The 112167-nt window shown below is 57.7% G+C and carries 105 protein-coding genes, 3 tRNA genes, 1 other RNA gene and 2 pseudogenes (1 of these 111 cut by a window edge); 56 read left to right on the forward strand and 55 right to left on the reverse strand.

Annotated elements, in window-relative coordinates:
- A pseudogene (locus ABLV52_RS02830) lies at window positions 1-791 on the reverse strand (sulfonate ABC transporter substrate-binding protein); it reaches 209 nt to the left of the window's first position.
- Window positions 784-1359, reverse strand: coding sequence for an NADPH-dependent FMN reductase (gene ssuE, locus ABLV52_RS02835; protein WP_004201416.1), 576 nt, complete (start codon window positions 1357-1359; stop codon window positions 784-786). Before ssuE ends, ABLV52_RS02830 begins: the two are co-directional and overlap by 8 nt.
- A gap of 248 nt (window positions 1360-1607) precedes the next feature.
- Here ssuE and pyrD point away from each other — a divergent pair, with 248 nt between their 5' ends.
- Window positions 1608-2618: a quinone-dependent dihydroorotate dehydrogenase gene (pyrD, locus tag ABLV52_RS02840; RefSeq protein ID WP_004201417.1), complete on the forward strand. Its 1011-nt coding sequence runs from the start codon at window positions 1608-1610 to the stop codon at window positions 2616-2618.
- 169 nt (window positions 2619-2787) lie between these two features.
- On the forward strand, window positions 2788-3330 hold the full coding sequence (zapC, locus tag ABLV52_RS02845; RefSeq protein ID WP_023289043.1) for a cell division protein ZapC: 543 nt from the start codon (window positions 2788-2790) through the stop codon (window positions 3328-3330).
- Here the strand turns inward: zapC and ABLV52_RS02850 are convergent.
- The gene (locus tag ABLV52_RS02850) at window positions 3327-4436 is read right to left on the reverse strand and encodes a YcbX family protein (protein WP_017899457.1); all 1110 of its coding nucleotides are present in this window, start codon (window positions 4434-4436) and stop codon (window positions 3327-3329) included. The two genes, zapC and ABLV52_RS02850, sit on opposite strands and share 4 nt — an antisense overlap.
- A gap of 99 nt (window positions 4437-4535) precedes the next feature.
- Here ABLV52_RS02850 and rlmKL point away from each other — a divergent pair, with 99 nt between their 5' ends.
- From rlmKL to rmf, 6 genes are all read left to right on the forward strand, one after another.
- Entirely contained in the window at window positions 4536-6641 is a 2106-nt protein-coding gene (gene rlmKL, locus ABLV52_RS02855) for a bifunctional 23S rRNA (guanine(2069)-N(7))-methyltransferase RlmK/23S rRNA (guanine(2445)-N(2))-methyltransferase RlmL (protein ID WP_023289045.1), read from the forward strand.
- Window positions 6642-6653: 12 nt separating this feature from the next.
- Window positions 6654-8561, forward strand: coding sequence for an ABC transporter ATP-binding protein (locus ABLV52_RS02860; RefSeq protein ID WP_023289046.1), 1908 nt, complete (start codon window positions 6654-6656; stop codon window positions 8559-8561).
- A gap of 14 nt (window positions 8562-8575) precedes the next feature.
- The gene (gene pqiA / locus ABLV52_RS02865) at window positions 8576-9844 is read left to right on the forward strand and encodes a membrane integrity-associated transporter subunit PqiA (RefSeq protein WP_023289047.1); all 1269 of its coding nucleotides are present in this window, start codon (window positions 8576-8578) and stop codon (window positions 9842-9844) included.
- Window positions 9834-11471, forward strand: coding sequence for an intermembrane transport protein PqiB (gene pqiB, locus ABLV52_RS02870; RefSeq protein WP_032455284.1), 1638 nt, complete (start codon window positions 9834-9836; stop codon window positions 11469-11471). Before pqiA ends, pqiB begins: the two co-directional genes overlap by 11 nt.
- Window positions 11471-12034, forward strand: coding sequence for a membrane integrity-associated transporter subunit PqiC (gene pqiC, locus ABLV52_RS02875; RefSeq protein ID WP_348889974.1), 564 nt, complete (start codon window positions 11471-11473; stop codon window positions 12032-12034). Before pqiB ends, pqiC begins: the two co-directional genes overlap by 1 nt.
- Window positions 12035-12286: 252 nt before the next feature.
- Window positions 12287-12454 (forward strand): ribosome modulation factor, encoded by a 168-nt coding sequence (gene rmf / locus ABLV52_RS02880; RefSeq protein WP_002898396.1) that lies wholly within the window; start codon window positions 12287-12289, stop codon window positions 12452-12454.
- Between the two features lie 68 nt (window positions 12455-12522).
- Here rmf and fabA read toward each other — a convergent pair whose 3' ends face one another.
- Both fabA and ABLV52_RS02890 read right to left on the reverse strand, forming a co-directional pair.
- Entirely contained in the window at window positions 12523-13041 is a 519-nt protein-coding gene (gene fabA, locus ABLV52_RS02885; protein WP_004201428.1) for a bifunctional 3-hydroxydecanoyl-ACP dehydratase/trans-2-decenoyl-ACP isomerase, read from the reverse strand.
- Window positions 13042-13110: 69 nt separating this feature from the next.
- Window positions 13111-14868: a Lon protease family protein gene (locus ABLV52_RS02890; RefSeq protein WP_023289050.1), complete on the reverse strand. Its 1758-nt coding sequence runs from the start codon at window positions 14866-14868 to the stop codon at window positions 13111-13113.
- Between the two features lie 185 nt (window positions 14869-15053).
- On the opposite strand from ABLV52_RS02890, the gene matP reads away from it, so the two are divergent.
- Complete coding sequence (gene matP, locus ABLV52_RS02895; protein WP_002898404.1) at window positions 15054-15506, forward strand: macrodomain Ter protein MatP; 453 nt, start codon at window positions 15054-15056, stop codon at window positions 15504-15506.
- A 146-nt stretch (window positions 15507-15652) separates the two neighbouring features.
- Here the strand turns inward: matP and ompA are convergent, their stop codons facing one another.
- Complete coding sequence (gene ompA / locus ABLV52_RS02900; RefSeq protein WP_044521956.1) at window positions 15653-16723, reverse strand: porin OmpA; 1071 nt, start codon at window positions 16721-16723, stop codon at window positions 15653-15655.
- A gap of 352 nt (window positions 16724-17075) precedes the next feature.
- Window positions 17076-17585: an SOS-induced cell division inhibitor SulA gene (gene sulA / locus ABLV52_RS02905; protein ID WP_023289052.1), complete on the reverse strand. Its 510-nt coding sequence runs from the start codon at window positions 17583-17585 to the stop codon at window positions 17076-17078.
- 25 nt (window positions 17586-17610) lie between these two features.
- Here sulA and ABLV52_RS02910 point away from each other — a divergent pair, with 25 nt between their 5' ends.
- Window positions 17611-17916: a hypothetical protein gene (locus ABLV52_RS02910; RefSeq protein WP_158238131.1), complete on the forward strand. Its 306-nt coding sequence runs from the start codon at window positions 17611-17613 to the stop codon at window positions 17914-17916.
- 17 nt (window positions 17917-17933) lie between these two features.
- Complete coding sequence (locus ABLV52_RS02915; protein WP_023289053.1) at window positions 17934-18530, forward strand: TfoX/Sxy family DNA transformation protein; 597 nt, start codon at window positions 17934-17936, stop codon at window positions 18528-18530.
- A gap of 10 nt (window positions 18531-18540) precedes the next feature.
- On the opposite strand, the gene yccS is transcribed toward ABLV52_RS02915, so the two are convergent.
- Entirely contained in the window at window positions 18541-20676 is a 2136-nt protein-coding gene (yccS, locus tag ABLV52_RS02920; protein WP_023289054.1) for a YccS family putative transporter, read from the reverse strand.
- Window positions 20677-20693: 17 nt separating this feature from the next.
- Window positions 20694-21140: a YccF domain-containing protein gene (locus tag ABLV52_RS02925; RefSeq protein WP_004201437.1), complete on the reverse strand. Its 447-nt coding sequence runs from the start codon at window positions 21138-21140 to the stop codon at window positions 20694-20696.
- A 124-nt stretch (window positions 21141-21264) separates the two neighbouring features.
- Between ABLV52_RS02925 and helD the strand changes: the two genes are divergently transcribed.
- The gene (helD, locus tag ABLV52_RS02930) at window positions 21265-23319 is read left to right on the forward strand and encodes a DNA helicase IV (RefSeq protein WP_348889975.1); all 2055 of its coding nucleotides are present in this window, start codon (window positions 21265-21267) and stop codon (window positions 23317-23319) included.
- Window positions 23320-23330: 11 nt separating this feature from the next.
- Here the strand turns inward: helD and mgsA are convergent, their stop codons facing one another.
- Window positions 23331-23789: a methylglyoxal synthase gene (gene mgsA, locus ABLV52_RS02935; protein WP_004201439.1), complete on the reverse strand. Its 459-nt coding sequence runs from the start codon at window positions 23787-23789 to the stop codon at window positions 23331-23333.
- Window positions 23790-23943: 154 nt separating this feature from the next.
- Between mgsA and ABLV52_RS02940 the strand changes: the two genes are divergently transcribed.
- Window positions 23944-24357, forward strand: coding sequence for a CoA-binding protein (locus tag ABLV52_RS02940; RefSeq protein WP_023289057.1), 414 nt, complete (start codon window positions 23944-23946; stop codon window positions 24355-24357).
- Window positions 24358-24387: 30 nt separating this feature from the next.
- Here the strand turns inward: ABLV52_RS02940 and hspQ are convergent, their stop codons facing one another.
- Both hspQ and rlmI read right to left on the reverse strand, forming a co-directional pair.
- Window positions 24388-24705, reverse strand: a complete 318-nt coding sequence (gene hspQ / locus ABLV52_RS02945) for a heat shock protein HspQ (protein WP_023289058.1) — start codon at window positions 24703-24705, stop codon at window positions 24388-24390.
- A gap of 59 nt (window positions 24706-24764) precedes the next feature.
- Window positions 24765-25967 carry a 23S rRNA (cytosine(1962)-C(5))-methyltransferase RlmI gene (gene rlmI, locus ABLV52_RS02950; protein WP_348889976.1) on the reverse strand — a complete coding sequence of 401 codons (1203 nt, stop codon included), beginning with the start codon at window positions 25965-25967 and terminating at the stop codon, window positions 24765-24767.
- A 190-nt stretch (window positions 25968-26157) separates the two neighbouring features.
- Between rlmI and ABLV52_RS02955 the strand changes: the two genes are divergently transcribed.
- From ABLV52_RS02955 to yccX, 3 genes are read left to right on the forward strand one after another with little or no spacing between them, the layout of a single operon-like run.
- On the forward strand, window positions 26158-26712 hold the full coding sequence (locus ABLV52_RS02955; RefSeq protein WP_109546483.1) for a YbhB/YbcL family Raf kinase inhibitor-like protein: 555 nt from the start codon (window positions 26158-26160) through the stop codon (window positions 26710-26712).
- A gap of 17 nt (window positions 26713-26729) precedes the next feature.
- A complete protein-coding gene (locus ABLV52_RS02960) occupies window positions 26730-27518 on the forward strand; it encodes an AraC family transcriptional regulator (protein WP_023289061.1) in 789 nt (262 codons plus the stop codon).
- Between the two features lie 48 nt (window positions 27519-27566).
- The gene (gene yccX / locus ABLV52_RS02965; RefSeq protein ID WP_004201446.1) at window positions 27567-27848 is read left to right on the forward strand and encodes an acylphosphatase; all 282 of its coding nucleotides are present in this window, start codon (window positions 27567-27569) and stop codon (window positions 27846-27848) included.
- Here the strand turns inward: yccX and tusE are convergent.
- Window positions 27845-28174 carry a sulfurtransferase TusE gene (gene tusE, locus ABLV52_RS02970; RefSeq protein WP_004201447.1) on the reverse strand — a complete coding sequence of 110 codons (330 nt, stop codon included), beginning with the start codon at window positions 28172-28174 and terminating at the stop codon, window positions 27845-27847. The genes yccX and tusE overlap by 4 nt on opposite strands.
- Window positions 28175-28261: 87 nt before the next feature.
- Window positions 28262-28921 (reverse strand): FtsH protease modulator YccA, encoded by a 660-nt coding sequence (yccA, locus tag ABLV52_RS02975; protein ID WP_002898458.1) that lies wholly within the window; start codon window positions 28919-28921, stop codon window positions 28262-28264.
- A 268-nt stretch (window positions 28922-29189) separates the two neighbouring features.
- Here yccA and ABLV52_RS02980 point away from each other — a divergent pair, with 268 nt between their 5' ends.
- From ABLV52_RS02980 to ABLV52_RS02995, 4 genes are all read left to right on the forward strand, one after another.
- Window positions 29190-30842, forward strand: a complete 1653-nt coding sequence (locus tag ABLV52_RS02980) for an ABC transporter substrate-binding protein (RefSeq protein WP_086075745.1) — start codon at window positions 29190-29192, stop codon at window positions 30840-30842.
- A 119-nt stretch (window positions 30843-30961) separates the two neighbouring features.
- Window positions 30962-31049: transfer RNA gene (locus tag ABLV52_RS02985), tRNA-Ser, on the forward strand.
- A gap of 322 nt (window positions 31050-31371) precedes the next feature.
- Window positions 31372-33798 (forward strand): glycogen/starch/alpha-glucan phosphorylase, encoded by a 2427-nt coding sequence (locus tag ABLV52_RS02990; protein ID WP_348889977.1) that lies wholly within the window; start codon window positions 31372-31374, stop codon window positions 33796-33798.
- 63 nt (window positions 33799-33861) lie between these two features.
- Window positions 33862-34203 carry an STAS domain-containing protein gene (locus tag ABLV52_RS02995; RefSeq protein ID WP_023289065.1) on the forward strand — a complete coding sequence of 114 codons (342 nt, stop codon included), beginning with the start codon at window positions 33862-33864 and terminating at the stop codon, window positions 34201-34203.
- 44 nt (window positions 34204-34247) lie between these two features.
- Here the strand turns inward: ABLV52_RS02995 and ABLV52_RS03000 are convergent, their stop codons facing one another.
- Entirely contained in the window at window positions 34248-35057 is an 810-nt protein-coding gene (locus ABLV52_RS03000) for an EAL domain-containing protein (protein WP_348890008.1), read from the reverse strand.
- Window positions 35058-35168: 111 nt separating this feature from the next.
- Window positions 35169-35783, reverse strand: a pseudogene (locus tag ABLV52_RS03005) (CSS-motif domain-containing protein); the annotation flags it as partial.
- 402 nt (window positions 35784-36185) lie between these two features.
- Here ABLV52_RS03005 and ABLV52_RS03010 point away from each other — a divergent pair.
- The 4 genes from ABLV52_RS03010 to ABLV52_RS03025 all read left to right on the forward strand — a co-directional run bounded on the left by ABLV52_RS03010 (window position 36186) and on the right by ABLV52_RS03025 (window position 40972).
- Window positions 36186-37202: an iron ABC transporter substrate-binding protein gene (locus tag ABLV52_RS03010; protein ID WP_032455292.1), complete on the forward strand. Its 1017-nt coding sequence runs from the start codon at window positions 36186-36188 to the stop codon at window positions 37200-37202.
- A 21-nt stretch (window positions 37203-37223) separates the two neighbouring features.
- Window positions 37224-38798, forward strand: a complete 1575-nt coding sequence (locus tag ABLV52_RS03015; protein ID WP_044521979.1) for an iron ABC transporter permease — start codon at window positions 37224-37226, stop codon at window positions 38796-38798.
- A gap of 1 nt (window position 38799) precedes the next feature.
- Window positions 38800-39828 carry an ABC transporter ATP-binding protein gene (locus ABLV52_RS03020; protein ID WP_348889978.1) on the forward strand — a complete coding sequence of 343 codons (1029 nt, stop codon included), beginning with the start codon at window positions 38800-38802 and terminating at the stop codon, window positions 39826-39828.
- A gap of 244 nt (window positions 39829-40072) precedes the next feature.
- A complete protein-coding gene (locus ABLV52_RS03025; RefSeq protein WP_064158249.1) occupies window positions 40073-40972 on the forward strand; it encodes a GGDEF domain-containing protein in 900 nt (299 codons plus the stop codon).
- A 17-nt stretch (window positions 40973-40989) separates the two neighbouring features.
- Here the strand turns inward: ABLV52_RS03025 and ABLV52_RS03030 are convergent, their stop codons facing one another.
- The gene (locus tag ABLV52_RS03030) at window positions 40990-41823 is read right to left on the reverse strand and encodes an AraC family transcriptional regulator (RefSeq protein ID WP_023289071.1); all 834 of its coding nucleotides are present in this window, start codon (window positions 41821-41823) and stop codon (window positions 40990-40992) included.
- 261 nt (window positions 41824-42084) lie between these two features.
- Between ABLV52_RS03030 and ABLV52_RS03035 the strand changes: the two genes are divergently transcribed.
- Window positions 42085-42852 carry a phytanoyl-CoA dioxygenase family protein gene (locus ABLV52_RS03035; RefSeq protein ID WP_348889979.1) on the forward strand — a complete coding sequence of 256 codons (768 nt, stop codon included), beginning with the start codon at window positions 42085-42087 and terminating at the stop codon, window positions 42850-42852.
- Between the two features lie 13 nt (window positions 42853-42865).
- On the opposite strand, the gene ABLV52_RS03040 is transcribed toward ABLV52_RS03035, so the two are convergent.
- Genes ABLV52_RS03040 through ABLV52_RS03060 form a run of 5 tightly spaced genes read right to left on the reverse strand, consistent with a single transcriptional unit; the run spans window position 42866 to window position 47829 of the window.
- Window positions 42866-43207 carry a PTS fructose-like transporter subunit IIB gene (locus tag ABLV52_RS03040; RefSeq protein WP_348889980.1) on the reverse strand — a complete coding sequence of 114 codons (342 nt, stop codon included), beginning with the start codon at window positions 43205-43207 and terminating at the stop codon, window positions 42866-42868.
- 15 nt (window positions 43208-43222) lie between these two features.
- Window positions 43223-44098, reverse strand: a complete 876-nt coding sequence (locus ABLV52_RS03045; protein WP_109546476.1) for a [formate-C-acetyltransferase]-activating enzyme — start codon at window positions 44096-44098, stop codon at window positions 43223-43225.
- Window positions 44064-46361: a formate C-acetyltransferase gene (locus ABLV52_RS03050; protein WP_348889982.1), complete on the reverse strand. Its 2298-nt coding sequence runs from the start codon at window positions 46359-46361 to the stop codon at window positions 44064-44066. The genes ABLV52_RS03045 and ABLV52_RS03050 overlap by 35 nt, the downstream gene beginning before the upstream one ends.
- A gap of 50 nt (window positions 46362-46411) precedes the next feature.
- Window positions 46412-46732 carry a PTS fructose-like transporter subunit IIB gene (locus ABLV52_RS03055; protein WP_023289076.1) on the reverse strand — a complete coding sequence of 107 codons (321 nt, stop codon included), beginning with the start codon at window positions 46730-46732 and terminating at the stop codon, window positions 46412-46414.
- Window positions 46733-46752: 20 nt separating this feature from the next.
- Window positions 46753-47829, reverse strand: a complete 1077-nt coding sequence (locus tag ABLV52_RS03060) for a PTS fructose transporter subunit EIIC (protein WP_348889983.1) — start codon at window positions 47827-47829, stop codon at window positions 46753-46755.
- A gap of 309 nt (window positions 47830-48138) precedes the next feature.
- Between ABLV52_RS03060 and ptsP the strand changes: the two genes are divergently transcribed.
- The 5 genes from ptsP (at window position 48139) to ABLV52_RS03085 (ending at window position 55195) form a co-directional block, all read left to right on the forward strand.
- On the forward strand, window positions 48139-50640 hold the full coding sequence (gene ptsP / locus ABLV52_RS03065; protein ID WP_348889985.1) for a phosphoenolpyruvate--protein phosphotransferase: 2502 nt from the start codon (window positions 48139-48141) through the stop codon (window positions 50638-50640).
- Window positions 50641-50915: 275 nt separating this feature from the next.
- Entirely contained in the window at window positions 50916-52652 is a 1737-nt protein-coding gene (locus ABLV52_RS03070) for an FAD-dependent oxidoreductase (protein WP_348889986.1), read from the forward strand.
- An 85-nt stretch (window positions 52653-52737) separates the two neighbouring features.
- Entirely contained in the window at window positions 52738-53493 is a 756-nt protein-coding gene (locus ABLV52_RS03075; RefSeq protein ID WP_348889987.1) for an SDR family oxidoreductase, read from the forward strand.
- Window positions 53494-53517: 24 nt separating this feature from the next.
- Window positions 53518-54381 (forward strand): IclR family transcriptional regulator, encoded by an 864-nt coding sequence (locus ABLV52_RS03080; protein WP_142375647.1) that lies wholly within the window; start codon window positions 53518-53520, stop codon window positions 54379-54381.
- Window positions 54368-55195, forward strand: a complete 828-nt coding sequence (locus ABLV52_RS03085; protein ID WP_348889988.1) for an IclR family transcriptional regulator C-terminal domain-containing protein — start codon at window positions 54368-54370, stop codon at window positions 55193-55195. The genes ABLV52_RS03080 and ABLV52_RS03085 overlap by 14 nt, the downstream gene beginning before the upstream one ends.
- A 21-nt stretch (window positions 55196-55216) precedes the next feature.
- Here ABLV52_RS03085 and ABLV52_RS03090 read toward each other — a convergent pair whose 3' ends face one another.
- On the reverse strand, window positions 55217-56350 hold the full coding sequence (locus tag ABLV52_RS03090) for a tartrate dehydrogenase (protein ID WP_044521999.1): 1134 nt from the start codon (window positions 56348-56350) through the stop codon (window positions 55217-55219).
- An 82-nt stretch (window positions 56351-56432) separates the two neighbouring features.
- Here ABLV52_RS03090 and ABLV52_RS03095 point away from each other — a divergent pair, with 82 nt between their 5' ends.
- Window positions 56433-57395, forward strand: coding sequence for a LysR substrate-binding domain-containing protein (locus tag ABLV52_RS03095; RefSeq protein ID WP_072096457.1), 963 nt, complete (start codon window positions 56433-56435; stop codon window positions 57393-57395).
- Here ABLV52_RS03095 and ABLV52_RS03100 read toward each other — a convergent pair.
- From ABLV52_RS03100 to puuD, 4 genes are all read right to left on the reverse strand, one after another.
- On the reverse strand, window positions 57392-58672 hold the full coding sequence (locus tag ABLV52_RS03100) for an FAD-binding oxidoreductase (protein ID WP_023289085.1): 1281 nt from the start codon (window positions 58670-58672) through the stop codon (window positions 57392-57394). The genes ABLV52_RS03095 and ABLV52_RS03100 overlap by 4 nt on opposite strands.
- A 2-nt stretch (window positions 58673-58674) precedes the next feature.
- Window positions 58675-60162, reverse strand: coding sequence for an aldehyde dehydrogenase PuuC (puuC, locus tag ABLV52_RS03105; protein WP_032455303.1), 1488 nt, complete (start codon window positions 60160-60162; stop codon window positions 58675-58677).
- A gap of 320 nt (window positions 60163-60482) precedes the next feature.
- On the reverse strand, window positions 60483-61040 hold the full coding sequence (gene puuR / locus ABLV52_RS03110) for an HTH-type transcriptional regulator PuuR (RefSeq protein ID WP_002898590.1): 558 nt from the start codon (window positions 61038-61040) through the stop codon (window positions 60483-60485).
- Window positions 61041-61065: 25 nt separating this feature from the next.
- Window positions 61066-61818: a gamma-glutamyl-gamma-aminobutyrate hydrolase gene (gene puuD / locus ABLV52_RS03115; protein ID WP_072199196.1), complete on the reverse strand. Its 753-nt coding sequence runs from the start codon at window positions 61816-61818 to the stop codon at window positions 61066-61068.
- Between the two features lie 225 nt (window positions 61819-62043).
- Here puuD and ABLV52_RS03120 point away from each other — a divergent pair, with 225 nt between their 5' ends.
- Together ABLV52_RS03120 and ABLV52_RS03125 are read left to right on the forward strand one after the other, a co-directional pair.
- Window positions 62044-63465, forward strand: a complete 1422-nt coding sequence (locus ABLV52_RS03120; RefSeq protein ID WP_002898595.1) for a glutamine synthetase family protein — start codon at window positions 62044-62046, stop codon at window positions 63463-63465.
- 353 nt (window positions 63466-63818) lie between these two features.
- Window positions 63819-65210 (forward strand): APC family permease, encoded by a 1392-nt coding sequence (locus tag ABLV52_RS03125; RefSeq protein ID WP_023289089.1) that lies wholly within the window; start codon window positions 63819-63821, stop codon window positions 65208-65210.
- A gap of 118 nt (window positions 65211-65328) precedes the next feature.
- Here the strand turns inward: ABLV52_RS03125 and ABLV52_RS03130 are convergent, their stop codons facing one another.
- The gene (locus tag ABLV52_RS03130; protein ID WP_002898600.1) at window positions 65329-65451 is read right to left on the reverse strand and encodes a small membrane protein; all 123 of its coding nucleotides are present in this window, start codon (window positions 65449-65451) and stop codon (window positions 65329-65331) included.
- 255 nt (window positions 65452-65706) lie between these two features.
- Between ABLV52_RS03130 and ABLV52_RS03135 the strand changes: the two genes are divergently transcribed.
- Window positions 65707-65928 (forward strand): hypothetical protein, encoded by a 222-nt coding sequence (locus ABLV52_RS03135; protein ID WP_023289090.1) that lies wholly within the window; start codon window positions 65707-65709, stop codon window positions 65926-65928.
- 1 nt (window position 65929) lies between these two features.
- On the opposite strand, the gene ABLV52_RS03140 is transcribed toward ABLV52_RS03135, so the two are convergent.
- Both ABLV52_RS03140 and ABLV52_RS03145 read right to left on the reverse strand, forming a co-directional pair.
- Window positions 65930-66718: an SDR family oxidoreductase gene (locus tag ABLV52_RS03140; protein WP_044522002.1), complete on the reverse strand. Its 789-nt coding sequence runs from the start codon at window positions 66716-66718 to the stop codon at window positions 65930-65932.
- Between the two features lie 115 nt (window positions 66719-66833).
- Window positions 66834-67283: a helix-turn-helix domain-containing protein gene (locus ABLV52_RS03145; RefSeq protein WP_348889990.1), complete on the reverse strand. Its 450-nt coding sequence runs from the start codon at window positions 67281-67283 to the stop codon at window positions 66834-66836.
- A gap of 152 nt (window positions 67284-67435) precedes the next feature.
- Here ABLV52_RS03145 and agp point away from each other — a divergent pair, with 152 nt between their 5' ends.
- Window positions 67436-68683 carry a bifunctional glucose-1-phosphatase/inositol phosphatase gene (agp, locus tag ABLV52_RS03150; protein WP_077271457.1) on the forward strand — a complete coding sequence of 416 codons (1248 nt, stop codon included), beginning with the start codon at window positions 67436-67438 and terminating at the stop codon, window positions 68681-68683.
- A 66-nt stretch (window positions 68684-68749) separates the two neighbouring features.
- On the opposite strand, the gene ABLV52_RS03155 is transcribed toward agp, so the two are convergent.
- The 3 genes from ABLV52_RS03155 to ABLV52_RS03165 all read right to left on the reverse strand — a co-directional run bounded on the left by ABLV52_RS03155 (window position 68750) and on the right by ABLV52_RS03165 (window position 69942).
- Window positions 68750-68977, reverse strand: coding sequence for a YccJ family protein (locus ABLV52_RS03155; RefSeq protein ID WP_008805934.1), 228 nt, complete (start codon window positions 68975-68977; stop codon window positions 68750-68752).
- Window positions 68978-68997: 20 nt separating this feature from the next.
- Window positions 68998-69594: an NAD(P)H:quinone oxidoreductase gene (gene wrbA, locus ABLV52_RS03160; protein WP_002898704.1), complete on the reverse strand. Its 597-nt coding sequence runs from the start codon at window positions 69592-69594 to the stop codon at window positions 68998-69000.
- A gap of 216 nt (window positions 69595-69810) precedes the next feature.
- Window positions 69811-69942, reverse strand: a complete 132-nt coding sequence (locus ABLV52_RS03165) for a hypothetical protein (protein ID WP_032428724.1) — start codon at window positions 69940-69942, stop codon at window positions 69811-69813.
- 87 nt (window positions 69943-70029) lie between these two features.
- Between ABLV52_RS03165 and ABLV52_RS03170 the strand changes: the two genes are divergently transcribed.
- The gene (locus tag ABLV52_RS03170; RefSeq protein ID WP_002898708.1) at window positions 70030-70203 is read left to right on the forward strand and encodes a general stress protein; all 174 of its coding nucleotides are present in this window, start codon (window positions 70030-70032) and stop codon (window positions 70201-70203) included.
- A 163-nt stretch (window positions 70204-70366) separates the two neighbouring features.
- Complete coding sequence (locus ABLV52_RS03175; RefSeq protein WP_087824692.1) at window positions 70367-71305, forward strand: DMT family transporter; 939 nt, start codon at window positions 70367-70369, stop codon at window positions 71303-71305.
- Window positions 71306-71975: 670 nt separating this feature from the next.
- Here the strand turns inward: ABLV52_RS03175 and rutG are convergent.
- From rutG to rutA, 7 genes are read right to left on the reverse strand one after another with little or no spacing between them, the layout of a single operon-like run.
- Entirely contained in the window at window positions 71976-73298 is a 1323-nt protein-coding gene (gene rutG / locus ABLV52_RS03180; RefSeq protein ID WP_348889991.1) for a pyrimidine utilization transport protein G, read from the reverse strand.
- A gap of 21 nt (window positions 73299-73319) precedes the next feature.
- A complete protein-coding gene (gene rutF, locus ABLV52_RS03185) occupies window positions 73320-73814 on the reverse strand; it encodes an NADH-dependent FMN reductase RutF (RefSeq protein WP_023289097.1) in 495 nt (164 codons plus the stop codon).
- Between the two features lie 10 nt (window positions 73815-73824).
- A complete protein-coding gene (locus ABLV52_RS03190; protein ID WP_348889992.1) occupies window positions 73825-74415 on the reverse strand; it encodes a malonic semialdehyde reductase in 591 nt (196 codons plus the stop codon).
- Window positions 74412-75215 carry a pyrimidine utilization protein D gene (gene rutD / locus ABLV52_RS03195; RefSeq protein WP_044522016.1) on the reverse strand — a complete coding sequence of 268 codons (804 nt, stop codon included), beginning with the start codon at window positions 75213-75215 and terminating at the stop codon, window positions 74412-74414. Before rutD ends, ABLV52_RS03190 begins: the two co-directional genes overlap by 4 nt.
- On the reverse strand, window positions 75212-75604 hold the full coding sequence (gene rutC, locus ABLV52_RS03200) for a pyrimidine utilization protein C (protein ID WP_348889993.1): 393 nt from the start codon (window positions 75602-75604) through the stop codon (window positions 75212-75214). The genes rutD and rutC overlap by 4 nt, the downstream gene beginning before the upstream one ends.
- Complete coding sequence (rutB, locus tag ABLV52_RS03205; protein ID WP_023289100.1) at window positions 75597-76307, reverse strand: pyrimidine utilization protein B; 711 nt, start codon at window positions 76305-76307, stop codon at window positions 75597-75599. The genes rutC and rutB overlap by 8 nt, the downstream gene beginning before the upstream one ends.
- Entirely contained in the window at window positions 76307-77398 is a 1092-nt protein-coding gene (gene rutA / locus ABLV52_RS03210) for a pyrimidine utilization protein A (RefSeq protein WP_004204507.1), read from the reverse strand. Before rutA ends, rutB begins: the two co-directional genes overlap by 1 nt.
- A 284-nt stretch (window positions 77399-77682) precedes the next feature.
- On the opposite strand from rutA, the gene rutR reads away from it, so the two are divergent.
- Window positions 77683-78321, forward strand: a complete 639-nt coding sequence (gene rutR, locus ABLV52_RS03215; protein WP_348889994.1) for an HTH-type transcriptional regulator RutR — start codon at window positions 77683-77685, stop codon at window positions 78319-78321.
- Here rutR and ABLV52_RS03220 read toward each other — a convergent pair.
- Window positions 78318-78713, reverse strand: a complete 396-nt coding sequence (locus tag ABLV52_RS03220; RefSeq protein ID WP_023289101.1) for a lysozyme inhibitor LprI family protein — start codon at window positions 78711-78713, stop codon at window positions 78318-78320. The genes rutR and ABLV52_RS03220 overlap by 4 nt on opposite strands.
- 129 nt (window positions 78714-78842) lie before the next feature.
- Entirely contained in the window at window positions 78843-82805 is a 3963-nt protein-coding gene (gene putA, locus ABLV52_RS03225; protein WP_023289102.1) for a trifunctional transcriptional regulator/proline dehydrogenase/L-glutamate gamma-semialdehyde dehydrogenase, read from the reverse strand.
- Window positions 82806-83226: 421 nt separating this feature from the next.
- Here putA and putP point away from each other — a divergent pair, with 421 nt between their 5' ends.
- Entirely contained in the window at window positions 83227-84735 is a 1509-nt protein-coding gene (gene putP / locus ABLV52_RS03230; RefSeq protein ID WP_032452415.1) for a sodium/proline symporter PutP, read from the forward strand.
- A 134-nt stretch (window positions 84736-84869) separates the two neighbouring features.
- Window positions 84870-85304, forward strand: a complete 435-nt coding sequence (locus tag ABLV52_RS03235) for a DUF3574 domain-containing protein (RefSeq protein WP_348889995.1) — start codon at window positions 84870-84872, stop codon at window positions 85302-85304.
- 31 nt (window positions 85305-85335) lie between these two features.
- Here the strand turns inward: ABLV52_RS03235 and ABLV52_RS03240 are convergent, their stop codons facing one another.
- The gene (locus tag ABLV52_RS03240; protein WP_002898911.1) at window positions 85336-86520 is read right to left on the reverse strand and encodes a nucleoside transporter C-terminal domain-containing protein; all 1185 of its coding nucleotides are present in this window, start codon (window positions 86518-86520) and stop codon (window positions 85336-85338) included.
- 270 nt (window positions 86521-86790) lie between these two features.
- Between ABLV52_RS03240 and efeU the strand changes: the two genes are divergently transcribed.
- From efeU to ABLV52_RS03265, 5 genes are all read left to right on the forward strand, one after another.
- The gene (gene efeU, locus ABLV52_RS03245) at window positions 86791-87621 is read left to right on the forward strand and encodes an iron uptake transporter permease EfeU (protein ID WP_032452417.1); all 831 of its coding nucleotides are present in this window, start codon (window positions 86791-86793) and stop codon (window positions 87619-87621) included.
- A gap of 51 nt (window positions 87622-87672) precedes the next feature.
- Window positions 87673-88800, forward strand: a complete 1128-nt coding sequence (gene efeO / locus ABLV52_RS03250; RefSeq protein WP_348889996.1) for an iron uptake system protein EfeO — start codon at window positions 87673-87675, stop codon at window positions 88798-88800.
- Between the two features lie 4 nt (window positions 88801-88804).
- Complete coding sequence (gene efeB, locus ABLV52_RS03255) at window positions 88805-90088, forward strand: iron uptake transporter deferrochelatase/peroxidase subunit (protein ID WP_348889997.1); 1284 nt, start codon at window positions 88805-88807, stop codon at window positions 90086-90088.
- A gap of 505 nt (window positions 90089-90593) precedes the next feature.
- Window positions 90594-91382: a phosphate starvation-inducible protein PhoH gene (gene phoH / locus ABLV52_RS03260; protein ID WP_002898923.1), complete on the forward strand. Its 789-nt coding sequence runs from the start codon at window positions 90594-90596 to the stop codon at window positions 91380-91382.
- Window positions 91383-91619: 237 nt separating this feature from the next.
- Window positions 91620-92264, forward strand: coding sequence for a DsbA family protein (locus ABLV52_RS03265; RefSeq protein ID WP_049013714.1), 645 nt, complete (start codon window positions 91620-91622; stop codon window positions 92262-92264).
- 152 nt (window positions 92265-92416) lie between these two features.
- Here ABLV52_RS03265 and ABLV52_RS03270 read toward each other — a convergent pair.
- The 4 genes from ABLV52_RS03270 to ABLV52_RS03285 form a co-directional block, all read right to left on the reverse strand.
- A non-coding RNA gene (locus ABLV52_RS03270) (RtT sRNA) lies at window positions 92417-92553 on the reverse strand.
- A 43-nt stretch (window positions 92554-92596) separates the two neighbouring features.
- Window positions 92597-92684 (reverse strand) — tRNA-Ser (locus tag ABLV52_RS03275).
- Window positions 92685-92829: 145 nt separating this feature from the next.
- On the reverse strand, window positions 92830-93507 hold the full coding sequence (locus ABLV52_RS03280) for an isochorismatase family protein (RefSeq protein ID WP_002898927.1): 678 nt from the start codon (window positions 93505-93507) through the stop codon (window positions 92830-92832).
- Window positions 93508-93525: 18 nt separating this feature from the next.
- Window positions 93526-94386 carry a pirin family protein gene (locus ABLV52_RS03285; protein WP_348889998.1) on the reverse strand — a complete coding sequence of 287 codons (861 nt, stop codon included), beginning with the start codon at window positions 94384-94386 and terminating at the stop codon, window positions 93526-93528.
- A gap of 114 nt (window positions 94387-94500) precedes the next feature.
- Here ABLV52_RS03285 and ABLV52_RS03290 point away from each other — a divergent pair, with 114 nt between their 5' ends.
- The gene (locus ABLV52_RS03290) at window positions 94501-95406 is read left to right on the forward strand and encodes a LysR family transcriptional regulator (protein WP_023289111.1); all 906 of its coding nucleotides are present in this window, start codon (window positions 94501-94503) and stop codon (window positions 95404-95406) included.
- A gap of 274 nt (window positions 95407-95680) precedes the next feature.
- Here ABLV52_RS03290 and ABLV52_RS03295 read toward each other — a convergent pair.
- Window positions 95681-95768: transfer RNA gene (locus ABLV52_RS03295), tRNA-Ser, on the reverse strand.
- Between the two features lie 268 nt (window positions 95769-96036).
- Here ABLV52_RS03295 and ghrA point away from each other — a divergent pair.
- The 6 genes from ghrA (at window position 96037) to ABLV52_RS03325 (ending at window position 100302) form a co-directional block, all read left to right on the forward strand.
- A complete protein-coding gene (gene ghrA, locus ABLV52_RS03300) occupies window positions 96037-96975 on the forward strand; it encodes a glyoxylate/hydroxypyruvate reductase GhrA (protein ID WP_023289112.1) in 939 nt (312 codons plus the stop codon).
- Window positions 96976-97063: 88 nt separating this feature from the next.
- Window positions 97064-97801 carry a phosphatase gene (locus ABLV52_RS03305; protein ID WP_048334661.1) on the forward strand — a complete coding sequence of 246 codons (738 nt, stop codon included), beginning with the start codon at window positions 97064-97066 and terminating at the stop codon, window positions 97799-97801.
- A gap of 22 nt (window positions 97802-97823) precedes the next feature.
- Entirely contained in the window at window positions 97824-98378 is a 555-nt protein-coding gene (locus ABLV52_RS03310) for a molecular chaperone (protein ID WP_023289113.1), read from the forward strand.
- Window positions 98379-98481: 103 nt separating this feature from the next.
- Window positions 98482-98964 carry a DUF1097 domain-containing protein gene (locus ABLV52_RS03315; RefSeq protein ID WP_044522057.1) on the forward strand — a complete coding sequence of 161 codons (483 nt, stop codon included), beginning with the start codon at window positions 98482-98484 and terminating at the stop codon, window positions 98962-98964.
- Between the two features lie 151 nt (window positions 98965-99115).
- The gene (ymdB, locus tag ABLV52_RS03320; RefSeq protein ID WP_023289115.1) at window positions 99116-99643 is read left to right on the forward strand and encodes an O-acetyl-ADP-ribose deacetylase; all 528 of its coding nucleotides are present in this window, start codon (window positions 99116-99118) and stop codon (window positions 99641-99643) included.
- 65 nt (window positions 99644-99708) lie between these two features.
- Window positions 99709-100302: a TetR/AcrR family transcriptional regulator gene (locus ABLV52_RS03325; protein ID WP_101990593.1), complete on the forward strand. Its 594-nt coding sequence runs from the start codon at window positions 99709-99711 to the stop codon at window positions 100300-100302.
- 34 nt (window positions 100303-100336) lie between these two features.
- Here the strand turns inward: ABLV52_RS03325 and mdoC are convergent, their stop codons facing one another.
- Entirely contained in the window at window positions 100337-101497 is a 1161-nt protein-coding gene (gene mdoC / locus ABLV52_RS03330) for a glucans biosynthesis protein MdoC (protein ID WP_023289117.1), read from the reverse strand.
- Window positions 101498-101748: 251 nt separating this feature from the next.
- Here mdoC and mdoG point away from each other — a divergent pair, with 251 nt between their 5' ends.
- From mdoG to ABLV52_RS03345, 3 genes are all read left to right on the forward strand, one after another.
- Window positions 101749-103302 carry a glucans biosynthesis protein MdoG gene (mdoG, locus tag ABLV52_RS03335; protein WP_004140751.1) on the forward strand — a complete coding sequence of 518 codons (1554 nt, stop codon included), beginning with the start codon at window positions 101749-101751 and terminating at the stop codon, window positions 103300-103302.
- The gene (gene mdoH, locus ABLV52_RS03340; protein WP_023289118.1) at window positions 103295-105823 is read left to right on the forward strand and encodes a glucans biosynthesis glucosyltransferase MdoH; all 2529 of its coding nucleotides are present in this window, start codon (window positions 103295-103297) and stop codon (window positions 105821-105823) included. Before mdoG ends, mdoH begins: the two co-directional genes overlap by 8 nt.
- 66 nt (window positions 105824-105889) lie before the next feature.
- Window positions 105890-106117, forward strand: a complete 228-nt coding sequence (locus ABLV52_RS03345) for a YceK/YidQ family lipoprotein (RefSeq protein ID WP_004204534.1) — start codon at window positions 105890-105892, stop codon at window positions 106115-106117.
- Here the strand turns inward: ABLV52_RS03345 and ABLV52_RS03350 are convergent, their stop codons facing one another.
- The 3 genes from ABLV52_RS03350 to ABLV52_RS03360 all read right to left on the reverse strand — a co-directional run bounded on the left by ABLV52_RS03350 (window position 106118) and on the right by ABLV52_RS03360 (window position 108926).
- Entirely contained in the window at window positions 106118-106504 is a 387-nt protein-coding gene (locus tag ABLV52_RS03350) for a MysB family protein (RefSeq protein ID WP_002898981.1), read from the reverse strand.
- Between the two features lie 91 nt (window positions 106505-106595).
- Window positions 106596-107834, reverse strand: coding sequence for a multidrug efflux MFS transporter MdtG (mdtG, locus tag ABLV52_RS03355; RefSeq protein ID WP_044522063.1), 1239 nt, complete (start codon window positions 107832-107834; stop codon window positions 106596-106598).
- A 171-nt stretch (window positions 107835-108005) separates the two neighbouring features.
- Window positions 108006-108926 carry a Kdo(2)-lipid IV(A) acyltransferase gene (locus tag ABLV52_RS03360; RefSeq protein ID WP_044522065.1) on the reverse strand — a complete coding sequence of 307 codons (921 nt, stop codon included), beginning with the start codon at window positions 108924-108926 and terminating at the stop codon, window positions 108006-108008.
- Window positions 108927-109130: 204 nt separating this feature from the next.
- Here ABLV52_RS03360 and ABLV52_RS03365 point away from each other — a divergent pair, with 204 nt between their 5' ends.
- The gene (locus ABLV52_RS03365) at window positions 109131-110195 is read left to right on the forward strand and encodes a rhodanese-related sulfurtransferase (protein ID WP_023289122.1); all 1065 of its coding nucleotides are present in this window, start codon (window positions 109131-109133) and stop codon (window positions 110193-110195) included.
- Here the strand turns inward: ABLV52_RS03365 and ABLV52_RS03370 are convergent.
- From ABLV52_RS03370 to bssS, 3 genes are all read right to left on the reverse strand, one after another.
- Window positions 110181-110294: a DUF2770 family protein gene (locus ABLV52_RS03370; protein WP_004204539.1), complete on the reverse strand. Its 114-nt coding sequence runs from the start codon at window positions 110292-110294 to the stop codon at window positions 110181-110183. The two genes, ABLV52_RS03365 and ABLV52_RS03370, sit on opposite strands and share 15 nt — an antisense overlap.
- Window positions 110295-110366: 72 nt before the next feature.
- On the reverse strand, window positions 110367-111485 hold the full coding sequence (solA, locus tag ABLV52_RS03375) for an N-methyl-L-tryptophan oxidase (RefSeq protein WP_348890000.1): 1119 nt from the start codon (window positions 111483-111485) through the stop codon (window positions 110367-110369).
- A 126-nt stretch (window positions 111486-111611) separates the two neighbouring features.
- Entirely contained in the window at window positions 111612-111866 is a 255-nt protein-coding gene (gene bssS / locus ABLV52_RS03380) for a biofilm formation regulator BssS (protein WP_023289124.1), read from the reverse strand.
- Window positions 111867-112167 lie beyond the last annotated feature (301 nt).

Consider the following 112167-nt stretch of genomic DNA (forward strand, 5'->3'; position numbering starts at 1 on the left):
GCGATCACCGCTTCCGGTAATCCCATCGTTTTTGCCAGCAGCGTAATGCTTTGCGCACGCTGGCTATGGGTCAGGGCATCGGCCTGGGTAAAGGTATCGAGTACGCCCTCAATAAAGGCGCCATTGCGTTCAGCGTAAGGGCGGGAAGCGAGATAGAAGGATCCTGTCTGTTTCAGGTCGGTTCCGTCGGTCAGTACCCGGGCGCCGCCCTGCAGCAGCGCGGCGGAGTAATACGGATCCCAGATCGCCCAGGCGTCGACATTGCCCTGCTGGAAGGCGGCGCGCGCATCGGCGGGGGCGAGATAGACCGGCTGAATGTCGCTAAACTTCAAACCTGCGAGCTGCAGGGCGCGCAGCAGCAGATTGTGGGAGCTGGAGCCTTTCTGAAAAGCGACCTTTTTCCCTTTTAGCTCAGCCACGTTATGAATCGGGCTGCCCTGCGCCACCAGAATCACTTCCGCTTTGGGCTTTGGCGGTTCCGAACCGATATACACCAGATCGGCGCCGGCCGCCTGCGCAAAGATAGGCGGAATGTCGCCAGTGCTGCCAATATCGATGCTGCCGACGTTCAGCGCCTCCAGCATCTGCGGACCGGCCGGGAATTCAATCCACGAAATATGGGTTTGCGGGTAGCGCTGCTCCAGCAGCTGATGGCTTTTCGCCAGCACCATGCTGACGCTGCCTTTCTGATAGCCGATGCGCAGGGCGTCAGGCGCCGCCGGGGCGGCATGGCCCAGGGCGGAGAACAGCAGCAGCCCGCCGAGGGTCATAGCGCGGAGAGGATTAAGCATGTTCCACCCCACGCAGAGACGTTAACGACGGGGCGCGGCTGCTGGGGCGATGCAGCGCCTGCCAGAAGGTCTCCAGGGCTTCATCGAGGCGCCGCTGCAGGTTCGGGGTAAACTGCGGCTTGTGCTGGTAATCGGTCACCTGGCTGTCGTCGGCGAAGACGCCATGGAGGATCTCCTGAGCCTTGAGGGCATTCAGCACCGGCTTCAGGGCGTAGTCCACCGCCAGCATGTGGGCGATGGTGCCGCCGGTGGCCAGCGGCAGCACGATTTTGCCCTCCAGCGCCCGCTCAGGAAGCAGGTCGAGCAGCGTTTTCAGGGCGCCGGAAAACGAGGCTTTATACACCGGCGTGGCGATGATCAGTCCGTCAGCCCCGGCCAGCTGCTCATTGAGCGTCTGCAGCGCCGGGTTGTCGAAGCGAGCGTACAGGAGGTCTTCCGGGGCAAAGTTCTGCAGATGCCAGTGGCAGACTTCGATATCGGCGGCGGTGAGCGTCTCTCTGGCGTATTCCAGCAGGGCGCTGGAACGGGAAGGGTAACGCGGGCTGCCCGCAAGCGTAATGACGCGCATCTCTCTCTCCTTATAACTAAATGTTTGCATTTATCTATAATTGATAACATTTGTAGTGAGTGTGACAGAGGGCCATTCTTTCCCTAAATGATTTATCCACCGTTAGATAGCCGAAAAGCGCATAACGGCGCGCGGGGAGGTAATCGTTTGCGCTGATGGGGGATTTTTTGTCGCAGGTCAATTCCCTTTCCGCAACAGATCGCACATAATACGCCCCCGGTTTGCACACCGGGAATCCAGGAGAGTTCATGTACTACCCCTTCGTTCGTAAAGCCCTTTTTCAGCTCGATCCTGAGCGCGCTCATGAAGTTACCTTTCAACAATTACGCCGTGTCACCGGGACGCCGCTGGAAATACTGGTTCGCCAGAAGGTGCCGGCCAGGCCTGTCACCTGCATGGGGCTGACCTTTAAAAACCCGCTGGGTCTGGCGGCCGGGCTGGATAAAAACGGGGAATGCATTGACGCGCTGGGCGCGATGGGTTTTGGATCCATTGAGATCGGCACCGTGACGCCGCGTCCGCAGCCGGGTAACGATAAGCCAAGGATCTTCCGTCTGGTGGATGCCGAGGGGTTGATCAACCGCATGGGCTTTAATAACCATGGCGTCGATAACCTGGTTGAGAACGTGAAGAAGGCGCATTTTGACGGCGTGCTGGGCATCAATATCGGCAAAAATAAAGACACGCCGGTTGAGCACGGGAAAGATGATTACCTGATTTGTATGGAAAAAGTCTATCCCTACGCCGGCTATATCGCCATTAATATCTCCTCGCCGAATACCCCGGGGCTGCGCACGCTGCAATACGGCGAAGCGCTCGATGATTTACTCTCCGGTATTAAAAATAAGCAGCTTGAGCTGCAGCAGAAGCATCAAAAATATGTTCCGGTCGCCGTGAAGATCGCGCCGGATCTTTTGCCTGAGGAATTGATCCAGGTTGCCGATAGCCTCGTGCGTCATAATATTGATGGCGTGATTGCCACCAATACCACCCTCGATCGTTCTCTGGTTCAGGGAATGAAACATTGCGATGAGACCGGCGGACTTAGCGGTCGTCCATTACAATTAAAAAGTACCGAAATTATCCGTATGCTCTCCGCTGAGCTCAATGGCCGCTTGCCTATCATTGGCGTGGGCGGTATTGATTCCGTGATTGCCGCGCGGGAAAAGATGGCCGCCGGAGCTTCGCTGGTGCAGATCTATTCCGGATTTATTTTTAAAGGTCCGCCGCTGATTAAAGAAATTGTTACCCACATCTAATCTTTTCCTCCTCTGAATCCCACCCAGGGCTTTATTTCCGGCCCTGGTTGTTTTATATTCCCTCACTGTTGCTTATTTAAACATTTTAGACTTTTCTTAATTTTAGAAAATATTCTGCGGCAAGTCGCAACAACTTTGCAGAGGCGTATGAAAGGGGACAGGGGGAAAAATGCGGATTAAACCTGACGATAACTGGCGTTGGTATTACGATGAAGAGCACGACCGCATGATGCTCGATCTGGCCAATGGCATGTTATTTCGCTCGCGCTTCGCCCGGCGCATGCTGACCCCGGACGCTTTTGCCCCATCGGGATTCTGCGTCGATGACGCCGCGCTCTATTTCTCCTTTGAAGAAAAATGCCGCGATTTCGAGTTGTCGAAAGAGCAGCGGGCGGAATTAGTCCTCAACGCATTAACCGCGATCCGTTTTCTCAAACCGCAGATGCCGAAAAGCTGGCACTTCGTCGCCCATCCCCATCACTGGCAGCCGAGCGGCGGCGACGCGGCCTGCGTCTGGCTGAGCGATACCGGCGAGCAGGTCAATTTGCTGGTGGTGGAGCCGGGCGATAACGCCGCGCTTTGTCTGCTGGCCCAGCCGGGTCTCACGCTTGCCGGCCGCGTTATGCAGCTGGGCGATGTGATTAAAATCATGAACGACAGGCTGCAGCCGGCGCAAAGCGCGGTCAGCTACAGCCTGGGGCAGGCGGTTTAAGGCGCCAGGCGCAGGGCCGTTTTCGGTACGCAGCTGCAGGCGAGAATGGTGCCATCTCCGGCGACCGCATTTTTCTTTAACGGACTCACTTCCCCCTCTTCAAGACGGATGCGGCAGCTGCCGCAGATCCCCGCCCGACACGAGTAGGGTACGCGAATGCCCTGTTGCTCCAGTTGTTCCAGCAGCACCTGCTGGTTATTGCCGGTAAATTGTTGACCCTGCCATTCAATGGCAACCGTGGCCTGCTGCTGCGCCTCGGGAGCCGGGGTATCGTCGCTTTCGCCGGCGCCGTAGGCTTTCGCCGGGCCGCGGGCGAGGATTTCCACTTCATCCCCCACCCGGATCACGCCGCTGTTACGGGCAATCAGGTTCTGACCAAAGTCGACATCGCCATTATCCTGCGCGGTGCGGAAGCGCTTTAAGGTTTCCAGCGGCTCTCCGCTGGGATGCTTCTGCCCGCGCTCCGGACTGACGGTGGTAAAAATGCAGCGGCTGCACGGCTTGGCGACGTCAAATACCACCTCGCCGACGCGGATCACTTTCCAGCTGTCTTCATCCCAGGCCGCCGCGCCGGTGACCACGAGATTAGGGCGAAACTGTTCTATGCTTACGCTTGCCGGGCAGCGCTGCTGCAGGTCGCGCAGCGAGGCCTCGTTAGCCAGCAGGTAAGGGTAGCCGTCGGCGAAGGAGAGCGGTACCGCATCGTGGCGCTTCACCCGGCGGGTTAACTGTGGCCCCAGCCAGCGCAGCTGGACATCGCGATTGAAAAAGCCGCTGAGCCACTGATTAACGGCGGCGGGCGCGATAAGGGCGGTAAAATGGTTGCCCCAGACTTCTGTCGGCTCGGCCTGAGGGGCGAAATCGTTAAAACGCACCACGGCGCTGCTGCCGTCCGGTGCGGTCAGGTGAAGGCCATCATGCAGCGGCGCCGGAATAAATTTCACCATTTGCGGAAACTGACGGGCGGTAATAAAGGTGCCGTCGGTTTCGGTGACCATAAACAGGCGATCGAAGGCCAGGCCGCTGATATCGGCAAAGGCGTGGGTCAGGCCCATGCCGCGCATGGATTTAACGGGATGAATAAAAAGACGCGAGAGCGTTACCATACGCTGCCTCCGGGTTCCAAAAATAAGCCTATAACTTTATGACATAGGGCACATATTGGCTATAATGCGCACCAATTTTCTTTAAGTAAAAGTGACGATATGAATTCTCTGTTTGCCAGTACGGCTCGTGGGCTGGAAGAGCTGTTAAAAACTGAACTGGAAGGGCTTGGCGCGACGGACTGCCAGGTAGTCCAGGGCGGGGTCCATTTTCAGGGGGATACGCGCCTGCTGTATCAAAGCCTGATGTGGAGCCGGCTGGCTTCGCGCATCATGCTGCCGCTGGGCGAGTGTCGCGTATACAGCGATCTGGATCTGTACCTCGGCGTACAGGCCATTCCGTGGACGGAGATGTTCAACCCTGGCGCCACCTTCGCGGTGCATTTTAGCGGTCTCAATGAGGAGATCCGCAACAGCCAGTACGGTGCGCTGAAGGTCAAAGACGCCATTGTCGACAGCTTCACCCGTAAGAACCTGCCGCGCCCGAACGTCGATCGTGAGTCGCCCGATCTGCGGATCAACGTCTGGCTGAACAAAGAGACGGCGCACATCTCGCTGGATCTGAGCGGCGAAGGCCTGCACCTGCGCGGCTACCGCGATGGCACCGGTATGGCGCCGATCAAAGAAAACCTCGCGGCGGCGATCGTGATGCGCTCCGGCTGGGTGCCGGGCACCCCGCTGCTCGATCCGATGTGCGGCTCCGGTACCCTGCTGATTGAGGCGGCGATGCTGGCGACCGACCGCGCGCCGGGTCTGCACCGCGGCCACTGGGGCTTTGGCGGCTGGGCGCAGCACGACGACGCCATCTGGAAAGAAGTGAAAGCGGAAGCGCAAACGCGCGCCCGTCAGGGGCTGGCGGCATATGGGTCACGCTTCTATGGCTCTGATGTCGACGAACGCGTCATTGACCGCGCCCGTCGCAACGCCCGTCGGGCCGGCATCGGCGAGCTGATCGATTTTGAAGTCAAAGACGTCGCCCAGCTGAATAATCCGCTACCGAAAGGCCCGTACGGCACCGTGATCAGCAACCCGCCGTACGGCGAGCGTCTGGAAAGCGAGCCGGCGCTGATTGCCCTGCACAGCCTGCTGGGCCGGATCATGAAAAGTCAGTTTGGCGGCTGGAACCTGTCGGTGTTCAGCGCCTCGCCGGAGCTGTTAAGCTGCCTGCAGCTGCGCGCCGACAAACAGTTTAAAGCCAAGAACGGCCCGCTGGACTGCGTACAGAAGAATTATCACCTGGCGGAGAGCGAAGGCGGCAAGCCGGCGATGCTGGCGGAAGATTTTGCTAACCGTCTGCGTAAGAACCTGAAGAAGTTTGAAAAATGGGCCCGTCAGGAAGGCATTGAATGCTATCGCCTGTACGATGCTGACCTGCCGGAATACAACGTGGCCATCGACCGCTACGCCGACTGGGTGGTGGTCCAGGAATATGCCCCGCCGAAAACCGTCGATGCGCACAAAGCGCGCCAGCGCCTGTTCGATATTATCGCCGCGACCATCGCCGTACTGGACATGGCGCCTAACAAGCTGGTGCTGAAGACCCGCGAGCGGCAGAAGGGGAAAAACCAGTACCAGAAGATGGCGGAGAAGGGCGACTTTATCGAGGTTCAGGAGTACAACGCGCGCCTGTGGGTCAACCTCACCGACTACCTGGATACCGGTCTGTTCCTCGACCACCGTATCGCCCGCCGTATGCTCGGCCAGATGAGCAAAGGCAAGGACTTCCTGAACCTGTTCTCCTATACCGGCAGCGCCAGCGTCCACGCCGGTCTCGGCGGCGCGCGCTCCACCACCACGGTGGATATGTCGCGCACCTACCTGGAGTGGGCGGAACGCAACCTGCGTCTCAATGGCCTGACCGGCCGCGCGCATCGCCTGATGCAGGCGGACGTGTTGGGCTGGCTGCGGGAGAGCACCGAGCAGTTCGATCTGATCTTTATCGATCCGCCGACCTTCTCCAACTCCAAACGAATGGAAGATGCTTTCGACGTCCAGCGCGATCACATTCGCCTGATGACCGATCTGAAACGTCTGCTGCGTAAAGGCGGCACCATTATGTTCTCGAATAACAAACGCGGTTTCCGTATGGATCATGACGGGCTGGCGGCGCTTGGCCTGAAGGCGCAAGAAATTTCGCAAAAAACGCTGTCGCAGGATTTTGCCCGCAACCGTCAGATCCACAACTGCTGGCTGATTACCGCAGCCTGAAAGGAATAAAGAATGTCACTGATTAGTATGCACGGCGCCTGGCTTTCCTTCAGCGATGCGCCGCTGCTGGATAATGCCGAGCTGCATATCGAAGATAACGAACGCGTCTGCCTCGTCGGACGCAACGGCGCCGGTAAATCGACCCTGATGAAGATCCTCAACCGCGAGCAGGGGCTGGATGACGGGCGCATTATTTATGAACAGGATCTGATTGTGGCGCGTCTGCAGCAGGATCCGCCGCGCAATGTCGCCGGTACAGTGTACGATTTTGTCGCGGAAGGCATCGCCGAGCAGGCGGCTTATCTGAAGGCCTATCATGACGTGTCGCATCAGGTCATGACCGATCCGAGCGACAAAAATTTAAATGAACTGGCGCGCCTGCAGGAGCAGCTCGATAACCTGGGGCTGTGGCAGCTGGACAGCCGCATTAACGAAGTGATTGAGCAGCTTGGTCTCGACGCCAACGCGCAGCTGGCATCCCTGTCCGGCGGCTGGCTGCGTAAAGCGGCGCTGGGCCGCGCGCTGGTCAGCGGGCCGCGCGTGCTGCTGCTCGATGAACCCACCAACCACCTGGATATCGAAACCATCGACTGGCTGGAAGGGTTCCTCAAAACCTTTAAAGGCACCATTATCTTTATTTCGCACGACCGCTCCTTTATCCGCAATATGGCGACGCGCATCGTCGACCTCGATCGCGGCAAGCTGGTGACCTACCCGGGCGATTACGATCAGTATCTGCTGGATAAAGAGGAAGCCCTGCGGGTTGAAGAGCTGCAGAATGCGGAATTCGACCGCAAGCTGGCCCAGGAAGAGGTATGGATCCGCCAGGGGATCAAAGCGCGCCGCACGCGTAACGAAGGCCGCGTTCGCGCCCTGAAGGCGATGCGTCGCGAGCGCGGGGAGCGCCGGGAAGTGATGGGCAGCGCCAGAATGCAGGTTGAAGAGGCTTCGCGCTCCGGCAAAATCGTGTTCGAAATGGAGAACGTCAACTACCAGGTTGATGGCAAAGTGCTGGTGAAAGATTTCTCCGCGCAGATCCAGCGCGGCGACAAGATTGCCCTGATTGGCCCCAACGGCTGCGGGAAAACCACGCTGCTGAAGCTGATGCTTGGCCAGCTGCAGGCCGACAGCGGGCGGATCCACGTCGGCACTAAACTGGAAGTCGCCTACTTCGACCAGCACCGCGCAGAGCTGGATCCGGATCGGACGGTGATGGATAACCTCGCGGAAGGTAAGCAAGAGGTGATGGTTAACGGTAAGCCGCGCCATGTGCTGGGCTACCTGCAGGACTTCCTGTTCCATCCAAAACGGGCGATGACCCCGGTGCGCGCGCTCTCCGGCGGGGAACGTAACCGCCTGCTGCTGGCGCGTCTGTTCCTGAAACCCAGCAACTTATTGATTCTCGATGAACCGACAAACGACCTGGATGTCGAAACGCTGGAGCTGCTGGAAGAGCTGATCGATGGCTATCAGGGCACCGTGATGCTGGTAAGCCACGATCGTCAGTTCGTGGATAACACCGTAACCGAATGCTGGATCTTCGAAGGCGGCGGTCGCATCGGCCAGTACATCGGCGGCTATCACGATGCCCGCGGCCAGCAGGCCCAGTCGTTGGCGCAGAAGCAGCCGGCAGCGAAAAAAACGATGGAAGTCGCTCAGCCAAAAGCAGAAACTGTCAAACGCGGTGGGAACAAACTAAGCTATAACCTGCAGCGCGAGCTGGAACAGCTGCCGCAGAAGCTGGAAGCTCTCGAGGCCGAACTGCAGACGCTGCAGGAACAGGTTGCCGATCCCGACTTCTTTGGACAACCGCACGATCGCACGCAGCAGGTGCTGGCAAAGCTGGCCGAAGCGGAACAGGCGCTGGAAGCAGCCTTTGAACGCTGGGAATATCTCGAAGGATTAAAGAACGGCGCCTGAGCCGAGGAGTTGTCATGTGCGATCATCATCATGCTGCGCGACATATTTTATGTCCCCAATGTGATTTGCTGGTGGCTTTGCCGCAGCTGGAGCATCGCCAGAAAGCCGCTTGCCCGCGCTGCGGTACAACGTTAACCACCACGTGGGACGCGCCTCGCCAGCGTCCCACGGCTTACGCGTTGGTCGCGCTGTTTATGCTGCTGTTGGCCAACCTGTTTCCATTTATCTACATGAAAGTGGGCGGGATCAGCAGCGAAATAGAGCTGTTGGAAATTCCCAATGTGTTATTTACCGAGGATTACGCCAGCCTCGGCACCTTCTTTTTACTCTTTGTGCAACTGGTACCGGCCTTTTGCCTGGTCACCATTCTGCTGTTGGTCAATCGGGTCAGGATGCCCGCTGGCCTGAAAGCGTTTCTGGCGCGAATTCTGTTTCACCTGAAGACGTGGGGAATGGCGGAGATCTTTCTTGCCGGCGTGCTGGTGAGCTTCGTTAAGCTGATGGCCTATGGCGATATCGGTATCGGTCTGAGCTTTGTTCCGTGGTGCATGTTTTGTCTGCTGCAGTTACGCACTTTCCAGTGCGTCGACCGCCGCTGGCTGTGGGATGATATTGCCCCCATGCCAGCCATTAGCCAACCGCTGAAGGTCGGAGTGGCCGGCATCCGCCAGGGGCTGCGCTCCTGCGCCTGCTGCACGGCGGTGTTACCCGTCGACCAGACGGTCTGCCCGCGCTGTCATAGTAAAGGAACGGCGCGGCGTAAAAACAGCCTGCAGTGGACGCTGGCCCTGCTGGTGACCTCATTTATCCTCTATCTCCCCGCCAATATTATGCCGATCATGATCACCGATCTGCTGGGCGATAAAATGCCGTCAACCATCATGGCCGGGGTAATTTTACTGTGGAGCGAGGGGTCTTATCCGGTGGCGCTGGTGATTTTTATCGCCAGTATTATGGTGCCGACGCTAAAGATGATCGCTATCGCCTGGCTGTGCTGGAATGCCAATGGCAACGGTGCGCGCGATTCGGAACGCATGCATCTGATCTATGAAGTGGTGGAATTTGTTGGCCGCTGGTCAATGATTGATGTTTTTGTCATCGCCGTACTCTCTGCGCTGGTGCGCATGGGAGGGTTGATGAATATCTATCCCGCCATCGGCGCGGTTATGTTTGCGCTGGTGGTGGTGATGACCATGTTTTCAGCCATGACGTTTGATCCCCGTTTACTGTGGGATCGTGAGCCAGATTCAAGCCATGAGGAAAGACAACAACATGGAAAATAAGAGCGGAGAAGCGAAAGTGCAGAAGGTGAAGAACTGGTCACCGGTGTGGATCTTCCCTATCGTCACTGCGCTGATCGGGGCGTGGATCCTGTTTTATCATTACAGCCATCAGGGACCTGAGGTCACGCTGATCACCACGAATGCGGAGGGGATTGAAGGGGGAAAAACCCGTATCAAGAGCCGTAGCGTGGACGTTGGGGTGGTGGAGAGCGCCACGCTGACCGACGATTTAACCCACGTGGAAATCAAAGCCCGCCTCAATTCCGGGATGCAGAAATTACTGCACAACGATTCCGTCTTCTGGGTGGTGAAACCGCAGGTAGGGCGCGAGGGGATCAGTGGCCTGGGAACATTATTGTCCGGGGCCTATATTGAACTGCAGCCGGGGTCGAAAGGCACGGTGCCGGAGCAGTATCCGCTGCTTGATTCTCCGCCGCTGGCCTCGCCGGACGCCAAGGGGATCCGTATTCTGCTGGAGAGCAGCAAGGCGGGCCAGCTGTCGCCGGGCGATCCGGTGCTGTTCCGCGGCTATCGCGTGGGGTCGGTGGAAACCAGCACCTTCGACACCCAGAAACGTCGTATCACTTATCAGTTGTTCATCAATGCGCCCAATGACCGCCTGGTGACCACCAATGTCCGCTTCTGGAAGGACAGTGGGATCGCTGTCGATTTGACCTCGGCGGGGATGCGCGTCGAGATGGGCTCGCTGTCGACGCTGTTTGGCGGCGGCGTGAGCTTCGATATTCCGGAAGGACTGGATCTCGGCGAGCCGGTGGCGAATAAAACGGAATACCATCTGTTTGACGATCAGAAGAGCATCCAGGATTCGGTCTTTACCGAACATATTGACTATGTGATGTTCTTCAAAGACTCAGTTCGCGGCCTGCAGCCCGGCGCGCCGGTGGAGTTCCGCGGCATCCGTCTGGGAACCGTCGGCAAAGTGCCATTCTTCATCCCCGGTCTGAAGCAGCGTTTGAACGACGACTATCGCATTCCGGTGGAAGTGCGGGTTGAACCGCAACGTCTGATTAACCAGCTGGGCGGCGATCCGAATATTCGCGCCCACATTGACGATCTGATCAACCGCGGACTGCGCGGCTCGCTGAAAACCGGCAATCTGGTGACCGGCGCGCTGTATATCGATCTCGACTTCTATCCGAAGGCGCCGCCGCGCGGGAAAATGCAGGAGTTTAACGGCTATCCGATTATCCCGACCATCAGCGGTGGTCTGGCGCAGATCCAGCAGCGTCTGATGGATGCGCTGGATAAGATTAATAACCTGCCGCTCAATCCGTTGCTGGAGCAGGCGACCAGCACCCTGGCGCAGAGCGAGAAGACCATGCAACACGTGCAGACCACGCTGGATAGTCTGAATAAGATCACCTCCAGCCAGTCGATGCAGCAGTTGCCTGCCGATATGCAGACGACGCTGCGCGAGCTGAACCGCAGCATGCAGGGCTTCCAGCCGGGCTCCGCGGCCTACAATAAGATGGTGGCCGATATGCAGCGTCTGGATCAGGTGCTGCGCGAGCTGCAGCCGGTCCTGAAAACGCTCAATGATAAGAGCAATGCGCTGGTATTTGAGGCGAAGGATAAAAAAGACCCACAGCCGAAGGGAGCGAAATAATGAAAAAATGGTTACTCGCGGCAACCGTATGCGTGCTGACGGCATGCAGTAGCGGCGGCGAAAGCAAAACGTATTACCAGCTGCCGGTGGCGCAGGGCGGCGCACAGCGCGCCGCCAGCCAGGGGGCACGTCTGCTGTGGGTTGAGCAGGTCAGCATCCCGGATTATCTGGCGGGTAACGGGGTGGTCTACCAGACCACCGACGTACAGTATGTGATCGCCAATAATAATCGGTGGGCCAGCCCGCTGGACCAGCAGCTGCGCACTACGCTGGTGGCGAACCTGAGCCAACAGCTGCCGGGCTGGGTAGTGTCATCCCAGCCGCTGGGTAGCGAACAGGATACGCTCAACGTCGCGGTCAACGGCTTTCACGGACGCTACGACGGGCGGGTTATCGTCAGCGGTGAGTGGCTGCTAAAGCATCAGGGGCAGCTGATCAAACGCCCGTTTAACATCGTGCTTAAGCAGGATCAGGATGGATATGATGCGATGGTCAAGACCCTGGCGCAGGCGTGGAGCCAGGAGGCGGCAGCCATTGCCAGCGAGCTTAACCGTCTGCCATAAGTAAAATTCATCACGCTGATCTGCCGCGCGGTTCATCTGAGCCGCGCGGCTTTTTTTTGTCAGGTCAGTTCGTTACCGGCCGGTGTGCCAGGTGAACAAAAAATGAACTCTTATATAGGTCACAAATATGACAATGGCGTGAATTTTGCGCATTGACGTCGCCTTCATTTCGCGGTATTCGTAACCCGTGGCTGCACAATTTGCGACCACTGTTTTCTTTTCCACCAGATCAAAGAATGAGGGAAACGAGGCATGAAGAGACAAAAACGAGATCGCCTGGAACGGGCACATCAACGCGGATATCAGGCGGGTATCGCAGGAAGATCGAAAGAAATGTGTCCATACCAGAGCTTGAATCAACGCTCATGGTGGCTGGGAGGCTGGCGAGAAGCCATGGAGGACAGGGTACTAACGGCCTGACACTGTCTCTTTAAAAAAGAAGCCTCCGCATAGCGGGGGCTTCGCCTTTTAATCGCTGCTGAACGTTATCAGAAAGCGGAAGTATCCTGGAACAGACCCACTTTCAGATCGCTTGCGGTGTAGATCAGACGATCGTCAACCAGCACTTCTCCATCCGCAAGGCCCATAATCAGACGACGGTTAACGATGCGCTTGAAGTGGATGCGGTAGGTCACTTTTTTCGCGGTCGGCAGAACCTGCCCCGTGAATTTCACTTCGCCAACGCCCAGCGCACGGCCTTTGCCTTCGCCGCCGAGCCAGCCGAGATAGAAACCTACCAACTGCCACATGGCATCCAGGCCCAGGCAGCCCGGCATCACCGGATCGCCGATAAAGTGGCAACCGAAGAACCACAGGTCCGGGTTGATGTCGAGTTCGGCCTCAACATAACCTTTGTCGTAGTTACCACCGGTTTCGGTCATTTTGATGACGCGGTCCATCATCAGCATGTTTGGCGCCGGCAACTGCGGGCCTTTCGCGCCGAACAGTTCACCACGACCAGAGGCAAGAAGATCTTCTTTTGTATAGGATTCGCGTTTATCTACCATGTTTTCAGTAAGCCTTATTTTAAGTTCGGGACGCAGGATAGCTAACACGTGTAAGCTGAACAAGTCCGATCAGTTAGAACTTGTCCCACCTAACCAGCGTAGCGGCCACGGAAAACGATGGCGAGTCTCCTGCTGGGTCGCCTGCGCTATCCGCTCCTGAATGGTTTGTCGCAGCGTCTGTCCTTCACCGTCCCACATCAGCTGGGTCAACATCGGCAGCGCTTCGGTAATATCGTCTATTGCCCAGATAGCAAACTGATTGTCGGCAACGGCCTGACGCAGCTCGTGGGTCAGACTAAGGTGGCGAACGTTGGCGGCAGGGATAATCACGCCCTGTTTTCCGGTGAGGCCGCGCTGCTGACAGATTGTGAAGAAACCTTCAATTTTTTCATTCAGTCCGCCGACCGGCTGCACACGACCAAACTGGTCGACGGAGCCGGTGATCGCGATGCTCTGATTAATCGGCACGTTGGCCAGCGCGCTGATTAAGGCGCAGAGTTCCGCCATGGAGGCGCTGTCGCCATCCACTTCACTGTAGGACTGTTCAAAGGTCAGCGAAGCGGAGAAGGGGAGTTGTTGCTCCAGCTCCAGCTCGGACATCAGAAAAGCCTGCATGATCATCATGCCTTTCGCATGGATGTTGCCGCCCAGCTCGGCTTTGCGTTCGACGTCGATAAACTCGCCGTCGCCAATGTGCACGACGCAGCTGATGCGCGAAGGTTCGCCGAAGGCGCGTGGATGACCGGGGAATTCAATGACCGAGAGGGCGTTGATCTGCCCGACGCATTCGCCTTCGGTTTCAATCAGGATCTGTTCCTGCAGGATTTCATCCTGCATACGCTCCGCCAGGTAGCCTTCACGCCACTCCCGGCGCGCCAGCATCGTCTGCATCGCTTCGCCGGTAATCTCTTCGCCTTCGCAGAAGGCGGCAGACTCACGCAGCTGGCGGGCTATCCATAGCGGGCTGAGCGGCAGGGTCTCCTGGTCGCCGGTGTAGCGCGTCCCTTCATCGATCAGCAGTGGCCAGGCATCGCTCGCCGGGCCCGGTAGCTCCAGCTGCTGCGCATTCTGCCATACCCACTGGCACCAGGCCTTCAGCGTATCGGCGTCCGCAAACTGCAGGGTATCTTCATACTCGCTATAGATAGCCTGGGCAGAGAGCTCTGGCTCCATTTCCTGGAAATCGGCCAGCGATTCGCGTTCGCCCACCAGCATGACTTTCAGGCTCAGCGGCATGGAAGGGATGCTGACCGGCAGCGGCCGTGATTCATCAATGGAGAGCCAGTCAAAGCGCTGACGGGTCACCATATTTTTCAGGCGCATCCACAGCAGCGGTTGCGCCAGTAGTGCGCGTAGTGAGAGCACCAGCACGCCGCCGTTGGCCTGATGGACCAGGCCAGGCTGGAGTGTGATTTCACCGTTAAACTGGCGTACGCAGCCAAACAGCTGTTCCGCCTCCAGCCAATCGGCCGCCACGACCGGAGCGGTACTGGCAAAATTATCTTCAGCGCGTTGCGCCGGCGTGAGCGTCACGTGAGCGCCGTTAACCTCATAGCGAACTCCGTGAAGCGGTGCGGCAGGCTCGTGCAGCGTGCGAGTTTCAGCCGCCAGCCATTGCAGATATTCCGGTTCCTCAGGGGCTTTCACCAGCATGAAGGAGGAGACTGCCGGGGTGTACAGCAGCTGCTCAAGCGCATAGAACAACCGCGGCTGCAGATCGCCCGAGAGGGAGGGGGCCGGATGAGAGAGTTCAGCTTGAGCAAACAGCGCCTGGTAAGGTTCCAGATCAGGCGCAAGGTCGGTTCGGGTCAGTTTCGTAATGGTCAAAGTCGCTGTTTTTTAGTTAGATGTAAAGCGCGCAATTATACCTGATGCCGCGTCTGAGCACACGGAGGATTATGGCTACCCCGATGATTACCCGGCCATCCACATCACGAATAATGATTTATATTCAGCACATCAGGAAAAAACTGATATCCTGAAATGAGTTACACGGTCACATTGAGATCGCAATGAAATATCAACAACTGGAAAATCTTGAAAGCGGCTGGAAATGGAAATATCTGGTAAAGAAGCACCGGGAAGGTGAGCTGATTACCCGCTACATTGAGGCCAGCGCTGCGCAAGCTGCGGTAGATGACTTGCTGACGCTCGAGAATGAACCTGTGCTGGTGCATGCCTGGATTGAGCAGCATATGAATCCGGCGCTGATGAACCGCATGAAACAGACCATCCGTGCGCGACGGAAACGCCATTTTAACGCCGAGCATCAGCATACGCGTAAGAAGTCGATCGACCTTGAGTTTGTCGTCTGGCAGCGCCTTGCCGGTCTGGCGCAGAGGCGAGGGAAAACCTTGTCCGAAACCATCGTCCAGCTGATTGAGGATGCTGAGCATAAAGAGAAGTATGCCAGCAAAATGTCGAGCCTGAAGCACGATCTGCAGGTTCTGTTAGGTAAGGAGTAGCGGGCTGCCCGTTCAGTGGTGACTAAGGCGCAGGTCGCGCCACACAGGCTACCATCCGCCTCTAACGGCCTTCAGTCTTTAGCCGCTAAAGCGAGCGAGAAGACATAAAAAAACCCGCCGAAGCGGGTTTTTTCATCAGTTATAACTTAAGCCGCAGGCTGAGTTACAACTTCTTTGTAGCCTTTAACTTCGATCTCTACACGACGATCCGGAGCCAGGCAGTCGATCAGGGCAGCGCGAGCTTTCACGTTGTCACAGGTGTTGCCAGTAACCGGGTTGGATTCACCCATGCCGCGAGCGGAGATTTTGCCAGCCGGGATGCCTTTAGCAACCAGGTAGTCAACAACGGACTGAGCACGTTTCTCAGACAGCTGCTGGTTGTAAGCTTCGGAACCGATGCGGTCGGTGTAGCCCAGAACAACAGCGGAACCGTCTTTCGGATCCATGTTGCTCAGCTGGGTGTACAGCTGATCCAGAGCCTGCTGACCTTCCGGTTTCAGGGTTGCTTTGTTGAAGTTGAACAGTACGTCAGACTTCAGGGTGAAGTGCTTGGTCGCCACTTCCGGAGCCGGAGCCGGAGCCGGAGCTACAACCGGTGCAGCATCTTCCTGACCGAAACGGTAGGAAACGCCCAGGCTCAGCATGCCGTTATCAGGACGGGTACCCACAGTGCCCGCGTCGCCGATGTTGTTAACCCACTGGTATTCCAGACGGGTAGCGATGTCACGAGTAACAGCCCACTCTACGCCGCCAGCAAATACTGGGGAAACGCCAGTGTCGTGTTCGCTACGGGAAACGCCGGTAGAAGCGTAGTTGCCTTTGGAGTCAGCGCGCCAAACCATGCCGCCCAGACGGGTGTAGATGTCCAGATCGTCAGTGATCGGGTAACCCAGTTTAGCGGTCAGCTGAACGCCCTGAGCTTTGAAAGCACCGTTGTCAACGCTGCCTTTATATGCCATACGGCCCAGCCAGTCGTAACCCATTTCGAAACCGAGGTACGGGTTAACCTGGTAACCACCGAACGCACCAGCACCGAGCTGATCGTTACGGGTCGGACCATTGTTGCCCTGGAAACCGTTACCGTAGAAACCGGTGTCGTGATACTGGGACCAACCCAGTTTACCACCTGCATACCAGGTGTTATCTTTCGGAGCGGCCTGCGCTACGGTAGCGAAGCCAGCCAGTGCCACTGCAATCGCGATAGCTGTCTTTTTCATTTTTTGCGCCTCATTATCATCCAAAATTCGCCATGAAGTTACAAAAGACCTCACGGTTAAATCCTTCACCGGGGGCGTGACTTGTTGTTAACTATGCTGATACATGCAGCGTAAGCCGATCACCCCTGGCGATGTAAAGTCTACAACTTAGTTCGAAACTTACAAGTGTGAACTCTGTCAGGCATATGAAAAAAAAGGGTTGTGTACACAATATTTAACAAATATGGTTGATTTTCGTACACGAAAAAAAGGCACAAATGCCCGTGTGGCAGGCATTCCGCGAAAAAGACCTTAAAAAACGCTGTGCCATTACTACCGGTAAAAAAAATTCCAGGAATAATCCTAATTTCACTCAATGATACAAATTTGAGTGAATTTTTAGCCCGCTGAGTTGTCTGCCGAGCGTGCCCTGATTTCGGACCGGGCGCATGATGAATCCCATCGCGCAGCCTTCCTGGGCTGCATGCACCAGACGCTCATGTTCGTCAGCGGTTAACTCCTCCGCCAGCCAGCAGATAACCACACTATAGTTACCGGTACGCAGGGCGCGGATCATCGAGTCTAAAGTGTGACTGGGGGAGAGCTGGCTAATTTGCATGACCTTAGACAGCGGCAGACCGGCGGACTGAACCCACTCGCGGCTAAGCTTTTGCTGCGGCGTAAGCCACAGCTGCCAGCGAGACTGTTGACCCAACTGCTGTAATAAAGGTAGCAACAACAACTGTGTCATCATGGGTTGATCTTCACGATAGACAATTTCACTGATCAGCCCATTGGCGGCCTGTTCGCCAGAACGATGAGCGTAGTGGGCTGCCGGAGCAGAGGCCTGTGCTGAACGGTTTGCATGAGCTGAAGTAAACATAGTCTATCCCGCCTGTAGTTACTGTATGCATATACAGTATATCCGCCAGGGGAAAAGATCAACCGCAATTTGTCATTTTGCTGGTGGAAATTTAATCGCTTTCAGCCATCCTGACGGTACAGGTTTGCGGCTACTCGCAACACCATCCTTAACACCGGCTAATCCTTTTTCTCCTGTCTGCCAGTTGCAGCAACAGCTGCAATTTTCTGAAAGCGTCTCGCAAAACCGCATTCTGGTGGAAAAGCAGGCAAAAATCATCTTGCTGCTGTCAGGGAAGTCCCTTATGTTTTCCCTTAGCGGATCCGTTAACAACTTAAGTTTAATTACATGATTCACAAAGGAATGATCATGAGAAAACTCGTATGTCCGCGGCTCCCGCAATTTCAGGCCTGCGTCTCTCCGCTGGGTCAACTTCACTCTCGCCCCCTGTTTGGCGGCTACAGCCTGGCTATCGAAGATACCGTGTTTGCGATGGTGGCAGAGGGGAATATTTATCTAAAGGCCTGCGAGCAGAGCGCTGCCTATCGGGTAGAACACCATAATCCTTTATTGATGCTGCGCCGACACGGGCGCATCGTGCCGCTAAAGTATTATCAAATCGACGATGCCTTGTGGCGCGATGAGAAACAGCTTTTCCGCTTGTCGCTGATGTCGTGGCAGAGCGCCCAGCGTGAAAAATATCGCCGCCGGTCGTCGGGACGCCTGAAGGATTTACCCAATATCAGCTTTCATATGGAATTGCAGCTGATTCACTCGGGCATTCCAGACGTGTTAGCACTACGGGAGGTGGGCGCCCGCCAGGCCTGGCTAAAGCTGCGCGAGAACAATGCTTCTCTATCGCACAACGTCTTGCTGGCGCTGGAGGGGGCTATCGTTGGCGTTCATGCCGCCGCGCTCCCGACGCCACGGCGTCAGGAGCTTCTGGAATGGGCGTCTGCGCGCTAATGGACAACGGTTATTCCGTTTGAGCGTGTACCCGCTGCTGCAGGCGGCAGATTTCAGGCAACAGCGCCAGCAGCAGGCCAATCTGCTGTAACACCAGGGGCTCTTTACTGTCCGCGCGAGGCTCCAGATGGTGGATCCGGCTTTGCAGGCTGGTCAACGCCTTCTGCACCCGCTGTTCATCCGCTGGGGTATGATGCAGGGCATCATCCACATAGCAGACCGCATCATCGAGCAGGGCGAGGATGTCCGGCGTGGACAGTTTTTCCCGATGCGCGCCGAGAGCGGAAATGTAGCTGGTGAAGGTATGATTGAGACACAGCAGGCGAAAGGCGGTCTCGCGCTGGGCGGCATCCGCCCGTGGTTCCGTCGACAAGTTCGAGACGACGGAAGCCAGCTCAGCATCGCGGTTGTAGGCGTCACGGCGTGCGACACGGTAGGCCAGCCGGTTGTCGCGGCCCTGGTGGTACTGCTCCAGGATGGCATCCAGATAACGGCAGTTCGCGTTTAGCGCCCGGTCCAGCGCCCGCGGCAGGTTGCGGAATTTCCAGTCCGGCCAGATGAAGCTGACCGCCGCCCAGGCGATGGCGCAGCCGATCAGCGTATCAATGATGCGCGGCAGCGCGACTTCAAAACCTTCGCCAAGCAGGTTAAAGCACAGCAGCACCAGCAGCGTAATAAACATGGTGGCATGGGCGTACTGCACGTTACGAAAGGCGAAGAACAGCACGCCGGTGAGGACGATCAGCAGCAGCTGCCCTTCAACCGACGGTACCAGCAGGAGGACCGGCAGGCCGATCGCCACCCCGACCAGCGTGCCGATGATCCGCAACGCCAGGCGATGGCGGGTGGCGTTATAGTTCGGCTGACAGACGAACAAACTGGTCAGCAGGATCCAGTAGCCGTGCTGAAGGCCGGTAAACTGGATGAAGGCATAGCCGGCGCAGAGCACCAGCGACATACGCACCGCGTGGCGAAAGAGGGCTGACTCTGGCGACATATTGCGCTGCAGGCGCAGCCAGATATCGTTCAGTCCGCCGAGCCTGTCGTCGGCCAGCAGCGTCTCTGTATTACTCCCGGCGGGCGCGGTGGTTTGCACCGATTCAATCGTGGCCAGCTGAGCATCAATGGCGCGCAGGTTATTGAGTAAATAGCCAAGGGCGTTGAGCTGCTCATCGGATGCGCCGCTGGCGCGTACGCGCTCAAGTGCCGCATCGAGATGCATAAACGCCCGTTCGAAATGGGCATCATGTTGATAGGGTTCGCGCAGCAGAATCGCCCGCGAGAGTTTCTGGCAGGCCTGCGCCTGCATCGAAAGCATGCGCTGGAAACGGAACATCACATCGCTGTAGCGGAACTGGTCGCGCAGGGTCTGGTACTGAATATGCGATGAGCTGGCGCGTTCATGAATATCCTGGGCCACAAAGTAATACTGCAACGTACGACGAGTACCACGCTGTCCCCGGTCGCCTCGTAGTCGGGTCAACAGTGAGACCTTGGTTTGGTTAAGGGTCGCCACCAGTTGGCCGTTGGCGAGGGCCAGATCGTACAGCGGCGCCTGGCTCTCATCCTCAAGGTCTGGATCAAACAGCCGGGATTTGAGCTCCAGATAGCGGGCCAGTTGCTCATAGCTACGCGCCAGGTTGTCCTGCAGTGGACGAATTGGAAAGATCAGGTGGCCGGACAACGTCAGCAGGTTGTACCACACGGCTCCCGCCAGCAGGAACAACGGCTGCAGATACCAGTGATCGTACAGCGTGACGCCGAGCATGGTGTAGATGGCGATAAGCAGAGCGCCGAAGGCAATGGTCGCATAGCGCTGTCCGAGGCCGCCAAGCAAAATAAAGCCGATGGTAGACACGGTCAGACCAAGGGCAAACAGCGGCGGCCACGGAAACAGCAGCTCCACGGAGGCGGAGGCGATAAAAAAGCAAACCAGAGTAATGGCGAGGTTGCGCAGACGGCCCGCCAGACGGTCATCAAGGTCGGTCAGCGCCGCGGCCACGACGCCGAGGGTGAGGGGGATGGTCAGTTTGACTTCGCCGATCCACCAGGGAAACAACGTCGTGCCGCAGAGCGCAATAAAAATGCGTACGTTATAAAGCCAGGCGCTGTTCCAGGTGTAGCGGCGTAGCAGGGGGCTAATCATGTCCGTGTTCCATTCGGTTACTGAAAGCGACGACGCGCATTGGCTTCGCGCGCTGCGCGCGCGGTTTCCACAGAGACGACCCGGCGACCCACCGGCCAGAGGGCGATGGCGGCGATTTTAAAATTAGCGATCCCCACCGGGATGCCAATGATAGTCAGGCATTGGGCGATGCCGCTGAAAATATGCATCAGGCACAACCACCAGCCGAAAAAAATGAACCACAGAATGTTCAGGATGGTGCCGCCGGCGTTCAGCAGGCTGTTTTGGCGACCTGGCTCGAGCTCATCAACATGAATCGCCTCGTTACCATAAGGAAATAACGAAAGGCGAGTGATTTCCCAGCAGGAACGAGTCAGCGGCAGCGTGACGATCAGCATAATGCTGACCAGGGTGGCGAGCAGCCAGCCTAAAGTGGTGGCGAAACCGCCAAGGATAAAGTTCAAAATATTCAGAATGGTACGCATAAAGCCTCGGTTTTGCCCTGTGGATAATAAGACCTGACAATTGTAACGTTTTTTTGCGCTGGAGCACCTGGTCCGGGGCGGTTAAACTGAAAAACAATCCACCCTGATTGAAAATCGACATTATATGGAACTTAAAGCGACAACATTGGGCAAACGCATGGCTCAGCATCCTTATGACAGGGTGCAGTTACTGAATGCCGGGGTAAAGGTTTCCGGCGATCGTCATGAGTATCTTATCCCTTTCAATCAGTTATTGTCAGTGCATTGTAAGCGCGGTCTGGTCTGGGGCGAACTGGAGTTTGTGCTGCCGGACGATAAAGTCGTGCGTTTGCACGGTACCGAATGGAGCGAAACGCAGCGCTTTTATCACCATTTACACACGCTCTGGCAGCAGTGGAGCACGGAAATGAGCGATATCGCCGCCGGGGTGCTGAAGCAGCAGCTGACAGCTATCGAACGCACCCGGGCAGAAGGTAAGTGGCTGACGCGTCAGCAGGTGGCGGATGTTCAGGATAATATTCGCCAGGCGTTAACCGGGCTGCCGATGCCCACCAGCCGGCTTGACGCCTTTGATAACTGCCGGGAGCTGTGGCGGGAATGTCAGCGCTGGTTAGGGGATATTGAAGCGGCGCGTCAGGCCCATAACCAGGCCTTTACCGAGGCGATGCTGGAACAGTATCGCGGCTTTTTTAACGGAGTGGAATCCTCCCCGCTCAATCCGTCGCAGGCGCGAGCGGTGGTGAACGGCGAGCACTCCCTGCTGGTGCTGGCGGGAGCGGGCAGTGGTAAAACCTCGGTGCTGGTGGCACGAGCGGGCTGGCTGCTGGCGCGGGGAGAAGCGGCGGCAGAGCAAATTCTGCTGCTGGCATTTGGCCGCCAGGCGGCGCAGGAGATGGATGAGCGGATCCGCGAGCGTCTGGCATCAGACGATATTACCGCCCGCACCTTCCACTCGCTGGCGCTGCATATTATCCAGCAGGGCAGCAAAAAAGTGCCCACCATCAGTAAGCTGGAAAGCGATACTGCGGCCCGCCACGCATTGCTGCTGAAAAGCTGGCAAAAGCAGTGCCAGGAGAAAAAAGCGCAGGCGAAAGGCTGGCGCCTGTGGCTGGAAGAGGAGATGGGCTGGCAACTGCCGGAGGGGGACTTCTGGCAGGATAAAAAGGTGCAGCGGCGGATGGCCAGCCGGCTTGACCGCTGGGTCAGCCTGATGCGCATGCACGGCGGCTCCCAGGCAGAGATGATCGCCGGCGCGCCGGATGCGGTACGCGATCTGTTCAGTAAACGGGTGAAGCTGATGTCGCCCCTGCTGAAAGAGTGGAAGGCGGCGCTGAAGGCGGAGAATGCGGTTGATTTTTCCGGCCTGATCCATCAGGCGGTCAATATTCTCGATAAAGGCCGCTTCGTTAGCCCGTGGAAACACATTCTGGTGGATGAATTTCAGGATATTTCGCCGCAGCGAGCCTCGCTGCTGGCCGCGTTACGCCGGCAAAATAGCCAAACCACGCTCTTTGCCGTTGGCGATGACTGGCAGGCGATTTACCGGTTCAGCGGGGCGCAGCTCTCCCTGACCACCGCGTTCAACCACTACTTTGGCGAAGGGGACTGCTGTGCGCTGGATACCACCTATCGCTTTAACGGGCGTATCGGCGAAATAGCCAATGGTTTTATCCAGCAGAATCCGCATCAGTTAAGCAAACCGCTGAATAGCCTGACCGCGGGAGATAAAAAGGCCGTCACTTTGTTAGCCGACGATAAGCTGGACGATCTTCTGGATAAATTGAGCGGTTACGTTAAGCCCGAGCAGCGGATCCTTCTGCTTGCCCGCTACCATCATCTGAAGCCCGAGGCGCTTGATAAAGCGGCGACGCGCTGGCCGCACCTCCAGCTTGATTTTATGACTATTCACGCCAGCAAAGGTCAACAGGCCGACTATGTCATTGTGCTGGGACTGCAGGAGGGAGTGGATGCGTTTCCGGCCCCAGCGCGCGAGTCGATCATAGAGGAGGCGCTCCTGCCGCAACCGGAAGATTTTCCGGATGCGGAGGAACGTCGACTGCTGTACGTGGCCATAACCCGCGCCCGTCACCGGGTGTGGCTGTTATTTAACAAGGCGCAACCGTCGCCGTTTGTCGAGATCCTGCAGGCGCTGGATGTGCCTGTGGCCAGAAAGCCGTGATCGCGGTTCGATTATTTCAGGCGCTCGGCAAGATATCGCGGATAATCCGGGATCAGAATATCGAGCGGTTGAGCGAAGTGCGGCGACTGGATAATAAAGTCAGCGGTGGAGACGTTAGTGGCGACCGGAATGTTCCAGACCGTGGCCAGACGCAGCAAGGCTTTGACATCCGGGTCGTGGGGAACGGCGTTCAGCGGATCCCAGAAGAAGATCAGCACGTCGATTTTCCCTTCTGAAATGAGGGCACCCACCTGCTGGTCGCCGCCCATCGGGCCGCTCAGCATGGCATTGACCTCCAGCCCGGTAGCCCGGGAGACCAGGTTGCCGGTAGTGCCGGTGGCGTACAAAACATGTTGCGCCAGCAGCGCCTGATGGCGAGCAACCCATTTCATCAGCATATCTTTACAGTGATCGTGAGCCACCAGCGCGATATGTTTTTGCGCAGGCAGGGTACGTGTTGTCAGTTCCATATTTTCATTCCGCATTTTGACCTGCTGACAGATTACTGAATGTGGCTGTCGCTGCAAGCATCAGGGATGAAAATTTTGCTGAATCTGCGGGTTAGCCTGGATGGCCCCCTGCTGCGGATTAGCATACACTTAGGTGAAATAGCAGGAGGAAACCATGAAAGAGAACGATATTGCCGAAATCCTGACCTCGACACGGACGATTGCGCTGGTCGGCGCCAGCGACAAACCTGACCGTCCTAGCTACCGGGTCATGAAGTATCTGCTGGATCAGGGGTATCACGTTATCCCGGTTTCGCCGAAGGTGGCAGGCAAGACGCTGTTGGGGCAGCAGGGCTATGGAACGCTTGCCGATGTACCGGAAAAGGTCGACATGGTTGATGTCTTCCGTAATTCAGAAGCGGCATGGGGCGTGGCGCAGGAGGCGATTGCTATCGGCGCGAAAACGCTGTGGCTGCAGCTGGGGGTGATCAATGAACAGGCCGCGGTGCTGGCCCGAGAAGCCGGGTTAAACGTGGTGATGGATCGTTGTCCGGCCATTGAGCTACCGCGACTGGGATTAGCAAAATAATAAACAAAACCCCGCCTGGCGGGGTTTTGTTTAATTGCGAAGGCGCGGCGCCTGCAACTGCTGACGAATTGTTTTGGCCAGCTCGTCGAGGGACGGCTGCTCCGGATGTTCGTCGCGGGGTTCGCTGCTCAGCTGCGCTTCTGCCAGATAGGTGTGGATGGGTTGGCCATCATCATCTTCCATCACTACATGGTACCAGGGGGCCGCGCGCAGTTCGTCATTGGCGGCAATTTCATCCTCTTCCGGTTCCGCGAGCGAGTACTCGGGATCGACATCGACGATGACGCCCAGGTAGCCCAAGAGCGTATGGCGGACCTGTTGGCCGATACCGAATTTGCTGGCTATCATAGGCACCTCCTGGGAAACATGAATACTCCCTATATGAGGCTCATGTTTCGTTTTTCAAGTTACATGACGCGACAGGCAAACCCCTTCAGATACAGCCCTTCCGGATAGGTTGCGATCACCGGATGGTCGGCAGCCTGACGGAACTGTTCTATAAATTGTACATCACGTCCGGCATCAATTGCGGAATCCGCGATGATTTTCTGAAATAAATCGGTGGTCATCAGGCCGGAGCAGGAGAAGGTCAGCAGCACGCCGCCGGGGTTCAGCAGCTGGATCGCCAGCATATTGATATCTTTATAGCCACGGCAGGCGCCCATCAACTGGCTTTTATTTTCTACGAATTTCGGCGGATCCATCACGATGACGTCGAATTTCTCCCCTTGATCGCGGTATTTACGCAACAGTTTGAACACGTCGTCGCGCACAAACTCCGCTTTGGACAGATCCAGTCCGTTGAGCTCCACGTTCTGGCGCGCAACGTCGAGCGCTTCCTGCGAGGTATCCACGCTGGTGACCTGGTGGCAGCCGCCCATCAGCGCTGACACCGCAAAGCCGCCGGTATAAGAGAAGCAGTTCAGCACCCGTTTGTCCGCCACGTAGCGACGGGTCGCCAGGCGACTGTCGCGCTGGTCGAGGTAGTAGCCGGTTTTGTGCCCGCCCTGGATATCGACCAACAGCTTCATGCCATGCTCAGCGATCGGCAGCAGCGCTGGCGGCAGTTCGCCCACTACCGGCCCCTGGGCCAGCTCCAGCCCCTCTTTTTTACGCACCGCGACATCGCTGCGATCGTAAATGGCGCAGTCCGGGAACAGGCTCTGCAGGGCGCTGATGATGGCGGCGCGCTGGTATTCGGCGCCTGCGCTGAGGAGCTGCAGTACGAAAAAGTTGCCAAAGCGGTCGATTGTCACGCCCGGCAGCCCATCGGACTCGCCGGCGATCAGACGGTAGCTGTCGAGGCCATCGCGCTCGGCAAGCCAGGCACGCCAGGTTTGCGCCTGCTGCAGGCGGCGTTCAAAGAAGGCGTTATCAATGGCTTCGTTGCGATCGAATGTCCACACGCGGGCGCGGATCTGCGACGACGGCGAGTAAGCGCCGCGGGCCAGCCATTTTCCCTGATGGTCAACGATATCGATGGTTTCACCGCTGCGGGCTTTACCTTCCATGCGGGCGACGCCGCCGGAGAAAATCCACGGATGGCGACGCAGCAGGGATTTCTCGCGTCCTTTGGCTAACACTAAGCGGGGGAATAGGGAATCTGTCATGGAGCTACCTTTAAGCAACGGGAATGTCGGCACCGAAAAATGGCGCGTAGATTAGCACACCTGGCGCATACAAGCATCTTTCCCCCGCCAGGCGCGGTTGAGCGTTTCGGCACAAAATGCAGGCGCTTCAGCACATTCACCTTGCGTGGCGTTTCATACTCTGTCTTCTCACCCCCAGGAGGAGAAGACGATGAAAACAGGTATGCGGATAGTTGTGGCGATGGTTGCTGCAGTGAGCAGTGGCGCGATGGCTGCGCCGTTTAGCGTGAGCAGCAATGATATGCGTGACGGGCAGCCGCTGGCCCAGAAGCACTGGTTTACCGGTTTCGGCTGCACAGGAGGCAATGTCTCTCCACAGCTGACATGGAAAAACGCCCCGGCAGGCACGCGCAGCTTCGCGGTCACCGTCCGGGATCCTGATGCGCCTACCGGCAGCGGCTGGTGGCATTGGACGTTAGTCAATATTGCCAGCAGCGTCTCTTCTCTGCCCGCTGGCGCGGGAGATAAAAACAGCGCTACACTGCCGAACGGAGCGGTACAGGGCCGCAATGATTTTGGCTATGCCGGCTTCGGCGGCGCCTGCCCGCCGGCGGGAGATAAACCGCATCGCTACCGTTTTACGGTGTGGGCGCTGGATATCCCCACGCTGCCGGTGAACGCCGATGCCAGCGGGGCGCTGGTCGGGTATCTGTTACACAGCCATGCTCTCGCCAGCGCCCAGTTGACGGCGACGGCCGGGCGCTAAAATAAAAGGGTGGTCGGATGGAGAGTATTCATTTTCAGCATAACGCCCTGACCGCCGCGGAGATCACCACCCGACGGCTATGCAGGCTGCATCGGGTGCGTCTGTTCGCCCCGGCGCTCTGTCGGGTAAAGCGCGGCAGCAAGGTGATTGTGCAAGGGGAGAGCCGGGTGCTGGCGACCCCGCAACAGCTGATTGTTTTGCCGGCAGACGTTGAGCTGGAGGTGATTAACCAGCCGGAGAATGGCCTCTTTTGCTCCGATCTGCTGTCGCTGACGCCCGAGCTGTTGACGGCGTTCAAGACCCGCTATGTCAGTGAACCACCGCCCGGGCGTCTGACCTCGCTCTGCGCCCCGGTGACGACTGAGCTGGCGTTTATGTGGCAAAGCGTTCTGCAGGCGGTGCGGGAAGGCTTGTCCCCCTCTCTGCAGCAGCATCAGACCATGGGCCTGCTGCTGGCCTTGCACGAGGCGGGTTATGCCGGCCCGCTGCTCGTCGAGCGGCAGCAGGATTTGTCGGCGCAGGTTCGACAACTGGTCATGCTGTCGCCAGCGCAAGCGTGGAGCGTGTCGCGGGTAGCGAAAATGCTCTTTCTCGGCGAGTCCACGCTGCGCCGTCGGCTGCAGCAGGAATCGCAGAGTTTTCGCCAGATTGTCGAGGAGGTGCGGATGGCCCATGCCCTGGGGCAGCTGCAGACCACTTCGCGGCCCATCGGGGAAATTGCGCAGAACAGCGGATATCAGTCGGGATCGCGCTTTACCGCGCGCTTCCGTCAGCACTATGGTTTACTGCCAAAGCACGTACGCTGAATGAATTTGCTATCCTCAGCATAAAGGGTGAGCGAAAAGGAGACGATGATGGCCAGTATCTGCACGATGGCATGGGTTTACGGTTCGGTTCAGGGCGTAGGGTTTCGTTATTCGACACAGCGGGAAGCGCTGCAGCTGGGATTGACCGGCTATGCCCGTAATCTGGACGACGGCGGGGTGGAAGTGCTTGCCTGCGGCGAGGCGGAGCAGGTGGAGAAACTCATCGCCTGGCTGAAAGCCGGTGGGCCGCGCAGCGCGCGGGTTGACCGAGTGTTGACTGAACCCCATCAACCCACCCGCAGCTGGGACAAGTTCGCGATCCTCTATTAGATGCACTTCACCGGCTTCGGCAGACCGGCGATTTTGGTCGCTTGTTTGGCGGGGCCTTTCGGAAACAGGCGATAGAGATAGCGGCTGTTGCCTTTCTCTTCGCCAAACTTGTTGGCCATCGCCTTTACCAGCATGCGGATCGCTGGCGAGGTGTTGAATTCAAGGTAAAACTCGCGCACAAAGCGCACCACTTCCCAGTGCTCAACGGCGAGCGTTATCCCTTCCTGCGCGGCGATGACGTCGGCCATCGCCTCGCTCCACTGGGTGGTATCTTTCAGATAGCCTTCGCTATCCGTCTCAATTTCGTTGCCTTCAAAAATAAACATAATTTTTCACATACCGCCTGAAACTGGCCGCAGTGTAGCAAAAAAAAAGGCCCCGCATAAGCGAGGCCTTTGTTAGCAGGGGAACGGTTAGTCCCGGCTGGCGAAGCCCAGGATGCTCAGCAGGCTGACAAAGATGTTGTACAGCGAGACATACAGGCTGACCGTGGCGCGAATGTAGTTGGTTTCACCACCGCGGATGATGTTGCTGGTCTCGAACAGGATGGCGCCCGAAGAGATCAGGATGAACACCGCGCTAATCGCCAGGTGCAACGCCGGCAGCTGCAGGAACAGGTTAGCGACCATACCAATCAGCACCACGACCACGCCGGCCATCAGCATCCCGCCGAGGAAAGACATATCTTTGCGCGTCGTCAGCACGTAGGCCGAGCAGCAGAAGAAGACCAGCGCCGTACCGCCCAGCGCCAGGCCGATCAAATCGCCCATGCCGGCAGAAAGGTACGCGTTCAGCATCGGTCCAAGGATATAGCCGAGGAACCCGGTGAAGGCGAAGGCGGAAATAATCCCGGTGGGCTTATTCGCCGTTTTATAGGTCAGGAACATCAGACCGTACATCCCCACGAGGGTCAAAATCAGCCCCGGGGAAGGAAGCATCAGCACCGTGCTGGCGGTAGCGGTGATGGCGGAAAACGCCAGCGTCAGGCTGAGCAGGAAGTAGGTGTTACGCAGAACCTTGTGCGTGCTGAGCAGCGAGGAACGGTCACGCGATGATGTAATTATGCGATCCATGAGTCACTCTCTTATGACAGATGTAATTAGGTATAAAGAATAAGAAAAACAAGCGTGAAGCCCTAATGCTTTTACCCATCTTTACTTAGCTTTTGCCGCTTTTGACTAGCATATAATTCTGCATGGATTGGAAAAAGCGATATGTTTTCGCGTTTCGCTTCGGTGAGCCGATCGAAATCTTATAGGTTACTGAAAAATATTGCTTTATTGAAATTCTGCGACTAAGTGTGGAAGGGGGAATAACTCCGTACGTTAAAGGCAAAGGGAAATGACATTACATCAAAACAATCACATCACGCGAACGCTGCTGGCAGTCAGTATGATAGCAATGATCGGCGGGGCGCAGGCGGCGCAGGTGCCGCCGGGCACCCAGCTGGCGGAAAAGCAGGAGCTGGTCAGAAATAACGGCAGTGAACCAGCCTCGCTCGATCCGCACAAAGTCGAGAGCGACGTTGAAAATAATATTATTAGCGATCTCTTCGAAGGTCTGGTCAGCGTATCGCCTGCGGGGGCGGTCGAGCCCCGGCTGGCGGAACGCTGGGAAAACAAGGACAACCAGCTGTGGACCTTCCATTTACGTCCCGGCCTGACCTGGTCCGACGGCACGGCCATCACGGCGCAGGATATCGTCTGGAGCTGGCAACGGCTGGTCTCGCCGGCCACCGCCTCCCCCTATGCAAGCTACCCCGGCAATATGCATATCACCAACGCCCGAGAGATTGCCCTGGGGCAAAAGGGCCCCGAGACGCTGGGGGTGAAAGCCCTAAACGACACCACGCTGCAGGTCACCCTGACTCAGCCGAATGCTGCCTTCCTGGCGATGCTGGCGCACCCCGCGCTGGTGCCGATCGACAAAGTGCTGGTGGAGCGTTTTGCCGATAAATGGACCCGGCCAGAGCATATCGTCACCAGCGGGCCCTATAAGCTGACCCAATGGGTGGTGAATGAACGGCTGGTGGCTGAACGTAATGTGAAGTACTGGGACAATGCGCACACGGTTATCAATAAAGTCACTTACCTGCCAGTCTCTTCCGAGGCCGCCGATGTTAATCGCTACAAAGCGGGGGAGATCGATATTGTTTACACGGTGCCGATCAATCAGTTTGCGCAGTTGCAGAAAACCATGGGCGACCAGCTGGACGTTTCGCCACAGTTGGCGACCTATTACTACGAGTTCAATACCACCCGGCCGCCGTTTAACGACGCGCGCGTGCGTCGGGCGCTGAATATGGCGCTTGATAAAGATATCATTGCCGGAAAAGTACTCGGCCAGGGCCAGCGCCCGGCCTGGGTGATCAGTCAGCCGGATATTGGCGGCGTGACGCTACACAACCCGGACTATGCCAGCTGGCCGCGCGAGAAGCGGATTGCCGAGGCGAAAAAACTGCTGGCGCAGGCAGGGTACGATGAGCGGCACCCACTGGTCTTTACCCTGCTATATAACACCTACGAGTCACATCAGCGCATCGCCATCGCCGCCAGCTCTATGTGGAAGAAAAACCTCGGCGTCGAGGTGAAGCTGCAGAACCAGGAGTGGAAGACGATGCTGGATACGATGCATACGCATAATTTTGACGCCGTCCGCTACGCGTGGATTGCCGACTACGACGATGCCGCCTCCTTCCTCAATACCTTCCGCACCGGGGATAGCGAGAACACCAGTCAGTACAGCAACCCGGCATACGATGAGGCGCTGCACAACGCGGCGAAAGCCACCGACGTGGCGACCCGCGGCAAATACTATCAGCAGGCGGAAGATCTGCTGGCGCAGGATGTCCCCGCCATTCCGGTCTATCACTATGTGCGTACCCATTTAGTGAAGCCCTGGGTGGGCGGCTTCACGCCGGACAAGCTGGGGTACTACTACACCAAAGATATGTACATAAAGAAACTGCCGTCCACGAGCGGCGATGGGCGCTGATTTTCTGTGCGAACTGCCTGAAATTCAGACGAATAACACAGATTTGTTTGTTTTTAAGGCAGTTGAACAAAATGGTGCTTTACAGCATCCGCCGAGGTGTTTATAGTGCGCCTCACACCGGAAGTGTGGCCGAGCGGTTGAAGGCACCGGTCTTGAAAACCGGCGACCCGAAAGGGTTCCAGAGTTCGAATCTCTGCGCTTCCGCCATATAAAAGAAGGGGTTACCGAAAGGTAACCCCTTTTTGCTTTTCCCTTTGACCATCCCAACCGCGCTTCATCCTGACCTCCCGACCTCGCAAACCCGCCATGCGAAATCTCGTTGACTCTGTCAGCGCCGCAGCGTAATCAGCTGGCGAAAATGAAACCACCAATCCGTTTAAAAGGAGGAATGTTAATTGTTCCGAAGCACGATATAAGCGAATTGATGCTCAGGAATAAAAACTTTCCGCAAAAAAACTTCGTCTATACTTGGAAAAATGATGATTTACCTGCCACGGTTTTACGCAGAAAAGAGACCAGTGAGGTCAGCATGCCTGTCATTAATCCGCAAGATATCAAAGAATTACGGGCGTTGGTTGAAGAACAATTAAAATACACGCTGTGTGTCAGCTTAAATAAAGCCACGCAAGGCGATATTTTTAACGCGGTGGCGCTGGCCATTCGTCATTTTCAGCAGGACCATTTTCTGTCGAGCCAGGCGCGGCAGCGCGAAGCGCGAAAAAAGCGAGTTTACTACCTGTCGATGGAGTTTTTACTCGGCCAGTCGCTGCGTAATAACCTGGTGAATATGAATTTACTGTCGGAGATGCGCCAGGTGGTCAATGACCTGGGGTTTGATCTTGAACGCCTCCTTGACGAGGAGCCTGACGCCGCGCTGGGTAACGGCGGATTAGGGCGCTTAGCCGCTTGCTTTATCGACTCGATGGCCACCCTTGACATTGCAGCGTCCGGGCATGGCATCAAATACGAATATGGCCTTTTTCGCCAGTCCTTTCAAAACGATCAGCAGATCGAACATCCTGATGACTGGCACTCCATGCATTCCCCATGGCTGGTGGAGCATCACGCCCAGCACATTCTGATCCCGCTGGGGGGGTATATCGAGCATAGCGAAGATATTGATGGTAATTACAACCCGATGTGGCTCGGCTGGAAAACTATCGTTGGTATTCCCCATGACTATTTTGTTTCCGGCTACCGGGATACGACCACCAACAAGCTGCGTCTCTACAGCGCGGTAGCCTCTGACTCCTTTAATATCCATATTTTTAATCGCGGCGATTATATCAAGGCGGTGAGTGAAAAAATCGCCTCGGAGAATATTTCAAAAATACTCTATCCTTCCGATGAGGTGCTGACCGGAAAAGAGCTGCGGCTGACCCAAGAATATTTTCTGGTGGCCTGTACGCTGCGGGATATATTTCGTGACTACGCTGAGGTTAATGACGACATTACTTTGCTGGCGCAGCATGTGGCTATTCAGCTTAATGACACCCATCCGGCATTGGCGGTGGTGGAGCTGATGCGGATCCTCGTGGACGAATACCGACTGCCCTGGGAGCAGGCGTGGGAGATAACGCAAAATACCTGCGCCTACACCAATCATACGCTGATGCCGGAAGCGCTGGAGACCTGGCCGGTGTCGTTGTTTGAGAAACTTCTGCCGCGTCACTTGCAGATTATATTTGAGATTAACCACCGTTTTCTCGAAGCGGTGGCCCGGCGCTGGCCGGATAAAAATCATCTGTTATCTTCGCTGTCTTTAATTGACGAACATCATGATAAGCAAATCCGCATGGCTAATCTGGCCATTGTCGGTAGCCATCGCGTGAATGGGGTGGCGTGGCTGCACTCAGAATTGGTCAAAAAACAGCTGGTGCCTGATTTCTATTTTATCACCCCGGAGAAATTCATTAATCAGACCAACGGCGTCACACCGCGTCGTTGGGTGCAGCAGGCTAACCCTGGGCTGGCAGAGTTTTTGCACCAACAATTGGGGGAGGGGTGGCCAACCGATTTACCCCAGCTCTCCCGTCTGGAAAACCTGGTGGACGATCCGGCCGTTATTGACAATATCCGGGCCATAAAATTTGCTAACAAAACCGCGCTCAGCCAGCTGGTGGCGCAACGCTACGGCATCCCGCTGGATCCGCTGGCCATGTTTGACTGTCAGGTCAAACGTATTCACGAATACAAACGACAGTTACTCAATATTCTTCACGTGATCGCGCTGTACCTGGAGATCAAAGAGGCAGGGAGAACGATTGCGCCTAAGGTCCATTTGTTTGCGGGTAAAGCGGCGCCGGGCTACCGGATGGCGAAGCTGATTATTCAGTTGATTAATACCGTTGCCCGAAAAATTAATAGTGACCCGCAGGTCGCCGGGCAGCTTAAAGTGGTTTTCCTCGAAGATTATAAAGTCTCGCTGGCGGAAAAAATTATTCCCGCCACGGATCTTTCTGAGCAAATTTCCACCGCCGGAACCGAGGCGTCCGGCACCAGCAATATGAAGTTTGCCATGAACGGCGCGTTAACTATCGGCACCTATGATGGGGCGAATATCGAAATCCGCGAGGCAGTGGGGATCGATAATTTTTATCTGTTTGGCGCGGTGGCGGAAGAGATTGAAGAGAGCCGACGCCTCGGGCATCACCTTGCGTTTTATCATCAGAATCCGGCTATCGCACGAGTGGTCGATAGCCTGGTGTCCGGGCAGTTTACCGCCGATCGCGAACGGTTTGCGCCGCTGCATCAGATGCTGACGGGGGCCGATCATTACTGCCATCTGCTGGATTTCGACAGTTATTGTCAGGTGCAACAGCAGGCGATGGCTGATTTTGAACAACCGGATCGCTGGCACCGCCGGGCCTTGCTCAACATTTGCCGGATGGGGGAGTTTTCCAGCGACAGAACCATCCGCGGCTACGCCAGGGATATCTGGGGCATCACCCGCTAAAAAAGCACACGCCAAACAGAACTGAGTCGCGTTGACAGGTGTCAGCCAACATTGAGGATAAAGATGAACGTTGAATTACATACTGAGCAGGGCGTCAAAATTATCGTGCCCCTGGTGCGTCGACTGGATGCTTCCGTTGTCTCGGCGTTTAAGCAGCAGGTCCTCGAGGCCATCGACGGGGAGACGAAAAACGTACTGCTGGATCTGAGCCATGTCGAGTTTATCGACAGCAGTTGCCTGGGCGCCCTGGTATCCATACTCAAGAGCGTCAGTGGGCAGGGAGAGCTGGTGCTGTGTTCGCTCAACGGGACGATCCAGAACCTGTTCAAGCTTACCCGTATGGATCGTATCTTTTCTATTAAAGAGAACCGTCAGGAGGCGCTGAACCTGTTTGCTCAGGGATGAGGTTTGTGCAGGGCAGGATTGCCGCCGGGTTACTGACCGCCCGCTTATTCTTCGATAATCCGTGCCTTCGGTTTACTCAGCAGGAGCATCACCAGCGCGACGTAGGGCATCGGCTTCCAGAAGAAGTAGCCCTGCAGCAGAGAAATATTCTGGCGATTGAGATAATCCAGCTGGGCCTGGGTTTCAACGCCCTCGGCAATGATGCGCAGTGAAAGCGTTCGGGCCATCTCTATCACGCAGTCCAGCAGCTTGCTTGACGGCGTCTCTCCGGTCACGCGACCGACAAAGCTCTGATCGATTTTAATGTAATCAAACACCAGTTCGTGCAGATAGGAAAGCCCGGAATAGCCGGTACCAAAGTCGTCCAGCGCGATGGAAAACCCGCAGTTGTGTAACCTGTTGAGCTTGTCGACCACCGCCCCATTGAGTAACAGCGGTTCCTGCTCGGTGATCTCCAGCATCAGCTTTACCGCTTTACCCTCAAAGCCGCGCTGAAAGTGCAGACAATCATCGATAAACGTCGGCGAGTTAATATGCGACGCGCTGATGTTGAGGCCAATATGAAACCCATCCGGTAGTTTATTAAAGAGCGGTCTCATCTGGGCGGCTACCTGCGCCATCAGGCTGCGGGTCAGCGGAATAATTAGGCCGGTACGCTCGGCCAGCGGTATAAATTCAGCAGGTGAACGCGAGGGCGTGGTGGTGTTTTGCCAGCGTGCCAGTATTTCCACACCGTATATCTCACCGGTTTTCCCGTTCACCAAAGGCTGGTAGTAGGGAACGATATAGCCCTGGGCGATGGCGTAGCGCAACTTTTCCTCTTCAGAGGTGTAAACATTGAGAAATTTACGCATCAGAAAATAAAACAGCAGCGAAACAGAGAAAATAAAAATCAGCAAACCGGCGCCATTATTCACCAGGCGGCCGGGGCTTAAAAAAGATGACTCGGGATAGGCAATGCGAAACGGATAGGCCGGCGAGGTAAAAACGCTCCGGCTTGGATCCGCAGCCTGTGGCTGGACATCGCCATGCCTGGTAATCATTTGATCCTGAACCCATAGGGCCAGCCCATTGCTATCCGAATCGCTATATAGCGCATCGCGCAGATGGACGTCGCTGATAGTGACAATCACCCGGATCTGCGCTGAGTGCGTCTGATAGATCAGCACCGGACGCTTATTGACCATCATTCTGGCCGGGAGCAGCATCAGAGGTTCGTCAGATAAAGAAACAGGGCTGAGCGTCAGGACCCGGTTGCCGGGCAGGGACGAGCACCACACCTGGCCCTCTTTTATCAGCATAATGGTGCGCAGATGCGGCTGCAGGGCGGCCTCCGTTCCGAGCTGAAACTGACCCTGTTCCGAGCACCCGCTGCGGCTAACGTTCATCGCCGTCACCGTTGCTGTGCGGGCCTCATCCAGAATAACGGCGATTTTCGTCGCCGCCTGGCGGGCGGCGGCGACATGGGCGGCCTGGTCGGAATGCCACAGTTGCCAGTTAATGACGAACACGCCAGCCAGAAATACCACCAGCGCCAGGGAAAAGGCAATCCATGCGTTTCGCCGCTTTATCTCTTTCATTTATCGTGCGTGCCAGGGTGAGTGTGCATAAAGTTAACCATCCCTCTGACGGTAAAGGCTTTTTAATGATCGTAGAAGGGGGATATCTTTCATGATGACGGCGCATATTAAAAACATGATCAGTATCACAATACCTGCCGGCAAAGACCGCAGATAACGTGCAGAGGCGGCTGTTCTGTCATGAAGGCAATAAAAAAATCACAGCTTAATGTTTTCTTAATCTAAATTTCGGGAACGGATGGTTTTAAGCATTTTCTAATCCCTAATAACAGACCGGCGCTATTTTTTGCTTTTTTAAGTTTATGATAATTGTTTTCATTATCATTCTTTTTTTGCTGTGATTTAATCCTCTCCGCTCAGGCTATTTACCATTAATTGCCCTATTTCATTAAGGATGCGTTCATGAAATCTCGCTTATCGCCCCTCCGCACGGCAGCGCTGGTTGCCGCTTCACTGTTTCTGGCGCCGCAAGGGATGGCGGCTGACGGTCAGGACGGGATTGTGGTCTACAACGCCCAACACGAAAATCTGGTGAAGTCGTGGGTGGATGGATTTACGAAAGAGACCGGTATTAAAGTCACGCTGCGCAATGGTGATGACAGCGAGCTGGGTAATCAGCTGGTTCAGGAAGGCGCCGCGTCGCCAGCCGATGTGTTTCTGACCGAGAACTCGCCGTCGATGGTGCTGGTTGATAATGCCAAACTTTTCGCCCCGCTGGATGCGGCGACCCTGCAGCAGGTTCCGGCGCAGTACCGCCCTCAGCACGGACGCTGGATCGGCATCGCCGCGCGCAGCACCGTCTTCGTCTATAACCCGGCGAAAATTAGCGAGGCGCAGCTGCCGCACTCGCTAATGGATCTGGCGAAACCGGAGTGGAAGGGCCGCTGGGCGGCTTCGCCATCGGGGGCGGATTTCCAGGCTATCGTCAGCGCGATGCTGGCGCTGAAGGGTGAGCAGGCGACCCTCGACTGGCTGAAGGCGATGAAAACCAACTTTGTCGCCTATAAAGGCAACAGCACGGTGATGAAAGCGGTCAACGCCGGGCAGATCGACGGCGGGGTGATCTACCATTACTATCGCTTCGTTGACCAGTCAAAAACCGGCGAGAACAGCAAAAACACCCAACTGTATTACTTCAAACACCAGGATCCAGGGGCCTTCGTCAGCATTTCCGGCGGCGGCGTGCTGGCCTCCAGCAAACATAAAGCGCAGGCTCAGGCCTTTATTAAATGGATCACCGGTAAGCAGGGACAGGATGCGCTGCGCACCAATAACGCCTTCGAATATGCGGTGGGGGTAGACGCGGCCTCTAACCCGAAACTGACCCCGCTGAAAGATCTGGATGCCCCGAAGGTAGAACCTTCCTCGCTGAACAGTAAAAAGGTCATTGAACTGATGACGCAGGCTGGCCTGCTCTGATCCTGAGGAAGTGATGTTGCTATGTCTGTTCTGAGTCTGTCGCTCGGAAAGAAAACAGGACGCCTGCCCGAGCGCAGGCGTCCTGCATTTCCGATGGTTGCCTTAGCGCTCCTGTTTTCATTGCTGGCGCTGTTGCCGTTAGGGTTTGTGGTGGCGGTCGGATTCGATACCGGCTGGCCGACAATCAAAGCGCTGGTCTTTCGCCCGCGGGTAGGCGAGCTGCTCAGCAATACCCTGTGGCTGACGGTGCTGGCGGTCCCCATCAGCATTGTGCTTGGCGTGACGCTGGCCTGGCTGACGGAACGTACCGCGCTGGCCGGGCGGCAGCTGTGGTCGGCGCTGGCGGTGGCCCCGCTGGCCATTCCAGCCTTTGTTCAGAGCTACGCGTGGGTCAGCGCTGCGCCCTCGCTGCATGGCCTGGGCGCCGGGGTGTTTCTTTCCGTGCTGGCCTACTATCCGTTTATCTATATGCCGGTGGCGGCCGTGCTGCGCCGACTCGATCCCACGCTTGAAGATGTCGCCGCATCGCTGGGCACTCCGCCGTGGAAAGTGTTCTTTCGGGTGGTCCTCCCGCAGCTGCGGCTGGCTATCTGCGGCGGTGCGCTGCTGGTGGCCCTGCATCTGCTGGCGGAATATGGTCTGTATGTGATGATCCGCTTCGATACTTTCACTACCGCCATTTACGATCAGTTCCAGTCGACCTTCAGCGGTCCGGCCGCCAATATGCTGGCGGGCGTGCTGGCTCTGTGCTGTCTGGCGATCCTGCTGCTGGAGAGCGCTTCGCGCGGTAAAGCGCGCTATGCGCGTATCGGCGCCGGGGCGGCGCGCGAGCAGAAGCGCCTGGTGCTGGGTAAAGGGGCCGCTTTCGGCGCGCAGCTGCTGCTTCTGTTGCTGGTGTTGCTGGCGATGGGGGTGCCGTTGCTGGTCCTGGGGCGCTGGCTGTGGCTGGGCGGTATCGACAACTGGCTGCATGCCGATCTGTGGCATTCCCTGCGTCAAACGCTGCTGCTGGGGGCGGGCGGGGCGCTGCTGACGACGGTCTGCGCGATCCCCATCGCCTGGCTCGGCGTGCGCTATCCGCGTCCGCTGTTCCGCCTGCTGGAGGGGTGTAATTACATCACCAGCTCGCTGCCCGGCATCGTGACCGCGCTGGCGCTGGTCACCGTCACCATCCACTATGCCCGTCCGGTGTACCAGACCGAAGTGACGCTGTTTCTGGCCTATTTGCTGATGTTTATGCCGCGGGCGCTGATTAACCTGCGCGCCGGTATCGCCCAGGCGCCGGTGGAGCTGGAAAACGTCGCCCGCAGTCTCGGACGCAGCCCGGCCCGCGCCCTGTGGAGTATCACCATGCGGCTTGCCGCTCCGGGGGCGGCCGCCGGCGCCGCGCTGGTGTTCCTCGGCGTCAGCAATGAGCTGACCGCCACGCTGCTGCTCTCGCCGTTAGGCACCCGCACGTTGTCGACCGGATTCTGGGCGTTAACCAGCGAGATCGACTACGTGGCGGCGGCGCCCTACGCGCTGCTGATGATCGTCATTTCGCTGCCGCTGACGGCGGTTCTCTATATGCAGTCGAAAAAAATGGCAGGGTTGTAACATGCTGGAATTGTCTTCTGTTTCGAAATCCTTCGCCGACGCGCAGGTCCTCGATAATATTCATCTTCAGGTGGCGCCGGGTAGCCGGACGGCTATAGTGGGTCCGTCGGGTTCGGGAAAAACCACGCTGCTGCGCATTCTCGCCGGTTTCGAAACGCCCGACAGCGGGCGGATCGTGATGCACGGCGCGCCGCTGTTTGCCGAGGGCGTGTTTGTTCCTGCCCACCAGCGACGGATCGGCTATGTTCCGCAGGAGGGGGCGCTGTTTCCTCACCTCAATGTGGCGGACAATATCGCCTGGGGACTGGACGCCAGCCGCGAGGAAAAACGTCGCCGGGTGGGCGCGCTGATGGAGATGGTCGCCCTCGACCACAGCCTGGCGCGCCACTGGCCGCATGAGATCTCCGGGGGCCAGCAGCAGCGTGTGGCTCTGGCTCGCGCCCTGGCCCAGCAGCCGGCGCTGATGCTGCTCGATGAACCCTTTTCTGCCCTGGACACCGGACTGCGCGCCAGCACGCGCAAAGCGACCGCCGATCTGCTGGCGGAGACCGGCATCGCCTCGATTCTGGTGACCCATGACCAGACCGAAGCGCTGTCGTTCGCCACACAGGTGGCGGTGATGCGCCAGGGGCGTTTCGCCCAGGTGGGGACCCCGCTGGCGGTTTACGCGCAGCCGGTGGATGAAGAGACGGCGCTGTTTCTCGGCGATGCCCTGATCCTCCCCGCACGGCTGAGCCCCGGGCGGGCCAGCTGCGCGCTGGGCGACCTGGCGACAGACGCAGGGCATCCTGCTGGTGAAGGTAAGGTGATGTTGCGTCCGGAACAGCTGAGCGTCAGCGTGAGCGGGCCGCAGGAAAGTACCGCCACCATCCGCGATGTTGATTTCTCCGGCCAGCTCTCCACGCTGACGCTGTCGATGTCCGGGCACAATCGGCCGATTGTCCTGCGAACCGTAAGCCAGCCGGCGTGGCAGCCCGGCGCGACGGTGCGACTGACGGTCAGCGGCAAGGCGCGAGTGTTCAGCGGCTAATCTCTGAGCAGGCGCCGCCGGTTATCGGTGGCGCCGCACGGAAAGCTAATCAGCTGATGGATTTAGCCGATAGTATCCGCGCCACTGACCTCGTCGCCATGGAGTGGTAGTACGTTGGAACAATTCCGCGGGGTCAGTCTACCTCACCGCCGTTTTGTCGGCGCGTCGCTTTTTCATTCGTCCCGCTGCGCTTAACTGCTATCCTGTCCCGCGATCGGCCCTGTGGTTACCATGAGACATCGCTATGCCTGAATGCCTTATTCCTGCGAAACGCCCCATTCCGTCCGCTTTGGCGCGGGGTACGCTACTGCCTGCGCTGCTGGTTATCGTCGCCGTCGCTGTCGGCTGTGCGCTGGTGTCGCCGCCCATCGGCACGTGGCGAGAAATCCTGGCCAACCCCGGGCTCTATATCGATATGCTGGCGCTGCTGTTTCTGGTGTTTATGCTGTGGAGCTCAGCGAAGGTGCGGATGAGCCATATTGCCGTCAACTGGGTGCGCTATGGGCTGCTGCTGTGGATTGCCGGCGGCACGTTCGATGTGATGGATGAGATGGTGGTTCAGCCGCGCTGGATGGGCTACTACTGCGAAGATCTGCTGCGCCTCTCCGGGATGCTGCTGACCGTGGTGGGCGTCTACAAAATTATTGAGCGCATCAACCTGCTGTACGTTGACGCGCGCTCGCAATCCCTAAAAGATGAGCTCACTCAGTTGCCCAACCGCCGCTTTTTTATCGATACCATTCGCGAAAAGTCCGGACATGCGTTGGGGCTCATGATCCTGGATATCGATTTTTTTAAGAAAATCAACGATACCTGGGGCCACCTGGTGGGGGATGAAGTGTTATTTTCCCTGGGGAAACAGCTGGCGAAACTAACCAGCGAGCAGGTCCTGCCGGCGCGTATCGGTGGGGAAGAGTTTGCCATTATCGTCGATGGCCTGTCGGAGCCTGAGCTGCACGATCTGGCGCAGGCGATCCTCGACAATGCCCGCACCATCCTGATCAATCATCAAACACCGCTGTCGATCAGCATTGGCGTTGGAACCTGGCGGCCGGGCGAAGCTCAGGAGACGTTTATCCGCAAAGTCGACGAGGCGTTGTACAAGGCCAAGCACAACGGGCGCGGGCGCGTGGAGTGGGCGTAATATTCCGACACGGCAGGTTAGGCCTGCTGTGCGCTGCGGCAGTGTCGCCGATACTCTGACGGCGAACGCTCGGTGTAGCGTTTGAAGACCCGGCAAAAATAGTTGCTGTCGACAAAGCCGCAGTTATGGGCGATCTCTTTCACCTTCAGGTCATAGCCGCGCAGCAGCTGTTTTGCCTTTTCAAGACGCACCCGGGTCAGATATTCGTTAAATCCCACCGAGCCTGATTTCTGGAAAATATGCGAAAGATAGTTGGGCGTGATGTGAAAACGTCTGGCCACTGATTCCCGCGTCAGCGGCAGGCTCAGATTTTCCTCGAGATAGTCCTGAACGGCAAGAAACAGATCCCGGCTGCGACTGACGCGCATTTCCAGCCCAACCAGCTGTTCGCGACAGTGGCTCAGTAGCGCGGCGACCACCAGCCGGGCGGTCAGCGGATCGGGCTGCAGGCTGACTTCATTCAGGCTCAGCAGCAGGTAAGAGCCCACGCGCGGCCCGAGGCGGGCAACGCTTTGCTTCTCCGTGTGCAGGCTTTTCCCGTCCCAGCGTTGAATACTGAATCCCAGTTTCTGCCGGCCAAACAGGATACTCAGGGTAGTGGCCGGGCCGGTCCACTGCGGCAGCGTCCACTTTCCCGCCTGCACGTAGAGTACCTGCAGCGCGGTTAACGTCGAAGCGGCTAGCGGCAGCCCCTGTTCATTAAGCTGACCCTCCAGCACAATTTCCAGACGTGGAAACGGTACGTTGAAGGCAAGGGCAGGCACGGAGATATCCGGCTCAGGAAATCTCACCTGTAAGCGATCTTTTTGACCGATTAACCGATGCAGTATATCCGGCAGATCTTCAATCATTCTTTGCCCTCAGCATGCGCATTATCCTGTTGATGATAATCTATTTTTTCCTCCCCGGCAGCGTTTGTTAAGCCATTTTGCGCTGTGGATTCCCGGTCAGCTACAGCACAGGCATCGCCGAAAACGTGATTGTTGACGCCCATCACACTTTGTTGGCTCGCGTACGTATGTCCAGTTTTTCGTAGCGCTCGCCTCCTGTCATGCCGCGGATGGACCAGTAGAGTTTGTTTGTGTTATCGGAACGTTAAAAAGGAACGCAACATGAACTCATCATCAGCTAGCTTTCTCGATGCGTTAGGCGCCAGCATGGCGCTCAGCGCGCAAATGAAACACGAGCTCGACACCCTCGGCTACACCGTTGTGCATAACGTCGTTGACGCCCAGTGGCTGAGCGAAATGCGACGGCTAATTGATACCCTGGTCGAGCGCGAAGGCGACAATCTGGCGATGGAACATCATCAGGAAGCGACCGCGACGCGGATCGCCAACCTGGTGAATAAGGGGGTTATCTGGGAGAAAGTCTGGGCTCATCCGCTGATCCTCTCCGCCTGCCGCTATATCTTCGACGGCGATTTTAAAGTCTCCAGCCTCAACGCGCGCGAGGCGTTATATAACGGCGGCCACCAGCCGCTGCACGCCGACTGGAAAAAGCCGCGCCCGGATTTTCCCAAAGTCCACCTGGTGAATACCATCTGGGCGATAGACGATTTGAGCGCCGCCAACGGCGCGCCGCGGATAATCCCCGGTACCCACCTGCGTCCTGAGCTCCCGGAAGAGGTACTGGCCGACCCGGAGCAAGCCCACCCTGATGAAATCGTGTTTGCTGCGCCGGCCGGGAGCGTGATGATTTACAACGCTCACGCCTGGCACGGCGGCACGCGTAATCGTGAGGGCAGCAGACGACGTGTGCTGCATGGGTTATACATCGATCGCACGGATACGCCGCAGCAGGACCAGCGGCGCTGGCTGACGCCCGAGACGGCCAGCCGCCTGACGCCAGCGCAAAAGTGGTTACTGGATGTAGAGTAAGGCCCGTCGCCGGTCAGGGAGGTTCAACATAGACGACCGGCTTTTTCATGATGCTTTTCACGGCCTCGACGATCTGCTGCGGCTGCAGCAGGAAGCTCTTGATGCTGGTTTTAATCGTCCGCAGGCCGCGAAAGCGCTGGGCGTCGTCAATTTCGATATCCGTCACCAGCAGCACCACTTCGGCGCGGGCGATATCTTCTGCGGTAATGCGATTTTCAACGCCGAGCGCGCCCTGAGTTTCCACCTTAAGATGCCATTTTTCATGATGACCGACCTTTTCCAGCCGTTCGGCAGCCATATAGGTGTGCGCCACTCCGCTGACGCAGGCGGTGACGGCGATAATATTGAAGTCCATAACATCCTCCTGGCGTTAACCGCCGATAGTGACGTGGAATCCGGCCGCTTCGGCCATTACCCGATAAGGTTGAATGTCCGCTTCGTCAGGCGCTTTCACCCTGGCCAGCGCCCAGGGTTTGCCCAGCAGACGGTATTTGGGCTCGCCGTATTGATGAAATGGCAGCAGGTGCAATTCTGTAAGATTAAAAGGTGCGAGAAAGTTCAGAATCTGGCGAAAATTATCGACGCTCATGGTATAGCCCGGGATCAGCGGCACGCGTGGGATGAGGTTGATCTCTCTAGCCGCCAGCTGGCGAAAATTATCCAGTACCCGCGGCTGATTGATTCGCAGTAGCGACAATGCCCGCTCAGGTTCCATGATTTTAAAATCAAATAACACCTCGTCGCAGGCTTCAGCCACCGGTAAAAAACGGTTGAAGGGCCCGTCGCCAGCGGTTTCGATGGCGGTGCGGATCCCCCACTGGCGCAGGCGCTGGAGAAAGCGGGCGGCAAATTCGGCCTGCATGAGCACTTCACCGCCGGAGAGGGTGACACCGCCGCCGGAGGCGCGGAAGAAGACTTCATCCTTCAGCACCTCATGAAGGAGGTTATCCAGCGTCATGTCGCGACCGATCTGCTCCCATGCCCCGGAGGGACACTCGGCGACATCCTGCTGGCAGCGGGCGCAACCCAGGCATTTACTCTGCCGGCGCAGGGTCTGGATCCTGGGTGACATTGACTCCGGGTTGGCGCACCACGGGCAGGTGTGGGGGCAGCCTTTGAAAAAGACCACCGTGCGGATCCCCTGGCCATCATTGAGCGAGTAGCGCTGCAGATTAAAAATGCGCGCCCGGTCGGCGCGCGTCTCCATCACCTCACAGCTGATGCGCGGTGCGGCGGATAATGTCATCCTGAATCTCCTTCGACAGCTCAACAAAGAAGGCGCTGTAGCCCGCGACGCGCACCACCAGGCCGGCAAAGTCCTGCGGCCGTTGCTGCGCTTCACGCAGGGTGTCGGCATTGACCACGTTAAACTGAATATGCTGCAGCTTGAGCTTGCAGAAAGCCTGTAAAAAGTCTGCCAGCTTGTTTAGCCCGCCGTCGCCGGCCAGCGTCGCCGGGGTGAATTTAACGTTGAGCAGCGTACCGTTCGACAGCAGATAGTTATCCAGCTTGCTGACTGATTTCAGCACCGCCGTCGGCCCCTGGGCATCCTGGCCGACCATTGGCGACAGGCCGCCGTCCGCTAACTGTTCGCCAGCCAGCCGCCCGTCCGGGGTAGCCCCCACCACCGAGCCCAGCGGCACGTGCGCCGAGACGGTATAGGAGCCGGGCGTAAAACGCCCGCCGCGCGGATTCAGATATTGTTCCACCTCTTTGCAGTAAAAGCGCAGCAGATCGGCGCTGATATTATCGACGTCGTCGATATCGTTGCCGTATTTTTCAAAACGGTTGATCAACCGGGCGCGGATTTTCTCTCCCTCTGGCGTCTGGAAGTTGGCTTTCAGTACCGCCATCAGTTGGTCAAAGCTAAGGCGCTGCTGGTCAAAGACCATCCCCTTCAGGGCATAAAGCGAATCGCTCAGGTTGGCGATCCCGATGCCCTGGACGCCGGAGAAGTTATAGCGCGCTCCGCCGGCGGTGATGTCTTTACCGTGCCGCACGCAATCTTTAATGAACGAGGAGAGGAGAGGCACTGGCGCCCAGTCGCGATGGCCGATATCGCAGATATTGCTGCCCTCGACCATCAGCTTGATGTAATAGCGAATTTTGTCGCGCATCTGGCGGATAAGCCCTTCCCAGCTGACCTCCGGTTGTCCTTCATTTTCCTGCAGAACAAGTTCCATGACCTTCAGCAGGTTGAACATGGCGATATCATGCAGGCCGTAGGTGCGGCCGGGGATCGACAACTCGACGCAGCCGACCACCGCGTAGTCGCGGGCGTCTTCCAGCGACACGCCGCGATTGAGGAAGGCGGGGACCACCACCTCGTCGTTGAAAATCTGTGGAATGCCGGTGCCCAGGCGGATGGTTTCGGCGGTTTTACGCAGGAACGGGCGGTCAATCAGCTCGTTCACCCGCACGCCAAGATTCGGCTGCGGCAATTGCACGTTTTGATAGGCATCGAGGCATAAAAATGACAGCACATTGACCGCGCTGCGCCCGGTTTCCGTTAGCCCACCGAGCAGGGCGGTATACCCGGTGGGAAAACCGGCGAAATAGCGTGCGCTACTGGAGGAGCGCAGCAGGACGATGTCGTTGCATTTTACCCAAAGCGACTCCAGCAGCTCCTTGAGCGACGCCGGATCCTGTCCTTGATTCAGCGACGCCTGATAAAACGGCAGCATGTACTGGTCAAAACGGCCGAGCGAAATGGAGCTGGCATTGGATTCGTACTGCAGAATGATGTTCATATACCAGAACAGCTGGCAGGCCTGGGGGAAGTCCGTTGGCCGGTGCTGCGCATTGTGGCGCGAAATCGCGGCGATGGTTAACAGCTCCCGCTGACGCTGCGGATCCTGACAGTGTCCAGCCATCTCCTCGGCCAGCGCGGCGTAGCGCAGAATATGGCGCAGAGAGGCCTCCAGCAGGATCAATACCGCCTGATAAAAAGGGTTATCAGGCTGCCGGTCGCAGTGTGATTGCATCTCCGCAACCAGCGCGTCCAGGCCATTATTCAACAGGTGCGGATAGTCGATAATGATATGGCCCTGGCCTTTATCGGTCTGGTTCACGCTGAATATTTGGGTGCTGACGGCGGCTTTGACCTCGTCGGTCATCTGGCCGTTGATGAAATCTTTCATTGAGCGCTTTTCCCAGTAGGGGAACAGCGTTTCCCGATAGACGCGCTTATCTTCTTCGCTTATCGCGAAGCGGTCCTGCGGTCGGGTCGGGAAGGTGTCGAGCTCGTTAAGCAGCCAGTAGGGATCCATCTCCGGCGACATAATGCCGGCCCGCGGTTTGATGGTACGGTTGCCGGCAATCAGTTCATCATCACGAATCGAAATGTCTACCTTATCGAGGATCCAGGCGGTGGCCTTCGCCCGGCGAATAATCACCGGCTCGCCCTCCGTTTGCCGATGGCTGGCGGTATACAGCAGGGCGCGTTCAAGTGATATTTCGCGCGGTTGGGCGAACAGGCTGGCTTTCAGGCGTTGAGTACGATTCGTCATGACAAACTCCATGTTGTGGCGAAGGGCGCGCGGGCGCCCCTTTTAAGGCTTCAGGCTCGTTGGGAAAGGTGGCTGTCTATCTTGTTCATGATGGCGTCGGCGCGTTTGACCGCATCGCTGATATTGACGCGTACGATAGTTTTCCCGGCAAAACGCTCTTCGAATTTGATACCGATATCTTTGGTCAGAATGACCATATCGGCGGCGGCGATCTCTTCCGCCGTCAGCTCGTTTTCAATGCCGATAGAACCCTGGGTTTCAACTTTGACCTGCCAGCCTTTGGCCTTAGCGGCGCTTTCTAACGATTCGGCGGCCATATAGGTGTGAGCCACACCCGACGGGCAGGCGGTGACAGCGATAATGTGGGTCATAATCTGTTCCTTCCAGTCTGTTAGTTAATTTCAAAATCAAGGTCTAATTCGTCGTCGGCTTTGGCGTCAGACGATTTCTTTTTAGACAGCGCTTTCAGCACAATGACGCAGGCGGCGCTGACGCAGGCGCCGACCAGCAGCGCGGCGATAAAGCCGAGTTTGCCCTGGACCACCGGCAGCACGATGAGCCCGCCCCAGCCGGCGTAACACTGGGCGCCCAACAGCGCCGCGGTGACGCAGCCGCTGGCCGCGCCAATCATATTGGCCGGAATAACGCGCAGCGGGTCGGCAGCGGCAAAGGGAATCGCCCCTTCTGTGACCCCGACGCAGCCCATCACCAGCGCCGCTTTGCCGGTTTCCCTCTCTTCGGCGGTGAAATATTTGCGGCCGATCAGCGTCGCCAGCCCCATCCCCAGCGGCGGTACGGCGATGCCGACGGCGGCGATAGCCGCTACGCTGTAGACCCCCTGTGAAACGCAAATCAGCATGAAGGCGTAGGCCACTTTGTTCACCGGGCCGCCCATATCAAACGCCAGCATCAGGCCCATAATGATGGCCAGCACCACGATGCTGCCTTCGCGCATGCCCTGCAGCCAGTTGGTCAGGTTTGCCGTGAGCGCGCCTACCGGTTCGCCGAGCCCCCACATCATGATCCCGGCAGTAATAAAGGTGCCGATGATGGGAATAATGAAAATCGGCATCACCGAGCGCAGCACCTTGTGGACCGGTATTTTTTTCAGGTAATAGACCACCAGACCGCCGATCATCCCAGCGATCAGCGCGCCAAAGAAGCCGGCGCCGAAGCTGTTACCTACCCAGGCGCCGATGGCGCAGGGGGCCAGCGCGGCGCGGTCGGCGATGGAGTAGCCAATGTAGGCGGCGAGAAAAGGGACCATCAGCGTCAGGCCGGCGACGCCAATATCAAACAGTTTCTTCAGGTTGGGATCGGTGGCGGCATCCGGAACCGCACCTTTGCCATACAACATGACGGACACCGCCAGCAGGATCCCGCCGGAGACCACGAAGGGGATCATATGTGACACGCCGGTCATCAGATGCTGGCGAGTATTTTTTAGTATTTGCACCAGTTCGTTCATTGCTTGCTCCTGAGCGCTGTAGGGCCCGTGACAGTATTGATGGCTCAACATTAGAAAAAGGGCGCCGCATAAAACAGTAGAGAAAAAGTGCATTTACTGGATATTTGTAAGGTTAGAAAAGAATTGCGATCCACCTCAAATCTTAGTGATGACAGGAGGAGTGAGCGCTAAAAGGGTGGAATTGTGATGGCGGGCATAAAAAAGTATCGTGTGTACAATAGTCCAGTAATTGCCAGTTTTGTCACCTAGTCCACTTGACCATCTTTCATTACCTTTTGGGGAATTAATGGATTACTCAGGAGGAAGGCGATGGCTCTGGTCATTGAATTTACATGTAATTTGCCCAACGGCGTGCATGCGCGTCCGGCCAGTCTGGTCGAAACGCTGTGTAACCGTTTTTCATCGGCAATTGAGTGGCGGAACCTGCGCTGCGATACCGGTGGCAATGCCAAAAGCGCGTTGGCGGTCATCGGCACGAACACCCTGAAGGGCGACACCTGCCAGCTGCTTATCAGCGGCGAAGATGAAGCCGAGGCTTACGCCGCGTTAACGGCCTTTCTGCGTGATGAATTTCCTCACTGCGACGCGCCGCTGCCTACGGCACAAGCGCTGGACGTCCAGCCGGTGCCGGAGTCACTCTCACGCCTGAACCCGACGCTGTTCCATGCCAGTCCGGTCTGCGCCGGCAGCGCGGGGGGCAGGCTCATCCATCTAAAATCCCGCGATTTGCACGAGCTTGGCGCACTGCCCGTCGCCAGCAGTCCTGAACAGGAGCAGGCGGCACTGGATAACGGCCTGCGCCTGCTGGTGAAAGATATCGAACTGCGGCTGCTGGACAATGACGGTACCGCCAGCGCGATACTGGAAGCTCACCGTTCGCTGGCGACGGATGCCTCGCTGCGCCAGCATCTGCTCGGCGGGATCCTCACCGGTCTCAGCTGCGCCCAGGCGATCGTCGCCACCAGCGACCACTTCTGCGCCCAGTTCCGCGATTCCGGCAGCAGCTATCTGCAGGAGCGGGTGCTGGATGTGCGCGATGTCTGCTTCCAGCTGTTGCAGCATATCTACGGCGAAGCCCGTTTCCCGGCGCCGGGTCAACTGCGGGAAGCCGCCATTTGCCTTGCCGACGAACTCACCCCCAGCCAGTTCCTCGAACTGGATAAAACGCATCTCAAAGGGCTGCTGCTGCGCAGCGGCGGCACTACGTCGCACACCGTGATCCTCGCCCGCTCATTCAATATCCCGACCCTGGTGGGGGTTGACCTCGACGCACTGTTGCCCTGGGAGGATACCCAGGTGCAGATCGACGGCAACGCCGGGCTGCTGGTGGTCGACCTGAGTCCGGCGGTGGCGCGCTACTATCAGCAGGAGTCGTGGGTTCAGGCGCAGATCCAGCAACAGCAGCAGGTATGGCTGGATAAGGCGGGGCAGACGGAAGACGGTATCCGCGTCGAGATCGCGGCGAACATCGCCCATTCGGTAGAGGCGGTGGCGGCCTTCAACAACGGCGCGCAGTCGGTTGGCCTGTTCCGCACGGAGATGCTCTATATGGACCGGCCCGGCGCGCCATCGGAAGACGAACTCTACAACATTTTCTGCCAGGCGCTGGAGCCTGCCGCCGGGCGCAGCATTATCGTGCGGACTATGGATATCGGCGGTGATAAGCCGGTGGCCTACCTCAACATTCCGGCGGAAAATAACCCTTTCCTCGGCTACCGCGCGGTGCGCATCTATGAAGAGTACCAGGCGCTGTTTCATACTCAGCTGCGGGCGATTCTACGCGCTTCGGCGCACGGCTCGCTGAAGATCATGATCCCGATGATTTCCTCAATGGAAGAGATCCTGTGGGTGAAAGAGCGGTTGGCGGAGGCCAAACAGTCGCTGCGCGTCGAACAGATCCCGTTTGATGAAAAAATTCCGCTGGGCATCATGCTGGAGGTGCCGTCGGTGATGTTCATCATCGATCAGTGCTGCGAAGAGGTGGACTTCTTTAGCATCGGCAGCAATGACTTAACGCAGTATCTGCTGGCGGTCGACCGCGATAACGCGAAAGTGACGCGCCATTACAACAGTCTCAACCCGGCCTTCCTGCGTGCGCTGGACTATGCCGTGCAGGCGGCGCACCGGCAGGGGAAATGGATCGGCTTGTGCGGCGAGCTGGGGGCCAAAGGTTCGGTGCTGCCGCTGCTGGTCGGCCTCGGCCTGGATGAACTGAGCATGAGCGCGCCGGCGATCCCGGCGACCAAAGCGCGTCTGGCGCAGCTGGACAGCCGCGCCTGCCGACAGCTGCTGAATCAGGCGATGCAGTGCCGTACCTCGCTGGAAGTGGAGCATCTGTTGGCCCAGTTCCGCATGCGCCAGCAGGATGTGCCGTTGATTAGCCGCCAGTGCATCACCCTCAACAGCGACTGGCGCAGCAAGGAGGAGGTGCTGAAGGGGATGACGGATAACCTGCTGCTGGCCGGGCGCTGCCGCTATCCGCGCAAGCTGGAGGCCGATCTCTGGGCCCGCGAGGCGGTGTTCTCCACCGGGCTGGGCTTCAGTTTTGCCATTCCGCACAGTAAATCCGAGCATATTGAGCAGTCGACCATTAGCGTCGCCCGCCTGGCGCAGCCGGTGAAGTGGGGTGATGAAGAAGCGCAGTTTGTGATTATGCTGACGCTAAACAAGCATTCGGCGGGCGACCAGCATATGCGCATCTTCTCGCGTCTGGCGCGGCGCATTATGCACGCCGAGTTCCGCCAGGCGCTGGTATCCGCAGAGAGCAGCGAGGCTATCGCAACGTTGCTCCAGCGTGAGCTTGAGATTTAAACTACTGAACTTTAGGGTTTTTTATCGTTTTTTTTGCACTGCCCATTTTATTTTCAATGAATTTTGCTGTGATTTCATTCCCCGTCACTCCTCTCTCACTTACCTCAGACCACACCGAAAGGTGTGGTTTTTTTATACATTTTTGTAACATCGATCGCAAATTTATAATTACACAATAACAAATTGTTTGATCATTATGTAATTCAGCGTTAGTTTGCCTGCGAAGAAAATCCATATTGACCGTCCGGGGTGGGCGAGAAACAAAGGGGGATTCGATGACTAAAGAGCAAGAGTTTCACTGCGACGTACTGGTGGTCGGTAGCGGTGCGGCAGGTATGTCAGCGGCAGTAAGTGCGGCACATCAGGGGCTGAATGTACTGATTGTGGAAAAAGCAGCGCGTTTCGGTGGCACTGCTGCCCGATCTGGTGGGTGGGTATGGATCCCGGGCAGCGATCAGGCTAAAGCCTGGGGCCATCTTGATTCAATTGAGTCGGTGAAGCGTTACTTAAAGCATGAAGGGGGTGCCAGCTATAACGAAGAACGAGTGGATGCATTCTTGCGTCATGGCCCGCAAGCCGCCGCCTTCTTTAGCCAGGATACCGCAGTCAAATTTGAAATGCCTCTCACTTTCCCTGATTACCATGCTGAAGCTCCCGAGGCAGCGCAGGGAGGACGCTCCATGGTGGCGAAGCCGTTCGATGCTCGTCAGTTGGGGAAACATTTGGCCCAATTGGAACCTCCGCTACCTGAATTGACAGTGTTTGGCATGATGATTGGGTCGGGCAACGATATTCGCCACTTTATGAAAGCGACGCGTTCGCTGGAGTCCGCCATCTACGCCACGAAGCGTTTAACTAAACATTTTTGGCAAACGTTGACCTGTGGACGAGGCATGACCTTAACCAACGGTAATGCTCTGATGGGCAGATTAGCTAAATCGGTCTTTGATAAGAATGTGCCGCTCTGGCTGAATTCACCCGTCAGGGAGTTGATCCTTAAAGAGGGGGCGGTCATTGGCGCAAAGGTAGAAAAAGAAGGATCGTTATATACGGTCTACGCATCGCGCGGTGTGGTGCTGGCCGCCGGCGGTTTTTCTCATGATATTAAGAGACGAAGCGAACACTATCCCCATACGCCAACCGGGAAGGAACACTGGAGCCCGACAGCCGAAACCAATACCGGCGACAGCCTGAATATGTTTGAAAATATCGGTGGGAGAGTCGATAGCCATTTGCCAAACGCCGCCGCATGGGCACCGATATCGTTAACCCGACGACCGGACGGCGGTCAGGGAGTGATGCCACACTTTATTGATCGGGCAAAGCCTGGCGTTATCGCGGTGACTCGTCAGGGACGCCGTTTCACTAACGAAGCCAACTCCTATCATGATTTCGTGCAGGCAATGATCAACGTTAGGGATGCTAAAAGTGAAGTTTGTGCCTGGTTAGTTTGCGATCGCCGAACTCTCAGACGCTACGGGCTGGGATGTGTCGCGCCATTTCCGCTACCGTTGAAACGCCATTTGACCTCCGGCTATCTCCTTGAAGGGCGCACGCTGGATGCATTGGCGGAAAAAGCGGGCATTGAGGTGGCACAGTTTAAGGCGACGGTGGAGGAATATAACCGTTATGCCGCCTACGGTCAGGATCCGATCTTTGGTAAAGGTTCAAAAGCCTATAACCGTTATCAGGGCGATGCTTTGCATAATCCTAATCCTTGCATCAATACCATTGAGCGCGGGCCTTTTTATGCGGTGAAGGTTTTACCTGGTGATATCGGGACCTACAACGGTATCCCGGTTGATTCGGATAACCGTGTTCTGGATCAGCAGAAGAAGCCCATCCGCGGCCTGTTCGCCATTGGTAACGATGCCACTAGCATCATGGGCGGTAATTACCCGGGGGCAGGTATTACCCTGGGACCGGCATTAACTTTCGGATATGCCGTGGGTCAGTATTTGGCTCACTGCAGCACCCCTTCAGTCTCCGAGACGATAAAAAAAGCATCATGATGCTTTAACTATTTTTCTTGCCTCCGGATGCGCTCTTTCACGCATCCGGAAGGATGGGTTATTACTCTTGTTGAAGAACACGATTATGCAAATTGCACCATTATTTGATTTAAGCGGTAAGAAAATACTCATCACCGGGGCGGCAAAAGGTAATGGCGCCGCCTTAGCGCGCGGGATGTCGGATGCTGGGGCAGAAGTCATATTGGTCGATGTCGATGACAAAGGCGTGCAGCGTTTAGCAGATACGTTTAGAGCAGAAGGGCGATTAGCCAGTGCGTACCGGCTTGACGTTAGCCAGATCGAAGGATGTCTGCAGCTTGCTGAGGAGGTAGGGGATATCGATGTATTAATCAATAATGCAGGACTGTTGAAGCGGATCCCCTTTGCATCGGCATCTGTTTACGAGGCCTTTGCCGTCACGCTCGCCGTGAATGTTCATGGTCCTTTTAATATGACCCGTGCATTTTTACCTGCCTTAAAAAGACGGCGTGGAAATATTATTAATATTGCTTCTATCCAGTCCTTTGTCGCCGCACCAACCTCACCCACCTATGCCATCTCTAAAGGCGCGCTGGCGCAGTTAACCCGGACGCTTGCTGCGGAACTGGCGACGGATAATATACGTGTAAACGCTATTGCTCCGGGAATGATCGCGACAGAAATGTCGGCAAGTACAAGGGATAATGAAGAGTTTATGCAGCGTTTTTTGCAGCACGTGCCGATGAAGCGTGCCGCGCAACCTGATGAACTTATTGGCCCTGCGACTTTTCTCGCTTCGTCTGCTGCCAGCTATGTGACCGGTGTGATATTGCCTGTAGACGGAGGATATCTGGTGAGCTGATGGATTACCGTTGCGTTGAGGCTGGTGAGTGAAGCATCCCAAAACATATTGTTAGCACCTGATGCCCAAGATAAAGTACCGCTTCATAACAACCTGACATCAGCGGTAAGTGCTATGAAATCAGAATCGCGTGGGATCCAGAGCGTGGAAATCGCCGGGCAAATTTTACGAGTACTGGTGGACCATTCCCGTCCCTTAACGCTCAGCGAAATAGCTGAGCGGGCAGGGACAACTTCTGCGCAAATTCATAACTATCTGGTAAGCATGACGCGCGTGGGTCTGCTTAAGCGTGACCCACAAAGTCAGAAGTTTGAACCAGGGGCACTAGCCCTCCGTTTAGGCGTCGCAGCCCTACATAGCCAGTCGGTAGTGGAAGAGGCTATTGCTCATATTGCAGCGTTGGGACAGCGTTTAAACGTCAATATGTTTCTTTCTGTGTGGGGACGTTTTGGCCCGCTGGTCATTGACTATCGTGAGCATGGTGCAGTGATGAATATTGGTTTTCGCCTGGGAAGCGTACTTTCTCTGACCCAGACAGCGACAGGAAAACTTTTCGCCGCTTATCACGATCGCGAACAGTGTACCGAGGTAATTAACCAGCAGATGTTTACGCGCGATAAGCTGGATGATTATCTCTCCCCGGCTTTTCAGCAACAATTGGCCGCCATCAGGAGAGACAAAATATCGATTGCGCAGTCTTATCCGTTGGCATCAATTACCAGCCTTGCTGTCCCGGTGTTTGCGGCTGACAACTCGCTTACCCTGACGATCAGCGCGTTTGCGGCCGCTCATGATTTGATAGGTGAGCGCTTAACGATGGTGAGCAATGCTCTTCAAGCGCTCGCCGCCTCCCTTTCATGCAATGAGATCGCTTATGAATCACGTTGATAATGATAAGAACTCGCGTGGAGTGCAGTCGGTTGAAACAGCCGCCTTGATGTTAGAGTTCCTCACAGGCCAACAGGGTGGTGTGCCGCTAAAAAAGATTGCCCAGGCTGTCGGTATGAGTCCGGCACGGGCTTTCCCGTATCTTATAAGCCTGGTACGTAGTGGACTGGTGACAAAGGATGATGCACGAGGGCTTTATCTGCCCGGCGAACTGTCACAGCAGTTAGGAATGCTGGCTCTGCATTTACACCGCCCTTACGATACCGCTGAACATACGTTGAAGATCTTAAACCTAGAATGCGGACATAGTGCTGCCCTGAGCGTTTGGGGGAACATGGGACCAACGGTCGTGCGCGTTGAAGAGAGTCGTTATAGCGTATATCCGGAAATTCGAATCGGGTCGGTGATGTCGCTGGAGCAGACCTCCATTGGTCAGGTATTTTCCGCCTGGATGCCAGAGGAGATCGTTCGCGAGGCATGGGAGGCGGAGTATTGGCGACGTGAGCACCGTGCGGCGCCGAAAACGGCTATGGCGGCATTCTTTGCGAAGTTAGAGGCTGTTCGTCAGGCCGGGTGCGACTTCAAGCAAAATGTTCCTGCGCCAGGATTGAGTTCCGTGAGCGCGCCGGTTTTTGATCTCAGTGGTTCAATAGCTTACGTGTTGACCTTGTTTGATGAGAGTGGGGTCATTGATGTGAGCCCCGGCGGTGCAGCCCAACAAGTGTTGCGCCATCATGCATACTGCCTGTCGGCAGCGCTGGGGCTACGGATTGATTATCCCACTGGTGATTTAGCGGTTACCTCAACGCGTTGAGTGTCTCTAGTGTGCCTCGCATCAATGGTCGCTACTCGAGCTGGTTTTCCTGGCCGTCATTGGAACGACTTCACTCAGCACAGCCAGGCAAACCGCGTCTCCTACCTGTTGGGTGGAGGCAGAGCCCTGCATATCCGGCGTCTTCGGCCCGCTGGCGATCGTCTGCTCAATTGCCGCCAGGATGCCGTTGTGCGCAGCGTGATAGCGCGCATCGCCGTTCCCGAGAAAATCAAGCATCATCGCCCCGGCCCATATGGTGGCGATCGGATTGGCGATATTTTTCCCGTAGATATCCGGCGCTGAACCGTGGACCGGCTCGAACAGCGACGGGAAGGTGCGCTCCGGGTTGAGATTGGCCGATGGCGCAATACCAATGGTACCGGTGCAGGCCGGGCCAAGATCGGAGAGAATATCACCGAACAGATTGGAGCCGACGACCACGTCAAACCGCTCCGGCTGCAGCACGAAGCGGGCGCAGAGAATATCGATATGCTGCTTGTCCCAGCGGATCTCGGGATAGTTTTTGGCCATCTCCTCCACCCGCTCATCCCAGTAGGGCATGCTGATGGCCAGCCCGTTGGATTTCGTCGCCGAGGTCAGCGTTTTGCGTGGGCGGCTTTGCGCCAGCTCGAAGGCGTAGCGCAGGATACGGTCAACGCCCCGGCGGGTAAAGATCGACTCCTGAATCACCACTTCATGCTCGGTGCCTTCATTGGCGCGCCCGCCCAGAGCGGAATATTCGCCTTCGGTGTTCTCGCGCACCACGTAGAAATCGATATCCCCAGCCTTTTTCCCCGCCAGCGGGCAGGGGACGCCGGGGAACAGGCGCACCGGGCGCAGGTTGACGTACTGATCGAACTCGCGGCGGAACTTCAGCAGCGACCCCCACAGCGAGATATGATCCGGGACGGTATCCGGCCAGCCGACGGCGCCAAAGTAGATGGCGTCGAACCCCTGTAACTGCTCGCGCCAGTCGTCCGGCATCATCTTACCGTGATGAGCATAATATTCGCAGCTTGCCCACTCCATCTGCTCGAAGCTCAGCGCCAGATCCCACCGCTGCGCGGCGGCTTTCAGTACGCGGATCCCTTCAGGCAGGACTTCTTTGCCAATTCCGTCACCCGGGATGGCGGCAATACGACAGGTTTTTTTCATTCCGGTTCTCACTTTTTAGCGATGATGTTTGACCACCTGCTTATCCTATAATTGACTGATTCATAATTAATCACGCTAACTGGTGAAACATAAAACACAGATCATGAATAATCTGCCGCTGCTGAATGATTTACGCGTCTTTATGCTGGTCGCCCGCCGGGCCGGGTTTGCCGCCGCCGCTGAGGAGCTGGGCGTATCGCCGGCTTTTGTCAGCAAGCGGGTTTCGCTGCTGGAGCAAACCCTGAATGTGATGTTGCTGCACCGGACCACCCGCCGGGTCACCATTACCGAAGAGGGAGAGCGGATCTACGAGTGGGCGCAGCGCATTCTGCAGGATGTCGATGAGATGATGGACGAGCTCTCCGACGTGCGTCAGGTGCCGCAGGGAACGCTGCGGATTATCAGCAGCTTCGGCTTTGGCCGCCGGGTGGTGGCCCCCGCGCTGTCGGCGCTGGCGCTTCAGTACCCGCAGCTGGAGCTGCGTTTTGATGTTCAGGACCGTCTGGTGGATTTAGTCAATGAAGGGGTGGATCTCGATATTCGCCTCGGCGACGATATCGCGCCGAATCTGATTGCCCGCCAGTTGGCTCGCAATCACCGCGTACTCTGCGCGTCGCCGCAGTTCCTCGCCCGCCATGCGCCGCCGAAACAGCTGAGCGATCTGGCGGCTCTGCCGTGCCTGGTGATTAAAGAGCGGGATCATCCGTTCGGCGTCTGGCAGCTGCATAGCAAAGAGGGCCAGCACGCCATCAAAGTGACCGGGCCGCTGTCGTCCAACCATGGCGAAATTGTTCATCAGTGGTGTCTGGACGGGCAGGGGATTGCGCTCCGTTCGTGGTGGGACGTCAGGGAGAATATCGCCAGCGGGCATCTGGTGCAGGTGCTGCCGGACTACTGGCAACCGGCCAACGTCTGGGCGGTTTACGTCTCCCGCCTGGCGACGTCGGCTAAAATTCGCACCACCGTGGAGTTTCTGCGCCACTATTTCCAGCAACACTATCCGCAGCATGAGCCGACGGCCAGGGCCGTCGGCAAAGACGATTAAACCCCAAGGCGGTCGCGCAGGCTGTAGTAGGCGGCGCCCATCGCGGTAAAGGGGATACGCAGGCTGCGGCCGCCCGGGAACGGGTAGTGCGGCAGTTTGGCAAAGGCGTCGAAACGCTCGGCGTCGCCGCGCAGCAGTTCCGAAATCAATCGTCCGGCGAGGTGGGTACAGGTGACCCCATGCCCGCTGTAGCCCTGCATGTAGTAGATGTTGCTATCCAGGCGACCAAACTGCGGCATCCGCGACAAGGTCAGCAGGAAGTTGCCCGTCCAGCGGTAGTCAATCTTCACCCCCTGCAGCTGTGGGAAGGTTTTCAGCAGCTTTGGCATAATCAGCCGCTCCACATCGTCCGGGTCGCGGGCGCCGTAGACCACGCCGCCGCCGTACAGCAGGCGGTTATCGCCGGTCAGACGGTAGTAGTCCAGCAGGTAGTTACAGTCTTCCACACAGTAGTTTTTCGGGATCAGCGAGCGGGCGACCTCCTCCGACAGCGGCGCGGTGGTGACCACCTGGGTGCCGCACGGCATGCTGCGCTTCGCCAGCTCCGGCTCCAGTTTGTCACCGAGATAGGCGTTGCCGGCGACGATCACATAGCGGGCAGTGACCTGGCCGCGGGCGGTGCTGACCACTGCCGGGCTGGTGTGCTGGATGCGGGTGACCGGCGACTGCTCATACACCCGGCCGCCGTTCAGGCGAATAGCGTCCGCTTCGCCGATGGCGAGGTTGAGCGGGTGAATATGGCCGCCGCTGTGGTCGAGCAGGGCGCCGACGTAGCGGTCGCTGTCCACTTCGCGACGAATCGCCTCTCTGTCCAGCAGCTCCAGCTGCGTGTTGCCGTAGCGCTCCCAGTTGGCTTTCTGTTCTTCCAGCGTCTCCAGCTGTTTATGGTTCATCGCCACGAACAGGCCGCCCGGTCGGTAATCGCACTGGATCTGATAGCGCTGGATGCGTTCGCGGATAATATCGCCGCCTTCGAACATCATGCTGCCGAGCATTTTCGCCGCATCCGGGCCGTAGTTTTTTTCAATCACGTCGATATCGCGGCTGTAGGAGTTAACCAGCTGACCGCCGTTGCGGCCGCTGGCGCCGAAGCCGATGCGCGCCCCTTCCAGCACCACCACGTCGTAGCCCATTTCGGCAAGATGCAGGGCAGAGGAGAGGCCGGTGTAGCCGCCGCCGACGACGCAGACGTCGCAGCTTATCGATTCGTCCAGCGTCGGAAAGGGTTCATATTTGTTGGCGCTGGCGGCGTAATAGCTGGTGGTATGTTCGGTCATGATTAAGACTCCAGGGCAATCCAGATGGTTTTCAGTTCGGTGAATTTTTCCAGGGCGTGCAGCGACTTATCGCGCCCGTTGCCGCTCTGTTTGTAACCGCCGAAGGGGACGGTCATATCACCATCGTTATAGTTGTTGACGAAGACCGAACCGGCCTTCAGGCGGCGGCTCATGCGGTGGGCGCGTGAGAGATCGCGAGTCCATACCGCGGCGCCGAGGCCGTAGTCGCTGTCGTTGGCAAGCCGCAGAGCCTCGTCTTCGCTTTTGAATCGCGTCACCACCAGCACCGGGCCGAAGATCTCTTCCCGGCTGAGGGTGGAAGCCGGGTCGACGTCAATGAAAATGGTCGGGCCGACGGCGGCTGGCCATGGATTTTTCCGCCCATCGAGGAACAGCGTGCTTTTACTTTCGCCGCCGCGAATAAAACTGTGCACGCTGTCGGCATGGGTGTTGTCAATCAGCATGCCCATGGTGGTGTTTGGGTCGAGCGGGTTGCCCGGCTGCCAGTGTTGCGCTTCGGTTTTCAGTCGCGCCAGGAACTCGTCGGCGATGCTCTCCTCCAGCAGCAGGCGGGTGCCGGCGATGCACACCTGGCCCTGGTTGTAGAAGATGCCGCCGGCGGTGGCGCTGACCGCTTTTTGCAGATCCGGGCAGTCGGCGAAGACGATGTTGGCGCTCTTACCGCCCGCTTCCAGCCACACGCGCTTCATATTGCTGTCGCCGGCGTCTTTCAGCAGCTGCTTGCCGGTGCGGGTGGAGCCGGTAAAAGTAATGACCTCCACGTCAGGATGCAGGGCGAGCGCCTGTCCGGCCTCGTGACCAAAGCCGCTGACCACGTTCAGCACGCCGTCCGGCAGGCCAGCCTCTTTCGCCAGCCCGGCGAGGCGCAGGGCGGTGAGCGGCGATTTTTCCGACGGCTTAAGGATCACGCTGTTGCCTGCCGCCAGCGCCGGACCGAGCTTCCAGCAGGCCAGCAGCAGCGGGAAGTTCCATGGCACCACCGCGGCGATGACGCCAATCGGTTCGCGGACGATCATCGCCAGCTCGTTGCTGCCGGTGGGGGCCACTTCGCCATAGACTTTATCCAGCGCTTCGGCATACCAGCGGATGGCGCGGGCGGCGCCGGGAATATCGTCGCGCAGGCTGTGGCGAATCGGTTTGCCGGTATCCAGCGTTTCCAGCAGCGCCAGCTCTTCGCGGTGGGCCTCCATCAGGTCGGCGAAGCGTGTGAGAACCGCTTTACGCTGCGCGGGGGCGGCCTGTGACCAGTCGCCGTTATCAAAGACCCGGCGCGCGGCCTTCACCGCCAGCTCGACGTCGGCTTTTTTGCCGCGGGCGACATGGGCTAACGTTTGCTGCGCGGCAGGGTCAATGGTTTCAAAGGTGGTATTATCGACCGCGGCGCAATATTCGCCGTTAATAAATAATCGTGTTTCAATGGCCAGGCTTTTCGCTTTTTCCTGCCAGTAAGCCAGGTGCTGAAAATTCATCATGACTCCTTAAAAACATTATCGGCAAATTAATCATTTCGGCGTTTTCAGGCTGCACGGGGGCGCTGCGCCAGGCGCAGGGCATCGTGAATCCCCGGAGTTGAATACCGTTTTATTGCCCTAAATTTCGGCAGGTTGTCTGCATGCCGAATGATTCAGGGACGAGTCGCCATTCACGGCGTTAATTATTTCAGGGCCAGCAGGAAATAGGATTCCCTTCCGGCACAAACGTTATGACGGCGAGTTTTTCGCGGCGACGAAAATAAAATTTCCGCCGTCGCAGGTCTGAAGAAAGCCTGAACCTCGTTCAGGCTAACTATTCAGAATGTGGTGGGGGTGTGGGCACTGATGATGCGGCAGATGCCTGCCGAGGTGTTGCTGAAGCTGTGCGGGATGCCGGTGTTAATGGCATAGCTCTGTCCAGCCACCAGGTGGTACGACTGACCGTTAATGGTCAGCACGATCTCCCCCTCCAGTATGGTGCCTATCTCCTCACCCTGATGCTTAATCCTCTCCCCGGTCGTGGTTCCAGGCTGGTAAGTTTCAAAAATCATCGCCAGCGTACGGTTCGGATTTCCGTTATGAACCAGCTTCATGGAAACGCCCTGACTGCCCATTTCGATAAGGTCATCCTGATTAATGACCACCTGGGGTTCGTCCGGCTTTTCGGGTTCAGAAAAGAATTCCGAGAGCGACAGCCCATAGACTTTCAGCAGCTTTTGCAGCGTACTGATGGCGGGACTGACTTTGTCCTGCTCTATGGTGCTGATGGCACTATGTGTTAACCCAGACAGTTCGGCGGCACGACGCTGCGAGAGACCCAGCTGTTGGCGGATCTCTGACAGACGTTTCCCTGGCGCCAGTCCGTCATCGCTCATATTTGCATTTCCTTAACGGTAGTGGTCAGCGCCGCCGCTTTTCAGCATGATGGCCCTGACAGGCGGTGATAAAACCATCAAACAACATACGCGACAGGGCGTATTCGCTACTGTTCCATTCAGGATGCCACTGTACGCCCAGCGCGAAAGGGTGATCGTTCACGCTGACCGCTTCCACCAGTCCATCCGGCGCTCGCGCCTCCACGCGCAGCTGCGGACTCAGGGTTTTTGCCCCTTGCCCGTGTAGCGAGTTTACCCAAAACGTGTTGCAGCCCGGTATCAATTGCGACAGCAATCCTCCTTCCTGAACCTCAACCTGATGGGACGGGGCATACTGCTGCTCGACGGGCAGTTCAGGATCTTCGCGATGCTCCAGCAGCTCAGGCTGCTCGAACAGACGACGATACAGAGTCCCACCGGTGGCGACAACCAGTTCCTGCAGTCCACGACAGATGGCGAAAATGGGGATGCGCCTTTCGAGTGCGGCGTTAATCAGCGCCATGCTCAGAAGATCACGCCCGGGGTCGGCGTCAGGCTCATCGCCGTTTTCACCATAAAGGTGCGGCTGCACGTTACTGGGGCTGCCTGGCAGGTATATCCCGTCCAGTTTATCGACTAACGCGTTCAGCAGCTCCGGCTCCGCCAGCGCATGCGGCAGGGCGATCGGCAGTCCGCCGGCGTTAACAATTGCATTCAGGTACTTTTCTTGCAAGGTCTGGGTCTGGTGACCCTTAAGCCTGTTTCTACACATCACGACGCCAATAACTGGCTTGTACATTATATTTTCCATGATCGCCCTCACAAAGTGGACTAAATTATGACCGCTATAGCGGGTTTAACGGCCATATCGTTCAATATTTTCTCAATCTAGCAGTGGAAATAGCCCTTTGCAAACTTAATTTAACATTTGACAAACAATTTATTTGCATACACAGTCGATGGGGTGGACATTATATTTAACGGTCTGAGTGCAGGACCGAAACCAAACCAACGGCGGTGAATCATGGAAACCAATATCGTAGAAGTTGAGAATTTTGTTCAGCAAACGGAAGAGAGACGGGTCAGCGCGTTCGCGAAAGAAGTGAAGCGCTACCTCGAAACCTACCCTGATACCCAATATGTCGATGTCCTCCTCACTGACCTGAACGGCTGCTTCCGCGGCAAGCGCATCCCCGTTGCCGGCCTGAGCAAGCTGGAGAAAGGCTGTTATTTTCCGGCCTCGGTGTTTGCGATGGATATTCTCGGCAACGTCGTGGAAGAGGCCGGTCTGGGCCAGGAGATGGGCGAGCCGGATCGCAGCTGCATCCCGGTGCCCGGTACCTTAACGCCTTCAGCGGCCGATCCGCAGTCGATAGCCCAGGTACAGCTGACCATGGTTGATGAAGATGGCGCTCCCTTTGACGTTGAGCCGCGGAACGTACTCAACCGCCTCTGGCAGCAGCTGCGCCAGCGCGGGCTGTTCCCCGTGGTAGCGGTAGAGCTGGAGTTCTATTTACTGGACCGTAAACGCGATGCCGAAGGCTACCTGCAGCCGCCGTGCGCGCCGGGCACCGACGATCGCAACACCCAAAGCCAGGTCTACTCGGTCGATAACCTGAACCACTTTGCCGACGTGCTCAACGACATCGACGAGCTGGCGAAACTGCAGCTGATCCCCGCCGACGGCGCGGTGGCCGAAGCCTCGCCGGGCCAGTTTGAAATCAACCTCCACCATACCGATAACGTGCTGGACGCCTGCGATGATGCGCTGGCGTTAAAACGTCTCGTGCGTTTAATGGCGGAGAAGCATAAGATGCACGCCACTTTTATGGCCAAGCCTTATGAAGAGCATGCGGGCAGCGGGATGCATATCCACATCAGCATGCTGAACAATAAAGGGGAAAACGTGCTGGTGGACGGCGACGGGGAAGACTCCGCGCTGCTCAAACGCGCGCTGGCCGGGATGATCGATCTGATGCCGGCCTCGATGGCGCTGCTGGCGCCGAACGTGAACTCGTATCGCCGCTTCCAGCCGGGGATGTATGTCCCGACGCAGGCTTCCTGGGGCCATAACAACCGTACCGTGGCGCTGCGGATCCCGTGCGGCGAGCGGCAGAACCACCGCGTGGAGTATCGCGTGGCGGGAGCGGACGCCAACCCGTATCTGGTGATGGCGGCGATTTTCGCCGGTATCCTGCACGGGCTGGATAACCCTCAGCTGCCTTTGCAGGAAGAGGTGGAAGGTAACGGCCTGGAACAAGAAGGGCTGCCGTTCCCGATCCGTCAGAGCGACGCGCTGTGGGAGTTTATGCAGAACGATCACCTGCGTGAGCGTCTCGGCGAGCGTTTTTGCCACGTTTTCCATGCCTGCAAGCATGATGAATTATTGCAGTTTGAGCGTCTTATCACAGAAACTGAAATTGAGTGGATGTTGAAAAACGCCTGATGGTCGCCCCGCGAGGGGCGCATGAGTTGAGTCATGAGTAGCATCATACGGCCTGAGCGGAGCCTGGTCGTCCTTTTTGCTGGGAGCCCAGCCATTTCCCGGATGTCGCGTTAAGGAGCGCAGGCGGCAACGGGGCTTCAGTTAACGACACAGTGTGTGACGAGGAAATGAGATGATGCAGATGTTCAAATATCCGCAGGGAGAGGGAGGCCGCTCAGGCCGCATTGGATGCCAGCCAGCAACCGCTCACCGGTCCGTCTTACCCTTTTATTTATGCCTTACCCCCTTGCTAAGCAGGTTTGTCACGCGAACGTTGTGCCCGCAAACTGTTATCCGCAAGGGGGGAATGGTCGATGGCAATTAATCTTCCTGCGCATAACGCCGCTCAGGCGGGCAGACCGCGTCTGCGTAAATCCCTCAAACTCTGGCAAGTGGTGATGATGGGGCTCGCCTATCTGACGCCGATGACGGTGTTTGATACCTTCGGCATTGTCTCCGGCATCAGTAACGGCCACGTCCCGGCGTCGTATTTGCTGGCGCTGGCTGGCGTGCTGTTCACCGCCATCAGCTACGGCAAACTGGTGCGCCAGTTCCCGGAAGCCGGCTCTGCCTACACCTACGCGCAAAAATCCATCAGTCCGCACGTCGGTTTTATGGTCGGCTGGTCGTCGCTGCTGGATTATCTGTTCCTGCCGATGATCAACGTCCTGCTGGCGAAGATCTATCTCTCGGCGCTGTTCCCGGAAGTGCCGCCATGGGTGTGGGTGGTGACCTTTGTCGCCATTCTGACCGCCGCGAACCTGAAAAGCGTTAACCTGGTGGCCAACTTCAACACCCTGTTCGTGCTGGTGCAGATCTCGATTATGGTGGTGTTTGTCATTCTGGTGGTCCAGGGGCTGCACAAAGGCGAGGGGGTAGGGACCGTCTGGTCGCTGCAGCCGTTTATCAGCCAGAATGCGCATCTGATCCCGATTATTACCGGGGCGACCATCGTCTGCTTTTCGTTTCTCGGCTTCGACGCGGTGACCACGCTGTCGGAAGAGACGCCTGACGCCGCGCGGGTGATCCCGAAGGCGATTTTTCTCACCGCGATGTACGGCGGCATTATTTTCATCGTCGCGTCGTTCTTTATGCAGCTGTTTTTCCCGGATATTCATCGCTTTAAAGACCCGGACGCCGCGCTGCCGGAGATTGCGCTGTACGTGGGCGGCAAGCTGTTCCAGTCAATTTTCCTCTGCACCACCTTTGTTAACACTCTGGCGTCCGGCCTGGCGTCCCATGCCAGCGTCTCCCGTCTGCTGTACGTGATGGGCCGGGATAACGTCTTCCCGGAGCGCATTTTCGGCTATGTGCATCCGAAATGGCGCACCCCGGCGTTGAACGTGATTATGGTGGGTATTGTCGCGCTGTCGGCGCTGTTCTTCGACCTGGTGACCGCCACCGCGTTGATTAACTTCGGCGCGCTGGTGGCCTTCACCTTCGTTAACCTGTCGGTGTTCAACCACTTCTGGCGGCGCAAAGGGTACAACAAAACCTGGAAGGATCGACTGCACTATCTGCTGCTGCCGATGGTCGGGGCATTGACGGTAGGGGTGCTGTGGATCAACCTCGAGGCCACTTCCCTGACGCTCGGTCTGGTGTGGGCGGCGCTTGGTCTGCTGTATCTGGCTTATCTGACCCGACGCTTCCGGAAACCGCCGCCGCAGTTCGATGCCGCCAAGGCGGAGCAGGCCTGGGAGTCCTAGAGCCTGACGCAGAAACCGAACAAAGGCAGGCCCGCAGGCCTGCCTTTGTTATGGCATCGGTAAGGGACAGTACAGGATGGTAAAGAAATCAGCAGAAAACGGCGGAGAACGGAAGGTATTATTTCTTCTTTTTATGGACAGGTAACTGACTGGCGCGCCGCTCTTTGAGGTACGACACCAGACTGTAGATGGCGACGCCCAGCAGCGCCACCGCGACGATAAAGAGAATAAGACCCGACATAGACCAACCTAAAATTCTGTTTAGAAAGGGAAAAAGATACAGGGCTCAGTTGAAGATAACATCGGGATATGTCTGAAAGATGACGCCTCATCGCGGGAATATCCGCCGCAGGGGTTGTGATAAAATATTTCCCGCAGGAATGTGACAGTCTGGGTTTCAGCTGAAAGGGCGTAACACTCCGTTAAGTGATTTTACAGAAGTGCGGCCAGCAGCGGGTTACGCTGACCGCGAATTAGAATGATCTGAGAGCAAGACATGTATAAGAAAACCCTCAGCCTGCTGGGCGTGGCGCTGGCGCTGACGGCCTTCGCCAGTCAGGCTGAAAATGAACGTCAGGCGATCCGCGAGCGGATCGTGGAGCAGGTCCTGAAACCGTGTGAAGGTAAAAAAGCGGGCGATAAGGTGGTGATCACCGATCGCCGCGGCGGTGAGCACGAGGCGATCTGTACCCTGGCGGCGGTTCCACTGCCGGAGTGAGTTAGCGATATCGCGGCGCCGGTTGCCCGGTTCGCGCGCTGGTAAACAGCGCCAGTCGCGTCTGCTCGAAAGCCTCCCACAATCCCAGGTCATGCACGGGCGGTAAGGTGACCTTTTCCCCCATCTCCAGTCCCCTGAGGGCGGCGTCAACCAGATCCTCAGTGGTCATGACCGTACCGGTGGGCAGGGCGTCCAGCGCCACGCCGGAGGTCGGCCACAGATCGGTGGCGGTCGCCGCCGGCAATACCGCCTGAATACGCACGCCGCTGTCGGCAAACTCATCCTGCAGGCCACGGGTAAAGCTCAACACCCACGCTTTGCTGGCGCTGTAGACCGCGCTGCCCGGCAGCGTATGCAGCGCGAGAATAGAGGCAATATTGATCAGCGTTCCGCGGCCTCGGGGAGCGAAAGCGGCCAGTGCGGCATAGCTCAGGCGCAGGAGCGCGGTGGTGTTGAGCGTATGAATCGCTTGGTGCTCGCGCGGCGTACTGGCGAGAAAGCCCGCCATTTTTGCCGTGCCGGCGTTGTTGATGAACAGGTCAATGGCGGGATCGTGCTGCAGACGTTGCTCCACGGCTTCAATGCCTTGCTCCTCGCTCAGGTCGGCCTTGACGATGCTGGCCCGGATGGCGTAGCGCGCCTGCAGCTGCCCGGCGAGCGCCTGCAGCCGATCTTCACGGCGGGCCGCGAGGATCAGATCGTAGCCGCGAGCGGCGAGTCGTTCGGCATAGATCGCGCCGATACCTGAGGAAGCGCCGGTGATAAAAGCGGTGTGCGATGACTGGGACATGAGTATTGCCTCTTAAAAGGTTGCATTATTAAACCAAATTCAGCATGAGATACTTGGTTTAATAATGCAACCATTTTGCCGGGCTTTTTTTATTTTTGCCTGCCGCGGGCAGCGATTAGTCGTTCAGCGGAACGGCGATGGTGATATCCGCCGGGGCCAGCTCACGGCCATCCGCCGCCTGCAGGACCAGTTTACGCAGGGGCTGGCGCTGCTGGCGGTCAATGAGCCGGGTTGCCGGTTCGTTAGGATCGAACAGATAGTCATCCGCCCACTGGGAAAGGGCGACCAGCACGGTCTGCAGGGCGCGGCCCTTCTCCGTGAGGACGTACTCCTGCCAGGCGCTGCCGTCGGAGGCCGGCTGCAGACGCAGGATGCCTTCATCCACCAGCATTTTCAGGCGTCCGGCGAGCATATTTTTGGCAATGCCGAGGTTTTTCTGGAATTCACTAAAACGGCACGCCCCGCGCAGGGAATCGCGGACGATAAGCAGCGACCACCAGTCACCGATAACGTCGAGGGAGCGGGCGACAGGACAGCAGCTGTTTTCAAGACGGGTACGTTTCACGAAAGCCTCCGGGTTAGTTGTTTCATTATAAAACTATTTGGTCGGCAGAGGAAATTTTCGGCGGCGGTCTAAGTTTGCGAGCGAATGCCAGGAAAAATGGCATAAATCCGTCACAATTAACCCGATGATAATAAATGACTAAGGATGAAGGGATGAAAAAACGTCTACTCGCCGCCGCCGTAGCCGGCGCGGTCATGTTATCCGCCGGCGCTCTGGCGCAGGACACGGCCGCCCCGGAGGGGTATCAGCTGCAGCAGGTGCTGATCATGAGTCGTCACAACCTGCGCGCGCCGCTGGCCAATAACGGTAGCGTGCTGGAGCAGTCCACCGCCAAAGCCTGGCCGCAATGGGATGTGCCGGGCGGCCAGCTGACCACCAAGGGTGGCGTGCTGGAGGTGTATATGGGCCACTATATGCGCGAATGGCTGGCGCAGCAGAAGCTGGTGACCAGCGGCGAGTGCCCGCCGGAAAACGCTGTTTACGCCTACGCTAACAGCCTGCAGCGCACCGTCGCCACCGCGCAGTTCTTTATCACCGGCGCGTTCCCGGGCTGCGGCATTGCGGTGCATCATCAGCCGCAGATGGGCACCATGGACCCGACCTTCAACCCGGTTATCACCGACGACTCCCCGGCGTTTCGTGAGAAAGCGCTGCAGGCGATGGAAAAAGAGCGCCAGGGGTTGCAGTTGACCGAGAGTTACAAGCTGCTGGAGACGATGATCGATTACCGCAACTCGCCCTCCTGCAAAGAGAAGCAGGTCTGTTCCCTGAGCGAGGGTAAAGATACCTTTAGCGCCGGTTATCAGCAGGAGCCGGGGGTGTCCGGGCCGCTGAAGGTGGGCAATTCGCTGGTGGACGCCTTCACCCTGCAATATTATGAAGGCTTCCCCAAAGACCAGGTGGCGTGGGGGGAGATCACCAGCGATAAGCAGTGGCAGGTGCTGTCGAAGCTGAAAAACGGCTATCAGGATAGTCTGTTTACTTCGGTGGCGGTGGCGCAAAACGTGGCCAAGCCGCTGGTCAACTATATCGATAACGCGCTGGTGGGCGAGGGGGCCAGCAAGGCGAAAGTCACGCTGCTGGTGGGACACGACTCGAATATTGCCTCGCTGCTGACGGCGCTGGACTTTAAGCCCTATCAACTGCCCGGCCAGTATGAGCGCACGCCTATCGGCGGCAAACTGCTGTTTCAACGCTGGCACGACAGCGGCAGCAACCGCGATCTGATGAAGATTGAGTATGTCTACCAGAGCACCGAGCAGCTGCGTAATGCCGACCCATTGACGTTGCAGACCCCGCCGCAGCGGGTCACGCTGGCGCTTAACGGCTGCCCGGTCGATGACCAGGGTTTCTGCCCGCTGGAGACCTTTAAAAAGGTGATCAACGAGGCGGCGAAATAACGAAAAAACCCGGAGCAATCCGGGTTTTTTAGCAGGTTAGGGTGAGACTCGGCAGGGATAAACGTCCTAGACGTTTTTACGCTCAATCGTCTGTTCACCCCAGAACAGCGCATCTTTATCGGTTTTGGCAAAGGCCAGCGCCAGCACTTCGTCGCTGCCTTCCTCCCAGATTTGCTCAGCCAGTTTTTCATCATAGTGGGCAACTTCGAAAATCGCCTCGGCGATCTCCGGCGAGGTGTTACGTAAACTTGCCCATTCGCCGACGCGATGTGCTTTTGCTTCTTGAGTTGGCATAGTGCTCCTCCTGCGGAAGATTAGCCGTGCAGTTTAACGGCCAGTTTGGCGACATGTTCACCCTGATAGCGGGCGATGGCTAACTCTTCCTCGCTTGGCTGACGCGAGCCGTCGCCGCCGGCAATAGTGGTTGCGCCATAAGGCGTCCCGCCGCGGACCTGGGAGATATCGAACAGCTCCTGGGCGCCGTAGCCGATCGGCACGATGATCATGCCGTGGTGGGCCAGCGTCGTCCAGGTGGAGGTAATGGTTTGTTCCTGGCCGCCGCCGGTGCCGGTTGAGCTGAATACGCTGGCGATCTTGCCATACAGCGCGCCGGATGCCCACAGGCCGCCGGTCTGATCGAGGAAGGTGCGCATTTGTCCGGACATATTGCCGAAACGAGTCGGGGTACCAAAGATGATGGCGTCATACTCAGCCAGTTCCTGCGGCGTAGCGACAGGCGCGTTTTGCGTTTTACCGCCTGCTTTGGCAAACGCTTCTGCCTGCATGGTTTCCGGCACGCGCTTCACAACCACCTCAACGCCGTCCACCCGGTTCGCCCCATCGGCGACGGCATGAGCCATGGTTTCAATGTGTCCATACATGGAATAATAAAGCACCAGAATTTTAGCCATTTCCATCACTCCTCGGTTGCATTATAAGCCAGCCAAATAGCTGGTACCTTTAAAGATAAAGCCTCTGCCGAAGAGTGCAAATCCAACGGGCATTTATTTGATTTATAACAAAATGACAAAGCATTATTTACTTTTCCTTGCGCAGCGCGGCCTGAGCGGCGGAGAAGCGGGAAGCGATGCCTCCGCCGTTCTGGCCGGTGAGGCGAGGATGTAGCATCAGGATACATTTTCGCTAACTATTTTTTCTTCGTCAGCAGAGGAGGTTAGCGCCATCACGCGGCGCGAGGGGATTTTTTTCGCCAGGCTTTGTTTCTGAATGTGACATTTGCCATCGTCAGCGGCAGTCATTCACTAACCTTATAGATACGCGGCAGGACAGCGGCGTCGCCGCTCCCGCGTAATGCACTATGATGTCTAACCTAATGGAGGTCAGTAATGGCAAACCATCGTGGCGGTTCTGGCAACTTTGCTGAAGACCGTGAAAGAGCATCAGAAGCAGGACGTAAAGGTGGCCAGCATAGCGGGGGGAATTTTAAAAATGACCCTCAGCGCGCCTCAGAGGCTGGTAAAAAAGGGGGTAAAAACAGTCACGGTAGTCGTGAGAGTTAACGCGCGACTCGCACTGTTCTCTTTGATGCGGTGTTAATCTCCCCGACCCAACCGCATCGCCCTCGCCGCCGGCATCAGCCGGCGGTTTTTTTTAGCTGTCAGAGGTTGCGCTCCCGCCGGGCCGATTGCACACTGGTCGCCCGTTAATCGTCATGGCTGTTTTATGTCTTCGTTAAAATTCTCCGTTAGCCGCCAGGAAGCGCTCCTTATCTTGATCACCATGTTCTGGGGAGGGACCTTCCTTGCCGTGCAGTATGCTGTCAGCCTCAGCGGGCCGCTGTTTTTTGTCGGCCTGCGTTTCGCGACCGCCGCGCTGGCGGTGGGTCTGCTCTCGCTGCGCACCCTCCGCGGTATGACATGGCTGGAAGTGAAGGCGGGGGTGGCGATTGGCGTGGCGATTGCGCTGGGGTATGGGCTGCAGACCTGGGGACTGCAGTCGATCTCCAGCAGTAAGTCTGCCTTTATCACGGCGATGTATGTGCCGCTGGTGCCGCTGCTGCAGTGGCTGTGCCTGGGTCGTATGCCGGGGGTGATGTCCTGCGTGGGGATTGTGCTGGCCTTTATCGGTTTGATCCTGCTGGCCGGGCCGGAAAACAATCTGCTGGCGCTTGGCGTGGGGGAGATGATCACGCTGGCGAGCGCGCTGGCGATTGCCGCGGAGATTATCCTTATCAGCGCCTGGGCCGGGAAAGTGGATGTTCGGCGGGTGACGGTGGTGCAGCTGGCGACCGCGTCGCTGGTGGCTTTCGCCGCCATGAAGCCGGCCGGTGAGTCAGTGCCGCCGTTGACGCCGGCGCTGCTCGGCGTGGCGCTGGGGCTGGGCATTTTCAGCGCGATCATTCAGGTGACCATGAACTGGGCGCAGCGCAGCGTCTCGCCGACGCGGGCCACGCTGATCTATACCGGCGAACCGGTGTGGGCCGGTATTTTTGGCCGGTTGGCCGGTGAGCGTCTGCCGCTGCTGGCCCTCCTCGGCTGCGTCTTTATCCTCGCGGGGGTGCTGGTGAGCGAGCTGAAGTGGAAGCGCAAACCGCCGCCGCAGATGTCAACGAATAACGATGCGCAGCCGCTCCCGGACCTGGCCGATCGTCGCGAGCCGTAATCTTTCTTTCTGTCCCGGCAGCGGCGCTTATTCTGCCAGGCGTTCCATCAGGCCATATCCCTCAGCCGTCGTACCCGCCCTGGTGCCGGATGGCGGCATAACTGCCTTATCCGGCCTACATAACCATTTCTATATCAGATGGTTAACTCTTATCGTAGGCCCGCGCAAGCGCAGCGCCGCCGGGCGATGGCATCAGGCTCGGCGTCGCTTTTATGCCGGGTGGCGGTTGCTCCTTACCCGGCCTACGTTCGTACGACCTGCCGTTAATTTATTCACCATTGTTGCTGAAACTGCCGGTGCTGACGGCCTCAAAATCGCTGAGACGTTCCCGGAAGGCCGGGGCAGCCCGCATGGATGCGGGCTGAGGGCCGTGTTTTGCATGGACGCTGCCTCGGCCCGACCCGAAGCCTGCAGGGATAAGTCGAAGGGACCACGCAGTGGCGATTTTGCTGGCCGGAGCCCGGGGGTACAGGGGGCGGCGGCGACTGGCCGCCCCCTGTGCGCTCCCGGCGCCATGAGAGACATAACGCAGAAGACATATCGGGAGCGCCATCTGCCTGGATATAACCCAGAACAGCCGTTTTTCCGGGGCGAAACCGTTGCAAACCGATAACTGTATCGACTTATCCGGCCCCCACCGCTCCCTGCGCCAACGCCGCGCTAATGTGGCTTAAATCGGCGTTACCCTGGCCTCCTTCGCCTCACGCGTCCCGCGATGAAGCAGCGCGTGCAGCAGGATCGCCCCGAAGGTGGCGGTACCAATCCCGCCCAGCGTAAAGCCGCCCAGCGACAGCGCGAAATCGCCGGCGCCCAGCACCAGGGTCACAGACACCATGATCAGATTGCTGTTCTGGCTGAGGTCGACCCGGTTTTGCACCCAGATCCGCGCCCCGGCGACGGCGATCAGGCCAAAGACCACGATCGAGGCGCCGCCGATCACCGGCCCGGGAATGGTGTGGATTAATGCGCCGAATTTCGGCGAGAAGCCCAGCAGCATGGCAATCAGCGCTGCGGCGACAAACACCAGCGTCGAGTAGACCTTGGTCACCGCCATGACGCCGATGTTCTCCGCATAGGTCGTGACCCCGCTGCCGCCGACCGAGCCGGAGAGCATGGTCGCCAGACCATCGCCGACGAAGGCGCGCCCCATGTACGGATCCATATTGCGCCCGGTCATCCCGGCGACGGCCTTCAGGTGCCCGAGGTTCTCGGCCACCAGGATCACCGCGACCGGGGCAATCAACATCATCGCCTGGCCGTTAAAGGATGGGGTGGTAAAGTGCGGCAGCCCGAACCACGCCGCCTGGGCGAGGGGAGAGAAGTCCAGCGGTTTGCCGAGGCCAAAGCCGTTAGCCAGCAGGGCGTACAGCGCGCAGGCGACGATCAGGCCGACCAGGATCAGCAGACGCTGCAGCATCCCGCGGGTAAATACCGCGACTATGCCGATACAGAGCACGGTTAACACCGCCATCCAGCTGTCGAAGGCGCTGGCGGAGACGCTGCGCACGGCAATCGGCGCCAGGTTCAGGCCGATAGCCATCACCACCGCCCCGGTCACCACCGGCGGCATCAGGCGCTCGATCCAGCGGGTGCCGATCTTCATCACCACCAGACCGATCAGGGTATAGACCAGCCCGCAGGCGATGATCCCGCCAAGGGCGACGCTGAGGTGAGGGTTGAGTCCCTGGCCGTTAAAGCCGGTAATGGCGATCACCACTCCGACAAAGGCGGCGCTGGAGCCGAGATAGCTCGGCACCCGTCCGCCGGTGACGACAAAGAACAGCAGGGTGCCGACCCCCGACATCAGTATAGACAGGTTTGGGTCGAGCCCCATCAACAACGGCATCAGCACCGTCGCGCCGAACATCGCAACGGCGTGCTGCACGCCCATCACCAGCGTTTGCCCGGCCGATAAGCGTTCATCGGGCGCGACAACGCCGGATTCGGCGGCGGGGGAGGTCAGCTTCCAGCGAGGAAAATCGAAGAGTGCCATGATGATATCCCGGGTTAAAGGTTAACAAGCGGGTCGCATAAGCGTGTGATAGCCGCGGTCAAACCACATCAGACCCCGGGGTTCCGGGTGACGGGTAATGGCCACGACGTGACAAAACAGAATGTCGTGCGTGCCGACGCTGACGCGCTGGTCGATGCGGCAGTCAAAGCTGACCAGCGCCGCCTCCAGCCGCGGGCAGCCGGTGGCGCCGGTCTGCCAGTCGGCGGCGGCAAAGCGCTCGTCCATCGCCGTTTTACCGCCAAACAGCGTTGACAGCGCCTCCTGTCCCGCCGCCAGGGTATTGACGCACAGCGTGTGGTGTTCGCTGAACACCGGCCACACGGAGGCTGAGCGGTTCAGACAGACCAACAGGGTCGGCGGGGTGTCGGTCACGCTGCAGACCGCGCTGGCGGTAAAGCCCGCCCGGCCCGCCGGGCCATCGGTGGTAATAATGTTAACCGCGGCGCCGACGCGGGCCATGGCGTCACGAAAACTCTCTTTGTCCGCTAACTTCATCGCCAACTCCTTATGCCAGCAGGCAGGCTTCATCAAAGGACAGACGCGGCAGGCGGCCATACAGTTTGCCGGGGTCGCCATAGCCGATGTTCACCAGCAGGTTGCTTTTCCAGCCGTTGTCGGCGAAAAACGCTGCATCGACTTTTTCCCGATCGAAACCGGACATCGGCCCGGTGTCGAGTCCCAGCGCCCGGCAGGCGAAAATCAGATACGCCGCCTGCAGGGAGCTGTTGCGAAACGCGGTCTCTTCCGCCAGCTGCGGGCTGGAGGTGAACCAGCTGCGGGCATCGCCGTGGGGAAACAGGGTCGGTAGCCGGTCGTAAAAGGCGCTGTCCCACGCCACGATGGCGGTCACCGGCGCCTGCATGGTTTTCTGCAGATTGCCGCTGGAGAGCGTCGGGCGGAGCTTCTCTTTGCCTTCCGCGCTGCGCACGAACACGATGCGCGCCGGCGAACAGTTGGCGGAAGTCGGCCCCATTTTCATCAGGTCCCAGACTGCCTGCAGCTGCGCATCGCTCACTGGCTTATCCAGCCAGCCGTTGTGGGTCCGGGCCTGGGTAAACAGCGTCTCGCAGACCGTCTGGTTTATCGCGTCGTTCATCGGGTCTCCCTGGCGACCGGCAGCATAGCGGCCAGCCCGTCGCGTAAAATGGTATTAAAGGTATCGGCGTCGGTGACGTTGCAGGCATGCCCGCCCCACGGCATTTCCACGCGCTGGCTGCCGGGGATCGCCGTCTGCAGCACGCGGGAGCAGGAGGCCGGGACCAGCAGGTCGTCAGCGGCGCTAACCATCAGCGTCGGACAGGCGATGGCCGCCGCGCGACGGGAAAAATCAGCCTGCTTCAGGGCCTGCAGCCGCTTCAGCAGGTTCTCCTTGCCCTGAAAATGGCTAATGGCAAGCGCATCTTCGGCTTCGAGGCGCGGCAGGCGCGCGGCCATCCATTCCGCCGGGTAGAGAAACAGCGGCTGCGCTTCGACCCACGCCTGCGCGCCACCGGCATGCAGCAGACGCTCGCGCACCAGGAAGCAGCGGCGGGTGTGCGGCGACAGCGACAGCCAGCCGTTGACCAGCACCAGGGCGCTCACCGCCTCGGGGCGATCGAGCGCCAGCTGCAGGCCAATCAGCGCCCCCAGCGCGTGGCCCACCAGCGCGAAGCGGGCGATCCCCGCCGCCTGCAGAGCGCTGAACAGCTCCCCGGCCATCGTCGCCATGCTGTAGTCGGCGGGTAGCGGACCGGCGTTCTCTCCGGTCCCGTTATGGTCATAACTCACCAGCTGATACTGTTCCTCCAGCGCCGCGCGCTGCGCCAGCCAGTAGCCGCCGCCGCCGCCCAGACCTGCGCTGAGGACCACCACCGGCGCGCCGGGCCATGGGGCCGGAGCAATATTGAGCCTCATCATGTCGGAGTGCCGATATGGGCGACGCTGGCGATTTCCACCAGCGCATCGGGCTTCACCAGCCCGCACTGAATGCAGAAGCGCGCGGGTTTATCGCCAGGGAAGAACTCGGCGTAAACCTCGTTAATCGCGGCGTAATTTGTCCAGTCGGTGATAAAGATGCTGTTGAAAGTCACATCCGCCATACTCCCGCCCGCCGTTTCGATAACGCTCTTGATGGTCTCCAGTACGTGGTGGGTTTGCGCCTTTGGGTCGCCGATGTGCACCACATTGTTTTGCTTATCAAACGGCAGAGTGCCGGAGACGTAGATCACGCCATCGGCGAGCGTCCCCGGAACAAAGGGGGCAATCGGCGTGGTGGTGCCTGGCGGAATAATCACCTGTTTAGGCATAACGTTTCTCCTTGGCTAAAGACAACGGGGTGGCAGGGGACAGCGCGCGGCAGAAGCTCTCGACGTCGCTGACCCAGCCGAAAAAGGTTTCTATATTGAACAGCGCCGCCTGCTGGGCGAAGGCCGGTCCGGCCTGATGGGTAGCATCCTCCAGCACCACGCCGAAGTATTCGAGGAAGAAACCATCGCGCAGCGTCGATTCGACGCAGACGTTGGTGGCGATCCCGGTGAACACCAGATGACGGATGCCGCGGCTGCGCAAAATGCTGTCGAGCGGAGTATTAAAGAAGCCGCTGTAGCGCGGTTTCGGCAACACGATGTCGCCTTCCTGCGGCGTCAGCTCGTCCACCAGCTGATAATCCCAGCCGCCTTTCGCCAGCAGCTTGCCCTGCAGTTCCGGGCGCTGACGCATCGTTTTCAGCGCGTTGGACTTATGGTAGTTCGGCGAGCCCGGGCCGCCGGCTTCAACATACTGGTCATCCCAGCCGTTCTGGAACCAGATAATCAGCATGCCCGCGGCGCGGGCAGCGGCGACGGCGGTATTAATATTGTCGATAACCGGCCGGGTGGCGGAGACGTCAAATCCGGCGAGATCCAGATAACCGCCGAGGCTGGCGTAGGCGTTCTGCATGTCGACAACAATCAGCGCGCTCTGCTGCGGCGCGAAAGTCAGGGATTCCGGGCGAGCGGGAAGGGTAATCATCAGGCCACCTCACGGGTAACAGGAGCAATATGGTCCCGGCAGCGCATCAGCGGCTGAATGCGTTCGCCAAAGGCGTCGATGCCGGCAAGAAAATCATCAAAGGTCAGCAGCACGCCGTCGGTGCCGGGCACGCTCGCGACTTCATCAAGCATACGGGCGACGCTGGCATACGATCCGACAAGGGTGCCCATGTTGATATTGACCGCCGAGGTGGGGTCGGCCATCTGGCGCACGTTGGTATCGCTGCCGGAGCGGGTGTCTTTCTGACTCTGCTCGGTGAGCCACGCCAGCGCTTCTTCATCGGCGCCCGCTTTGTAGTGCTCCCATTTGGCGCGCGCCGCTTCGTCGGTTTCGTCAGCGATCACCATGAACAGCACATAGGAGCCTACGTCACGGCCGGTTTTTTCCGCCGCCTGCATCATGCGCGCCGCGGTCGGCGCGAAGGCCGTTGGCGTGTTGACCCCTTTGCCAAAGCAGAAGTTATAGTCGGCGTGCTGGGCGGAGAAGGCCATGCCGGCGTCGCTCTGCCCGGCGCAGATCACCTTCATCGGCTGCGAAGGGCGCGGGCTGACCCGGCAGTCGTTCATGGTGAAGTAGTCGCCTTTGAAATCGCTGCGCCCGGTGCCCCACAGGTCGCGGAGCACCTGAACGTATTCGGTGAGATAGTCATAGCGGCTGGCGAAATAGTCATCCCCTGGCCACATGCCCATCTGGTCATATTCCGGTTTTTGCCAGCCGGTCACCAGATTGACGCCAAACCGGCCGCCGGAGATGGAGTCGATGGTGGAGGCCATCCGGGCGACGATCGCCGGCGGCAGCGTGAGGGTGGCGGCGGTGGCGTAGATCTGGATCTTCGAGGTTACCGCGGCCAGGCCGGCCATCAGGGTGAAGGACTCCAGGTTGTGATCCCAGAATTCGGTTTTCCCGCCGAAGCCGCGCAGCTTGATCATGGAGAGCGCGAAGTCGAAATGGTAGTGCTCGGCTTTCTGCACGATAGCCTTATTCAGTTCGAAGGTCGGCATATACTGCGGGGCATGGGTGGAGATCAGCCAGCCGTTGTTGCCAATGGGAACGAAAACACCAATTTTCATACCTACCTCTCTACAGTCATGGAAGATGGGTTGCGGTGGCGCGGCATCCTGCCTCTCCCTGGACCACCTCGCAGAAGAGGTAAAGCAAACACGATGCCAGTTTTATAAATGCTAATGTTATTAATGTGTTACTATTGGGTTGCTAAAAAGGACGATAAAAAAGTGGACTGGATGGTCAAAATCAGTGCACGAAAAAACGGCAGTCATGCGCAATCAGGGTGCATGGGGTCGTGTCGGCGAAGGGCTTTTGCTATGCTGGTGGCGTCAACTGAAGGAGAGGATGTATGGCACAGGGCGCGGTGAAGAAAAACGGCAAACGTTCACAAGCGGTCAGCGCCAAAAAGGAGGCCATCCTGGCCGCCGCGCTGGAGGCATTTTCGCAATTTGGTATTCACGGTACGCGGCTGGAGCAGGTGGCTGAGCGCGCCGGGGTGTCGAAAACCAATCTGCTCTATTACTACCCTTCGAAAGAGGCGCTGTACGTGGCCGTTCTGCAGCAGATCCTCGCCATCTGGCTGGCGCCGCTGAAGGCCTTTCGCGAGGATATCAGCCCGCTGGTGGCGATCCGCGAGTATATTCGTCTGAAGCTGGAGGTGTCCCGCGATCACCCCCAGGCCTCGAAGCTCTTCTGCCTTGAGATGTTGCAGGGCGCGCCGCTGCTGATGGGCGAACTGACCGGGGATCTGAAAGCGCTGGTCGATGAGAAATCGGCGATTGTTTCCGGCTGGATCGACCGCGGCAAGCTGGCGCAGGTCGATCCGCAGCATTTAATCTTTATGATCTGGGCCACTACCCAGCATTACGCCGACTTCGCCACCCAGGTGGAGGCGGTCACCGGCGCCACGCTGCAGGACGCGGCCTTTTTTGAGCAAACGGTCGATAATGTCCAGCGGATGATTATCGAAGGCATTCGCGTCCGTTAATTGGCCGGCGGCAGCGGGCAGCTTTGATCGCCGTCCTCGCACTGCAGCAGCGAGGCGAGGAAAGATTCCCGCTCCACGCTCTTATCGGTCATGCACTGGCTCACCAGCATCGGCTGCATGCTGCCGCCTTCGGCTCCGGACGCGAGGAAAGCGCAGTCGGCGTCGCGCAGGGCTATCCATGCCTGCTGGGCCTGCTTCAGTAATGTCTGCTGTTTACCCACCGCACGCTGCAGAGCCTGCTGCCAGGTGTCGTTCAGCTTTTTGTCGGCTGCCTGATACTGCGCGGCCGCGCACTGATTCATTTCGGTTTGGGTGTTGGCGTTGCTGCACTCGTCCGCCAGCGCCGCGCCGCTGGCCAGCAAGACCGCCGCGGCAAATAACATGCGTTTCATTGTTCTGCTCCCATAAAAAAGGCTCCCGTCCGGGAGCCTTAATTAAGCACAGCTGACGTCGGCTGTCATTAGCTGATCGCATCGCCGATTTCCCGGATGGCGGCGTACAGCGCCACCGGGGAGCCCGTCTTAGCCGATGGTCATCAGGCTGGCGTTACCGCCTGCCGCCGCGGTGTTGACGCTCAGCGAACGCTCGATGTACAACCGCTCCAGCAGCAGATTGGTTTCGCCGCGGGCGAAGCCCTGCACGGAGACAATCGCCCCGTCGCGCGCCGCCACCTGCTCGCACAGCTCACGCAGCTGGTCGGAGTCGCCGTGATAGATAACCGCGTCGAAGGCCTGGCCAGGCAACTGATCCGCTTTGGCGAAACGGATCCGCTCGCTGACGTCCCGCGGGAGTTTCTTCGCCAGATCGCGCTGCAGGGCGCTGTCCGGCCACAGCACTTCACAACCGACCGCCAGCACGGCCGCCAGCTGGATCAGCGCATCCTGCTCATTATCCGCCACGCACAGCACGCGCTCGCGAGGCATCAGCGTCAGGGTGTTGCGCTCGCCGGTGGGCCCCGGAAGCAGGCGTTGGGTGCCGCTTTGCGCCTGCTCGCTGTACTGCTGACACAGCGCCTGCAGCTCAGGACGGCCCGCCGCCCACTGCTGCAGCGCCTGCAGCGGTTTTTCCAGCAGCGTTTTCAGCTGGGCGTCCAGCGGACGCTCTGCATCCTGGCGGGCGAAGGTCACGCCAACCGCGCCCTGCGGACGGCTGGAGAGCAGGCGGTAAAGGTACAGCGGACCGCCGGCTTTTGGACCGGTACCGGACAACCCTTCGCCGCCGAACGGCTGCACGCCGACCACCGCGCCAACCATATTGCGGTTGACGTACAGGTTGCCCACCTTCGCGCTGCCGGTGACCTGGGCGATGGTCTCGTCGATACGGGTATGTACGCCGAGGGTCAGGCCGTAGCCGGAAGCGTTAATCTGCTCCACCAGTTTGTCCAGCTCGTTACGGTTATAGCGCACCACGTGCAGCACCGGGCCGAAGACCTCTTTTTTCAGCTCGTCGAAGCTGTCGAGTTCGATAAGCGTCGGCGGCACAAAGGTTCCGTGGTTCCATTCGCGGGCGTCTTCGCTATTCTCGCGCACCGCCTGATAGACGGTGCGGCCTTTGGCGCGCATCGTCTGAATATGGCGTTCGATATTCTCTTTCGCTTCCGCATCGATAACCGGGCCGATATCGGTGGTCAGGCGGCCGGGATTGCCCATCCGGCACTCGCTCATCGCGCCGCGCAGCATGGTTAAGGTGTGGTCGGCTACCTCTTCCTGCAGGCAGAGGACGCGCAGGGCGGAGCAGCGCTGACCGGCGCTGTCGAACGCGGAAGCCAGGACGTCGATCACCACCTGCTCGGTAAGCGCCGACGAGTCGACGATCATCGCGTTCATCCCGCCGGTTTCGGCTATCAGCGGCGTTGGGCGTCCCTGAGCGTCGAGGCGGCTGGCGATATTGCGTTGCAGCAGGGTGGCCACTTCGGTGGAGCCGGTAAACATCACGCCGCGCACGCGCTCATCGGATGTCAGCGCGGCGCCGACGGTTTCCCCGCGGCCCGGCAGCAGCTGGATCACCCCTGGCGGCACACCGGCTTCCAGCAGGATCGCCACGCCCTGGGCGGCGATAAGCGGCGTCTGCTCCGCCGGTTTCGCCAGCACGCTGTTGCCGGCCGCCAGCGCGGCGGCAATCTGCCCGGTGAAGATCGCCAGCGGGAAGTTCCATGGGCTGATGCAGACCACCGGACCCAGCGGGCGGTGGGTTTCATTATCGAAATCGTCGCGCACCTGACCGGCGTAGTAGTGGAGGAAGTCAACGGCTTCGCGCACTTCGGCGATGGCGTTGCTGAAGGTTTTACCCGCTTCGCGCACCAGGATCCCCATCAGGGTCGGCATCTGGCTTTCCATCAGCACCGCGGCGCGCTCAAGAATGGCGGCGCGCTCCTGCGGCGGGGTGGCGAACCAGATGGGCGCGTTATTGATAGCGCTGGTGAGCGCCTGCTGCACTTCGTCATCGCTGGCTTCGCGGACGTAACCGACGATATCCTTCGGCTCCGCCGGGTTGACCACCGGCTGCATCTCGCCTTCGGCCACCGGCTGCTCCAGCATCGGCAATGCCTGCCATTTATGCAGGGCGCTGTTGAGCAGGGAAGAGGAGAGGGAGGCCAGACGATGCTCGTTAGCCAGATCCAGACCGGCGGAGTTGCTCCGGCCGCTGCCGTAGAGATCGCGCGGCAGCGGAATTTTCGGGTGCGGCAGACCGGCCTGGCCTTCCTGCTGCGCCAGTTTTTCCACCGCGCTGACCGGGTCGGCCACCAGCTCGTCCAGCGGCAGGGTATTGTCCGCGATACGGTTGACGAAGGAGGTATTGGCGCCATTCTCCAGCAGACGACGCACCAGATACGCCAGCAGCGTCTCGTGGGTGCCCACCGGAGCGTAGATCCGGCACGGCCGGTTCAGTTTGCCGTCGGCGACTTTGCCCACCACCTGCTCGTACAGCGGTTCGCCCATGCCGTGCAGGCACTGGAACTCATACTGGCCAGGGTAGTAGTTCTGGCCCGCCAGCTGGTAGATAGCCGCCAGAGTATGGGCGTTGTGAGTGGCGAACTGCGGATAAATCAGGTTCGGCACCGCCAGCAGCTTTTTCGCGCAGGCGAGATAGGAGACGTCGGTGTAAACCTTGCGGGTGTAGACCGGGTAGCCTTCGAGACCTTCCATCTGCGCGCGTTTGATTTCGCTGTCCCAGTAGGCGCCTTTCACCAGACGGATCATCAGGCGACGACGGCTGCGGGTGGCGAGATCGATCAGCGCGTCGATGACGAACGGGCAGCGCTTCTGGTAGGCCTGAATAACAAAACCGATGCCGTTCCAGCCCGCCAGCTCCGGCTCGAAGCACAGTTTTTCCAGCAGGTCGAGGGAGATCTCGAGACGGTCGGCCTCTTCAGCATCGATGTTAATGCCGATGTCATACTGGCGTGCCAGCAGGGTCAGCGATTTCAGACGCGGATAGAGCTCTTCCATCACCCGGTCATACTGGGCGCGGCTGTAGCGCGGGTGCAGAGCCGAGAGCTTAATGGAGATGCCCGGGCCTTCATAAATGCCGCGGCCGTTGGAAGCTTTGCCGATGGCATGGATCGCCTGCTGATAAGAGACCATATAGGCCTGGGCGTCGGCGGCGGTCAGGGCCGCTTCGCCGAGCATATCGTAGGAGTAGCGGAAACCTTTATCTTCCAGCTTGCGGGCGTTAGCCAGCGCTTCGGCGATGGTTTCCCCGGTGACGAACTGCTCGCCCATCAGGCGCATCGCCATATCCACGCCCTTACGGATCAGCGGTTCGCCGCTCTTGCCGATGATGCGGTTCAGCGAGCGTGAGAGGCTGGTTTCGTTATGGGTGGAGACCAGTTTGCCGGTGAACAGCAGCCCCCAGGTGGCGGCATTGACGAACAGCGACGGGCTGCGGCCGATGTGCGACTGCCAGTTGCCGTTGCTGATTTTGTCGCGGATCAGCGCATCGCGGGTGGCTTTATCCGGAATACGCAGCAGGGCTTCCGCCAGGCACATCAGCGCCACCCCTTCCTGTGAGGAGAGGGAGAATTCCTGCAGCAGACTCTGCACCATGCCGGCGCGGCCGCTGGCGGTCTTCTGGTTGCGCAGTTTTTCCGCCAGCTGATACGCCAGCTTATGCGCCTGCTCGCCCAGCGGCTGCGGCAGTCGGGCCTGCTCCAGCAGCATCGGCACCGCGTCGGTTTCCGGGCGACGCCAGGCGGCGGTGATCGCCGCGCGGCTTACCGACTGCGGCAGGATCTGCTCGGCGAATTCGAGGAACGGCTGATACGGCTCTTCCGCCGGGGAACCCGCTTCATCGCTTTCATTGGCGGCCCCGGAGAGCAGCGCCGGCAGTTCGGGCAGCGTTTCGTCGTTCTCCAGCTTTTCCAGATAGTTGAAGATGGCCTGCTTAATCAGCCAGTGCGGCGTGCGGTCAATGCGGCTCGCGGCGGACTTAATGCGCTCGCGGGTTGCGTCGTCAAGCTTAACACCCATGGTGGTGGTGCCCATGCTCAAAACTCCTGTCATTTATCGTTAGGCTTATGCGGTTGCCTGGAAATATCCACTATGTTGCAACTTTGTGCAACCTTGTTAATTGAGGCGTGTGACGAAAGCCGTGAAATGGCGGATTTGTTAAAAATAGTGCCTAAAATAGCAGAATTTTAACCCCGGGTTCATAGGGTATTTGTATGCGTGAGTTAACACTTTTGTTTGGTGCAACCTTTAAAAACGTGAGAGAGTGCAACCTCTCGCAAATTGACGTTTTGCGCCGTCGGTTTTTCGTGTAAATGCTGTGTTAAATCGTTTGTGAAAAACCGAAGCTTCCGTCAGGATACGGTCGCCCAATTAAACAATGCGCCATTATCCCGTTCCGGTAGTGGAAAAAAACGACGAAGTTGGACGCTGTCGATAAAAATTCTGGAGACTTTGCATGGCTATTAGCACACCGATGCTGGTGACATTTATTATTTATATTCTTGGTATGGTATTGATAGGGTTTATTGCCTGGCGTTCGACCAAAAACTTTGATGATTATATTCTCGGGGGACGCAGTCTGGGGCCATTTGTGACCGCGCTTTCAGCCGGCGCCTCGGACATGAGCGGCTGGCTGCTGATGGGCCTGCCGGGCGCCATTTTCCTCTCCGGGATCTCCGAAAGCTGGATCGCCATCGGCTTAACGCTGGGGGCGTGGGTTAACTGGAAGCTGGTAGCCGGGCGCCTGCGCGTGCATACCGAGGTGAATAATAACGCCCTGACGCTGCCCGATTATTTTACCGGCCGTTTTGAAGATAAAAGCCGGGTGCTGAGAATTATTTCAGCGCTGGTTATTCTGCTGTTCTTTACCATCTATTGCGCCTCGGGAATTGTGGCGGGGGCGCGTCTGTTTGAAAGCACCTTCGGTATGAGTTATGAAACCGCGCTGTGGGCCGGCGCGGCGGCGACAATTATCTATACCTTTGTCGGCGGCTTCCTCGCCGTCAGCTGGACGGATACCGTGCAGGCCAGCCTGATGATTTTCGCGCTGATCCTCACCCCGGTGATCGTGATTGTTTCCGTCGGCGGCTTTGGCGATTCGCTGGAAGTCATTAAGCAAAAGAGCATCGAAAATATCGACATGCTGAAAGGGCTGAATTTCGTGGCGATTATTTCGCTGATGGGCTGGGGACTGGGTTATTTCGGTCAGCCGCATATTCTGGCGCGCTTTATGGCGGCGGATTCGCACCACAGCATCGTCCACGCGCGTCGCATTAGTATGACCTGGATGATCCTCTGCCTCGCCGGGGCGGTGGCCGTCGGCTTCTTTGGTATCGCCTACTTCAATAGCAACCCGAGCCTGGCGGGCGCGGTTAACCAGAATGCCGAGCGCGTGTTTATCGAACTGGCGCAAATCCTGTTTAACCCATGGATTGCCGGGATCCTGCTGTCGGCGATTCTGGCGGCGGTGATGTCCACCCTGAGCTGTCAGCTGCTGGTCTGCTCCAGCGCGATTACCGAAGACCTGTATAAAGCCTTCCTGCGTAAAAACGCCGGTCAGAAAGAGCTGGTGTGGGTGGGCCGGATGATGGTGCTGGTGGTTGCCCTGGTGGCGATTGCCCTGGCGGCCAATCCGGAAAACCGCGTGCTGGGTCTGGTGAGCTATGCCTGGGCCGGTTTCGGCGCCGCCTTTGGTCCGGTGGTGCTGTTCTCGGTGATGTGGTCGCGCATGACCCGTAACGGCGCGCTGGCCGGGATGGTGATTGGCGCCCTGACCGTGATCGTCTGGAAGCAGTTTGGCTGGCTGGGCCTGTATGAAATTATTCCGGGCTTTGTCTTCGGCAGCATCGGGATCGTGGTCTTTAGCCTGCTGGATAAAGCGCCGTCGGCCAGCATGCAGCAGCGCTTCGCCGAAGCGGATGCCCACTACCATACGCCGCCGCCGGTACGCGCCACGGCTGAGTAAGATCAACTGATGTTCATGAGCCCGCCGCTGGCGGGCTTTTTTTTGCCTGTTGCCGGGCTGGAATATTATAACCCTTGCTAATTATTTGAAAATCCGCTGATATTTCCTGACTAATAACAATGAGGATAGCAAAGATGACGTTCAGACAGGGTGCAATGGCGCTGGTGCTGGCAGGGTTACTCAGCGGCTGCGCGGCGGGTGGAAGTTCGTCGACCAGCGCGCCGAAGCCCGGCGCCTGCCCGGTGGATCAGTCCATGGTGCAAACCACGCTTTACTTCGGCCTGAGCCGCCCGGCGGGGAAAGACATCACCCCTGATGAGTGGCAACAGTTTGTCGACCGCGACGTCACGCCGCGTTTTCGCGACGGGCTGACGGTGTTTGACGCTCGCGGCCAGTGGCTGGGCCAGAATGGACAGGTGGTGCGGGAGCAGAGTAAGGCGCTGATGGTGATCCATGGCAACGACGCGCAGAGCGAGGCCGGTATTGAGGCGCTGCGCCAGGGCTATAAATTACGGTTCGCGCAGGAGTCGGTGATGCGTGTCGACCAGCCGGTCTGCGTTCAGTTTTGAGTTAACGGCGGGGGCAGCCCCGCCGTTTGTCTTACAGCACCAGCCCGGCGAAGCTGGCCGAAAGCAGGCTCACCAGCGTGGCGCTATACACCAGCCGCAGGCCGAAGCGGGAGACAATATTGCCCTGCGGTTCATTCAGGCCTTTGATCGCCCCGGCGATAATGCCGATCGAGGCAAAGTTGGCAAACGATACCAGAAAGACCGAGAGAATGCCGAGCCCGCGCGGCGTCATGCTGGCGGCAATCTTTTGCAGCTCAATCATCGCCACAAATTCGTTCGCGACCAGCTTGGTGGCCATGATGCTGCCGGCGTTCAGCGCATCGCTCAGCGGAATGCCGATAAGCCAGGCCAGCGGATAGAAGACGTAGCCGAGGATCTGCTGGAAGCTGAGGCCAAACAGGGTAGCGAACAGCGCGTTAATGGCGCTGATCAGCGCGATAAAGCCGATCAGCATCGCCAGAATAATCATCGCCACCTTAAAGCCGGCCAGAATATATTCCCCGAGCATTTCAAAGAAACTCTGCGATTCATGCAGCTTCTCCAGCTTTATTTCCTGCTCGCTGCCCGGCCGCGTCGGGTTAATCACCGACAGCACGATAAAGGTGCTGAACATATTCAGGATCAGCGCCGCGACGACGTATTTGGCGTCCAGCATGGTCATATAGGCGCCGACGATCGACAGCGATACGGTCGACATGGCCGTCGCCGCCATGGTGAACAGACGCCGCGAGGAGAGGTCGCCCAGCACGCCTTTGTAGGCGATGAAGTTTTCCGACTGGCCGAGGATCAGTGAGCTGACGGCGTTGAAGGACTCCAGCTTACCCATGCCGTTGACCTTCGACAGCAGGGTGCCAATGACGCGAATAAAAATCGGCAGGATCCGCCAGTGCTGGAGAATACCAATCAGCGCGGAAATAAACACAATCGGACACAGGACGCCAAGGAAAATAAAGGCTAAGCCTTTTTCGCTCATGCCGCCAAAGACGAAATTGGTCCCTTCGGCGGCAAAGCCTAATAGCGAAGCAAAAAAGCCGGAGATATTTTTCACCAGCCACAGGCCGCTTTCGGCGTGCAGGAAAAAGAAAGCGAGCGCTATTTCGATAATAATCAACTGGAGAATATAACGAATACGAATTTTTTGTCTGTCATAGCTGACAAGCCAGGCCAGGGCGAGGATCACCGCCAGCGCCAGCAGGAAATGAAAAAATGCAGTCATGTTGTTCTTTTCGCAGGTCAATAAGGCCGCCATTTAGCCATAGCCGCTGCGACGGGTAAATATCTGACGTAAAAAATCCTTTGCTTATTCTTTTCCCTCATAACAGGCGAATATTTTCATAAGTCATTATTTGCCAGCGATTTATTTACAACTGATCATCATTCTCTGCACATTTTGCTTGTGTTTCTGAGTATTGTAATGATAATCACTATCATAAATATTACCTGTTTTTGCATTCGTTGACGGTGCTTTACATTTAAGGGTATTGGCATGTTTGTCCCATTTCTCATTATGTTACGCGAAGGCCTGGAGGCGGCGCTGATTGTCAGCCTGATCGCCAGCTATCTGAAACGCACCCAGCGCGGCAACTGGATTGGCGTGATGTGGATTGGCGTGATCCTCGCGGCGGCGCTGTGTCTTGGCTTAGGCATTTTTATCAACGAAACCACCGGTGAATTTCCTCAGCGTGAACAGGAGCTGTTCGAAGGGATCGTCGCGGTCATCGCGGTGGTGATCCTGACGTGGATGGTCTTCTGGATGCGCAATGTCTCACGCAACGTCAAGCAGCAGCTGGAGCAGGCCGTGGACAAGGCGCTACAGCGCGGCAATCACCATGGCTGGGCGCTGGTGATGATGGTCTTTTTCGCGGTCGCCCGTGAGGGGCTGGAGTCGGTCTTCTTTCTGCTGGCGGCATTCCAGCAGGATGTCGGCATCTGGCCGCCGCTGGGGGCGCTGCTGGGGCTGGCCACGGCTATCGTGCTGGGCTTCCTGCTCTACTGGGGCGGTATCCGTCTCAACCTCGGCGTGTTCTTCAAATGGACCAGCCTGTTTATCCTGCTGGTGGCCGCTGGCCTGGCCGCGGGGGCGATCCGCGCCTTCCACGAGGCGGGCCTGTGGAACCTGTTCCAGGAGACCGCCTTCGATCTGAGCGCTGTGCTGTCGACGCATACGCTGTTCGGCACGCTGCTGGAAGGGATCTTCGGCTACCAGGAGACGCCAAGCGTCAGCGAAGTGGCTGTTTATCTGCTTTATCTGATCCCGGCGCTGGTGCTGTTTGCGCTGCCGCCGCGAAATAATACGACTGCCTCGCGGGCTGCCTGACCGGGCGCTGCGAGCTTATAAGCGACACTCTACTTACCGAAAGGGATGATCATGATGATTCATTTTCGCCGTAATGCGCTGCGGGTGACCGTGGCCGCGCTGCTCAGCTCTGCATTCGGTGCTCAGGCTGCGGATATCCCGCAGGTCAAAGTCACCGTCAACGATAAACAGTGCGAGCCGATGCAGGTGACCGTTAACGCGGGTAAAACCCAGTTTATTATTCAGAACCACAGCCAGAAAGCGCTGGAGTGGGAGATTCTGAAAGGGGTCATGGTGGTGGAAGAGCGTGAGAACATCGCGCCGGGCTTTACCCAGAAGCTCACCGCGAACCTGCAGCCGGGCGAATATGACATGACCTGCGGCCTGCTCACCAACCCGAAAGGCAAACTGATCGTCACCGGCGCCGCTACCAAAGACGCGGCGAAAGCCGATGCGGTGCTGAGCCTCGGCGAAGCGATCACCGCTTACAAAGCCTATGTGACGGCGGAAACCGCACAGCTGGTCAGCGGCACCAAAGCCTTTACCGACGCGGTGAAAGCGGGCGATATCGAGAAAGCGAAAGCGTTGTACGCCCCGACGCGCCAGCATTACGAGCGCATCGAGCCGATCGCCGAGCTGTTCTCTGACCTTGACGGCAGCATCGACGCCCGCGAAGACGACTTCGAGAAAAAAGCGGAAGATCCGAAATTCACCGGTTTCCACCGTCTGGAAAATGCGCTGTTTGGCGATAACAGCGTCAAGGGCATGGAAAAATATGCCGATCAGCTGAACAGCGATGTGCTGGAGCTGCAAAAACGCATCAGCGAGCTGGCGTTCCCGCCGTCAAAAGTCGTGGGCGGTGCGGCAGGATTAATTGAAGAAGTCGCGGCCAGCAAGATCAGCGGTGAAGAAGATCGCTACAGCCATACCGACCTGTGGGACTTCCAGGCCAATATTGACGGCGCGCAGAAAATAGTCGACCTGCTGCGCCCGCAGCTGCAAAAAGAGAACAGCGCGCTGCTGGCGAAAGTGGACGCCAACTTTAAGAAAGTGGACAGTATCCTCAGCAAATACCGCACCAAAGACGGTTTCGAAACTTACGATAAGCTGACCACCGCTGACCGTAATGCGCTGAAAGGGCCGATCACCACCCTGGCGGAAGATCTGGCTCAGCTGCGCGGGATCCTGGGTCTGGACTAAGTCGATGGCACAACAGAAACCACACGACGTGAACGAGCCGTCACGTCGTCGCTTACTGAAAGGGATCGGCGCGCTTGGCGGCGCGCTGGCCATCACCGGCGGCTGCCCGGTGGCGCATGCGGCAAAAGCGGAAAGCTCCCCCGGGACGCTCGCACCCGACGCGCGTCAGGAAAAACAGCCATTCTACGGCCGGCATCAGGCGGGCATTCTGACGCCGCAGCAGGCCTCGATGATGCTGGTGGCGTTCGACGTGCTGGCGTCAGATAAAGCCGACCTCGAGCGTCTGTTCCGGCTGCTGACCCAGCGTATCGCCTTTTTAACCCACGGCGGCCCGGCGCCGGATACGCCTAATCCCCGGCTGCCGCCGATAGATTCCGGCATCTTAGGGCCGTGGATTGCCCCGGATAACCTGACCATCACCGTCTCTGTCGGCCATTCGCTGTTTGATGAGCGCTTTGGTCTCGCGGATAAAGTGCCGAGAAAACTGCAGCCGATGACTCGCTTCCCCAATGATTCGCTGGATGCCGCCCTGTGCCATGGCGACCTGCTGCTGCAGATCTGCGCCAATACTCAGGATACGGTGATCCACGCCCTGCGCGATGTCATCAAACATACGCCGGATTTGCTCAGCGTGCGCTGGAAGCGGGAAGGGTTTATCTCCGATAGCGCGGCGCGCAGCAAAGGCAAAGAGACCCCCATCAACCTGCTGGGTTTCAAAGACGGCACCGCTAATCCGGCGAGCCATGACAGCGCGCTGATGGATCAGGTCGTGTGGGTAACGGCGGATCAGGACGAGCCGGCCTGGGCCGTGGGCGGCAGCTATCAGGCGGCGCGCATCATCCAGTTTCACGTCGAGTTCTGGGACCGGACGCCGCTGAAAGAGCAGCAGACGATCTTTGGCCGCGACAAACACACCGGAGCGCCGCTGGGGATGAAAAACGAGCACGATACCCCGGATTACAGCAACGATCCTGGCGGCGAGACGATCGCGCTGGATAGCCATATTCGTCTGGCCAATCCTCGCACGCCGGAAACCCAGTCCAGCCTGATGATGCGCCGCGGCTACAGCTATTCGCTGGGTGTCACTAACGCCGGGCAACTGGATATGGGGCTGTTGTTCGTTTGCTATCAGCACGATCTGGAAAAGGGCTTTCTGACGGTGCAGAAACGGCTTAACGGCGAGGCGCTGGAGGAGTACGTCAAACCCATTGGCGGGGGCTACTTCTTTGTTTTACCCGGCGTAGTGGATGACAAGCACTACCTGGGACAGACGCTGCTGCAGGCCTGATACCGACCCCTGTCCGCAAGGGCAGGGCGTTTTCTGCTGTTTTTCTCATTTTTCTTATATTTCCTGCCATGTGTTATATTTCTGTAATACAAATGACCGATAGTCTCCTACACTTGCTTAAGAACTATTTGTTGCGTCATTGTGAAAAATAAGTTGCATTAAGAATCTTTTTTGATGTACTTATTACATACGCGGTAGTTCCCGGCAGTGTGACGTTTCACTATGGAGATCGCGAATGGTAAGGTCCCGTACCGGACAACGTAAAACCACAGACCGTACTCTTCAGCACGGAAGCCCCGCTTCCGGCAGCGATTTTCTCACTCTTTCTCCCTCCGCTTCGAATTATTATCACCTTGGCAGGGTACGCGGTGCGCGTAGCCGCGACTCGTTGTCAGTTCTACCGGCAAGCAATGGCTTACAAGGAAGCCAAACCTCAATCGTTCGTGCGCATAGTCGCGTCGATGTTGACGCGTGTGATGTAAACCTACAACGCAAGGTGCTATCCATGGGAAGACAAAAAGCAGTGATCAAAGCTCGTCGTGAAGCAAAACGTGTGCTGAGACGGGATTCACGCAGTCATAAGCAGCGTGAAGAAGAATCGGTCACATCGCTTGTGCAAATGAGTGGCGTAGAAGCAATTGGCATGGCGCGGGACAGCCGTGATACTTCCCCAATTGAGGCGCGCAATGAGGCTCAGGCGCATTATCTGAATGCCATCGACAATAAACAGCTGATTTTCGCCACCGGCGAAGCCGGATGCGGCAAGACCTGGATTAGTGCGGCGAAGGCAGCGGAAGCGCTGATCCATAAGGATGTGGACAGAATTATTGTTACCCGTCCCGTTCTGCAGGCCGACGAAGATCTCGGCTTCTTACCGGGAGATATCGCCGAGAAGTTCGCGCCCTATTTCCGACCGGTTTACGACGTGCTGGTGAAAAGGTTGGGGGCTTCCTTTATGCAGTACTGCCTGCGTCCGGAAATCGGCAAGGTGGAAATCGCGCCGTTCGCCTATATGCGCGGACGTACCTTTGAAAATGCGGTGGTGATTCTGGACGAGGCCCAGAACGTGACCGCAGCGCAAATGAAGATGTTTTTAACCCGCCTCGGGGAGAACGTGACGGTCATCGTCAATGGCGATATCACCCAGTGCGACTTGCCCTCTGGTGTGAGATCTGGCCTAAGTGATGCGCTGGCGCGTTTTGAGGAAGACGAGATGATCGGCATCGTGCGTTTCACCACCGATGACTGCGTGCGCTCGGCCCTCTGCCAGCGGACGCTGAAAGCCTATTATTGAGCGTCATACTGTGAGCAAGGCCCGGGCTAGCCCGGGCTTTGTTGTTTTGATCTTTGCGACAGTCTGAAGTGCGGATAAAATTTCTGTTTTAAGGGATCCATCGCTGTAGGTGATAGAATTTCTTCTCTGTAATACAAGAATATCTGCTTTGCTATACATAAGCGCCTTTCTAATAATTTCTTTCGTCTTACGCCGTTTTACTCATTTAATTGTATGGATACTTGTAAGGGAAGCACTATGGTCGTACATGGGAAAGTTATCAAGTTATTAATTACTATTTTGATGGTGGGGTTGTCATCTGCTGCTTATAGTAAAGATTATCAGGCAGGGAAAAACTTCACTGTCATTAATTCTACTGTTAAGCAACCGCCGCAGCTGGTTGAGTTTTTTTCCTTCTACTGCGGACCTTGTTATGCGTTTGCAGAGCGCATCAATGTTGATACAGCTATCAGAAAGCGCCTGCCCGCCGATATGAAACTGGAAAAATACCATGTCAGCCAGATGGGACCTTTAGGACCAGCATTAACAGAAGCATGGGCCGTAGCACAATATGCTGGGGTAGATGGCAAGGTGGAAAAGTTATTGTTTGAAGGCTTACAGGTTAAGCGTGATATTAAAACGACAGCTGATATTGTTAAGGTCTTTAATCAACTTGGCATTACGTCCGAGAAATATGCCGAAATGCAAAGTAATTTTATGGTAAAAGCTTTAATTGCCAGACAGGACAATCTGGTCGAAAAAATGAAAGTAAGTGGTACGCCTTCTTTTTATGTTTCAGGGAAATATCATATTAACAATGCATCACTCGCGCAAGATGACTATGATACCTATGCAGAGGATATGGCGAATCTGGTTTTATTTTTGCTTAACAAGCCCCTGTAACACGAAGTGAGAAAGTATCATTAGGTTTGTCTTTTTCGTTCTGTCCAGGTGGTTGCGCCAGTTGTCGTACCCCGGTCGGGGGTTCTCATCCCCCCAGCGGAGAATATAAAAGAAAAGAGCCCGTACTTACGTACAGGCTCTCATCTCGAATATGGCGGTGAGGGGGGATTGACTCGCTTCGCTCGCCCCTGCGGGGCAGCCCGCTCGCAGGCTCGCGGTCTGTCCAACTGGCTGCGCCAGTTGTCGAACCCCGGTCGGGGGTTCTCATCCCCCCCAGCGGAGAATATAAAAGAAAAGAGCCCGTACTTACGTACAGGCTCTCATCTCGAATATGGCGGTGAGGGGGGGATTCGAACCCCCGATACGTTGCCGTATACACACTTTCCAGGCGTGCTCCTTCAGCCACTCGGACACCTCACCATATTGTCTTGCTGCTCACCTTGGGTGGGCAACGGGGCGCTACTATAGGGAGTTGCGTTTAAACGGTCAAGCATAATTTCTTCTTTCTTTACCGACCGCTCACGCAATGAACAACGCCCCGCTGCGACGTAGCGGGGCAGGCGTTTTAGCGCTGGGAATCAAGCTGTTCGTTATTCTTCACGACGTCCTGCGCTTTGCTATAGCTTTCGATCAGCAGCTGGTAGGCCGGGAAGACTTTGGTGTACACCTCCGCCCATTCTGCGGCGTCCGGGCGATTCCAGGTACGCTGCAGCTCAGAGGCGACGGCGGCGGTATCCATCGGCACTACGCCGGCCTGTACCACGCGAGCCAGGGTGATCTCCTGCGCCATTTTGCTGTAGGTGCCGGAAGCGTCAATCACGGCGAACACTTTATAACCGTCGGCGACGGCGGCAATCGCCGGGAAGGCCATGCAGACGCTGGTGATGGTCCCGGCGATAATCAGCGTTTTGCGACCGGTCGCTTTCACCGCGGCGACGAATTCCGGGTTATCCCAGGCGTTGATCTCGCCTTTACGGGCGATGTATTTCGCATGCGGCGCGTTCTCATGAATCTCCGGGATCAGCGGACCGTTCGGCCCCTGCGGCACGGAAGCGGTGGTGATCACCGGGATCCCGGCAAGCGAGGCCATCTTCGCCAGCGCGGCGGCGCGAGCGCGCAGCTCTGGCATCGGCATATCGCCGACGGTCTGGAACAGGCCGCTCTGGTGGTCAATCAACAGCATGGCGGTATCGTTGACATCAATCACCGGACGAGCACCGTTAAAGTTAGCGGGAGTAGACATAGTATTCACCTCAATGAGTTAGATTTGGCCAAAGCGGCCGCTGTTAAAATCGCGAACGGCTTCTGCGATCTGTGTTTTGTTATTCATGACAAAGGGGCCATAGCCCACAATCGGCTCCTGCAGCGGTTCGCCGGCCATCAGCAGAACTTTTGTCTGGGTTGTCGCCTCCAGGTGCAGTGCGTCTCCTGCCTGGCTCAGGACGGCGAGCTGGCCTTGGCGGGCGGATTCGGAACCGTTGATGATCACTTCCCCTTCCAGTACCACCAGCGCAGTACTCCAGCCTTCCGGCTGGCGAAGCGTGAGGTCGTGCCCCTGATTCAGCTGCAGATCCCACACGTTAAGCGGTGAGAAGGTATGGGCTGGGCCGCTGACGTCGTCATACTGGCCGGCAATAACCCGAACCTGTCCGGCGCCATTCGCCAGCGCGGCGGTGGGGATTGTCCCGGCGGTAATGCTCTGGTAGCCGGGGGCCGTCATTTTGTCTTTGGCGGGCAGGTTGACCCACAGCTGGATCATCTTCAGCTCGCCGCCGCTGCGGGTGAAGGCCTCCGAGTGGAACTCTTCGTGCAGGATCCCGGCGCCGGCCGTCATCCATTGCACGTCGCCTGGGCCGATCACCCCGCCGCGTCCGGTGGAGTCACGATGCTCTACTTCACCGGCGTAGACGATAGTGACGGTTTCGAATCCGCGATGCGGATGCTCACCGACGCCGCGTTTATCGCTGCCTGCCGGGAAGGTGTACGGCCCGGCATAGTCGAGCAGTAAGAAGGGGCTCAACTGCTGGCCGTGCGTCTGATAGGAAAACATCGAACGAACCGGGAAGCCGTCGCCTACCCAATGCTGCGCAGGCGCGGTGTAGACTCCTGTAATCTGTTTCATGGCTTTCTCCTGTGTATCGGTATCTGATGTGAATAAGCTTATATCCGGGACGACGTGTGCGGTAGTAAGCAAAAATGACCTATACTGTTCCAAAAATGGAACAATGGAGGAAGGATGCAGGATCTCAATGACTTCGCCTGGTTTGTCCAGGTCGTGGACCATGGCGGTTTCGCCGCGGCGGGGCGAGCGCTTGACCAGCCGAAATCCAAGCTCAGCCGCCGTATTGCGCAACTCGAGGAGCGGTTGGGCGTGCGTTTGATTCAGCGAACCACTCGCCAGTTCGCGGTCACCGAGGTCGGGCAGACCTTTTACCAGCATTGCAAAGCGATGCTGATTGAGGCCGAGGCGGCGCAGCAGGCGGTCGACACGCTGCGCGCCGAGCCGCGCGGCAGCGTCAGGATCACCTGTCCGGTCACCTTGCTGCATGTCCATATCGGACCGATGCTGGCGCGATTTATGGCGCGCTATCCCGGGGTAACATTGCATCTTGAGGCGACCAACCGCCGGGTGGATGTGGTCGGTGAGGGCATTGATGTGGCGATCCGCGTCCGTCCCCGGCCAATCGAGGACAGCGACCTGGTGATGCGCGTGCTGGCGGACCGCGGGCACCGGCTGGTGGCCAGTTCGCAGCTGATTTCCCGGCTCGGACGCCCGCAGGCGCCGTCTGAGCTGAGCGACTGGCCGGGGCTCAGCCTGGGGGCGAACAAGCATCAGCATAAATGGCAGCTTACCGGGCCTGAAGGGGCAAGGGCGGAGGTGTATTTCACGCCGCGAATGGTGACCACCGATATGCTGGCGCTGCGCGAGGCGGCGATAGCCGGCGTGGGGGTGGTGCAGCTTCCTTTATTGATGGTGCGCGATCAGCTGGCGTCAGGGGAGTTAGAGGTGGTACTGGATGAGTGGCAGCCGCGGCGGGAAGTGATCCATGCGGTATTTGCCTCCCGGCGCGGGCTGCTGCCCTCCGTTAGAGCGCTGGTGGATTACCTCAGCGAAGAGTATCAACGAATGGAGGAGGATTAGCTTCGGGATTCGCTTTTCCCGGGGGGCGTCCCCCCGGCGGAGAATATAAAAGAAAAGAGCCCGTACTTGCGTACAGGCTCTCATCTCGAATATGGCGGTGAGGGGGGGATTGACTCGCTTCGCTCGCCCCTGCGGGGCAGCCCGCTCGCAGGCTCGCGGTCTGTCCAACTGGCGTTGCCAGTTGTCGAACCCCGGTCGGGGATTCTCATCCCCCCCGGTGGGTGCCACATGCGAAAAAAAAGCCCGTACTTGCGTACGAGCTCTTCTTAAAATATGGCGGTGAGGGGGGGATTCGAACCCCCGATACGTTGCCGTATACACACTTTCCAGGCGTGCTCCTTCAGCCACTCGGACACCTCACCATATTGTCTTTCCCGCTGTTGTCGGGAACGGGCGCTAATGTAGGGAAATACGTATCGCCCGTCAATCAACTTTTTGCAAAATCAGCGCGTTTAGACAAACTTCGAACAACTTGCTCCTTAAACGTGCGAAATCCGTTTTTTTTGTCGCCACTCCCTTTTCACTTTGCGACAAGGGGAAATTTGCTATGCTGGCAAACCAATAGAAAACAATGAGTAAAATAAGACGCCAGCATTAACCTGCCCCGGGCGTTTGCTATCAGGAGCCCCTATGGAGATTATTTTTTACCATCCGACCTTTGATACCCAATACTGGATCCGAGAGCTGGAAAAGCAGTTACCCGGCGCGCGAGTGCGCGAATGGAAAGCGGGCGATAACCAGCCGGCGGACTATGCCCTGGTCTGGCATCCACCGGTAGAGATGCTGCAGGGCAGGGCGCTGAAGGCCGTGTTCGCCCTTGGGGCGGGGGTGGATTCGATCCTCAGTAAGCTGCGCGATCATCCGGATATGCTGCCCCTGTCGATCCCGCTGTTTCGTCTTGAAGATACCGGCATGGGACGGCAGATGCAGGAGTATGCGGTGAGCCAGGTTCTGCACTGGTTCCGCCGGTTCGATGACTATCAGGCGCAGAAGCTGGCGTCCCGCTGGCAGCCGTTGCCTGAGTATCTTGCCGACGATTTCACCGTCGGGATTATGGGCGCCGGCGTGCTGGGGGCGAAGGTGGCGGAAAGCCTGCAACCCTGGGGATTCCCGCTTCGCGTCTGGAGCCGTAGCCGCAAAGCCTGGCCGCGGGTGCAGAGCTTTGCCGGCCAGGCCGAGCTGGGCACATTCCTGCAGGGGACCCGCGTGCTGATCAACCTGCTGCCGAACACTGCTGAAACCGTCGGCATTATTAACCAGACGCTGCTGGCGCAGCTGCCGGATGAGAGCTATGTCCTAAACCTTGCCCGCGGCGTGCATGTCGTTGAAGAAGATCTGCTGGCGGCGCTGAACAGCGGTAAGCTCAAAGGGGCAATGCTCGATGTCTTCAGTCGCGAACCGTTGCCCCAGGAGAGCCCGCTTTGGGCGCACCCGCGGGTGGCCATGACTCCCCACGTGGCGGCAGTCACCCGCCCGATGGAGGCCATTGCCTACATCGCCGGGACCATTAGCCGCCTGGAGCGAGGGGAACCGGTTAGCGGTCAGGTCGATCGTCAGCGCGGTTATTAAGGTAAGCAAACCCCGCCACGGCGGGGTTTTTGCTAATCAAGCGCCCGGATTCCTGCTATTCTTGCGGCAAACAGAAGAGGAGAATGTGATGTATCCCGTTGACCTGCACATGCATACCGTCGCCAGCACCCACGCCTACAGCACCCTGCACGATTATATTGCGGAAGCAAAGCGTAAAGGGATCAAACTCTTCGCCATTACCGATCACGGCCCGGACATGGCGGATGCTCCGCACTACTGGCATTTCGTTAATATGCGCATCTGGCCCCGTCTGGTGGACGGTGTGGGGATCCTGCGCGGAATTGAGTCGAATATTAAAAATATCGAAGGCGAGATCGACTGTTCCGGGCCGATGTTGACGTCGCTCGATCTGATCATCGCCGGATTCCACGAGCCGGTGTTTCCGCCGCAGGATAGCGCCACCCATACGCAGGCGATGATTGCCGCGATGGCCAGCGGTAAAGTGCATATGATTAGCCATCCGGGTAATCCGAAATTCCCGGTGGATATCCCGGCCATTGCCGAAGCGGCGGCCCATTACCAGGTGGCGCTGGAGATCAATAACTCCTCTTTCGTTTCATCGCGCGTGGGCAGTGAAGATAACTGCCGGGCCATCGCCGCCGCGGTGCGCGACGCCGGAGGGTGGGTGGCGCTGGGCTCGGACTCTCACACTGCGTTTACCCTCGGAGAGTTTACCGAATGCCGCAAGATCCTCGATGCTGTCGATTTCCCGGAGGAGAGGATCCTCAACGTTTCTCCGCGTCGCCTGCTCGACTTCCTCGAGTCGCGTGGTATGCCGGCGATCCCGGAATTTGCTGACCTTTAATTTGTATAACTGGAATAACTGAATGAACGAGTTTTCAATCCTCTGCCGCGTGCTGGGTTCGCTGTATTACCGTCAACCGCAGGACCCGCTGCTGGTGCCGCTGTTTACCCTGATCCGCGAGGGCAAACTGGCCGCCAGCTGGCCGCTGGAACAGGACGAGCTGCTGGCGCGTCTGCAGAAAAGCTGTGAAATGCAGTCCCTGGCGACGGACTATAATGCGCTGTTCGTCGGTGAAGCCTGCAGCGTCCCGCCGTACCGCAGCGCGTGGGTGGAGGGTTCCTCGGAAGCGGAGGTCCGGGCTTTTCTGAGCGAGCATGGCATCCCGACGGGAGAAGGTCCGGCGGATCATCTCGGATCGCTGCTGCTGGCCGCCTCCTGGCTGGAGGATCATGCCACAGAAGAGCAGAGCGAGACGCTGGAGCGCCTGTTTGCCGACTATATCCTGCCGTGGTGCGGGACAATGCTGGGGAAAGTCGAAGCGCATGCGCACACAGCGTTCTGGCGCACGATGGCGCCGTTGACCCGCGACGCCATCGCCGCGATGTGGGACGAGCTTCAGGAAGAAGATGAGCAATAAAATGTGATTTAAGTCACTATTTTAATGTAACTGAAATTAGGTTCATTCATATAGTGTGTTTTAGATCGCATTCTTCCGACGCGTATCTGCTAGGATACGCGCCATGAACATACTCTTCGCAATCGCATTAACGACGGGCATTCTCTCCGGGATTTGGGGATGGGTGGCGGTCGCCCTCGGCCTGCTGAGCTGGGCCGGTTTCCTCGGCTGTACCGCCTATTTCGCCTGCCCGCAGGGCGGTCTGAAAGGTCTGGCCATCTCCTCCTGTACGGTAATGAGCGGCGTGGTCTGGGCGCTGGTGATTATCCACGGTAGCGCGCTGGCCCCGCAGCTGCAGATCCTCAGCTATATGATGACCGGCGTCGTGGCCTTTCTGATGTGCATCCAGGCGCGACAGACGCTGCTGTCGTTTGTCCCCGGCACCTTTATCGGCGCCTGCGCGACCTTCGCGGCAGACGGCGACTGGCGTCTGGTTATCCCTTCTCTGGCGCTGGGCCTGGTCTTTGGCTATGCCATGAAAAATAGTGGCCTGTGGCTGGCGGCCCGTGCGGATAAGCATAAATCGTTCGCCAATGACAACGCCTGACGGCGGGACGATGATAGTAACAGGACCCTCAGGGTCCTGTTTTTTTTACCTTCTTGTCGCCGGCGCGGCGGGATAATCTTGCTCCCGGGGGCGGGTATGCCCTAGTATCGGCAGAAAGCCGTATCTACGCGCTATGCCGACAGGAGGAGAAATGGCTGTTCAACCTGAAGTAATTCTCGGCGATATTACGACGCTTGATGTCGATGTGATTGTGAATGCGGCAAACCCCTCGCTGCTGGGCGGCGGCGGGGTGGATGGCGCGATCCACCGGGCGGCCGGTCCCGCGCTGCTGGCGGCCTGCAAGCAAGTGTTGCAGCAGCAGGGCGAATGTCCCCCTGGTCATGCGGTGATCACGATGGCGGGCGATCTTCCCGCCAGCGCGGTGATCCACACCGTGGGCCCGGTCTGGCACGGCGGCGACCGCATGGAGGCGCAAACCCTGGCCGATGCCTACAAAAACAGCCTGCAGCTGGCGGCGGCAAACAACTACCGCTCCATTGCGTTTCCGGCGATCAGCACCGGCGTGTATGGCTATCCGAAAGAGGAAGCGGCGGCGATCGCCGTGCGCACCGTGACCGCGTTTCTCACCCGCTATAACCCGCTTGAACGGGTCCTGTTCGTCTGTTTCGACGAGGAAACGGCGGCTATCTATCGTCGCCTGCTGGCGGCATACCCCTGATTCCGCAGAATAGGCTATGATAACCGCCGGTATTGACAGGAATGATGGATTGCAGGAGGGAGCAGGTGTCGGAAGGAAAAGTACAGCAGAAGCAGCAGGCGCGCCGCGCGGAGATCGTTGCCGCTGCGCAAAGATGTTTTGCGGCAAAGGGATTGCATGGCGCCTCTGTCGCTGATATCGCCCGCGACGCGGGCCTGAGCGTCGGTCAGCTGTATCGCATTTTTGCCAGCAAGGAAGCGATCATCGAAGCGATTGTTAGCGAAATCGTCAACGCCAGGGTCGGGGAGATGATCGATGAGAACCACAATCTGGCGCGCAAAGCGGCGGTGCTGGCCGGCAGGATCCCGACTTCGGCAGCCACCAAAAGCGACAATTATCTGTTGATGGAAATTAACGCCGAAGCCTCGCGTAACCCACGCTTGCGCGAGATCCTGGTGCAGGCCGATCGGAGGTTGAAAGAGGAGGGCGGCCGTTTGTCGCAGCGCTATCATCCCGGTCTCAGCGATGCGCGACGCAATGCTGCTTCAGAGCTCATCGCCGTTCTGACGGAGGGGGCAGCCTACCGCTGTGAGCTGAGCGCCTCCACTCCGGTCGATAAAGCGGATTTAGAAGCCCTGTATAATATGATCTTCGATCGGCTGTTTGATGAGCAAGCGTAGCGCGGCACGCCAGGCGTGCCGCAAAGGCTAAAGGTTAGCTGGCCGAGGCCGGGGTTTTTGCTGGTTTGCTCATGGGTTTACCGGAGAACAGGAAACGCAGCAGCGGAATACGCAGATGAATTTCATACAGGATCAGGGCAATCCCCACCACAAAAACCAACCCGCCAATAAAGCCTAAGGTATTCGACTTAATGGCCGGGGTGATCCACGCCCCGTACAGCAGCGTCAGCGGATGGTGTACCAGGTAAATAAACAGCGAAGCATTGACGAAGTAGGTCACCCGCGCCGACTGGAAATTCAGCAGGCGATGGCCGAGCGAGAAGATCACATTCACCATCCACAGCCCCAGCACCATGGTGATCACCGATTCCGTTTCATACATCCAACCGTCGCCAGATCCATACTGCTGGTTCAGGCGGTAAGCGATGAATCCCAGCAGTGACGCCACGCAACACCATGGCGACGGGGTGGTGAACATCGCCTTTAAGCGCGGGTTAATAAAGGTCTGGGCCCCCAGCACAAAGAAGGGCAGATAGAACAGCGTCTGCATGACCACAAAGTTAAACAGACCATTGCTCAGCAGGGGCGGGTAGATCACGAATAATGACCGACGGATCAGCGCGTAAAGCACCCCCAGCGCGAGGAAAATCATCGTCAGCTGGCCCATGGTGACAGTGTCACCGAATGCGTGAGCGCCCGGAGCCGGGCGGCGCGTCAGCCATTTAAACAGCACCACCCCCAGCGAGGTCAGCACCACCAGGACCAGCAAAAACCAGAGGTGGGAAATGAGCTCCCACGCCAGGGTGTTGAATTTGTCGTACCCCGAAAGGGTGTGCCAGTTTTCCGCCTTGCCGTTGACGTACTGCAGCATAATAAACTGCGGCAGCGTCAGCAGCGGGATGGCGGTGAGCATCGGAATACCGACCCGTTCGACGCGCACTTTCCACCACTTTTTCAGCGGGTAGCGCAGGAACAGCATGTAGGAGAAATAGCCGGAGATCACGAAGAAGACCTGCATGCGGAAGGCATGAATGAAATCATTAAACAACGTCAGCCACCACGAGGGCTCTGCGCTGTTGACATGCCAGCTATGGCTGGAATAAATCAGCGAAATGTGAAAAGGGATCCCCAGCAGCATCAGCCAGGCGCGGATGCTGTCGAAAAAATATTCACGCTGTACCGGAGTATTATTCATACGATTCACGACAATCTCAGATAATTCGTCTTATCACTCAAGATGATAACGCTTACATTATCAGCAACCCTACATGAACTCGGGGTACCTGTCTCCAGGATAAGCACGCAAAGTGCAAACGGGACTGCGAACTGTTTATTCCCTGCGCCGCTACGCTGAACAAAGCAGGGATTATGTTGTCGGATTGCCTGAGTTTCCATTAAAATAGATCGGATCGATTTAAGCACACAAAGGGGGAAGTGCTTACTTATATGAAACATAAACCACAGATGATGAAAATGCGTTGGTTAAGCGCAGCCGTAATGTTGTCCCTGTGTACTTCATCTGCATGGGCATTTAGCATTGATGACGTTGCAAAAGAGGCCAAAACGTTAGCCGGGAAAGGCTATGAAGCGCCAAAGAGTAACCTGCCCTCCGCTTTCCGCGACATGAAATACGCGGACTACCAGCAAATTCAGTTTAATCACGATAAAGCTTACTGGAATAACCAGAAAACCCCATTCAAGCTTGAATTTTACCATCAGGGTATGTACTTCGACACGCCGGTCACCATCAATGAAGTGACGGCCACCAGCGTGCGCAAAATTAAATATAGCCCGGACTATTTTAACTTTGGTAACGTTCAGCACGATAAAGACACGGTGAAAGACCTTGGTTTCGCCGGCTTCAAAGTACTGTATCCGATCAACAGCAAAGATAAGAACGATGAAATCGTCAGCATGCTCGGTGCCAGCTACTTCCGCGTGCTGGGTCAGGGTCAGGTATACGGTCTGTCCGCGCGCGGTCTGGCTATCGATACCGCGCTGCCTTCCGGCGAAGAGTTCCCGCGTTTTCGTGAGTTCTGGATTGAGCGTCCAAAAGCTACCGACAAGCGTCTGACTATCTATGCGCTGCTGGATTCGCCGCGGGCAACCGGCGCTTATCGCTTTGTGATCATGCCGGGACGCGATACCGTGGTGGATGTCCAGTCCAAAGTTTACCTGCGTGACAAAGTGGGCAAACTGGGCGTGGCGCCGCTCACCAGTATGTTCCTGTTTGGTTCCAACCAGCCTTCTCCGGCGCTGAACTATCGTCCGGCGCTGCACGACTCCAATGGTCTGTCGATCCTGGCGGGCAACGGCGAGTGGATCTGGCGTCCGCTGAACAACCCGAAACACCTGGCCGTTAGCAGCTATGCGATGGAAAACCCGCAAGGGTTCGGCCTGCTGCAGCGCGGCCGTCAGTTCTCCCGCTTCGAGGACCTTGACGATCGTTATGACCTGCGCCCGAGCGCCTGGATCACCCCGAAAGGGGAGTGGGGCAAAGGGAAAATCGAACTGGTCGAAATCCCGACCAACGATGAAACCAACGATAACATCGTGACTTACTGGACGCCGGATCAGCTGCCGGAGCCGGGCAAGGAGATGAACTTCAAGTACACCATCACCTTCAGCCGCGATGAAGACAAGCTGCATGCGCCGGATAACGCGTACGTTATGCAGACCCGCCGCTCTACCGGCGATGTGAAGCAGTCGAACCTGATCCGCCAGCCGGACGGCACCATTGCTTTCATTGTCGACTTCACCGGCGCCGATATGAAAAAACTGCCGGCGGATACCCCGGTCGCCGCCCAGGCGAGCACCGGCGATAACGCTGAAATCGTTGAAAATACCGTGCGTTACAATCCGGTGACCAAAGGCTGGCGAATGATCCTGCGTTTGAAGGTGAAAGATCCGAAGAAAACGACGGAAATGCGCGCCGCACTGGTTAACGGCGATGACACGTTGAGCGAAACCTGGAGCTATCAGCTGCCTGCCAATGAATAAGATAACGAAGTACATTGACGCATTGCCGCTGTCGGACGCCGAGAAATCGGCGCTGCCGGACACCAGCCTGCAGGCCGTTCATCAGGCCCTGGATGACGAACATCAGACCTTCGCCCGCGAAGACGACTCCCCGCTGGGGTCGGTCAAGGCGCGGCTGGCGCACAGCTGGCCGGATTCGCTGTCTGGCGATCAGCTGGTGAAGGATGATGAAGGCCGCACCCAGCTGCATGCGATGCCGAAAGCCAAGCGCTCCTCGATGATCCCGGACCCGTGGCGTACCAACCCGGTTGGCCGCTTCTGGGACCGTCTGCGCGGACGCGATGTCACGCCGCGCTATCTCTCCCGCCTGACGCAAGAAGAGCGCGAGAGCGAGCAAAAATGGCGTACCGTCGGCACCATTCGTCGCTACATCCTGTTGCTGCTGACGCTATCGCAGACCGTGGTGGCGACCTGGTACATGAAAACCATTCTGCCTTATCAGGGCTGGGCGCTGATCAACCCGGTCGATATGGTGGGGCAGAACCTGTGGGTCTCGTTCATGCAGCTGCTGCCGTACGTGTTGCAGAGCGGCATTCTGATCCTCTTCGCGGTGCTGTTCTGCTGGGTTTCCGCCGGCTTCTGGACCGCGTTAATGGGCTTCCTGCAGCTGTTGATCGGTCGCGATAAGTACAGTATTTCCGCCTCGACGGTCGGTGACGAACCGTTGAACCCGGCGCACCGTACGGCGCTTATTATGCCGATCTGTAACGAAGACGTTGACCGCGTGTTCGCCGGGCTGCGGGCGACCTGGGAGTCGGTGAAAGCCACCGGCAACGCCGCCCATTTCGACGTCTATATCCTCAGCGACAGCTATAACCCCGATATCTGTGTCGCTGAGCAAAAGGCGTGGATGGAGCTGATTGCCGAAGTACAGGGCGAAGGGCAGATTTTCTACCGTCGTCGTCGTCGTCGCGTGAAGCGTAAGAGCGGCAACATCGATGATTTCTGCCGCCGCTGGGGCAGCCAGTATAGCTACATGGTGGTGCTGGATGCTGACTCGGTGATGACCGGAGAGTGTCTGAGCAGCCTGGTGCGCCTGATGGAAGCGAACCCGAACGCCGGGATCATCCAGTCATCCCCGCGCGCCTCGGGCATGGACACGCTGTATGCGCGTTGCCAGCAGTTTGCCACCCGGGTGTATGGTCCGTTGTTTACGGCGGGTCTGCATTTCTGGCAGCTGGGGGAGTCCCACTACTGGGGACACAACGCCATTATCCGCGTGAAGCCGTTCATTGAGCACTGCGCGCTGGCGCCGCTGCCGGGCGAGGGCAACTTTGCCGGGTCGATTCTGTCGCACGACTTCGTTGAAGCCGCGCTGATGCGCCGCGCCGGCTGGGGCGTGTGGATTGCCTACGATCTGCCGGGCTCCTATGAAGAGCTGCCGCCGAACCTGCTGGACGAGCTGAAACGCGACCGCCGCTGGTGCCAGGGCAACCTGATGAACTTCCGCCTGTTCCTCGTGAGAGGGATGCACCCGGTGCACCGGGCGGTGTTCCTTACCGGCGTGATGTCCTACCTGTCGGCGCCGCTGTGGTTTATGTTCCTTGCCCTGTCGACAGCGTTGCAGGTGGTGCATGCCCTGACCGAGCCGCAGTACTTCCTGCAGCCGCGTCAGCTGTTCCCGGTATGGCCGCAGTGGCGTCCGGAGCTGGCTATTGCGCTGTTCGCCTCGACCATGGTGCTGCTGTTCCTGCCGAAGCTGCTGAGTATCATCCTGGTGTGGTGTAAGGGGCCGAAGGAGTACGGTGGATTTATCCGCGTGACGCTTTCCCTGCTGCTGGAGGTCCTGTTCTCGGTCCTGCTGGCGCCGGTGCGCATGCTATTCCACACCGTCTTCGTGGTCAGCGCCTTCCTCGGCTGGGAAGTGGTGTGGAATTCGCCGCAGCGTGATGATGACTCCACGCCATGGGGAGAAGCCTTTATGCGTCACGGCTCGCAACTGCTGCTGGGGCTGGTATGGGCGGTCGGAATGGCATGGCTGGATCTGCGCTTCCTGTTCTGGCTGGCGCCGATTGTCGTATCGCTGATCCTGTCGCCGTTCGTGTCGGCGATCTCCAGCCGGGCGACCGTGGGCCTGCGCACCAAGCGCTGGAAGCTGTTCCTGATCCCGGAAGAGTATTCGCCGCCGCAGGTGCTCAAGGATACCGATGCGTACCTGACGCTGAACCGTCAGCGTTCGCTGGACGATGGCTTTATGCACGCGGTGTTTAACCCGTCGTTTAACGCCCTCGCGACCGCGATGGCCACCGCGCGCCACCGTCAGGGTCATATCCTGGAGATCGCCCGCGAGCGCCATGTCGAGCAGGCGCTGAATGAAACGCCGGATAAGCTGAACCGCGATCGTCGACTGGTGCTGTTGAGCGACCCGGTAACCATGTCGCGTCTGCACTATCGCGTATGGGCCGCGCCGGAGAAATACTCCTCGTGGGTGAACGCCTATCAGCAGCTGGCGCTTAACCCGCTGGCGCTGAAAACGAAATAAGCCGTACGTTAAGGAAAATACCGGCAGCGATGCCGGTATTTTTTTATCTGAAACACGAGGTTGTGGATGCGAATACTACCTATCATTGCCATGGCGCTGCTGCTTAGCGGCTGCGGCAGCATTATTAGCCGGACGGTGCCCGGGCAGGGGCATGGCAATCAATATTACCCGGGCGTGCAGTGGGACGTTCGTGATTCAGGATGGCGCTATCTCACCATTCTGGACCTGCCGTTCTCGCTGGTTTTCGATACGCTGCTGCTGCCGCTGGACGCCAGCCACGGGCCCTATAACTGATTAACGCTCGTCCCACTCGTCGGCCGCCGTCTGTCCCTCTTCGGTGTCCAGCGAGGGCTCGAGCTGGAATTCACCTTCATCCCACTCATGGAGCGTATTTTCCTCCAGCCACTCCTGACGCAGCTCTATCTCATCATAATCCCCATCGAAGACGCTCTGCGCTGCTTCGCCGCTGAGCATCGGTAAGCATTCGCCTTGTTCCTCTTCGTCAGCAAAAAATTCGGCCTGCCAGGCGATATCGCCATCCTGCAGCACATACTTTTGAATATTGAGCTGCTCAACGTTAGCGCTCTCTTCATCGCTGTCAGGGTTGTTGGCGAGAAATTCTTCACGTGCTGCATCAATAGCTTCTTCGAGCGTGGCATAGAACATCGAATCCTTTGGCATAGCGAATCTCCTGAGAAGAATATGAATTGAACACGATTCAATCTATAGAAGGCGCCAGGCAAAGCGTCAAGGGGCTGAGCCCCTCTGGACGTTAATTTACTGAATGGCGGTCGGGCTGCGAGGCGTCCGCGGCTGGCCGGCGCAGGCTGAGGGTCGAATAGATCGCGTTAAACAACACCACTCCTGCGGTGACAAGGAAGACGGCGCGAAAGCCGTAGTTGGCGGAAACTGAGGCGCCGATCAGGGGGCCGGTGACGTTGCCAATATCACGAAATGACTGGTTATAGCTGAAGATCCGCCCGGAGATCTGGCTGGTGGAGTTATACACCAGCAGGGTTTGCACCGCCGGCAGCAGCGCGCCGTCCGCGGCGCCGAGCAGGAATCGCAGGATACCTAACTGCAGCGGGGTCTGGACGAACGACATCGGGATCAGCAACAGCACCGAGATAATCAGCGCCACGATGAGGATTTTTTCCGGTCCGATACGATCCCCCAGTTTGCCCAGACGAGGGGCGCTCATCAGGGCGGCAATGCCCGGCACCGAGGCGATCATCCCGCTGATAAAGGCGATATTGCTGACGTTACCCGCCAGATCGCGCACGTAAAGCGTCAGGATCGGCGCAATGGAGCCGGTGGCGACCTGGATGATCAGCGAGGTGACAAACAGGCTGAGCACCAGTTTCGGATTCTGCAGCGAGGAGAACACCGCCTTCGCGCTGAGCATCTCTTTTTTGGCGATCGGAACAAAATTTTCACGGATTAAAAACAGGGTAAACAGGAAGCAGATAAACAGCACCGCCGCGGTCATAAAGAAGACAGTACGCAGGCCCCAGTGGTCGGCCAGGAAGCCACCCGCCAGCGGGCCGAGCAGGGCGCCGCTTACCGCGCCGGTTGACAGCGTGCCGAGCGCCCAGCCGCTTTTATGGCGCGGGATCTGGGTGGCAATCAGGGCGTTGGCATTGGGAATAAAGCCCCCCAGCAGGCCGAGCAGCGCGCGCAGTAGCAGAAACTGCCAGATATTCTGCGCCATCCCCATCAACATCATGACGATGGCCATCCCGAGGGCTGAACGCAGCAGCATGATTTTACGTCCCTTGCGGTCAGCAAGTCCGCCCCAGAACGGCGAGGCGATGGCGGAGAAGAGAAAAGTGATGCTAAAGACCAGCCCGGACCACATGTTGAGGGCGCTATGCCCGGTGACGCCGAGTTGTTCGACGTAGAGCGGCAGAAAGGGCATGACCAGGCTGAAGGCGGCGCCGGTTAAAAAGCAGCCAAGCCAGGTGACGGTCAGGTTTCGTTTCCAGTTAATGGGGGTATCAGCAGACGACATAGGATTCCACTGGCCTGCGCGGCAGGTCAAATTAAGAGAAAATATGAGCCTGCTAATTATGCGCTTGGGAAATAAATGCCGCAATGGAGGAAAGCTTTTAAAGCTAAAGCAGAGCGTAAAGCCTGAGCGCTGGGGATTCCCGGCCGGGAGGCGCGCGGCCGGGAAAGAGGTTCAGTAGCGGGAGGGCATCCCCTCGGGACGGGTTTTAAAGCGGCGATGGAGCCACATATATTGTTCCGGGGCCATCATAATGCACTGCTCTACGATCTTATTCATCCACGCAGCGGTGGTTTCCGCGTCGTCCAGCGGCGGGGAGCACTCTGGCGGCAGGATAATCAGTTCATAACCTTTACCGTCCGGTTTACGGCGTGGAACAAAGGGCACGATGCAGGCTTTGGACATTTTCGCCAGCATCCAGGTGCCGGAGGTGGTCGCCGCCTGGTCTACGGCAAACAGTGGGGCGAAGACGCTGGCGGTCGGGCCGTAATCATGATCTGGCGCGTACCACACCACGTCGCCTTTTTTCAGCGCGCGGATCATACCTTTCAGATCCTTGCGGTCGATCATGTCCTTGTTGGAGCGCAGTCGGCCCCAGGTCTGCAGCCAGTCGATGACCGGGTTATCGTTGGGACGATAGACGCCAATCCCCGGCTCGTTCATGCCGAACATCCGCGCGCCCATTTCCAGTGTCAGGAAATGAATGCCGATCAGCAGAATTCCGCGCTGCTGCGCCTGCACATCGCGAATATGCTCAAAGCCGATGGTGTCGGTCCAGCGGGCGATACGGCGAACCGGCCAGAACCAGGCCATACCGGTCTCCATCAGCCCCATACCCACCGATTCAAAGTTCATCACCACCATCCGGTGACGTTCCTGCTCGCTTTTCTCGGGGAAGCAGAGCTCAAGGTTGCGATAGGCGATCTTCGCCCGGCGCTTCATAAATCGCATGGCCAGCCGGCCGATGGCGTTCCCGAGGCGGTAGATCAGCGGGTAGGGCAGTTGGACAACCAGCCACAGCAGGCCGATACCCAGCCACAGCAGCCAATAGCGCGGATGCAGCAGCGCCGGAGAAAATTTAGGCAAATGAGTCATTTCATACCCGTATCAGTGAGCAACATCTTATATTATCGCATTTTTTTACCGGCCAGCCAAAGGCGGCGACAGCCACATCGTTTTGTTAAGTGGGGGGCGACCGGTGAGAAAAATGTAGCGTAAAATGTAGGGATGTAAATTAATAAGCTTTGCTATATCATGCCCGCCGTTTATTTCCTCATTTCTATGTCGAGCAGGTACACCATGCCAGTGTTACACAACCGCATTTCAAATGAGACGTTAAAGGCGCAAATGCTGGCTGAAACCGAGCCGCGCACGACGATCTCGTTCTATAAATATTTCACCATTGTCGATCCGCAAGCGACCCGCGATGCGCTGTGGGTTGCCTTAACCCAGTTGAAAGTCTTTGGCCGCATCTATCTGGCCCGGGAAGGGATCAACGCGCAAATCAGCGTGCCGGAAAGCAACGTTGAAGCCCTGCGTGAGTTTCTCAATGGCTTCGATCCGGCGCTGGCGGGGCTGCGTTTCAATATCGCTCTCGAGGACGACGGTAAATCGTTCTGGGTGCTACGTCTGAAAGTGCGCGACCGCATCGTTGCCGACGGCATCGACGATCCCTCTTTCGACGCCTCCAACGTCGGAGACTATCTCAAGGCGGCGGAGGTCAACGCGATGCTTGACGATCCGGATGCCGTGTTTATCGATATGCGCAACCACTATGAATATGAGGTGGGCCATTTCGAAAACGCGCTGGAGATCCCAGCGGATACCTTCCGCGACCAGTTGCCGAAAGCCGTTGAAATGATGCAGGACCATAAAGACAAGAAAATTGTCATGTATTGCACCGGTGGTATTCGCTGTGAAAAAGCCAGCGCCTGGATGAAGCATAACGGCTTCAATAAGGTCTGGCACATCGAGGGTGGCATCATTGAGTACGCCCGCCGCGCCCGTGAGCAGGGGCTGCCGGTGCGTTTCATTGGCAAAAACTTTGTCTTTGATGAACGGATGGGCGAGCGGATCTCCAATGACGTTATCGCGCACTGTCATCAGTGCGGCGCGCCGTGCGACACCCATACCAACTGCCTGAATGATGGCTGCCATCTGTTGTTTATCCAGTGCCCGAGCTGTGCCGAGAAGTTTGCCGGCTGCTGTAGCGAAGCCTGCATGGAAGAGCATAAGCTGCCGGAAGAGGAGCAGCGTCAGCTGCGCGCCGGGCGTGAAAACGGCAATAAAATCTTTAATAAATCCCGTGGCCGGCTGAATACCAAACTCGGGATCCTCGATCCTGAGCCGTCAGAAAAACCATAACCAGACAAGATCGATGATCGCCAGCAGCAGCCAGAGCGCCAGGTAGATCATAAAGTGCTCGCGGACGTTATTGACCAGCAAATTAAACAGGCGACGCATAACCGCTCTCAATCACTAACGGCCTCGACAGAGGCCGTTTTTTTTGCCCGACGGCAAAAGTGCCGCATTCCATTACGCGTTAAAGCGCGCCAGCGAGAAGGGCGCCAGGTTGAAGCTCGAAGCTTCGCACTGAGCAAACTGACTGGCAATTTCCCCCAGCACTGGGGCAAACTTAAAGCCGTGCCCGCTCAGACCGGTGATGAGCAGCGTGTCTGGTCTGCCGGGTAACGTATCGATAATAAAGTCTTCATCGACGGTATTATCGTAGGTACAGGAGGCGCCGTGCAGGCAGCCGCCGATCCCGGGCAGGACGTTACGCAAAAACGGAAACGATTCGGAGCCATCGCTGGCGACAGCGCCAAACGCCACTCGCTCCTGCGGCATGGAGATCGGCTGACCGCCGTTATGCTTGCCAATCTTCAGCTCGTTATCTTCCGCCGGGAAACCGTAGTATTGATCGCCGTTGGGCAACTCGCCGGTGAAGGCCGGGAAGTGATTCTTGCTGCTGTAACGGCCATCGGCCTGGTACCAGGCGAACACCTTGCGTACCGGCTGGATGGGGAGATCCGGAAGCAGGCGGGTGACCCAGGTCCCGGCGCTGACCAGCAGCTTTTTACCATGATATTCACCGTCGAGGGTATCGATGGTGACCCCATCTGCATGGTGATGAATAGCCGAGACCGGGCAGTTAAATAGCTGCGCGCAGCCCGCTTCCCGCGCCAGACGGATCCAGGTTTCCACGGCCAGTTCGCTGCGCAGTACGCCGGAAGCGGGTTCAAAAATCGCCCGATAGTCATCGGGGAGGCGTATCTCCGGCCAGCGCTGCATCACGGCCTGGGCATCCAGCTCTTCCACCTCAAGCTGGAACGCACGGGCGCTGGCGGCAACGTTGGCGAGGAAAGGGGAGCTGGCGGGGCCGAGGTTTATGACGCCGGTGCGTTCAAACACGGCTTCGCCACTGATCTCGGCCAGTTCATCCCACAGCTGCTGGGCGCGCAGCACCAGCGGAACATATTTTTCACCTTCGCCATAGGCGTGACGGATAAGACGGCTGCTGCCGTGATGGCTGCCTTCCTGGTGAGGAGGCTGATGGGCATCGGTCATCAGAACATTGAGTCCGGCACGACGCGCATAATAGCCAGCGGCGGCGCCGACGGAGCCGCTGCCGATAATGATAAGATCGTATTGCATGGTGAGTTCCGGGTAATTGCCTTGTTAGCAGGGTAATTAACTCCCTGTGCTTATACAAGCCCGAAAATAATTCAGGCACCCGCAGGTGCCTGTTAAGCTTATTGTTAAGTCATTCCGCGTGCCGCGTTAATGTCTGCGGTACTCGTTTTCCTGGTATTCGCCAGATTCAATTTTCGCAATGCCTGCTTCCAGGATTGAAATAAACTGACGTGCGACGTCCGTCGTTAGCCATAGCGTCTGGCCTATCTCAGCATCATGACTGTTTTCTTGAGCGGGGTTCTGGTAGTGCAGGCGCAACATCAGCGCATCGTAGCTATCAACGGTGCTGATGTCCCATCCGACGAGGGGATGGGTCTGAATGACTTCATTATTTTTTTCCATCATAACCCCTTATTCATATGTTAAAAGACAACAATTCTCGAGGTTTAATGCATGTTTTTTGAAGCAAGTTAATTATATCAGGGATCAAGAATAAACTCGAGAAATTAAATGAAAGGCAGCATGATTTTCTTGTTTTGCCGCTTTTTTACTCAAGATAAGCGTGCAAAACGGCCATTTTAGTCGATATTAAGCAGAATAATCAGGAATATTCTGAACATGAGAAGAGGATAAAAAAGCCGGGGCGACCCGGCAAAGAAAAGCACAATGAGGGAGCAAACCAGAGTAACTGGATCCCGCCATG

The sequence above is a fragment of the Klebsiella sp. GB_Kp056 genome (genome assembly GCF_040064755.1).
In the GTDB taxonomy this organism is placed as follows: Bacteria; Pseudomonadota; Gammaproteobacteria; order Enterobacterales; family Enterobacteriaceae; genus Klebsiella; species Klebsiella quasipneumoniae.

Bases quoted from the DNA above. Each gene is read 5' to 3' on its own strand.
- ABLV52_RS03220 (WP_023289101.1), bottom strand. From the start codon at position 78,713: ATGAAACGCATGTTATTTGCCGCGGCGGTCTTGCTGGCCAGCGGCGCG.
- matP (WP_002898404.1), top strand. From the start codon at position 15,054: ATGAAATATCAACAACTGGAAAATCTTGAAAGCGGCTGGAAATGGAAA.
- ABLV52_RS03190 (WP_348889992.1), bottom strand. From the start codon at position 74,415: ATGAACGACGCGATAAACCAGACGGTCTGCGAGACGCTGTTTACCCAG.
- agp (WP_077271457.1), top strand. From the start codon at position 67,436: ATGAAAAAACGTCTACTCGCCGCCGCCGTAGCCGGCGCGGTCATGTTA.
- rlmI (WP_348889976.1), bottom strand. From the start codon at position 25,967: ATGACAGATTCCCTATTCCCCCGCTTAGTGTTAGCCAAAGGACGCGAG.
- yccA (WP_002898458.1), bottom strand. From the start codon at position 28,921: ATGGATCGCATAATTACATCATCGCGTGACCGTTCCTCGCTGCTCAGC.
- ABLV52_RS03365 (WP_023289122.1), top strand. From the start codon at position 109,131: ATGCCAGTGTTACACAACCGCATTTCAAATGAGACGTTAAAGGCGCAA.
- ABLV52_RS03060 (WP_348889983.1), bottom strand. From the start codon at position 47,829: ATGAACGAACTGGTGCAAATACTAAAAAATACTCGCCAGCATCTGATG.
- wrbA (WP_002898704.1), bottom strand. From the start codon at position 69,594: ATGGCTAAAATTCTGGTGCTTTATTATTCCATGTATGGACACATTGAA.
- sulA (WP_023289052.1), bottom strand. From the start codon at position 17,585: ATGTTTACTTCAGCTCATGCAAACCGTTCAGCACAGGCCTCTGCTCCG.
- hspQ (WP_023289058.1), bottom strand. From the start codon at position 24,705: ATGATAGCCAGCAAATTCGGTATCGGCCAACAGGTCCGCCATACGCTC.
- ABLV52_RS03085 (WP_348889988.1), top strand. From the start codon at position 54,368: ATGAATCACGTTGATAATGATAAGAACTCGCGTGGAGTGCAGTCGGTT.
- phoH (WP_002898923.1), top strand. From the start codon at position 90,594: ATGGGAAGACAAAAAGCAGTGATCAAAGCTCGTCGTGAAGCAAAACGT.
- rutB (WP_023289100.1), bottom strand. From the start codon at position 76,307: ATGATTACCCTTCCCGCTCGCCCGGAATCCCTGACTTTCGCGCCGCAG.
- ABLV52_RS03280 (WP_002898927.1), bottom strand. From the start codon at position 93,507: ATGTCTACTCCCGCTAACTTTAACGGTGCTCGTCCGGTGATTGATGTC.
- efeO (WP_348889996.1), top strand. From the start codon at position 87,673: ATGATGATTCATTTTCGCCGTAATGCGCTGCGGGTGACCGTGGCCGCG.
- puuR (WP_002898590.1), bottom strand. From the start codon at position 61,040: ATGAGCGATGACGGACTGGCGCCAGGGAAACGTCTGTCAGAGATCCGC.
- rutA (WP_004204507.1), bottom strand. From the start codon at position 77,398: ATGAAAATTGGTGTTTTCGTTCCCATTGGCAACAACGGCTGGCTGATC.
- ABLV52_RS03120 (WP_002898595.1), top strand. From the start codon at position 62,044: ATGGAAACCAATATCGTAGAAGTTGAGAATTTTGTTCAGCAAACGGAA.
- efeU (WP_032452417.1), top strand. From the start codon at position 86,791: ATGTTTGTCCCATTTCTCATTATGTTACGCGAAGGCCTGGAGGCGGCG.
- ABLV52_RS03350 (WP_002898981.1), bottom strand. From the start codon at position 106,504: ATGCCAAAGGATTCGATGTTCTATGCCACGCTCGAAGAAGCTATTGAT.
- ompA (WP_044521956.1), bottom strand. From the start codon at position 16,723: ATGAAAAAGACAGCTATCGCGATTGCAGTGGCACTGGCTGGCTTCGCT.
- ABLV52_RS03155 (WP_008805934.1), bottom strand. From the start codon at position 68,977: ATGCCAACTCAAGAAGCAAAAGCACATCGCGTCGGCGAATGGGCAAGT.
- ABLV52_RS03070 (WP_348889986.1), top strand. From the start codon at position 50,916: ATGACTAAAGAGCAAGAGTTTCACTGCGACGTACTGGTGGTCGGTAGC.
- ABLV52_RS03100 (WP_023289085.1), bottom strand. From the start codon at position 58,672: ATGACCGAACATACCACCAGCTATTACGCCGCCAGCGCCAACAAATAT.
- helD (WP_348889975.1), top strand. From the start codon at position 21,265: ATGGAACTTAAAGCGACAACATTGGGCAAACGCATGGCTCAGCATCCT.
- ABLV52_RS03310 (WP_023289113.1), top strand. From the start codon at position 97,824: ATGAACGAGTTTTCAATCCTCTGCCGCGTGCTGGGTTCGCTGTATTAC.
- ABLV52_RS02925 (WP_004201437.1), bottom strand. From the start codon at position 21,140: ATGCGTACCATTCTGAATATTTTGAACTTTATCCTTGGCGGTTTCGCC.
- ABLV52_RS02960 (WP_023289061.1), top strand. From the start codon at position 26,730: ATGGAGAGTATTCATTTTCAGCATAACGCCCTGACCGCCGCGGAGATC.
- yccS (WP_023289054.1), bottom strand. From the start codon at position 20,676: ATGATTAGCCCCCTGCTACGCCGCTACACCTGGAACAGCGCCTGGCTT.
- tusE (WP_004201447.1), bottom strand. From the start codon at position 28,174: ATGTTTATTTTTGAAGGCAACGAAATTGAGACGGATAGCGAAGGCTAT.
- ABLV52_RS03165 (WP_032428724.1), bottom strand. From the start codon at position 69,942: ATGACTGCCGCTGACGATGGCAAATGTCACATTCAGAAACAAAGCCTG.
- puuD (WP_072199196.1), bottom strand. From the start codon at position 61,818: ATGTACAAGCCAGTTATTGGCGTCGTGATGTGTAGAAACAGGCTTAAG.
- ymdB (WP_023289115.1), top strand. From the start codon at position 99,116: ATGGCTGTTCAACCTGAAGTAATTCTCGGCGATATTACGACGCTTGAT.
- ABLV52_RS03240 (WP_002898911.1), bottom strand. From the start codon at position 86,520: ATGACTGCATTTTTTCATTTCCTGCTGGCGCTGGCGGTGATCCTCGCC.
- mdoH (WP_023289118.1), top strand. From the start codon at position 103,295: ATGAATAAGATAACGAAGTACATTGACGCATTGCCGCTGTCGGACGCC.
- ABLV52_RS03035 (WP_348889979.1), top strand. From the start codon at position 42,085: ATGAACTCATCATCAGCTAGCTTTCTCGATGCGTTAGGCGCCAGCATG.
- ABLV52_RS03050 (WP_348889982.1), bottom strand. From the start codon at position 46,361: ATGACGAATCGTACTCAACGCCTGAAAGCCAGCCTGTTCGCCCAACCG.
- ABLV52_RS02980 (WP_086075745.1), top strand. From the start codon at position 29,190: ATGACATTACATCAAAACAATCACATCACGCGAACGCTGCTGGCAGTC.
- mdtG (WP_044522063.1), bottom strand. From the start codon at position 107,834: ATGTCGTCTGCTGATACCCCCATTAACTGGAAACGAAACCTGACCGTC.
- rutD (WP_044522016.1), bottom strand. From the start codon at position 75,215: ATGATGAGGCTCAATATTGCTCCGGCCCCATGGCCCGGCGCGCCGGTG.
- putP (WP_032452415.1), top strand. From the start codon at position 83,227: ATGGCTATTAGCACACCGATGCTGGTGACATTTATTATTTATATTCTT.
- ABLV52_RS02860 (WP_023289046.1), top strand. From the start codon at position 6,654: ATGTCACTGATTAGTATGCACGGCGCCTGGCTTTCCTTCAGCGATGCG.
- rutG (WP_348889991.1), bottom strand. From the start codon at position 73,298: ATGGCACTCTTCGATTTTCCTCGCTGGAAGCTGACCTCCCCCGCCGCC.
- efeB (WP_348889997.1), top strand. From the start codon at position 88,805: ATGGCACAACAGAAACCACACGACGTGAACGAGCCGTCACGTCGTCGC.
- ABLV52_RS03315 (WP_044522057.1), top strand. From the start codon at position 98,482: ATGAACATACTCTTCGCAATCGCATTAACGACGGGCATTCTCTCCGGG.
- ABLV52_RS03305 (WP_048334661.1), top strand. From the start codon at position 97,064: ATGTATCCCGTTGACCTGCACATGCATACCGTCGCCAGCACCCACGCC.
- solA (WP_348890000.1), bottom strand. From the start codon at position 111,485: ATGCAATACGATCTTATCATTATCGGCAGCGGCTCCGTCGGCGCCGCC.
- ssuE (WP_004201416.1), bottom strand. From the start codon at position 1,359: ATGCGCGTCATTACGCTTGCGGGCAGCCCGCGTTACCCTTCCCGTTCC.
- ABLV52_RS02850 (WP_017899457.1), bottom strand. From the start codon at position 4,436: ATGGTAACGCTCTCGCGTCTTTTTATTCATCCCGTTAAATCCATGCGC.
- ABLV52_RS03175 (WP_087824692.1), top strand. From the start codon at position 70,367: ATGTCTTCGTTAAAATTCTCCGTTAGCCGCCAGGAAGCGCTCCTTATC.
- ptsP (WP_348889985.1), top strand. From the start codon at position 48,139: ATGGCTCTGGTCATTGAATTTACATGTAATTTGCCCAACGGCGTGCAT.
- yccX (WP_004201446.1), top strand. From the start codon at position 27,567: ATGGCCAGTATCTGCACGATGGCATGGGTTTACGGTTCGGTTCAGGGC.
- ABLV52_RS03360 (WP_044522065.1), bottom strand. From the start codon at position 108,926: ATGACTCATTTGCCTAAATTTTCTCCGGCGCTGCTGCATCCGCGCTAT.
- ABLV52_RS03025 (WP_064158249.1), top strand. From the start codon at position 40,073: ATGCCTGAATGCCTTATTCCTGCGAAACGCCCCATTCCGTCCGCTTTG.
- ABLV52_RS02990 (WP_348889977.1), top strand. From the start codon at position 31,372: ATGCCTGTCATTAATCCGCAAGATATCAAAGAATTACGGGCGTTGGTT.
- pyrD (WP_004201417.1), top strand. From the start codon at position 1,608: ATGTACTACCCCTTCGTTCGTAAAGCCCTTTTTCAGCTCGATCCTGAG.
- ABLV52_RS03125 (WP_023289089.1), top strand. From the start codon at position 63,819: ATGGCAATTAATCTTCCTGCGCATAACGCCGCTCAGGCGGGCAGACCG.
- ABLV52_RS03045 (WP_109546476.1), bottom strand. From the start codon at position 44,098: ATGACATTATCCGCCGCACCGCGCATCAGCTGTGAGGTGATGGAGACG.
- putA (WP_023289102.1), bottom strand. From the start codon at position 82,805: ATGGGCACCACCACCATGGGTGTTAAGCTTGACGACGCAACCCGCGAG.
- ABLV52_RS03370 (WP_004204539.1), bottom strand. From the start codon at position 110,294: ATGCGTCGCCTGTTTAATTTGCTGGTCAATAACGTCCGCGAGCACTTT.
- ghrA (WP_023289112.1), top strand. From the start codon at position 96,037: ATGGAGATTATTTTTTACCATCCGACCTTTGATACCCAATACTGGATC.
- ABLV52_RS03030 (WP_023289071.1), bottom strand. From the start codon at position 41,823: ATGATTGAAGATCTGCCGGATATACTGCATCGGTTAATCGGTCAAAAA.
- zapC (WP_023289043.1), top strand. From the start codon at position 2,788: ATGCGGATTAAACCTGACGATAACTGGCGTTGGTATTACGATGAAGAG.
- ABLV52_RS03235 (WP_348889995.1), top strand. From the start codon at position 84,870: ATGACGTTCAGACAGGGTGCAATGGCGCTGGTGCTGGCAGGGTTACTC.
- ABLV52_RS03010 (WP_032455292.1), top strand. From the start codon at position 36,186: ATGAAATCTCGCTTATCGCCCCTCCGCACGGCAGCGCTGGTTGCCGCT.
- rutC (WP_348889993.1), bottom strand. From the start codon at position 75,604: ATGCCTAAACAGGTGATTATTCCGCCAGGCACCACCACGCCGATTGCC.
- ABLV52_RS03265 (WP_049013714.1), top strand. From the start codon at position 91,620: ATGGTCGTACATGGGAAAGTTATCAAGTTATTAATTACTATTTTGATG.
- ABLV52_RS03075 (WP_348889987.1), top strand. From the start codon at position 52,738: ATGCAAATTGCACCATTATTTGATTTAAGCGGTAAGAAAATACTCATC.
- ABLV52_RS03000 (WP_348890008.1), bottom strand. From the start codon at position 35,057: ATGCGTAAATTTCTCAATGTTTACACCTCTGAAGAGGAAAAGTTGCGC.
- ABLV52_RS02915 (WP_023289053.1), top strand. From the start codon at position 17,934: ATGAGAAAACTCGTATGTCCGCGGCTCCCGCAATTTCAGGCCTGCGTC.
- rlmKL (WP_023289045.1), top strand. From the start codon at position 4,536: ATGAATTCTCTGTTTGCCAGTACGGCTCGTGGGCTGGAAGAGCTGTTA.
- ABLV52_RS03290 (WP_023289111.1), top strand. From the start codon at position 94,501: ATGCAGGATCTCAATGACTTCGCCTGGTTTGTCCAGGTCGTGGACCAT.
- pqiC (WP_348889974.1), top strand. From the start codon at position 11,471: ATGAAAAAATGGTTACTCGCGGCAACCGTATGCGTGCTGACGGCATGC.
- ABLV52_RS03135 (WP_023289090.1), top strand. From the start codon at position 65,707: ATGTATAAGAAAACCCTCAGCCTGCTGGGCGTGGCGCTGGCGCTGACG.
- mdoG (WP_004140751.1), top strand. From the start codon at position 101,749: ATGAAACATAAACCACAGATGATGAAAATGCGTTGGTTAAGCGCAGCC.
- mdoC (WP_023289117.1), bottom strand. From the start codon at position 101,497: ATGAATAATACTCCGGTACAGCGTGAATATTTTTTCGACAGCATCCGC.
- ABLV52_RS03040 (WP_348889980.1), bottom strand. From the start codon at position 43,207: ATGGACTTCAATATTATCGCCGTCACCGCCTGCGTCAGCGGAGTGGCG.
- rutR (WP_348889994.1), top strand. From the start codon at position 77,683: ATGGCACAGGGCGCGGTGAAGAAAAACGGCAAACGTTCACAAGCGGTC.
- ABLV52_RS03020 (WP_348889978.1), top strand. From the start codon at position 38,800: ATGCTGGAATTGTCTTCTGTTTCGAAATCCTTCGCCGACGCGCAGGTC.
- ABLV52_RS03055 (WP_023289076.1), bottom strand. From the start codon at position 46,732: ATGACCCACATTATCGCTGTCACCGCCTGCCCGTCGGGTGTGGCTCAC.
- ABLV52_RS03015 (WP_044521979.1), top strand. From the start codon at position 37,224: ATGTCTGTTCTGAGTCTGTCGCTCGGAAAGAAAACAGGACGCCTGCCC.
- ABLV52_RS03140 (WP_044522002.1), bottom strand. From the start codon at position 66,718: ATGTCCCAGTCATCGCACACCGCTTTTATCACCGGCGCTTCCTCAGGT.
- ABLV52_RS02955 (WP_109546483.1), top strand. From the start codon at position 26,158: ATGAAAACAGGTATGCGGATAGTTGTGGCGATGGTTGCTGCAGTGAGC.
- ABLV52_RS02940 (WP_023289057.1), top strand. From the start codon at position 23,944: ATGAAAGAGAACGATATTGCCGAAATCCTGACCTCGACACGGACGATT.
- ABLV52_RS02995 (WP_023289065.1), top strand. From the start codon at position 33,862: ATGAACGTTGAATTACATACTGAGCAGGGCGTCAAAATTATCGTGCCC.
- fabA (WP_004201428.1), bottom strand. From the start codon at position 13,041: ATGGTAGATAAACGCGAATCCTATACAAAAGAAGATCTTCTTGCCTCT.
- pqiA (WP_023289047.1), top strand. From the start codon at position 8,576: ATGTGCGATCATCATCATGCTGCGCGACATATTTTATGTCCCCAATGT.
- pqiB (WP_032455284.1), top strand. From the start codon at position 9,834: ATGGAAAATAAGAGCGGAGAAGCGAAAGTGCAGAAGGTGAAGAACTGG.
- mgsA (WP_004201439.1), bottom strand. From the start codon at position 23,789: ATGGAACTGACAACACGTACCCTGCCTGCGCAAAAACATATCGCGCTG.
- ABLV52_RS03130 (WP_002898600.1), bottom strand. From the start codon at position 65,451: ATGTCGGGTCTTATTCTCTTTATCGTCGCGGTGGCGCTGCTGGGCGTC.
- ABLV52_RS03345 (WP_004204534.1), top strand. From the start codon at position 105,890: ATGCGAATACTACCTATCATTGCCATGGCGCTGCTGCTTAGCGGCTGC.
- ABLV52_RS02910 (WP_158238131.1), top strand. From the start codon at position 17,611: ATGCATATACAGTATATCCGCCAGGGGAAAAGATCAACCGCAATTTGT.
- ABLV52_RS03090 (WP_044521999.1), bottom strand. From the start codon at position 56,350: ATGAAAAAAACCTGTCGTATTGCCGCCATCCCGGGTGACGGAATTGGC.
- bssS (WP_023289124.1), bottom strand. From the start codon at position 111,866: ATGGAAAAAAATAATGAAGTCATTCAGACCCATCCCCTCGTCGGATGG.
- rutF (WP_023289097.1), bottom strand. From the start codon at position 73,814: ATGAAGTTAGCGGACAAAGAGAGTTTTCGTGACGCCATGGCCCGCGTC.
- rmf (WP_002898396.1), top strand. From the start codon at position 12,287: ATGAAGAGACAAAAACGAGATCGCCTGGAACGGGCACATCAACGCGGA.
- ABLV52_RS03285 (WP_348889998.1), bottom strand. From the start codon at position 94,386: ATGAAACAGATTACAGGAGTCTACACCGCGCCTGCGCAGCATTGGGTA.
- ABLV52_RS03170 (WP_002898708.1), top strand. From the start codon at position 70,030: ATGGCAAACCATCGTGGCGGTTCTGGCAACTTTGCTGAAGACCGTGAA.
- puuC (WP_032455303.1), bottom strand. From the start codon at position 60,162: ATGAATTTTCAGCACCTGGCTTACTGGCAGGAAAAAGCGAAAAGCCTG.